This is a genomic window from Ralstonia sp. SET104, assembly GCF_003851545.1.
Lineage (GTDB): Bacteria > Pseudomonadota > Gammaproteobacteria > Burkholderiales > Burkholderiaceae > Ralstonia.
This window is the reverse complement of sequence record NZ_BHVX01000002.1, coordinates 283120-397965: the sequence shown is the minus strand read 5'-3', so window position 1 is coordinate 397965 and position 114846 is coordinate 283120. Positions and strand designations below refer to the sequence as shown.

104 protein-coding genes (1 of these 104 only partly in view) are annotated in these 114846 nt (G+C 63.5%); 26 read left to right on the top strand and 78 right to left on the bottom strand.

The genetic code is table 11. The annotated features are described in order from the left end of the window. The 3 genes from PSUB009319_RS04450 to ppsA form a co-directional block, all read right to left on the bottom strand. Positions 1–473: the 5' portion of an SPFH domain-containing protein gene (locus PSUB009319_RS04450; protein ID WP_124381038.1), read on the bottom strand. It extends 454 nt beyond the left edge of the window; only the first 473 of its 927 coding nucleotides appear in the window; the start codon lies at positions 471–473; the stop codon falls past the left edge of the window. A gap of 47 nt (positions 474–520) precedes the next feature. Continuing rightward, positions 521–949 carry an NfeD family protein gene (locus PSUB009319_RS04445; RefSeq protein ID WP_124381037.1) on the bottom strand — a complete coding sequence of 143 codons (429 nt, stop codon included), beginning with the start codon at positions 947–949 and terminating at the stop codon, positions 521–523. A gap of 164 nt (positions 950–1113) precedes the next feature. After that, complete coding sequence (gene ppsA / locus PSUB009319_RS04440; RefSeq protein WP_124381036.1) at positions 1114–3501, bottom strand: phosphoenolpyruvate synthase; 2388 nt, start codon at positions 3499–3501, stop codon at positions 1114–1116. Positions 3502–3730: 229 nt separating this feature from the next. Here ppsA and PSUB009319_RS04435 point away from each other — a divergent pair, with 229 nt between their 5' ends. Next, the gene (locus PSUB009319_RS04435; RefSeq protein WP_124381035.1) at positions 3731–4582 is read left to right on the top strand and encodes a pyruvate, water dikinase regulatory protein; all 852 of its coding nucleotides are present in this window, start codon (positions 3731–3733) and stop codon (positions 4580–4582) included. Positions 4583–4644: 62 nt separating this feature from the next. Here the strand turns inward: PSUB009319_RS04435 and PSUB009319_RS04430 are convergent, their stop codons facing one another. From PSUB009319_RS04430 to rpsB, 19 genes are all read right to left on the bottom strand, one after another. Next, complete coding sequence (locus PSUB009319_RS04430) at positions 4645–5541, bottom strand: metal-dependent hydrolase (protein ID WP_124381034.1); 897 nt, start codon at positions 5539–5541, stop codon at positions 4645–4647. A 32-nt stretch (positions 5542–5573) separates the two neighbouring features. Next, positions 5574–7382, bottom strand: a complete 1809-nt coding sequence (locus PSUB009319_RS04425) for an SDR family oxidoreductase (protein ID WP_124381033.1) — start codon at positions 7380–7382, stop codon at positions 5574–5576. 17 nt (positions 7383–7399) lie between these two features. Next, positions 7400–8275, bottom strand: a complete 876-nt coding sequence (locus PSUB009319_RS04420) for a M24 family metallopeptidase (RefSeq protein ID WP_124381032.1) — start codon at positions 8273–8275, stop codon at positions 7400–7402. Between the two features lie 144 nt (positions 8276–8419). Next, positions 8420–9202, bottom strand: coding sequence for an RNA methyltransferase (locus tag PSUB009319_RS04415; protein ID WP_124381031.1), 783 nt, complete (start codon positions 9200–9202; stop codon positions 8420–8422). Between the two features lie 22 nt (positions 9203–9224). Next, on the bottom strand, positions 9225–9923 hold the full coding sequence (gene rnhB / locus PSUB009319_RS04410) for a ribonuclease HII (protein WP_124381030.1): 699 nt from the start codon (positions 9921–9923) through the stop codon (positions 9225–9227). A gap of 4 nt (positions 9924–9927) precedes the next feature. Beyond that, positions 9928–11082 (bottom strand): lipid-A-disaccharide synthase, encoded by a 1155-nt coding sequence (lpxB, locus tag PSUB009319_RS04405; protein ID WP_124381029.1) that lies wholly within the window; start codon positions 11080–11082, stop codon positions 9928–9930. Positions 11083–11093: 11 nt separating this feature from the next. Then, positions 11094–11909: an acyl-ACP--UDP-N-acetylglucosamine O-acyltransferase gene (lpxA, locus tag PSUB009319_RS04400; protein WP_124381028.1), complete on the bottom strand. Its 816-nt coding sequence runs from the start codon at positions 11907–11909 to the stop codon at positions 11094–11096. Then, the gene (gene fabZ / locus PSUB009319_RS04395) at positions 11906–12409 is read right to left on the bottom strand and encodes a 3-hydroxyacyl-ACP dehydratase FabZ (RefSeq protein ID WP_124381027.1); all 504 of its coding nucleotides are present in this window, start codon (positions 12407–12409) and stop codon (positions 11906–11908) included. Before fabZ ends, lpxA begins: the two co-directional genes overlap by 4 nt. Then, on the bottom strand, positions 12406–13479 hold the full coding sequence (gene lpxD, locus PSUB009319_RS04390; RefSeq protein ID WP_124381026.1) for a UDP-3-O-(3-hydroxymyristoyl)glucosamine N-acyltransferase: 1074 nt from the start codon (positions 13477–13479) through the stop codon (positions 12406–12408). Before lpxD ends, fabZ begins: the two co-directional genes overlap by 4 nt. A gap of 10 nt (positions 13480–13489) precedes the next feature. Next, the gene (locus PSUB009319_RS04385) at positions 13490–14041 is read right to left on the bottom strand and encodes an OmpH family outer membrane protein (protein WP_124381025.1); all 552 of its coding nucleotides are present in this window, start codon (positions 14039–14041) and stop codon (positions 13490–13492) included. A 3-nt stretch (positions 14042–14044) separates the two neighbouring features. Beyond that, positions 14045–16342, bottom strand: coding sequence for an outer membrane protein assembly factor BamA (gene bamA, locus PSUB009319_RS04380; RefSeq protein WP_124381024.1), 2298 nt, complete (start codon positions 16340–16342; stop codon positions 14045–14047). Between the two features lie 115 nt (positions 16343–16457). Then, positions 16458–17846 (bottom strand): RIP metalloprotease RseP, encoded by a 1389-nt coding sequence (gene rseP / locus PSUB009319_RS04375; RefSeq protein WP_124381079.1) that lies wholly within the window; start codon positions 17844–17846, stop codon positions 16458–16460. A gap of 86 nt (positions 17847–17932) precedes the next feature. Beyond that, positions 17933–19123 (bottom strand): 1-deoxy-D-xylulose-5-phosphate reductoisomerase, encoded by a 1191-nt coding sequence (gene ispC, locus PSUB009319_RS04370; RefSeq protein ID WP_124381023.1) that lies wholly within the window; start codon positions 19121–19123, stop codon positions 17933–17935. 11 nt (positions 19124–19134) lie between these two features. Continuing rightward, positions 19135–19953, bottom strand: coding sequence for a phosphatidate cytidylyltransferase (locus PSUB009319_RS04365; protein WP_124381022.1), 819 nt, complete (start codon positions 19951–19953; stop codon positions 19135–19137). A 3-nt stretch (positions 19954–19956) separates the two neighbouring features. Next, positions 19957–20733 (bottom strand): polyprenyl diphosphate synthase, encoded by a 777-nt coding sequence (gene uppS / locus PSUB009319_RS04360; RefSeq protein ID WP_124381021.1) that lies wholly within the window; start codon positions 20731–20733, stop codon positions 19957–19959. 52 nt (positions 20734–20785) lie between these two features. Continuing rightward, positions 20786–21346 carry a ribosome recycling factor gene (frr, locus tag PSUB009319_RS04355; RefSeq protein ID WP_124381020.1) on the bottom strand — a complete coding sequence of 187 codons (561 nt, stop codon included), beginning with the start codon at positions 21344–21346 and terminating at the stop codon, positions 20786–20788. 178 nt (positions 21347–21524) lie between these two features. Then, positions 21525–22235, bottom strand: a complete 711-nt coding sequence (gene pyrH / locus PSUB009319_RS04350; protein WP_039595868.1) for a UMP kinase — start codon at positions 22233–22235, stop codon at positions 21525–21527. 295 nt (positions 22236–22530) lie between these two features. Beyond that, entirely contained in the window at positions 22531–23409 is an 879-nt protein-coding gene (gene tsf, locus PSUB009319_RS04345; RefSeq protein WP_124381019.1) for a translation elongation factor Ts, read from the bottom strand. A 263-nt stretch (positions 23410–23672) separates the two neighbouring features. Further along, positions 23673–24416 carry a 30S ribosomal protein S2 gene (gene rpsB, locus PSUB009319_RS04340; RefSeq protein ID WP_004626667.1) on the bottom strand — a complete coding sequence of 248 codons (744 nt, stop codon included), beginning with the start codon at positions 24414–24416 and terminating at the stop codon, positions 23673–23675. 304 nt (positions 24417–24720) lie between these two features. Here rpsB and map point away from each other — a divergent pair, with 304 nt between their 5' ends. The 3 genes from map to PSUB009319_RS04325 all read left to right on the top strand — a co-directional run bounded on the left by map (position 24721) and on the right by PSUB009319_RS04325 (position 30059). After that, positions 24721–25545 (top strand): type I methionyl aminopeptidase, encoded by an 825-nt coding sequence (map, locus tag PSUB009319_RS04335; RefSeq protein WP_124381018.1) that lies wholly within the window; start codon positions 24721–24723, stop codon positions 25543–25545. A 118-nt stretch (positions 25546–25663) separates the two neighbouring features. After that, on the top strand, positions 25664–28249 hold the full coding sequence (locus PSUB009319_RS04330; RefSeq protein WP_124381017.1) for a [protein-PII] uridylyltransferase: 2586 nt from the start codon (positions 25664–25666) through the stop codon (positions 28247–28249). After that, positions 28233–30059: a pseudouridine synthase gene (locus PSUB009319_RS04325; protein WP_124381016.1), complete on the top strand. Its 1827-nt coding sequence runs from the start codon at positions 28233–28235 to the stop codon at positions 30057–30059. Before PSUB009319_RS04330 ends, PSUB009319_RS04325 begins: the two co-directional genes overlap by 17 nt. 76 nt (positions 30060–30135) lie before the next feature. On the opposite strand, the gene PSUB009319_RS04320 is transcribed toward PSUB009319_RS04325, so the two are convergent. From PSUB009319_RS04320 to PSUB009319_RS04290, 7 genes are all read right to left on the bottom strand, one after another. Beyond that, positions 30136–31257 (bottom strand): hypothetical protein, encoded by a 1122-nt coding sequence (locus PSUB009319_RS04320; protein WP_124381015.1) that lies wholly within the window; start codon positions 31255–31257, stop codon positions 30136–30138. Positions 31258–31325: 68 nt separating this feature from the next. Then, positions 31326–31859 (bottom strand): peptide deformylase, encoded by a 534-nt coding sequence (gene def, locus PSUB009319_RS04315; protein WP_124381014.1) that lies wholly within the window; start codon positions 31857–31859, stop codon positions 31326–31328. Continuing rightward, positions 31856–34309, bottom strand: a complete 2454-nt coding sequence (gene ligA, locus PSUB009319_RS04310) for an NAD-dependent DNA ligase LigA (RefSeq protein ID WP_124381013.1) — start codon at positions 34307–34309, stop codon at positions 31856–31858. The genes def and ligA overlap by 4 nt, the downstream gene beginning before the upstream one ends. An 8-nt stretch (positions 34310–34317) precedes the next feature. Beyond that, entirely contained in the window at positions 34318–35532 is a 1215-nt protein-coding gene (locus PSUB009319_RS04305) for a cell division protein ZipA C-terminal FtsZ-binding domain-containing protein (protein WP_124381012.1), read from the bottom strand. Beyond that, a complete protein-coding gene (smc, locus tag PSUB009319_RS04300; protein WP_124381011.1) occupies positions 35533–39048 on the bottom strand; it encodes a chromosome segregation protein SMC in 3516 nt (1171 codons plus the stop codon). Between the two features lie 250 nt (positions 39049–39298). After that, positions 39299–40345 (bottom strand): alpha/beta fold hydrolase, encoded by a 1047-nt coding sequence (locus tag PSUB009319_RS04295; protein ID WP_124381010.1) that lies wholly within the window; start codon positions 40343–40345, stop codon positions 39299–39301. A gap of 37 nt (positions 40346–40382) precedes the next feature. Further along, positions 40383–41303 carry a DMT family transporter gene (locus PSUB009319_RS04290; RefSeq protein ID WP_124381078.1) on the bottom strand — a complete coding sequence of 307 codons (921 nt, stop codon included), beginning with the start codon at positions 41301–41303 and terminating at the stop codon, positions 40383–40385. Between the two features lie 149 nt (positions 41304–41452). On the opposite strand from PSUB009319_RS04290, the gene dapC reads away from it, so the two are divergent. The 6 genes from dapC (at position 41453) to prmB (ending at position 46740) form a co-directional block, all read left to right on the top strand. Continuing rightward, positions 41453–42652 carry a succinyldiaminopimelate transaminase gene (gene dapC, locus PSUB009319_RS04285; RefSeq protein WP_124381009.1) on the top strand — a complete coding sequence of 400 codons (1200 nt, stop codon included), beginning with the start codon at positions 41453–41455 and terminating at the stop codon, positions 42650–42652. 46 nt (positions 42653–42698) lie between these two features. Further along, on the top strand, positions 42699–43526 hold the full coding sequence (dapD, locus tag PSUB009319_RS04280; protein WP_124381008.1) for a 2,3,4,5-tetrahydropyridine-2,6-dicarboxylate N-succinyltransferase: 828 nt from the start codon (positions 42699–42701) through the stop codon (positions 43524–43526). Between the two features lie 59 nt (positions 43527–43585). Continuing rightward, positions 43586–43981 carry a hypothetical protein gene (locus tag PSUB009319_RS04275; RefSeq protein ID WP_124381007.1) on the top strand — a complete coding sequence of 132 codons (396 nt, stop codon included), beginning with the start codon at positions 43586–43588 and terminating at the stop codon, positions 43979–43981. A gap of 14 nt (positions 43982–43995) precedes the next feature. Next, positions 43996–44340, top strand: a complete 345-nt coding sequence (locus PSUB009319_RS04270) for an ArsC family reductase (RefSeq protein ID WP_124381006.1) — start codon at positions 43996–43998, stop codon at positions 44338–44340. Between the two features lie 31 nt (positions 44341–44371). After that, the gene (dapE, locus tag PSUB009319_RS04265) at positions 44372–45523 is read left to right on the top strand and encodes a succinyl-diaminopimelate desuccinylase (RefSeq protein WP_124381005.1); all 1152 of its coding nucleotides are present in this window, start codon (positions 44372–44374) and stop codon (positions 45521–45523) included. Positions 45524–45843: 320 nt separating this feature from the next. Then, positions 45844–46740: a 50S ribosomal protein L3 N(5)-glutamine methyltransferase gene (gene prmB / locus PSUB009319_RS04260; protein WP_185453411.1), complete on the top strand. Its 897-nt coding sequence runs from the start codon at positions 45844–45846 to the stop codon at positions 46738–46740. Between the two features lie 279 nt (positions 46741–47019). Here the strand turns inward: prmB and PSUB009319_RS04255 are convergent, their stop codons facing one another. From PSUB009319_RS04255 to PSUB009319_RS04215, 9 genes are all read right to left on the bottom strand, one after another. Further along, on the bottom strand, positions 47020–47385 hold the full coding sequence (locus PSUB009319_RS04255; protein WP_124381003.1) for a chitin-binding domain-containing protein: 366 nt from the start codon (positions 47383–47385) through the stop codon (positions 47020–47022). Positions 47386–47578: 193 nt separating this feature from the next. Next, positions 47579–48394 (bottom strand): M55 family metallopeptidase, encoded by an 816-nt coding sequence (locus tag PSUB009319_RS04250; RefSeq protein WP_124381002.1) that lies wholly within the window; start codon positions 48392–48394, stop codon positions 47579–47581. 4 nt (positions 48395–48398) lie between these two features. Next, a complete protein-coding gene (locus PSUB009319_RS04245) occupies positions 48399–49424 on the bottom strand; it encodes a P1 family peptidase (RefSeq protein ID WP_124381001.1) in 1026 nt (341 codons plus the stop codon). Positions 49425–49433: 9 nt separating this feature from the next. Continuing rightward, positions 49434–50345, bottom strand: a complete 912-nt coding sequence (gene gsiD, locus PSUB009319_RS04240) for a glutathione ABC transporter permease GsiD (protein WP_124381000.1) — start codon at positions 50343–50345, stop codon at positions 49434–49436. A gap of 10 nt (positions 50346–50355) precedes the next feature. Further along, positions 50356–51279 carry a glutathione ABC transporter permease GsiC gene (gene gsiC / locus PSUB009319_RS04235; protein WP_124380999.1) on the bottom strand — a complete coding sequence of 308 codons (924 nt, stop codon included), beginning with the start codon at positions 51277–51279 and terminating at the stop codon, positions 50356–50358. Positions 51280–51359: 80 nt separating this feature from the next. Next, positions 51360–52913, bottom strand: coding sequence for a glutathione ABC transporter substrate-binding protein GsiB (gene gsiB / locus PSUB009319_RS04230; RefSeq protein ID WP_124380998.1), 1554 nt, complete (start codon positions 52911–52913; stop codon positions 51360–51362). Between the two features lie 38 nt (positions 52914–52951). Further along, positions 52952–54799, bottom strand: a complete 1848-nt coding sequence (locus PSUB009319_RS04225; protein ID WP_374704181.1) for a dipeptide ABC transporter ATP-binding protein — start codon at positions 54797–54799, stop codon at positions 52952–52954. Positions 54800–54875: 76 nt separating this feature from the next. Next, positions 54876–55838, bottom strand: coding sequence for an isoaspartyl peptidase/L-asparaginase family protein (locus tag PSUB009319_RS04220; RefSeq protein ID WP_124380996.1), 963 nt, complete (start codon positions 55836–55838; stop codon positions 54876–54878). 17 nt (positions 55839–55855) lie between these two features. After that, entirely contained in the window at positions 55856–56845 is a 990-nt protein-coding gene (locus tag PSUB009319_RS04215; protein ID WP_124380995.1) for a MurR/RpiR family transcriptional regulator, read from the bottom strand. A gap of 237 nt (positions 56846–57082) precedes the next feature. On the opposite strand from PSUB009319_RS04215, the gene PSUB009319_RS04210 reads away from it, so the two are divergent. Further along, the gene (locus PSUB009319_RS04210) at positions 57083–59038 is read left to right on the top strand and encodes an ATP-binding cassette domain-containing protein (protein ID WP_185453410.1); all 1956 of its coding nucleotides are present in this window, start codon (positions 57083–57085) and stop codon (positions 59036–59038) included. Positions 59039–59070: 32 nt separating this feature from the next. Next, positions 59071–60186: a CaiB/BaiF CoA-transferase family protein gene (locus PSUB009319_RS04205; RefSeq protein ID WP_124380994.1), complete on the top strand. Its 1116-nt coding sequence runs from the start codon at positions 59071–59073 to the stop codon at positions 60184–60186. Here PSUB009319_RS04205 and PSUB009319_RS04200 read toward each other — a convergent pair. The 4 genes from PSUB009319_RS04200 to alr form a co-directional block, all read right to left on the bottom strand. Beyond that, positions 60169–60684, bottom strand: a complete 516-nt coding sequence (locus PSUB009319_RS04200) for a DUF523 domain-containing protein (protein WP_124380993.1) — start codon at positions 60682–60684, stop codon at positions 60169–60171. The genes PSUB009319_RS04205 and PSUB009319_RS04200 overlap by 18 nt on opposite strands. 16 nt (positions 60685–60700) lie before the next feature. Then, the gene (locus tag PSUB009319_RS04195) at positions 60701–61180 is read right to left on the bottom strand and encodes a disulfide bond formation protein B (protein ID WP_124380992.1); all 480 of its coding nucleotides are present in this window, start codon (positions 61178–61180) and stop codon (positions 60701–60703) included. Positions 61181–61289: 109 nt separating this feature from the next. Then, entirely contained in the window at positions 61290–62660 is a 1371-nt protein-coding gene (gene radA / locus PSUB009319_RS04190; protein ID WP_124380991.1) for a DNA repair protein RadA, read from the bottom strand. Between the two features lie 68 nt (positions 62661–62728). Continuing rightward, entirely contained in the window at positions 62729–63853 is a 1125-nt protein-coding gene (alr, locus tag PSUB009319_RS04185; RefSeq protein ID WP_124380990.1) for an alanine racemase, read from the bottom strand. Here alr and PSUB009319_RS04180 point away from each other — a divergent pair. Then, the gene (locus PSUB009319_RS04180) at positions 63852–64109 is read left to right on the top strand and encodes a hypothetical protein (protein ID WP_124380989.1); all 258 of its coding nucleotides are present in this window, start codon (positions 63852–63854) and stop codon (positions 64107–64109) included. The two genes, alr and PSUB009319_RS04180, sit on opposite strands and share 2 nt — an antisense overlap. Before the next feature lie 390 nt (positions 64110–64499). Beyond that, positions 64500–65816 carry a lysophospholipid transporter LplT gene (lplT, locus tag PSUB009319_RS04175; RefSeq protein WP_124380988.1) on the top strand — a complete coding sequence of 439 codons (1317 nt, stop codon included), beginning with the start codon at positions 64500–64502 and terminating at the stop codon, positions 65814–65816. A gap of 36 nt (positions 65817–65852) precedes the next feature. On the opposite strand, the gene PSUB009319_RS04170 is transcribed toward lplT, so the two are convergent. Genes PSUB009319_RS04170 through tsaB form a run of 3 tightly spaced genes read right to left on the bottom strand, consistent with a single transcriptional unit; the run spans position 65853 to position 67923 of the window. Further along, positions 65853–66662 carry a uracil-DNA glycosylase family protein gene (locus tag PSUB009319_RS04170; protein WP_124380987.1) on the bottom strand — a complete coding sequence of 270 codons (810 nt, stop codon included), beginning with the start codon at positions 66660–66662 and terminating at the stop codon, positions 65853–65855. Then, positions 66659–67186, bottom strand: coding sequence for a ribosomal protein S18-alanine N-acetyltransferase (gene rimI / locus PSUB009319_RS04165; protein WP_124380986.1), 528 nt, complete (start codon positions 67184–67186; stop codon positions 66659–66661). The genes PSUB009319_RS04170 and rimI overlap by 4 nt, the downstream gene beginning before the upstream one ends. Further along, positions 67183–67923 carry a tRNA (adenosine(37)-N6)-threonylcarbamoyltransferase complex dimerization subunit type 1 TsaB gene (tsaB, locus tag PSUB009319_RS04160; protein WP_124380985.1) on the bottom strand — a complete coding sequence of 247 codons (741 nt, stop codon included), beginning with the start codon at positions 67921–67923 and terminating at the stop codon, positions 67183–67185. The genes rimI and tsaB overlap by 4 nt, the downstream gene beginning before the upstream one ends. 162 nt (positions 67924–68085) lie before the next feature. Between tsaB and PSUB009319_RS04155 the strand changes: the two genes are divergently transcribed. Next, complete coding sequence (locus PSUB009319_RS04155; protein ID WP_124380984.1) at positions 68086–68355, top strand: acyl-CoA-binding protein; 270 nt, start codon at positions 68086–68088, stop codon at positions 68353–68355. Positions 68356–68398: 43 nt separating this feature from the next. On the opposite strand, the gene PSUB009319_RS04150 is transcribed toward PSUB009319_RS04155, so the two are convergent. The 4 genes from PSUB009319_RS04150 to PSUB009319_RS04135 all read right to left on the bottom strand — a co-directional run bounded on the left by PSUB009319_RS04150 (position 68399) and on the right by PSUB009319_RS04135 (position 72870). Continuing rightward, entirely contained in the window at positions 68399–69856 is a 1458-nt protein-coding gene (locus PSUB009319_RS04150; protein WP_124380983.1) for a DHA2 family efflux MFS transporter permease subunit, read from the bottom strand. Positions 69857–69939: 83 nt separating this feature from the next. Beyond that, positions 69940–70410 (bottom strand): SRPBCC family protein, encoded by a 471-nt coding sequence (locus PSUB009319_RS04145; RefSeq protein WP_124381076.1) that lies wholly within the window; start codon positions 70408–70410, stop codon positions 69940–69942. Positions 70411–70521: 111 nt separating this feature from the next. Further along, the gene (gene aceB, locus PSUB009319_RS04140; RefSeq protein WP_124380982.1) at positions 70522–72102 is read right to left on the bottom strand and encodes a malate synthase A; all 1581 of its coding nucleotides are present in this window, start codon (positions 72100–72102) and stop codon (positions 70522–70524) included. A gap of 69 nt (positions 72103–72171) precedes the next feature. Next, positions 72172–72870 (bottom strand): haloacid dehalogenase type II, encoded by a 699-nt coding sequence (locus tag PSUB009319_RS04135; RefSeq protein WP_124380981.1) that lies wholly within the window; start codon positions 72868–72870, stop codon positions 72172–72174. A 218-nt stretch (positions 72871–73088) separates the two neighbouring features. On the opposite strand from PSUB009319_RS04135, the gene PSUB009319_RS04130 reads away from it, so the two are divergent. Together PSUB009319_RS04130 and PSUB009319_RS04125 are read left to right on the top strand one after the other, a co-directional pair. Next, a complete protein-coding gene (locus PSUB009319_RS04130) occupies positions 73089–74018 on the top strand; it encodes a LysR family transcriptional regulator (RefSeq protein ID WP_124380980.1) in 930 nt (309 codons plus the stop codon). 90 nt (positions 74019–74108) lie between these two features. Continuing rightward, complete coding sequence (locus PSUB009319_RS04125; protein WP_124380979.1) at positions 74109–74543, top strand: universal stress protein; 435 nt, start codon at positions 74109–74111, stop codon at positions 74541–74543. A 203-nt stretch (positions 74544–74746) separates the two neighbouring features. Here the strand turns inward: PSUB009319_RS04125 and aceA are convergent, their stop codons facing one another. The 29 genes from aceA to PSUB009319_RS03980 all read right to left on the bottom strand — a co-directional run bounded on the left by aceA (position 74747) and on the right by PSUB009319_RS03980 (position 105945). Further along, positions 74747–76051 (bottom strand): isocitrate lyase, encoded by a 1305-nt coding sequence (gene aceA, locus PSUB009319_RS04120; RefSeq protein ID WP_124380978.1) that lies wholly within the window; start codon positions 76049–76051, stop codon positions 74747–74749. Between the two features lie 554 nt (positions 76052–76605). After that, entirely contained in the window at positions 76606–77025 is a 420-nt protein-coding gene (locus tag PSUB009319_RS04115) for a gamma-glutamylcyclotransferase (protein WP_124380977.1), read from the bottom strand. Beyond that, complete coding sequence (gene rraA, locus PSUB009319_RS04110; RefSeq protein WP_124380976.1) at positions 77022–77519, bottom strand: ribonuclease E activity regulator RraA; 498 nt, start codon at positions 77517–77519, stop codon at positions 77022–77024. The genes PSUB009319_RS04115 and rraA overlap by 4 nt, the downstream gene beginning before the upstream one ends. A gap of 40 nt (positions 77520–77559) precedes the next feature. Continuing rightward, entirely contained in the window at positions 77560–79284 is a 1725-nt protein-coding gene (locus PSUB009319_RS04105; RefSeq protein WP_124380975.1) for a thiamine pyrophosphate-binding protein, read from the bottom strand. A 68-nt stretch (positions 79285–79352) separates the two neighbouring features. Continuing rightward, positions 79353–80195, bottom strand: coding sequence for a LytTR family DNA-binding domain-containing protein (locus tag PSUB009319_RS04100; protein ID WP_124380974.1), 843 nt, complete (start codon positions 80193–80195; stop codon positions 79353–79355). Positions 80196–80198: 3 nt separating this feature from the next. Further along, positions 80199–81410 (bottom strand): sensor histidine kinase, encoded by a 1212-nt coding sequence (locus PSUB009319_RS04095; protein WP_124381075.1) that lies wholly within the window; start codon positions 81408–81410, stop codon positions 80199–80201. 228 nt (positions 81411–81638) lie between these two features. Continuing rightward, on the bottom strand, positions 81639–82598 hold the full coding sequence (locus PSUB009319_RS04090) for a CysB family HTH-type transcriptional regulator (protein ID WP_124380973.1): 960 nt from the start codon (positions 82596–82598) through the stop codon (positions 81639–81641). Positions 82599–82639: 41 nt separating this feature from the next. Further along, positions 82640–83746 carry a sulfate/molybdate ABC transporter ATP-binding protein gene (locus PSUB009319_RS04085; RefSeq protein ID WP_124380972.1) on the bottom strand — a complete coding sequence of 369 codons (1107 nt, stop codon included), beginning with the start codon at positions 83744–83746 and terminating at the stop codon, positions 82640–82642. Continuing rightward, positions 83743–84723 carry a sulfate ABC transporter permease subunit CysW gene (cysW, locus tag PSUB009319_RS04080; protein ID WP_124380971.1) on the bottom strand — a complete coding sequence of 327 codons (981 nt, stop codon included), beginning with the start codon at positions 84721–84723 and terminating at the stop codon, positions 83743–83745. The genes PSUB009319_RS04085 and cysW overlap by 4 nt, the downstream gene beginning before the upstream one ends. A gap of 1 nt (position 84724) precedes the next feature. Next, positions 84725–85651 carry a sulfate ABC transporter permease subunit CysT gene (cysT, locus tag PSUB009319_RS04075; RefSeq protein ID WP_124380970.1) on the bottom strand — a complete coding sequence of 309 codons (927 nt, stop codon included), beginning with the start codon at positions 85649–85651 and terminating at the stop codon, positions 84725–84727. A 119-nt stretch (positions 85652–85770) separates the two neighbouring features. Then, positions 85771–86445, bottom strand: coding sequence for an alpha/beta hydrolase (locus tag PSUB009319_RS04070; RefSeq protein ID WP_124380969.1), 675 nt, complete (start codon positions 86443–86445; stop codon positions 85771–85773). A 9-nt stretch (positions 86446–86454) separates the two neighbouring features. Continuing rightward, on the bottom strand, positions 86455–87333 hold the full coding sequence (locus tag PSUB009319_RS04065) for an EAL domain-containing protein (protein ID WP_124380968.1): 879 nt from the start codon (positions 87331–87333) through the stop codon (positions 86455–86457). 50 nt (positions 87334–87383) lie between these two features. Beyond that, positions 87384–87599 (bottom strand): molybdopterin-binding protein, encoded by a 216-nt coding sequence (locus tag PSUB009319_RS04060; RefSeq protein WP_124380967.1) that lies wholly within the window; start codon positions 87597–87599, stop codon positions 87384–87386. Positions 87600–87669: 70 nt separating this feature from the next. Then, positions 87670–88521 (bottom strand): ATP-binding cassette domain-containing protein, encoded by an 852-nt coding sequence (locus tag PSUB009319_RS04055; protein WP_124380966.1) that lies wholly within the window; start codon positions 88519–88521, stop codon positions 87670–87672. Between the two features lie 26 nt (positions 88522–88547). After that, positions 88548–89342: an aliphatic sulfonate ABC transporter permease SsuC gene (gene ssuC / locus PSUB009319_RS04050; protein ID WP_124380965.1), complete on the bottom strand. Its 795-nt coding sequence runs from the start codon at positions 89340–89342 to the stop codon at positions 88548–88550. Positions 89343–89359: 17 nt separating this feature from the next. Continuing rightward, positions 89360–90523, bottom strand: a complete 1164-nt coding sequence (gene ssuD / locus PSUB009319_RS04045; protein WP_124380964.1) for an FMNH2-dependent alkanesulfonate monooxygenase — start codon at positions 90521–90523, stop codon at positions 89360–89362. Between the two features lie 29 nt (positions 90524–90552). Beyond that, entirely contained in the window at positions 90553–91569 is a 1017-nt protein-coding gene (locus tag PSUB009319_RS04040; RefSeq protein WP_124380963.1) for a sulfonate ABC transporter substrate-binding protein, read from the bottom strand. 124 nt (positions 91570–91693) lie between these two features. Next, positions 91694–92326, bottom strand: coding sequence for an NADPH-dependent FMN reductase (gene ssuE / locus PSUB009319_RS04035; RefSeq protein ID WP_124380962.1), 633 nt, complete (start codon positions 92324–92326; stop codon positions 91694–91696). Between the two features lie 28 nt (positions 92327–92354). Then, complete coding sequence (locus PSUB009319_RS04030) at positions 92355–93362, bottom strand: sulfate ABC transporter substrate-binding protein (protein ID WP_124380961.1); 1008 nt, start codon at positions 93360–93362, stop codon at positions 92355–92357. Positions 93363–93560: 198 nt separating this feature from the next. Further along, positions 93561–96149, bottom strand: coding sequence for an ATP-dependent chaperone ClpB (gene clpB, locus PSUB009319_RS04025; RefSeq protein WP_124380960.1), 2589 nt, complete (start codon positions 96147–96149; stop codon positions 93561–93563). Between the two features lie 182 nt (positions 96150–96331). Then, a complete protein-coding gene (locus tag PSUB009319_RS04020) occupies positions 96332–98506 on the bottom strand; it encodes a 3-hydroxybutyrate oligomer hydrolase family protein (protein ID WP_124380959.1) in 2175 nt (724 codons plus the stop codon). Positions 98507–98652: 146 nt separating this feature from the next. Next, on the bottom strand, positions 98653–99033 hold the full coding sequence (gene crcB / locus PSUB009319_RS04015) for a fluoride efflux transporter CrcB (RefSeq protein WP_124380958.1): 381 nt from the start codon (positions 99031–99033) through the stop codon (positions 98653–98655). 15 nt (positions 99034–99048) lie between these two features. Beyond that, positions 99049–99570 carry a molybdenum cofactor biosynthesis protein MoaE gene (locus PSUB009319_RS04010; protein WP_124380957.1) on the bottom strand — a complete coding sequence of 174 codons (522 nt, stop codon included), beginning with the start codon at positions 99568–99570 and terminating at the stop codon, positions 99049–99051. 16 nt (positions 99571–99586) lie between these two features. Beyond that, the gene (gene moaD, locus PSUB009319_RS04005) at positions 99587–99844 is read right to left on the bottom strand and encodes a molybdopterin converting factor subunit 1 (RefSeq protein ID WP_124380956.1); all 258 of its coding nucleotides are present in this window, start codon (positions 99842–99844) and stop codon (positions 99587–99589) included. A gap of 12 nt (positions 99845–99856) precedes the next feature. Next, positions 99857–101116 carry a gephyrin-like molybdotransferase Glp gene (gene glp / locus PSUB009319_RS04000; RefSeq protein WP_124380955.1) on the bottom strand — a complete coding sequence of 420 codons (1260 nt, stop codon included), beginning with the start codon at positions 101114–101116 and terminating at the stop codon, positions 99857–99859. An 81-nt stretch (positions 101117–101197) separates the two neighbouring features. Next, on the bottom strand, positions 101198–101824 hold the full coding sequence (locus tag PSUB009319_RS03995) for a uracil-DNA glycosylase family protein (protein ID WP_124380954.1): 627 nt from the start codon (positions 101822–101824) through the stop codon (positions 101198–101200). A gap of 5 nt (positions 101825–101829) precedes the next feature. Further along, positions 101830–103275, bottom strand: coding sequence for a threonine synthase (gene thrC / locus PSUB009319_RS03990; RefSeq protein WP_124380953.1), 1446 nt, complete (start codon positions 103273–103275; stop codon positions 101830–101832). Positions 103276–103285: 10 nt separating this feature from the next. Further along, positions 103286–104611, bottom strand: coding sequence for a homoserine dehydrogenase (locus PSUB009319_RS03985; RefSeq protein ID WP_124380952.1), 1326 nt, complete (start codon positions 104609–104611; stop codon positions 103286–103288). 92 nt (positions 104612–104703) lie between these two features. After that, positions 104704–105945, bottom strand: a complete 1242-nt coding sequence (locus tag PSUB009319_RS03980; protein ID WP_124380951.1) for a pyridoxal phosphate-dependent aminotransferase — start codon at positions 105943–105945, stop codon at positions 104704–104706. 297 nt (positions 105946–106242) lie between these two features. Here PSUB009319_RS03980 and PSUB009319_RS03975 point away from each other — a divergent pair, with 297 nt between their 5' ends. The 9 genes from PSUB009319_RS03975 to PSUB009319_RS03935 all read left to right on the top strand — a co-directional run bounded on the left by PSUB009319_RS03975 (position 106243) and on the right by PSUB009319_RS03935 (position 114508). Further along, entirely contained in the window at positions 106243–106623 is a 381-nt protein-coding gene (locus PSUB009319_RS03975; RefSeq protein ID WP_124380950.1) for an Mth938-like domain-containing protein, read from the top strand. A gap of 4 nt (positions 106624–106627) precedes the next feature. Beyond that, the gene (locus PSUB009319_RS03970) at positions 106628–108298 is read left to right on the top strand and encodes a glycosyltransferase family 39 protein (RefSeq protein ID WP_124380949.1); all 1671 of its coding nucleotides are present in this window, start codon (positions 106628–106630) and stop codon (positions 108296–108298) included. A 126-nt stretch (positions 108299–108424) separates the two neighbouring features. Next, positions 108425–108796, top strand: coding sequence for an SMR family transporter (locus PSUB009319_RS03965; protein ID WP_124380948.1), 372 nt, complete (start codon positions 108425–108427; stop codon positions 108794–108796). Positions 108797–108845: 49 nt separating this feature from the next. Beyond that, on the top strand, positions 108846–110003 hold the full coding sequence (locus PSUB009319_RS03960; RefSeq protein ID WP_124380947.1) for a DegT/DnrJ/EryC1/StrS aminotransferase family protein: 1158 nt from the start codon (positions 108846–108848) through the stop codon (positions 110001–110003). A gap of 7 nt (positions 110004–110010) precedes the next feature. Next, positions 110011–111006 carry a glycosyltransferase gene (locus PSUB009319_RS03955; protein WP_124380946.1) on the top strand — a complete coding sequence of 332 codons (996 nt, stop codon included), beginning with the start codon at positions 110011–110013 and terminating at the stop codon, positions 111004–111006. Continuing rightward, positions 111003–111944, top strand: a complete 942-nt coding sequence (locus PSUB009319_RS03950; RefSeq protein WP_124380945.1) for a formyltransferase — start codon at positions 111003–111005, stop codon at positions 111942–111944. Before PSUB009319_RS03955 ends, PSUB009319_RS03950 begins: the two co-directional genes overlap by 4 nt. A 16-nt stretch (positions 111945–111960) precedes the next feature. Beyond that, positions 111961–113019, top strand: a complete 1059-nt coding sequence (locus PSUB009319_RS03945; protein WP_124380944.1) for a bifunctional UDP-4-keto-pentose/UDP-xylose synthase — start codon at positions 111961–111963, stop codon at positions 113017–113019. 35 nt (positions 113020–113054) lie between these two features. Continuing rightward, positions 113055–113948 (top strand): polysaccharide deacetylase family protein, encoded by an 894-nt coding sequence (locus PSUB009319_RS03940; protein WP_124380943.1) that lies wholly within the window; start codon positions 113055–113057, stop codon positions 113946–113948. Positions 113949–114043: 95 nt separating this feature from the next. Next, positions 114044–114508 carry a peroxiredoxin gene (locus tag PSUB009319_RS03935; RefSeq protein WP_124380942.1) on the top strand — a complete coding sequence of 155 codons (465 nt, stop codon included), beginning with the start codon at positions 114044–114046 and terminating at the stop codon, positions 114506–114508. The last annotated feature ends 338 nt before the right edge of the window (positions 114509–114846 follow it).

The following is a 114846-nucleotide window of genomic DNA, read 5'->3' as shown; positions in this document are numbered from 1 at the left end:
AGCACCTTCACACCCCAGTTCGATGCAGCCTCATCCAGCGCGTTGACCACGCTGTGGTTGATGAAGTCGCGCTCTTCAAACGTCTTGTCCAGCTCCAGCTTGCCGACCACCGAGCGCAGCGTGGTCTGCGCCAGTTGCGTGATCGCGATCACGAAATTGCTCGAACCGTACGACGCGCGCATCGGGTCGGTCACCTGGAAATACAGGATGCCGTCCACCTGCAGCTGCGTGTTGTCCTTGGTGATACAGATCTGGCTCGGCACGTCGAGCGGGATTTCCTTGAGCACATGCTTGTAGGCCACACGATCAACAAAGGGCAGCACGATATTGAGCCCCGGTGAGAGCGTTGCCTGGTACTTGCCCAGCCGCTCCAGAATCCATGCATGTTGCTGCGGCACGATTTTGATGCCTTGCGCGATAAGCACGATGGCGGCAAACAGGACGATGAGCGCAAGAGTCCCCAGCTCGAACATAGAACCTCCGTGGTTGGGCTTGTTGGTTGTTGGTTATTGCTTGTTTGCTATTTTTTTGGCGCGACGACAAGCACGTTGCCGCGCACTTCGACGATACGGAATTCGCCAGCAGAAACCGGCGCATCGGCCGTCAGCTCTACATCCCACGCGGCGCCCCGATACTGAACGCGTGCACGGCGCTCGGGCGACCACGCATCGACGCGCAGCGCCTCGCCGATATCGAGATTGACGTTGCGATTGCGGCCGGCATCTTCGCGCGTCATACGGCCGTAGCGCGAGCGCCGCAACCCCACGATACCGAACACCGCAACGATGGCAGCTACGGTGGCTTGCGCCGGAAACGCAAGGCCGCTCAGCGCGGCAATCCCACCGGCGATCAAACCGGTCGCCACCATCAGCAGATAGAACGTCCCCGTCATCAGCTCGCCGATGACGAGCAGCACGGCCAGCGAGAACCAGACGGTCTGAGCCGACATACTCCCTCTCCCTGAATCCCAGAAAAAACCCCCGCGACGCTGCGCGTCTGCGGGGGCATATCGCTCGGCCCCCGCTAGCGTTGGACGCCACCGGGCACTTCGCGTTCTTGTCAGCGCGTACCTGTGAGGATACGCGCCTTGTCTTACAACACTCTAGGCTGGCATTAAGCCGAACCCAGCTTCTGCCACGTCTCGATGACCGAATCCGGGTTCAGCGAAATCGACGAAATGCCTTCCTTGGCCAGCCACTCGGCAAAGTCCGGGTGGTCGGACGGGCCCTGGCCGCAGATACCGACGTACTTGTCCATCGACAGTGCCGTGGAAATAGCACGCTGCAGCATGAACTTGACCGCCGGATCGCGCTCGTCAAAGTCGCGGGCCAGCAGTTCCATGCCGGAGTCGCGGTCCAGACCCAACGTGAGTTGCGTCAGGTCGTTCGAGCCGATCGAGAAGCCGTCGAAATGCTGCAGGAACTGCTCAGCCAGAATCGCGTTGGACGGCACTTCGCACATCATGATCAGACGCAGACCGTTCTCGCCGCGTTTCAGGCCGTACTTGGCCAGCAGCTCAACCACCTTCTCAGCCTGGCCGAGCGTACGCACGAACGGCACCATCACCTCAACATTGGTCAGGCCCATTTCGTCGCGCACGCGCTTCATGGCGCGGCACTCCATCTCGAAGGCCTCGGCGAAGTCTTCAGCGATGTAGCGGGAGGCACCGCGGAAGCCCAGCATCGGGTTTTCTTCGTCCGGCTCGTAGCGCGAACCGCCGATCAGCTTCTTGTACTCGTTGGACTTGAAGTCCGACAGACGCACGATCACGGGCTTCGGATAGAACGCTGCCGCAATGGTGGCGATGCCTTCGGCCAGCTTGTCGACATAGAACGCGCGCGGACTGGCATGGCCACGGGCCACGCTTTCCACGGCCTTCTTCAGGTCGCTGTCGACCTGCGGATAGTCGAGGATCGCCTTCGGGTGCACGCCGATGTTGTTGTTGATGATGAATTCCAGACGGGCCAAGCCCACCCCGCCGTTCGGGATCTGGCAGAAATCGAAGGCCAGTTGCGGGTTGCCGACGTTCATCATGATCTTGGTGCTGATCGGCGGCATCTCGCCACGCTGGACTTCCGTGATTTCAGTTTCCAGCAGGCCGTCGTAGATCTTGCCTTCGTCGCCTTCGGCGCACGAGACCGTCACCAGCGTGCCGTCCTTCAGCAGGTCGGTGGCATCGCCGCAGCCGACCACAGCCGGCACGCCCAGCTCACGCGCGATGATGGCCGCGTGGCAGGTACGGCCGCCACGGTTGGTGACGATGGCCGAGGCGCGCTTCATCACCGGCTCCCAGTTCGGGTCGGTCATGTCGGCCACGAGCACGTCGCCCGGCTGCACGCGTTCCATTTCAGCCGGATCATTAATCACACGCACCGGGCCCGTGCCAATCTTCTGGCCGATGGCGCGGCCGGTGGTCAGCACCGGTGCCGAGCCTTTCAGGCGGAAACGCTGCTCAACCTTGCCATGCGCCTGGCTCTTCACGGTTTCCGGGCGTGCCTGCAGGATGTAAATCTTGCCATCCTTGCCGTCGCGGCCCCATTCGATATCCATCGGGCGGCCGTAGTGCTTCTCGATGATGACGGCGTACTTGGCCAGCTCCGTCACGTCTGCATCGGAGATGGAATAGCGGTTGCGCAGTTCGCCGGGCACGTCGACGGTCTTCACGCGACCGGCTTCGCCCGGTGCGGTGAATTCCATCTTGATCAGCTTGGAGCCGATCGAGCGGCGGATGATCGGGTATTTGCCGGCGGCCAGCGTCGGCTTGAAGACGTAGAACTCGTCCGGGTTCACGGCGCCCTGCACCACCGTCTCGCCCAGGCCATAGCTGGAGGTGATGAAAACGACGTCCTGGAAGCCCGATTCGGTATCGATCGTGAACATCACGCCCGAAGCGCCGCAATCCGAGCGCACCATGCGCTGGATGCCGGCCGACAGGGCGACCACGTCATGGGCAAAGCCCTTGTGGACGCGGTACGAAATCGCACGGTCGTTGTACAGCGAGGCGAACACGTGCTTGATCTTGTCGAGCACGTCATCGATACCCAGCACGTTGAGATAGCTCTCTTGCTGGCCAGCGAACGAAGCGTCCGGCAGGTCTTCGGCAGTCGCTGACGAGCGTACGGCAAACGATGCTTCAGCGCCTTCGCGGGCGGACACGCGAGCGTACGATTCGCGGATCTCATGCTCCAGACGCGGCTGGAACGGTGCGGTGGCAACCCACTCGCGAATCTCCTTGCCGGCGACAGCCAGCGCCTTGACGTCGTCGACGTCCAGCGCAGCCAGGCGCTGCGAGATGCGCTCGGTCAGGTTGTTGTGGGCAAGGAAATCGCGGAACGCCAGTGCCGTGGTGGCAAAACCGCCCGGAACGCGCACGCCGGCGCCATCCAACTGGGAAATCATCTCGCCCAGCGAAGCGTTCTTACCGCCGACGACCTCGACATCGGTCATCCGCAATTGCTCGAACGGCAGCACATAGGCGCCGTCTTGCGACAGGTTAGTCATACAAGTCCCTAAACTAAGTGAAAAACCGGTCGGATGCGCACGGGGTTTTTTCTTGTCGTCTGGCCGCACGAATCGCTTGGCTAAATCATCCGGAAGCCATACCAAGACTGTCGCTGTGACATTGTCTGGCAGGCGATTGGCCCGAATTGCTTAGCTAAACGATCGCCGCTATTCTACCGTGCCGCAGCACGATTTCTTGCCGGCGTGCTGGAAAAACCCCTCGTTTTCGATGACCGACCTCGCCGCCGCTTCTCCCGACCGCGCACCTTTCCGCACCGTTTTCATCGTGTCGGATGGCACCGGGATCACCGCAGAAACCTTCAGCCACTCGATCCTGGCGCAGTTTGAGATGAAATTCCGCCAAGTGCGGATTCCGTTTGTCGACACGATCGACAAAGCGCATGTTGCAGTCGCAAAAATCAACGAAGCGTTTCATGCCGAAGGGGTGAGGCCAATCGTCTTCACCACGTTGGTGGATGCCGAGGCAAACGAGATCGTCCATCGGGCCCGCGCCACCATTCTGGATATGTTCCAGACCTTCATCGAGCCGCTCGAGAAGGAGTTGAACCTCAAATCCACCCACGCTATCGGGCGCTTTCACCAGAACGCTGACACCGAGGCGTACAAAAACCGCATCGAAGCGATCAACTTTTCACTCGCGCACGATGACGGCCAGTCACACAAGAACCTGGCCGAGGCGGATGTGATTCTGGTGGGGGTGTCGCGCAGCGGCAAGACGCCGACCAGCCTGTACCTCGCGATGCAATACGGCGTGAAATCGGCTAATTACCCGCTCATTCCGGACGATTTCGAACGCGGCAAGCTGCCCAAGGTGCTGTACGACTACAAGAGTAAGATTTTCGGGTTGTCGATCGACCCGCAGCGCTTGTCGGAAATCCGTAATGAACGTCGCCCAGGCAGCAAATACGCCGCGCTGGAGAACTGCCGCTACGAGATCAATGAAGCCGAATCGATGATGCGGCGCGAGGGCATCAAGTGGCTGTCGTCGACGCACAAGTCGATTGAAGAAATTGCCACGACGATCCTGCAGGACGTGAAGATGGAGCAAAGCAACTACTGAGCGCCACGCTCTCGAAGAAAACGGCCGGTATCACACCGGCCGTTTTACTTTTCTGGGCCGCATCAAGCGCGATCACGCACCCAGTTGCCGCCGTGGGCCGCAGCCTGCGCCGCCGGCGATATCTCAAGGTAGGCCAGCGCCTGCTCGGTCGAGCCTTCGTGATGCGGCGTGTAGCTGGGCCGGAAATAGCGCAGCGCGGCGCCCAGCATCTTCCAGAACGAGGGCAGGCAATTGCGCTTCGATCCGTGCCACCAGCCGCGGATGAAACCGGGGAAACGGCCCGCACCAGGGTCGCGCTTGAACATGAAACGGAACCCGGTGACCAGGAAGTACAGCAACAGCACGATCGTGGTCAGCATGTGAAAGCAACGTTCGAGGTACGTGCCGCCCATGTGCCGGAAAATGTCGAATGCAACCGTGCGGTGTTCAACCTCTTCGGCGCCGTGCCAGCGCAGCAGATCGAGCATGACGGGATCGGCGTTGGCGGCATCCAGTCCCTTTGCGTTGAGCACCCAGTTGCCGAGATAGCCGAAGAAGTGCTCCAACGCAGCGATGATGCCGAGCTGCTGCCGCAGCCAGAAGCGTGTGTGACCAATCTTCAGGCCCAGTGGCTGTTCGCCGAGCACCTTGGAGAACAGCCAGTCGAGCCGCTTGGTGAAGGGCTCTGTGTCGATGCCGTGGTCTTTGTAGTAGTGCGCAAGCACACCGCCGTGCGAGCGCGAATGGACAGCCTCCTGGCGCAGAAAACCTTCGGCATCGGCACGCAGTTTCGTGTCGGCAATCTGCGGCATCGCCTTGTTGTACACGCGGCAGAACCACAACTCGCCCGCCGGAAACAGGAGATTCAGTATGTTGATGATGTGTGTGCTGGACGGATCACCTGGAATCCACTGGATGGGTGTGTGTTTCCAATCGAAGCGGACGTGGCGGGCCTTGATGAAGTAATCGGGCGCGGTCATGGTGGTCTCCTGATGTTCTTGTCAGTGCGGGTTCAATGCCCCGCCATGCTCACGCGCGCAATCAGCCGGGCGAGCCATTGCGCATAGCGCGAGATGAAGCGCGACGAATGCGCCTCGATACCGATGGTGACGACGGGCTTGTTGCCCAGCACGGCGCGCAGCATCGCTTTGGCCACGGTTTCAGGCTTGAGACCGCGCAACTGGTAGAGCTTGATTGCGCGGGCGCGCAATTGGGCCTGTTGCACCTCGGTCGTGCCGGTGTAGACGGTGGAGGCCATGATCCCAGTCTCGGCAAAACCCGGGCAGATGGCCGACACGCCGATACCCTGCCCGGCCAACTCGCCGCGCATGCATTCGGACAGCATGAGCACCGCAGCCTTCGTCGTCGCATAGGCTGCAAGATCGCGGGACGGTGCAAACGCGGCGGCTGAGGCGGTATTCAGGATGTGGCCGCCCTGTCCGCGCGCCACCATCTGCCTGGCAAACAGCCGCGCGCCGTGAATCACGCCCCACACGTTCACGTGCAGGATGCGTTGCCAATCACGCTCGGACGTGTTGACAATGCCGCCCGCCATACCGATGCCCGCGTTGTTGACGACAATGTCAGCGCCGCCCAGCTCTTTGCCGACCCAGTCGGCCAGTGCTTCCATTTGTTCAGCGTTACCAACGTCGACGGTGCTTGCCCATGCCTTGCCGCCCGTAAGGCGGATGAGGGTGGCGGTGCGCTCGGCGTCTTCGGCACGGATGTCGACAGCAACGATGGCGGCGCCCTGCTCGGCAAACTCCAGCGCCGCACAACGGCCGATGCCGCTGCCCGCACCGGTGATGACGGCCAGCTTGCCGGTAAGCGGTTTGCGCTCGTCATGCTGACGGGCGCGCTGGAGTGCTTCGGATTCCGGCTTGCCCTCGGCATGCTCGATCAGCTCACGCGCCATCTCTGCCATGCGCGCGGCGTGCGTAACGGGCAGCCAGTGCCGCGCCACGACTTCACGCCGCCAATACTGCGGCACCCAGCGCGAGAGGTCTTCCGACAAGGCCGGGCTGACGTACTTGTCCAGCGTCGGCACGATCACCTGCACCGGCGCGTGCGCAACGCGCTTGCGCGGAGTGAACAGGCTGCGGATAAAGTTGGCCCGATACAACGAGACACCGCGCACGCCGTCTGCAGTTTGCGTAGCGCGCGGCACGATAGTGGTCTTCTCCACGCGCCGCAGCACATGCGGCCAGGCCAGGCCCAGCCACAGGCGCCAGCTCAATTCCGGCACGATCGGCAGATGGAACGGCAGCACGTACCACGAGCGCACAAGCTGCCCCAACATCTTGCCCAGCGCCGACGGCGTCGGCCGCAGCAGCCGCGCGCGCATCCAGTGCCCCACGTGGTCCAGGCACGGGCCCGAGCACGACGTGTATGACGCAATGCGCCCACGCAGGCGTTCCTCCGTCACGAACTCCCAAGACTGGATCGAACCCCAGTCGTGCGCGATCAGGTGAACAGGCGTGGTCGGGCTCAACGCATCGATGACAGCGATGAAGTCGTCGGTCAGCCGCGCAAAGGTGTAGTTGCGCATCCCATTGGGTGAACTCGATTGCCCGGCACCGCGCACGTCATAAGCAATGACGTAGTAGTCGCGCGCAAGCAGCGGTGCCATCTCGTGCCAGACCTCGCTGTTGTCCGGATAACCGTGGACCAGCACGACGGTGGGGCGTGCAGGTTCACCCCAGGTTCTGACGGCGAGCGTGACGTCGCCGGATTGCACCGTACGCTTCGAATGTTCCTCGGGCGGCAAGACAGCGGCCGGCTCGAACAGCGACAGCGGGGCCTCTTCAAGGAGCGTTTTCATGGTCGCCTCCTCGTGCTTTAAGCGGCGCATTGATGCGCAAGCTGGCGCTGCTGCCAGCGGCGCACGTGCGGCAGGTCGTCGTCCAGCCAGTACGCGTCGTCTTCGGTGATAACGAGCAGCTCTTCGAACTTCGCGCCCACGCCGTGGAAACCCAGGTGCGGTTCGACGGCCCACAGACCCGGCACCGGCGCGTGCTCGGATCGCCGATCAATCGACCACAGCGGCGACCACCCCTCCTGCTTGCCGCTGCGCACCTGGTCGAGGACCAGATTGCGCGTGGCATTCAGCCCGAAGCGCGCCACGAAGCGCGGCCTGGACGGGCTTTCCAGCTTGGCCACGCGATGCGCCAGCACCTTGAATGGATATGCCTTGTGGCGCGGCTCCACCCCTTGCTTCATGCAGAGCTGGTCCACCGCGCGCGCCACATCGGCCATCGAACGACGCTCGCGGATCAGGCGAACGATCAACTCTCGATGCGCCATCAGGTCGTCCTGCAACTGTTCGAGGATGACGTTCTCGCCCAGACACGTGGCATAGCCCACATCGGCGATCACACCATTGCGCACCGGTGCGACATCAAGGATGACCGGCATGTTTTCCTCCAGCCGGCGCGACGACGGGAAGAACGCCAGGTTGAAGCCGGCCATGTGCGTCAGGCCCGAAAAACCCTGGAACGCCGTGCGATCACCAAACCAGGCGAACGGCTTGTGCAGCCAGTCATGCACGCCACGGTCGCTCAGCCATTCAGTGAGCAGCCTGGCCGCGTCTTTCTCTGTCATGCCGGGGCGCAACATGCCCCCGACGGCCTCGACGCACGCGTAGGCAAGTTGCTGGATTTCGCGAAACTGGGCGAGCTCGTCGACATGGACGCGCGCCAGGGTAGGGTTCGGCATGGCCGGTCTCCATGAGTCTGGTTATCAAGGGGGCCTCAATGGCTCCGCGCTCAATGTTCCATTACTCAATGGCAAAGTCAATGCGGGACTTTTCTGGCGTTTGAAAACGCCGTATGACCGGTAGCCGACAGGAAAAGGAGGGATTTAGCGCGCGCGGCGTTGGCGCACGGCCTCGAACAGGCAGATCGCTGCTGCGGCAGCCACATTAAGCGATTCCATGCCGCCCGGCTGGGGAATCGTCACCGGCGTTGTGACGGCGGCAAGCCACTCGTCCGACACGCCTGCACCTTCGTTACCAAACACCCAGCCAACGGGGGCATTGAGGGCAACATCGAACACCGCCTGCCTGGCATGCGAGGAGGTCGCCAGCAGCGGCACCTGCAGGCGCGAATGCACGCTCGCAAACGTGCAATGCTCGACGATATTCAGATGGAAATGCGCACCCATGGCCGCCCGCAACGTCTTGGCTGACCACGCGAACGCGCAGCCTGCTGTCATGAACACGTCGCGCACACCCGCCGCTGCCGCGCAGCGCAAGATGGAGCCAACATTGCCGGCATCCTGAATGCCATCGAGGATGACGCAGTCCGCATCAATGGCTTGCGGCAGCGTGCCTTCCGGCGTGTCGATCAGGGCCATCAGATCGATACCGTTGACCACCGTGGTGAGCTGGCCAAACAGGTTATCCGCCAGCAGGATCACGGTTTCCGGATCAATGCGATCGAGCACAGCGGCCACTTCCGGGTGCCTGATATGGCGCTCTGACACCAGGCATTGCGCCGGCGTACGGCCCGCATCCAGATACGCCACAACCAGATGCACACCATCGAGCACGGATTGCCCCGCGCGCCGACGATGCTGCGTCGAGCCCGAAAGCGCCTTGAGATGCTTGAACACCGCATTGTCGCGGGAAGTGATGTGCTTCACGAATTGGCCCAGCGAAAAAAGGTCAGTCGTCCCACGCGCTGCCCGCGGCCGTGGCCTCGCTGCCGATAGCAGTCGAGCCCTCCAGCGCGCGGCGAACGGGCGCGAACGAGCGGCGATGATGCGGCGTCACACCATGCAAGTCGATCGCCGCCAGATGCTGTGGCGTGCCATAGCCCGCGTGCACATCAAAACCGTAGAGCGGAAACTCGACATGCAGCGCCGCCAGTTGGCGGTCACGCGTGACCTTGGCCAAGATGGACGCAGCCGAAATGGCCGGCACCAGCGCATCCCCCTTGACGATGGCCTCCACCGCAAACGCTACCTGCGGGCAACGGTTGCCATCCACCTGCACGAGATCGGGCAGCGTACCCAATGCGGCCACGCCCTGCACCGCACGCTGCATGGCCAGCATGGTTGCATGCAGGATGTTGATGCGATCGATTTCCTCGACGGTGGCTTCGGCCACGTGCCAGGCGAGCGCCTTTTCGACAATCTCGTCGTATAGCGCTTCGCGCTTCTTGGCAGTCAGTATCTTGGAGTCGGCCAAGCCCTTGATCGGCCTGCGCGGATTGAGAACAACGGCGGCGGCCGTCACCGGCCCGGCCAATGGCCCGCGCCCCGCCTCATCCACACCGCACAGGATGCGGCGCGCACGCTTGGCCGCCGGCGCTTGCGAGAGCAGCAGGCCAAGCTGATCGGGATTGGTTGTGCGAGAAACCATGGACTCAGAGCTTACCGCGACTGCGCAGCAGATCGACCACGACTTTCGCGCCGATCTCCGCCATGTTCTGCTTGAGCGTCAGGTGCATCTGCGTGAAGTGCTCGCGCAGGAACGTGGCGTTTCCGTGGTCGCTCAGTTGCAGCAGCGTTTCGCGCGCGAGCGCCTCTGGCGTCGCGTCATCCTGCAGCAGCTCCGGCACGACAAAGCGGCCGGACAGGATGTTCGGCAACCCCACGTACGGCAGATAGCCTTTGCGCTTCATGATCTGCGCCGTCAGCCAGGGCACCTTATAGGTGATCACCATCGGCTTCTTGTACAGCGCGGCTTCCAGTGTGGCCGTACCGCTGGCCAGCAGGATCACGTCGGCCGCCTCCATGGCTGCGTGCGACTGCCCCTCAACCACCCACAGATGCAAGCCTGGGTGCTCCGCGCGCATGGCATCAATGCGTTCGCGCAGTGTGGCATTCGCCGCCGGCAGTACGAAAGCGAGATCCGGCTCAACTGCCTGCATGCGCGACATTGCGGCAAACAGCGTCGGCCCGAGATGCTTGACTTCAGAATTGCGACTGCCCGGCAGCACGGCGACGACCTTGCGGCCCAGCGGCAACCCCAGGCGCGTGCGTGCGCCTTCCACGTCCGGCACCAACGGAATCTCGTCTGCCAGCGGATGGCCAACGTATGTGGCCGGAATACCCGCCTTGGCGTAAATCTCGGGCTCGAACGGGAACAGGCAGAGGATGTGATCAACAGCACGGGCGATCGTCTTGATGCGCCCCGCACGCCACGCCCAGATCGACGGGCTCACGAAGTGCACCACCGGCACACCCGCCTGCCGCATGGCGATCTCGACGTTGAAATTGAAGTCCGGCGCATCGACACCGATGAAGGCAAGCGGCGGCTTGGCCAGCAAGTCCTGCTTGAGTTCCTTGCGGATCTCGAGAATCTCGCGCAGTTGGCCGAGCACTTCCACGTAGCCGTTGACCGACAACTTGTGCATCGGCCAGTTCGACTGGAAACCTTGCTCGGCCATGCGCTCGCCGCCGATGCCGTTGTAGGCGATGTCAGCGGGCAGATGTGCGTGCAACCCCTTGAGCAACAGCGAGGCCAGCAAATCGCCGGAAGCCTCGCCAGCCACCATGCCGATGCGGCGCACCGGCATGCCGGGCTCGCTCAACGCACGATGCCGCGCTTGGTGGCGGCGATGAAATCAGCAAACGCGGTCAGCACCTCGCACGTCGGCGCGTCATCCGCCTGAGCGATCTGCGCGGCGATTTCCGCCTTGGCCTGATCGAAGCTCAGGTCACTCTTGTAGAGCAGCTTGTATGCCTGGCGCAGACCGGTGATCTGCTCGGCCGTGAAGCCGCGGCGGCGCAGGCCTTCCACGTTGATGCCGTGCGGTGCGGCCTTGTTGCCGCCCTTGTCGCTCGCGGCAATCACGAACGGCGGCACATCCTGCACCAGCGCCGAGGCACCACCGAGCATGGCATGCGCGCCAATACGCACGAACTGGTGCACGCCTGACATGCCGCCGAGGATTGCCCAGTCACCTACCTCAACGTGACCTGCAATTTGCGCGTTGCTCGAGAACACCGTGTGGTTGCCCACGCGGCAATCATGTGCGATGTGCACGTAGGCCATGATCCAGTTGTCGTCGCCGATGGACGTGATACCGGCATCCTGCGCCGTGCCGGTATGGATCGTGGTGAATTCGCGAATGGTGTTGCGATCGCCGACGATAAGCTGCGTCGGCTCGTCGCGGTACTTCATATCCTGCGGGCGGCCACCCACCGACGCAAAGTGGCCGATGCTGTTATCGCGCCCGAGCGTGGTGTATCCCTCGACCACCGTGTGGTGGCCCACGCGCGTGCCCGCACCCATCCGCACGTTCGGGCCCACAACCGTGAAGGCGCCGATCTCGACGCTCGAATCCAGTTCGGCCTTCGGGTCGATCAGCGCGGTCGGGTGGATCTTCTGTGCTTGCGTCATGCCTCGCCCTTGGACTTGTCTTCGCGCACGGCACACATGATTTCGGCCTCCACGGCAACTTCGCCGTCCACCTTGCCGTACACCTTGAACTTCCACATGCCGCTCTTCGAGCGCAGCAGTTCCGCCGTCATCACGAGTTGGTCACCAGGCGTCACCTGTCGCTTGAAGCGTGCCCCGTCAATGCTCACGAACAGGTAAAGCTGGTTTTCCTTGTGCTCGTGATCGGCCTCGCCGAAGGTCAGCAGCGCGGCGGTTTGCGCCAGCGCCTCGAGCATCAGCACGCCCGGCATCACCGGGTGACCCGGGAAGTGGCCGTTGAAGAACGGCTCGTTGAACGTGACGTTCTTGATAGCCGTAATCGATTTGCGCGGCTCCAACGAGATCACGCGATCAACGAGCAGCATCGGGTAGCGATGCGGCAGCAGATCGAGAATTTTCTTAATGTTGAAATCGCTGACGAGGCCGGTCGTCGCGCTCGTCGCATTCGTTGCTTCGGTCATGATTGTTGCCGCAGGTCTTTGACCTGCTGTTCCAGTTGTTGCAACCGTTCGCGCATGCGCGTCAGGCCTCGGACGATGGCCGCGTTACGTTCCCAGTCGCCATGCGGCATGAACGGGAAAACGCTGGTGAAATGGCCACCGGGTTTAGTGATGGATTTGGTAATTGACGTACCGCCCGAGACGGTCACGCGGTCGGCAATGGTCAGGTGACCAGCAAAATTGGCTGCACCGCCGATGATGCAGTAGCGTCCGATCTTCGTGCTGCCCGAAATGGCCGCGCAGCCTGCAATGACGGTGTACGCGCCCACATGCACGTTGTGCGCGATCTGCACTTGGTTGTCGATCTTGCAGCCCCGCTCAACCACGGTATCGGCCATCGCACCGCGGTCGATGGCGGAGTTCGCGCCGATCTCCACATCGTCGCCGATCACGGCTCGGCCGGTCTGCGGAATCTTTACCCACTCGCCGCCCTGCGGACCAAAGTCGGGGGCAAAGCCAAAGCCATCCGCACCGATCACGACTCCGCTATGCAGAATGCAGCGCGCACCAACTACGCAGCCGTGGTAGATCGAAACGTTCGCATAGAGCAGCGTGTCGTCGCCGATGCGGGCGCCCGCGCCAATGAAACTGTTGCCCGCGATACGCACACGCTCGCCGAGCACCGCACCGGCCTCGATCGTCACGTTCGGGCCGATCGAGCACGATGCCGGCACCGTGGCGCCCTCTTCCACGCTTGCACTCGGATGAACGCCCGGCACAGCGGGGCGCGCTGCAAGCGCGACGAAGCGTTGGGCAACACGGGCAAACGCAGCATATGGATTGCCCGCCACCAGCCAGTTCCGGCCAGCAGCGTGGCCTTGGCTCTCGAGGGTTTCCAAGTCACGAGGCGACACGATGATCGCGCCCGCACCTGAGCCCACAGCCTGATTGAGATACAGCGGATTGGAAAGGAAAGCGAGCTGATCCGCGCCGGCTTGATCCAGCGGCGCGATCGACTTGACGATCAGGCTTGCGTCACCCTGGACGGTCGCGCCAAGCGACGCAGCAAGTTCACCAAGCGAAAACGACATGGAAGCAACCTCATTTCGCCGATTGCGAATTTAGCGCCTTGAGCACCTCGTCGGTGATATCGATGCGCGGGTTCACGTACACAGCTTCCTGCACGATCAGATCGTACTTGCGCTGCTCCGCAATCGAGCGGATCACGCGGTTGGCGCGCTCGAGTACCTGGGCCAGCTCTTCATTGCGACGCTGGTTCAGGTCTTCACGGAATTCGCGCTGCTTGCGCTGGAAATCACGATCCAGATCCGACAGCTCGCGTTGACGGCGGGTGCGATCCGAGTCGGCCAAAACTGCCGAATCCTTGTCCAGCTTGTCTGACATGCCCTTGAGTTTGGCTGCCATGTCTTGCAGTTCGCGATCGCGCTTAGCGAACTCGGTTTCCAGCTTGGCCTGGGCGGCCTTGGCGGGCTGCGAGTCGCGCAGAATGCGCTCCGAGTTGACGGCAGCGATGCGCGCTTCCTGCGCCGTAGCCGGCAGCGCAAAGCTGGCTGCGGCAAGTGCGGCGAAAGCAGCGGACACGCCCATGCGGGACAACGTGATGCGCGTGGATTTCATGATGAATGCGGTCATTAATTAGAATGCAGTCCCGATTTGGAACTGGAAGCGTTGCGTTTGATCTTCTGCCTTGCGCTTGATCGGGAAGCCCATGCTGATCTTCAGCGGGCCGATCGGCGACAACCACGACAGACCGAAACCAGTGGAGTAGCGCATGTCGCCCAGCTTGTACGGCTGGCCTTCAGCGAACACGTTACCGTAGTCGAAGAACGTGAACAGGCGGACGGTGCGATCCACGCCCGAACCCGGCAGCGGGAAGATGAATTCCACGTTGCCGACAAACTTGCTGGCACCGCCAATGGCCACACCGTTGGCGTCGCGCGGGCCCAGCGTGCTGGTTTCGTAACCGCGCACCGAGCCGATACCGCCGGCGTAGTAATTCTTGAAGACCGGGAAGTCCTTGCCGCCGTATCCGTGGCCGTAGCCGATTTCGTTGTTGAACGCCATCGTGAACGACTTCGACAGCGGATAGAAGTACTGGTGCTGGTAGTACGCGCGGAAGTACTGCAGATCGCCACCGGGGATACCGAATTCCAGGTTGGCCTGCTGGTAGCGACCGCGTGTCGGCACGAGGGCGCTGTCACGCTGATCCTTCGACCAACCGATCGTGATCGGGAAGTTGTTGGTGATGCGGCCGTTCTTCGCAACGTAGTTCTGGTAGGCCAGCGGCGTGTTGGTTGTCACGTCGATGGTCGTGCGCTCATAGCCGATGCCGAAGAAGACGGTATCGGTTTCCGAGAACGGCACGCCGAACTTGACGTTGCCGCCCTGTTGCACGACGCGGTAGTCCTGGTCGCCCGTGTAGTACAGCGGGCGGTACGTGCGGTAGTACAGCTCGGTCGAACGGCTGATGCCATCCACGGTGAAGTACGGATCGAACTGCGTCACTGCAATGGTGCGGTTCGACTTGGACGTGTTCACATCCAGGCCGAGGCTCGTGCCGGAGCCGAACACGTTGTCCTGGCGAATACCGGCCGATAGCACCAGCTTGTCGGTCGACGAGAAGCCCACACCGAGGTTGATCTGGCCGGTCGGCTTTTCGGTCACGTTGACATTCACATCGACCTGATCGGTCGTACCAGGCACGTCTTCGGTCGTGATATTCGCATCAGTAAAATAACCGGTGCGGTTCACGCGGTTCTGCGAAAGTTGCAGTTTCTCGCCGTCAAACCACGAAGCTTCCATCTGACGCATCTCGCGGCGCACAACTTCGTCGCGCGTCTTGCTGTTACCAACCACGTTGACGCGACGCACATACACACGACGACCAGGATCAACCACCAGCGTGAGTGCAACCGTACGGTCCTTCTGATTGATCTGGGGCTGCGGGTTGATGGTGGCAAAAGCGTAGCCGTAGGTGCCAAGCAGATCGGTGATCGACTTGGTCGTCGACGATAGCTTGGCCGATGAGAACACATCGCCCTGCTTGAGCTTGATGAGCTTCTCCATCTCGGCCTGCTTACCCAGCAGTTCGCCGGTCAGCTTGATGTCCGACACCTTGTACTGCTCACCCTCGTGGATGTTCAGCGTCAGGTAGATGTCCTTCTTGTCCGGCGTGATCGACACCTGGGTCGACTCGATGGCGAACTCCAGGTAGCCACGATCGAGGTAGAACGAGCGCAGCGCTTCCAGGTCAGCCGTCAGCTTCTGTTTGGAGTACAGATCGTTCTTCGTGTACCACGACAGCCAATTGGGCGTGGACAACTGCATCTCGTCGCGCAGGTCGCCCTCCTTGAAAGCCTTGTTGCCGACGATATTGATCTGGCGAATCTTGGCGGTCGGGCCTTCGTCCACCGTGAAGGTAATCGACACACGGTTGGCATCGACGGGCGTAACGGTGGTGGTTACCTCGGCAGCGTAGTAGCCGCGCGAGACGTACTGGCGCTTGATTTCCTGCTCGGCACGGTCGATCAGCGACTTGTCGTAGTAGCGGGCCTCAGCCACACCCACGCCACGCAGCGTACGACGCAGGGCGTCCTTGTCGAACTCCTTAAAGCCGATGAACTCGAGTTGCGAGATCGCCGGACGCTCTTCCACGCGCACCACCAGCACATTGCCTTCGGAGCGGATCTGCACATCCTTGAAGAAACCGGTGTTGTAGAGGGCGCGGATCGATTCGGCGCCCTTATCGTCGGTGAAGGTCTCACCAACCTTCACGGGCAGATAGCCGAACACGGTGCCCGGCTCGACGCGCTGCACCCCCTCCACGCGAATGTCCTTGACGACGAACGGCTCCACTGCATGAGCCTGACCGGCAGTTACGGTCAGCACGGAAGCCGCCAGCACGCTGAGCGGGAAGCGATGTTGTCTGATCAATCTAATCCCCTAGTTGGATTCAATCGGAATCCACTTCTGAGTGTTTTCAAAACCCTGAGTTGCCCGCTCACGCCGGTGGCAACGATTTGGCTTATCGACGAAGCTCAAATACGGTCTAGCCACGAGTCAGAAACAACCGACTCAAATCGTTGTACAAGGCGAGCGAAGTGAGAAGCAGGATGCAGGCGACGCCGATCTTCTGAAGGACTGCTTGCCAGGATTCCGGCACGGGTCGGCCAGTCAAAAATTCCACGCAATAATACAGCAAATGCCCCCCATCCAATACCGGAACGGGCAATAAGTTCAGCACACCGAGGCTGACGCTGATCAACGCGAGAAAGCTCACAAATGTCTGCCAGCCAAGGCTTGCCGCCTTGCCTGCAAAGTCCGCCACCGTGATCGGCCCGCTCAGGTTCTGCAGCGATGCCTGACCGACGACCATCTTGCCCAGCACCTGCAACGACAGGACTGAGGTCTGCCACACTTCGCGCACGGCATGGCCGACAGCGGCGACCGGCTGGTCCCGGATCATCGCCGTTTCCACCTTCTGGCTGAGCTGCGCGCCGAGCTTGCCGATCTTCGGCCCCGTGGGGTTTTTGGGATCGGCATCGGCATCTGGGCGAACGGGCAACGTCATTGGCTGATCATTGCGCAGGATATCGATCGACGCGTTTTGCTCGGGCATGGCGCGGATCTGGCGAATGAGGTCCATCGCCTGATCCGCAGGTTGGCCCGCGAAGCGCACGATCTGGTCACCGGCCTGCAACCCCGCGCGCGCCGCCGCACTCGAGGGCAGCACATCGACGATGGTGACTGGGCCGCCGAGCAAGCGCAGACCAATCTGATCGATCACGTCAGCCTGCGGCGTACGGGCGGCACTTGGCAGACCATGCAGACGGACGGTGCGCTCGGCGCCATTGGCGCCCCGCACTTGCACCAACGCGTCGCGCCCAGCGATGCCGGCCGAGTACAAGCGCATGCGGACGTCGCTCCAACTACGTACGGGCGTGGGCGCCTCGCTATCCGTACCCACTGCGATCACGTGGTCCTTGGCACGCAGGTCGGCCTGGGCGGCAATGCTGCCAGCCGGGGGGGCGCCGAGGATAGGCAACGGCTCGATCGCGCCGACCCATGCCAGCACTGCGTACAGCGCGATCGCGAGCAGGAAATTGGCAATCGGGCCCGCAGCCACGATGGCGAAACGCTTATAGACAGGCTGGTGGTCGAAGGTGCGCGGCAGGTCTTCGGGGAGGATGGGCGGGTCTTTCTCAGGATCTCGCGAACCCTCGCCCAGCATCTTGACGTAGCCGCCCAGCGGAATGGCGCAGATCGTCCATTCGGTACGGTCAGGGCCGCGACCCACACGGCGGAACAACACCTTGCCGAAGCCGACGGAAAACCGGAGCACCTTCACGCCGCACAGGCGCGCGACGCTGTAGTGGCCCAGTTCGTGAATGACGATCAGTACCGCGATCGCAAAGACAAACGCTAAAACGGTCTGCAAAACCTTCTCCGGATGCACTGAAGGGCACGCGCGGGCTGGCCCCGCGCGAAACCGCTATGTTACCTGCTCGCTCTGACGGGGCGCTTTCACGCGGCTGGCAGTTGTGCGCACACGGCCGCGATATAGCGCTCGGCGTACTGGCGCGCCTGCGCATCTGCGGCAAAAACGGTGTCGAGTGAGTCGACCGGAACGACAGAGGCTCGGGCGAGCGTGTCACCCACCACGGCCGCAATATCGGTGAACCGGATGCGGCGCTGCAAAAATGCCTCGACAGCCACCTCATTGGCCGCGTTCAGGACAGCAGGTGCCGTGCCACCGGCACGCAGCGCGTCAAAAGCCAACCCCAGGCACGGGAAGCGGCGCAGGTCGGGAGCTTCGAACGTCAGTGTGCCTGTGGTCACCAGGTCCAGCAGCGGAACACCGGCTTCGATGCGCTCGGGATACGCCAAGCCGTAGGCGATCGGCGTGCGCATGTCGGGGTTGCCGAGCTGCGCCAGCACCGAGCCATCGTCGTAGCCGACCATGGAATGGATGACACTCTGCGGGTGAATCAGCACCTCGAGATGCTCGACCGGCACACCAAACAGCCAGTACGCCTCGATCACCTCCAACCCCTTGTTCATCATGGTGGCGGAGTCGACTGAGATCTTTCTCCCCATGACCCAGTTTGGGTGGGCGCAAGCCTGGTCGGGCGTGACATCGGCGAGCGAATCGACAGCGCGCGTGCGGAACGGCCCCCCCGAGGCTGTCAGCACGATACGCGACACGCCGCGCCCAAATTGTGGAGCTTGCTGCGGCAAGCACTGGAAGATGGCGTTATGCTCACTGTCAATCGGGAGCACGGTGGCGCCATGCTGGCGCACGGCGTCCATGAAGAGCGCGCCTGACATCACCAGCGCTTCCTTGTTGGCCAGCAGCACCCGCTTGCCGGCGCGCACGGCGGCAAGCGTGGGACGCAAACCGGCCGCACCGACGATGGCAGCCATCACGGCATCGCAGTCGGGATGGGCAGCGGCCTCTTCCAATGCCTGGGCGCCAGAACGGATCTCAATGCCGGCGGCATCGGCACCGAGCTGATCGCGCAATGCATCCGCCGCGGCCACTGAACCGAGCACTGCCATCTGCGGGCGAAATTCGCGGCACAACGCGGCGAGCTTGTCGGCCTGTGCGTTGGCGGTCAGCGCGACCACGCTGTGTTTGTCAGGATGACGGCGCACCACGTCGAGCGTGCTGTCGCCAATGGAGCCGGTGGCACCGAGAACGGTCAAACGCATCATGTTCAGATGCCTCAGGAAATCAGCAGCGCGGCCAGCGGAAACACCGGCAACAGTGCATCGATACGATCGAGCACGCCGCCGTGGCCGGGCAACAGGCGGCTGCTGTCTTTCATGCCGACCTGACGCTTGAGTAGGGATTCAAACAAATCACCGCCGATGCTTGCGGCCACCAGCAAGATGGTCAGCACCAAGGCGACGACTGTGCCACGCTGATCGAACTCGTGCGAGAACCAAGTCGGAGCAAACCAATGCGTGACGCCGGCCACGGTCGCGATCACTGCAACCAGAACAGCCCCGCCGATCGCACCTTCCCATGACTTTCCTGGGCTGATGGTCGGCGCCAGCTTGCGGCGACCGATGGCCTTGCCGACAAAATAGGCTCCCACATCAGCCGCCCACACGAGCACCGCCACCGAAAGCAGGAAAGCGATACCGTGCGTGCGCAGTTCAATGGCGCCATGCACAAACGCCGGCAGCATCACCAGGCCCAGCAGCGTGAACACCATCTTGCGCACCCCATGCAGCTCGCGCACCCCACCCGCCAACAAGCCCCAGGCGACCACCCATGCGATCACTGCGCCATGGAACAGCGGCCGCACATCCCCGCGAACGGGAATATCGTGCCAGGCAATCGTCAGCATGACGACGGCAATCGCATAGAGAACGGGCCCCCACCAGCTTGGCAGGCGCACAAGACGCCCCCACTCCCACGCGGCGAGCGCGGCGAATACCGTCACCAGTCCGGCGAGACCAGCGGGCGGCGCGAAGAACAGAATGGGCAGGATGACAATCAGCAGGCAGACAGCGGTAATGACGCGAGTCAGCAGCATGTGTCAGGCTCCGGCGGATAGCGCGGGGGGAACATCGGGCTCGAGCTGCGCGCTGGTGCGGCCAAAGCGGCGCTCGCGGTTGCGGTACCACGCAAAGGCGCGATCGAGCTCTGCAGCATCGAAATCGGGCCAGTAGCGATCGGTGAAGTACAGCTCAGAATACGCAAGCTGCCACAGCAGGAAGTTGCTGATGCGTTGCTCACCACCGGTGCGGATGAACAGGTCCGGCTCCGGCGCATAGGCCAGTGCCATGTACGGCGCAAGCATTTCTTCGGTGATGCCCTCGGGCGCGATGCCCGGCTGCGCCACCAGCAAGGCGCGCATTGCCTGCAGGATGTCCCAGCGCCCACCGTAGTTGGCGAGGATCGTGACGGTCAGACCAGGGTTGGCAGCCGTCTTGGCCTCCGCTTCGCGAATCAACAACTGGATGCGCGGGCTGAACGCAGACAAATCGCCCACCACGCGCAGGCGGATGCCATTGTCGTGCAGCTTGCTCACCTCACGGCGCAGCGCCGTCATGAACAGCTTCATCAGGAAGGTGACTTCCTCGGCCGGGCGCCGCCAGTTTTCGGAGCTGAAGGCAAACAACGTCAGGTAACCGACGCCACGGCGTGCCGCCGCTTCAACCGTTGCACGCACCGCATCAAGGCCGCGGCTGTGCCCAGCCACGCGCGGCAGGTGGCGTTCGGTAGCCCAGCGGCCGTTACCATCCATGATGACGGCAACGTGGCGTGGCGTATCGGCGGTGTCGGGCACCGCCAGTGTGGAACTGATATGCATGAATCGGGCTTTCCGCCGCTTGCGCCCAATGCGCCAGCGACAGAAGACGGCCTTACACCGTCATGATTTCCTTGTCTTTCTCGGCGACCAGTTTGTCGATCTCGGCGACAAACTTGTCGGTCAGCTTCTGGACGTCATCGCCACCGCGACGCTCGTCGTCTTCCGAGATGGCCTTGTCCTTCACCAGCTTCTTGAGCTGCTCGTTGGCATCGCGGCGCAGGTTGCGCACAGCGACCTTGGCATCTTCGCCCTCGCCCTTCACAACCTTGGTCAACTCCTTGCGGCGCTCTTCGGTCAGCGCGGGTGTCGGCACGCGGATGATGTCGCCCATGGTAGCCGGGTTCAGGCCGAGATCCGCTTCACGGATGGCTTTCTCAACGGCTTGCACCATTTTCTTTTCCCACGGCTGCACACCGATCGTGCGTGCGTCCACCAACGTCACGTTGGCGACTTGGCTGATCGGCACCATCGAGCCGTAGTAATCGACTTGCACATGATCGAGCAGACCGGTGTGGGCACGCCCCGTACGGATCTTGGCCAGGTCCGTCTTGAGAGCCTCGATCGACTTCCGCATCTTCTGCTCGGTATTCTTTTTAACATCGGCGACGCTCATACTTCCTCCGAACGATAACGGCGGCCTGCCGGACACATGCCCCGGAACACGACACAGGGCACCGGCAAGACCAAAAAGACAATAGGCGATTTTACATGGAAGCCGTTCGCCAACGCCATTTACGCTGGGTCAGCGAACGGTAAAAAAAGGCGCCCGCAACGAGGGCTTATCGCCGGCCTTAGACGTGCACCAGCGTGCCTTCGTCTTCACCCATGATCACGCGCTTAAGTGCACCCGGCTTCTGGATCGAGAACACCTTGATCGGCAGCTTCTGGTCGCGGCACAGAGCGAAAGCGGTCGCATCCATCACCTGCAGGTTGCGCGAGATAGCTTCGTCGAAGGTAATTGTGGTGTAGCGGGTGGCGCTCGGGTCCTTCTTTGGATCGGCGGTGTAGACACCATCGACCTTGGTGGCCTTAAGGACGATCTCTGCACCGATTTCCGAGCCGCGCAGCGCGGCGGCGGTGTCGGTGGTGAAGAACGGGTTCCCGGTGCCGGCCGCGAAGATCACAATCTTGCCTTCTTCCAGTTGGCGAATTGCGCGAGGGCGGATATACGGCTCAACCACCTGGTCCAGGCGCAGCGCCGATTGCACGCGGCCCTCGAGGTTGGCGTGGCGCATGGCGTCCTGCAGAGCCAGTGCGTTCATCATGGTGGCCAGCATGCCCATGTAATCGGCCGTGGCGCGGTCCATGCCGGCCGCACCGCCCGCGACGCCGCGGAAAATGTTGCCGCCACCAATCACCACTGCCACCTGCACGCCCAGCTTCACGATTTCGGCGATGTCGTTGACCATCCCTTCGATGGTGCTGCGATTGATGCCGAAGGCATCGTCGCCCATCAGGGCTTCGCCGGAAAGTTTGAGTAGAACGCGCTTATAGGCGGGCATGGATATCCTCGTGACGATTCCTGGTACGGGAGACAGGAAAGGGGGAAATAACGCTGCGGATACGACAACGATGAATGGAGCGGGGACTTCGCTCATACCGCAACCCTCTTGCGCGGAATCCGTCAGAAGACACCCCCCCAACGATGCCCGCGCAAGCAGGCTGCACCTACAAACAGGGCACCTTTCGGTGCCCTGTTTGTTCGGCATTATACGGCTGCGCCAATGATGAAAACGACACCTCCCGGGCTGCGCCGGAGGGTCGATTGCGGCACCATTGGAAGCGGCCGCTGCAGCATTACGCCTGCTGTTTGGCAGCAGCCACTTGGGCGGCCACTTCAGCAGCGAAGTCGTCTTGCTTCTTCTCGATGCCCTCGCCCACCACGTACAACGTGAAAGCCTTCACGGTCGTGTTGGCAGCCTTGAGCATCTGCTCAACGGTCTGCTTGTCGTTCTTCACGAACGGCTGATTCAGCAGCGAGACTTCCTTCAGATACTTCTGCACGCTGCCTTCCACCATCTTGGCAACGATTTCAGCCGGCTTGCCCGATTCCGCCGCCTTCTGCTCGGCAACGCTACGCTCCTTGGCGACCAGCTCAGCCGGCACATCATCAGCCGAAAGCGACACCGGCTTCATGGCGGCAGCCTGCATTGCAGCGTCCTTGGCTGCCACTTCGTTGCCCTCGAACGCCACCATCACGCCAATGCGGGTGCCGTGCAGGTACGAAGTCAGCTGGGTGCCCTCGAAACGCTGGAAGCGGCGGATCGTCATGTTCTCGCCGATCTTGCCGATCAGGCGCGTGCGCACGGCTTCAACCGTTTCGTCGCCAATCGACAGGGCCGACAGGGCAGCCACGTCAGCCGGGTTCTTCTGAGCAATCAGCTTGGCAACGTCGTTGGTGAACGCCAGGAAATCGTCGTTCTTCGAGACGAAGTCGGTTTCGCAGTTCACTTCGACCAGGGCGCCAGTGGTGCCGTCGACGAATGCTGCGACCACGCCCTCAGCGGTGACGCGGCTCGAAGCCTTGCCAGCCTTGTTGCCCAGCTTCACGCGCAGGATTTCTTCAGCCTTTTCCAGATTGCCTTCGGCTTCGGTCAGGGCCTTCTTGCATTCCATCATCGGCGCGTCGGTCTTCGCGCGCAGTTCTGCAACCATGCTTGCGGTAATTGCCGCCATTCTCATGCTCCTTGTTTCAGATCGTCGTCCGGTCGCGTGCTGAATCCGTCTTTGCGTCTTCGCCTCACGCCGGCCTGTCGTCCGGGTTCCATCCGGCCGCCCCACGAAATACGACGCGCATGGGGCATCCGCATGACAAATTTCAAAAAAAAGGGGCGTTCGTTACGCGCCCCTGTCTGGCCATCGATCCGGATGCGTTGCACCCGGCGCAGCCTGGCACGCGTCCCGCGCAGTCAAGCGGCGGGCGCACGCCTTCTTGTGTTTTAGCCTTCCTGAACTTCGACGAAGTCGTCGCCGCCGCGAGCGGCTTCGACCACTTCCTGGACCGCGTTGGCGCGGCCTTCCAGGATCGCGTCAGCCACGCCGCGCACGTACAGTGCAACAGCCTTGCTCGAGTCGTCGTTACCCGGAATGACGTAGTCGATGCCTTCCGGCGAGTGATTCGTGTCAACCACGCCGATCACCGGAATGCCCAGCTTGGCAGCTTCGGTCACGGCAATCTTGTGGTAGCCAACGTCAACCACGAAGATGGCGTCCGGAATGCCGCCCATGTCCTTGATGCCGCCAATGGACTTCACCAGCTTGTCCATTTCGCGCTCGAACATCAGCGCTTCTTTCTTGCTCATGGTTTCAGTCGCACCGGCTTCCTTGGCGACTTCCATGTCTTTCAGGCGCTTGATCGAGGTCTTGACCGTCTTGAAGTTGGTCAGCATACCGCCGAGCCAGCGGCTGTCGACGAACGGCATACCTGCACGAGCGGCTTCTTCAGCCAGGATCTCGCGCGACTGACGCTTCGTGCCGACGAACAGAATGGTGCCCCGGTTGGCTGCCAGCTGGCGCACGTACTTCAGTGCGTCCTGGTACATCGGCAGCGTCTTTTCCAGGTTGATGATGTGAATCTTGTTGCGATGGCCGAAAATGAAGGGGGCCATCTTGGGGTTCCAGAAGCGGGTCTGGTGGCCAAAGTGGACACCGGCTTCCAGCATTTCGCGCATGGTCACGGACATGAAATTCTCCAGTCGGGTTAGGTCTAAAGCCGCCTCAGACATCCTTCGCATGCGGTACGGAGGACACCCGCGGTGAAGCGGCTCGCGATTTCAAGCGCCGCCGACCATACGGCCAGCGACTGCTTAGCCTGCGATTATAGCGGCAAAAACCCAATCAACTCAAGACCTTCCGAGCCTCCGCGACAAACGGGCCGGCGCCAGCATTGGGCGCCCGAAAACCCCGGCCGGGGCGCTTTGGTGCGATAATTCAGGCTTTAGTCACGACGCGGCGCCTCGCGCGCTTGCGTGCAGAAAGAGTCACAGCATGGCCGTTACCATTCACACCGCCGAAGACATTGCGCAAATGCGCGTAGCCTGCCGGCTTGCGTCCGAAGTTCTGGATTACATCACTCCGTTTGTGACGCCCGGCGTGACCACGGGCAAGCTGAACGCGTTGTGCCATGCCTACATGCGTGACGTGCAAGGCACCGTACCGGCGCCTCTGAACTATGCGCCCCCTGGCTACCCGCCCTTCCCTGGCGCGATCTGCACGTCGGTCAACGACGTGATCTGCCACGGCATCCCGGGCGACAAGGCGCTCAAGAATGGCGACATCGTCAACCTGGATATCACCGTCATTACCAAGGAAGGCTATTACGGCGACACCAGCCGCACCTTCATTGTCGGGGAAGGCTCAATCCTGGCCAAACGCCTGACGCAAGTGACGTTCGAGTGCATGTGGAAGGGTATTGCCGCAGTGCGCCCGGGTGCTCGCCTCGGCGATATCGGCCATGTGATTCAGCAGCATGCCGAAGCCGCTGGCTACAGCGTGGTGCGTGAATACTGCGGCCACGGCATCGGCAAGGTCTTCCATGCTGACCCGCAGATCCTGCATTACGGCCGCCCGGGCACCGGCATGGAACTCAAGGCCGGCATGATCTTCACGATCGAACCGATGATCAACGCGGGCAAGCGCGACATCCGCACGATGCCCGATCAGTGGACTGTCAAGACGCGCGACCGCAGCCTGTCGGCGCAGTGGGAGCACACCCTTCTGGTGACGGAAACCGGCCACGAAGTGCTGACCGTGTCAGCGCTGACGCCACCGGCACCGGAATTCGTACACGAAGGCGCGCCGGCCACGGCCTGATCCTCGCGGGCGAGCCGCACAGGCAGCGGCGGCAACGTCGCTCCGATCTCGCCCTGCATCGGCTCAACTCTTGCAGCGACCGGCTCGTTCCGGTCGCTGTTTCATTCACGCTCCGCTCATGCACTCCGCCGCCGCTCCTGCCGAAGAAGCCCATCCGCGCGACGCCCTCAAGGCTGAGCGCACGCACCTGTTCGCGCAGTTCGACCAGCACGCCAACGTTCAGCAACTGGTGACAAAGCTGGCCCGTGCGGTAGACCGCGCGCTGGTACAGCTCTGGCAAGAAGAGCAGATGCCGGCCGACTGCGCGCTGATCGCCGTAGGCGGCTACGGGCGCGGTGAGCTGTTTCCGCATTCCGACGTCGATATCCTCCTGTTGCTGCCGCGCGTCGCGGATAAAGCGCTGGAGGCTCGACTGGAGGCCTTCATCGGCCGCTGCTGGGACATGGGGCTGGACATCGGCTCGTCAGTGCGCACGGTAGACGAGTGCATCAAGGAAGCCGGGCAGGACGTGACGGTGCGCACCTCGTTGCTGGAAGCGCGTCTGCTGACTGGCGATGAAGGCTTGTACCGCACGTTCGAGACGCATTATCAGGGCCATCTGGACGCCGCCGATTTCTTCCAGTCGAAGCTGCTGGAAATGCGCCAGCGGCACGCCAAGTACCAAGATACGCCCTACTCGCTCGAGCCGAACTGCAAAGAAAGCCCCGGTGGCCTGCGCGATCTGCAGGTGATTCTGTGGATGACGCGCGCAGCGGGCTTTGGCTCGAGCTGGAACGAGCTGCTTGCCAATGGCCTGCTCACGCGCCGTGAAGCACAGGAACTGGTGAGCAACGAGCGCCTGCTCAAGACCGTACGGGCGCGCCTGCATCTGCTGGCGGGGCGTCGCCAGGACGTACTGGTCTTTGACCTGCAGACACAGTTGGCGGAGTCCTTCGGCTACCGCCCGACCGCCGCCAAGCGTGCCAGCGAACAGCTCATGCGCCGCTATTACTGGGTGGCCAAGGCGGTCACGCAGCTCAACACCGTGGTGCTGCAGAACATCGAGGCGCGACTGTTCCCGAGCGAGCTGGATATCACGCGCAAGATCAACGAGCGCTTTGTCGAGCGGCAAGGCATGCTCGAAATTGCAGACGCCGATCTCTACCAGCGCGAGCCGACGGCGATTCTCGAAACGTTCCTGCTGTACGAACAGACGCGCGGCATCAAAGGCCTGGCGGCCAGCACGCTTCGCGCGCTCTACAACGCCCGCACGCTAATGGACGCCAAGTGGCGCAAGGACCCGTCCAATCGCGCGCTTTTCCTCTCGATCCTGCAACAGCCGCAGGGCATTACGCACGCGCTGCGACTGATGAACCAGACCAGCGTCCTTGGCCGCTACCTGGTCAATTTTCGCCGCATAGTCGGGCAGATGCAGCACGACCTGTTCCACGTCTACACGGTGGATCAGCACATCCTGATGGTGGTGCGCAATATCCGGCGCTTTGCCATCGTCGAGCACACGCACGAGTTCCCGTTCTGCAGCCAATTGATGGCGAACTTCGACAAGCCGTGGGTACTGACCGTGGCGGCGCTGTTCCACGACATTGCGAAGGGCCGCGGCGGCGATCACTCCGTGCTCGGCATGTCTGACGCCCGGCGCTTCTGCAAGGAACACGGCATCGCAAAGGAAGACGCCGACCTCATCGTCTGGCTGGTCGAGCACCACCTGACCATGAGCCAGGTTGCGCAAAAGCAGGACTTGGGCGATCCGGAGGTCATTCGCCGCTTTGCCGATCTGGTCAGCACCGAACGTCGGTTGACCGCGCTGTATCTGCTGACGGTCGCCGATATTCGCGGTACCAGCCCGAAGGTGTGGAACGCCTGGAAGGGCAAGCTGCTTGAAGACCTGTACCGCATGACGCTACGTGTACTGGGCGGCGCCACCACCGATCCGCACGCCGTGCTCGAAGGCCGCAAGGAAGAGGCCCGCGCGCTGCTGCGCCTGGCCGCGCTGGATGACACCGCGCACGCAGCGCTGTGGAAGCAGCTCGACGTGGGCGTGTTCCTGCGCCACGACGCACGCGACATCGCCTGGTTCACGCGGCACTTCTATAACCGCGTCGACACGACGATCCCGATCGTGCGTGCGCGTATCTCACCAGCGGGCGTCGGCTTGCAGGTGGCGGTGTACTCGCCCGACCGGCCCGATCTTTTCGCGCGTATCTGCGGCTACTTCGAGCGCAAGAGCCTGACGATTCTGGACGCTAAGATCCACACCACCAAGCACGGCTACGCGCTCGACACCTTCCAGGTGGCCGACCCAAGCAGCGGCCTGGTGGAACCCGGCCATTACCGCGACATCATCACGCTGGTCGAGCACGAACTGGCCGAGCAGATTTCGCGCGAAACCGCCCTGCCCGAACCGCCGCGCGGACGCATCTCGCGCCAGTCGCGCAGCTTCCCGATCAAGCCGCGCGTCGATCTGCGGGCGGATGAGCGCGGCCAGTATTACCTGCTGTCGATTTCTGCAACAGACCGCACCGGTCTGCTTTATGCCATTGCCCGCGTGCTCGCACACCGTCGCGTGTCGGTACACACCGCGCGCATCAACACGCTCGGCGAGCGCGTGGAAGACATCTTCCTGGTCGACGGCACCCGCCTGACCCAGGACAACAAACTGCAGCTCGAACTCGAAAGCGAGCTGCTTGATGCGCTCGCCATCTGAGCGCCAGCCTTACCGGTCTAGATTCATGACTACCGATTCCGATGATTTCCCCGGCGACGACGGCAAGCGCGGCGCCAGCGACCCGACTCAGCGCGCCACCCGTCCGGGCAAGCGCGCCACGCTCGGCGTGCGCCGCGACGACGAAGGCAATGCCGTGCGTTCGACCGGCAAGCCACTGCGCTCGTCCGACCTGAACCGCGAACGCCAGCCGCTGCGCCCATCGCAGCGTCGCCCCAAGCCGGAGGAAGGTGCCGGTAAGCCGCCGCGCCCAGCACGCCCGCCGCGCCGCGACGATGAGGGTCAAACGCGCGACGCCAAACCGCGACGCGTGCAAGGTGATCGCCCGCCCCGGCGCTTTGATGACGAGCGCCCGCCACGCCGATTCAACGACGATCAGCGCCCCCCACGACGCCTCGAAGATCGCCCGCCTCGCCGTTTCGACGAAGACCGCCCGCCGCGCCGGTTTGACGATGAGCGTCCACCGCGCAGGTTCGGCGACGATCAGCGCCCGCCTCGCCGATTCGACGACGAGCGTCCGCGCCGCTATGGCGACGATCAGCGCGCGCCGCGTCGGGATGGCGACCAACGTCCTCCGCGTCGTTTCGATGACGAGCGTCCGCCACGCAAGTTCGGCGACGATCAGCGCGCGCCGCGTCGATTCGACGACGAGCGCCCGCGACGCTATGGCGACGATCAGCGCGCGCCGCGTCGGGACGGCGACCAACGTCCTCCGCGTCGCTTTGATGATGAACGCCCGCCACGCAGGTTCGGCGACGATCAGCGCCCGCCCCGTCGTTTCGATGACGAGCGCCCGCGACGCTATGGCGACGATCAGCGCGCGCCGCGTCGTGATGGCGACCAACGCCCCCCGCGACGCTTTGATGATGAACGCCCGCCGCGACGCTTTGAAAACGACCGTCCACCGCGTCGTTTCGAAGATCGTCCTGCACGTCCGCAACGGCCCGAGCGTGAACGCGAGGAACGCGCTCCGCGCCGGGCCGAAGAGCAGGCACCGCACCAGGCGCCGCAAACCGACTCGGCCGGGCTGGTACGCCTGTCCAAGCGCATGTCCGAGCTGGGTCTGTGCTCGCGCCGCGAGGCCGATGAGTGGATCCCGCGCGGCTGGGTGCTGGTGGACGGCGAGCCGGTCACCGAACTGGGTTCACGCGTCAAACCGGATGCGATCATCGAAATCCATCAGTCGGCGCGCTCTGAGCAGGGCGAGCGCGTGACCGTGCTGATGCACAAGCCGGTCGGCTACGTATCGGGTCAGGCGGAAGACGGTTACCAGCCGGCCGTTTCGCTGTTTGTGCCGGAAAACCAGTGGGAGGCAGACCCGACGCGCAAGCGCTTTGCGCCGTGGCAGCGCAAGGCATTGGCACCCGCCGGTCGACTCGATATCGACTCCACCGGCTTGCTGGTGTTGACGCAAGACGGCCGCGTGGCACGCCACCTGATCGGCGAGGATTCGACCGTTGAGAAGGAATACCTGGTGCGTGTGGTGTGGGATTCGCCGGATGGGCTGGTTGAGCGCGACATCTCCAAGGTCTTCCCGGAAGAGCTGATGGAGAAGCTGCGCTTTGGCCTGTCGCTCGATGGCGAACAACTCAAGCCCGCAAAGGTGAGCTGGCAGAACGAAGAGCAGTTGCGCTTTGTGCTGCGCGAAGGCAAGAAGCGTCAGATCCGCCGCATGTGCGAACAGGTGGGTCTGGATGTGGTGGGCCTTAAGCGCATCCGCATGGGCAGCATCGTGCTGGGCGACCTGCCGGTCGGTCAGTGGCGCTTCCTGGGGCCGTTCGAGAAGTTCTGAGGCAGGCCCTGCCCCCAACAAAAAAACCGGTCAACGCATTGCGCGCTGACCGGTTTTTTTGTGCTTGCCGCTTAGATTACAGATGCGGGGCCTGGCAGGCTGCACCCGTGGTGTTGGCCGATGCCGGCATGCCGAATACGGCTTGCGCGCCGCAGCGCGAGCTGAACATCTTTGCCTGATCGTGGCCCACGCCAACCACTTCGTGCGCCTGATGGTTGACGCGCCTGCGCCCCGCCATGTGGTGCTCGTAGCGCCAATAGTTGCGTGCGCGATCCAGGCGCGTCGGGCCCTCGGCCTCGGCACCGCAGAGCTTGTCGAGCACGCGGTGGTTCGGATCGTTGTCGCTCGTGCCAGCCAGGTAGGTCACGTGGCGCTGCGCGAAGCGGTTGAACAGTTGTCGGCCAGTCTTGCCGGCGGCATACGGAACCATGTCGACCATGCCGTACTTGTAATGGTCGTAGTCGGGGCAGATGCCGGTGCTGTAGCGTGCGAAGCCCTTGCCGTGCGGACGCTCCGGTGTGAAGTACAGATACGACGACGGGTTGGCAATGACGTAGCGCAGGTCGATGCCGCGCTCGCGAATGGCCTCGTCCACGTTGTTGAGCGCAGCGTAGCGTTGCACGATCTGACCGCCGCCCGAATGGCCTGCCACGGTAACGCGCTTCACGTTGGGCGCACGCGCCGGGTCGGTTACGTAGCCGATCAGATCATCCAGCACCTTGAGCGAGCTCAGGCCTGTGTATGGCGCATTCGAAGCGTTGAAACCGCCGATCCAGCCATCCACCGACCATACCGGCATACCGTCGAAACCCTTACCCTCATCGGGCGTACCGGGAAAGTTCGGCGCAATCAGCAAGACTTCGTCGGGATTGCGGCCGCTGGCCTGAAGCAGATCGGCGCCAGCAGTGTAGTAGTCGTTGCCATTGCGCTGCAGGCCGTGCTGCATGAATACGACTTCGCGGATGCCGCTCAGATCGCCATCGAGCGGATGGTTGGCGTAGACGGGGAAATCGTAGGCCACGGCATCGGCGCCCAGACGCACGCGTTGCCAGACCGGGCCCTGAGGCTTCTGGGCGGCCGGCGCGGCTGCGGTCGTTTCCGGTGCCTGCGGCCCCGCGCATGCAGCCAACCCCAGCATCGCCATCATAGCGACCCCAAGCGCCAACCGGCGCCAGCTCATCAAACCATCGCGATTCATATCGTCTCCGTGGTGGATGAAGCACACGCCCACCCGCCCCCGCGGGTGCGGCGCCCCCGCAGTGCCGATCAATCGTCGTGATTGGCGGGCAATTCCGGGAACAGCACTTCGGTAAAGCCGAAGCGGGTGAAATCTTTCACGCGCATGGGGTAGAGCACGCCGTGCAGGTGATCGCATTCATGCTGCACAACGCGAGCGTGGAAGCCCTCGGCGACGCGGTCGATGGCGTGGCCATGCTGATCGAAACCGGTATAGCGCAAGCGTGTGTGGCGCGGCACTACGCCACGCAGGCCGGGCACCGAGAGGCAGCCCTCCCAGCCATCTTCCATCTCGTCGCCCAGGGGCTCGATGGTGGGATTGATCAACACCGTCTTGGGCACGGCAGGCGCATCCGGGTACCGGTCGTTGCGATCGAACCCGAAGATGACCACTTGCAGATCCACGCCGATCTGCGGGGCCGCCAAGCCCGCTCCGCGTGCCGCATCCATGGTGTCGAACATATCTTCGATCAGGGCAGTCAGCTCGGGCGTGTGGAAACGTTCGACCGGCTTGGCCACGCGCAGCAAGCGGCTGTCGCCCATTTTGAGGATGTTTCGGATCATGTCTGGTCTCCCGCCGCTTTTTTTAACAGCGCGAGCATACCCGCTTCGTCCAGAACCTTCACCCCCAGTTCTTCCGCTTTGGCGAGCTTGCTGCCAGCCTCCTCCCCGGCGACGACGTAGTCGGTTTTCTTCGACACCGAACCCGATACCTTGGCGCCCGCCGCTTCCAGCATGGCCTTGGCATCGTCACGCGTCAGGTTGGGCAATGTGCCCGTCAGAACGACGGTCTTACCGGCCAGCACGCCCTCTTCGCCGGCGTGCGCGGGCATGACGGCGAGCAACGCGTCACGCAGCGCGTCGAGCTTCGCCAGTTGCGCGCGATGGTCATGCGAGCTCAACCATTCGAGCAGCGATGCGGACACATCTGCGGGCAGGCCCGCCAACTGGTCAGCCTCCACACCAGCCAGTTGACCAAGCGTTGGCACGGCCACGGCCAATTGCTTGGCGCGCGTGGCGGTCAACTTGGGCACACCCAGCGTGGCGTACAACTCGACCGGCTCCAGCTTCTCGCGCAGCTTTGCATTTGGCGCATGCTCGCCTTGCGGGGCGACACCGGCTTCGAGCAACGCGTCCAGCGCCTGCTGATTCTTCGGTTCGGCAAAGAAATCGGCGATGGCTTCGGCCACGGTTGCGCCCACATCCGGCAGCGCCAGTAGCAGCGGCGCCGGCGCACGCCGGATCATGGCCAGGCTGCCCAGCCAGTCGGCAAGCGTCTTGGCGGTTGATTCGCCCACGTGGCGGATACCCAACGCAAACAGGAAGCGCGCCAGCACCGGCGTCTTGCTGGCCTGAATGCCTTCCAGCAGGTTTTCAGCCCACTTGGTGGCGATCTTGCCGGCGGCCACAGTCTCAGGGGTCACGCCGTCGCGCTCATCGGCGCGGCGCTTCATCTCAAGGAAATCATCGAGCTTGAGCTTGTACAGATCGGCAATGCCGCGCACGTAATCGAGCTCGACCAGGTTGTCAATGTAACGCTCGCCCAAGCCTTCGATATCCATCATGCGGCGGCCGGCAAAGTGGCGGATTGCCTCCTTGCGCTGCGCCGAGCAGAACAGCCCGCCCGAACAGCGCGCCACCGCTTCGCCCGCTTCGCGCACGACATGCGAGCCGCATACCGGGCAGTTCTTCGGCAGCTCGAACGGCGGGTACTTCGGCTGCTGTTGCGGATTGAACAGATCGCTGCCGGCTACGTCTTCCATCGGCCGGCGATCCAGCACGACGCTGACCACCTCGGGGATCACGTCACCCGCGCGGCGCACGATCACGGTGTCGCCCACGCGCACGTCCTTGCGGCGGACTTCGTCTTCGTTGTGCAGCGTCGCGTTGGTCACCGTCACGCCACCGACGAACACCGGCACCAGACGCGCCACCGGCGTGATAGCGCCCGTACGACCAACCTGCACGCCGATCGACTCGACGGTGGTCAGTGCCTCTTGTGCCGGATACTTGTGCGCCACCGCCCAGCGCGGTTCACGCGTGCGGAAGCCCAACTCACGCTGCAACTCCAGTGCGTTGACCTTGTAGACCACGCCGTCGATGTCGAACGGCAGGCTGTCGCGCTTGGCGCCGATGGCGTCATGGAATCCGACGAGGCCATCGCCGCCCTTCACCGCCGCGCGTTCCTTGCTGACCGGAAAACCAAACGCCTGCAGCGCGTCGAGCACGCCGGAATGCGTGTCGGGCATGCCCTTCCAGCCAACCACTTCGCCCAGACCGTAGGCGAAGAAGGACAGCGGGCGCTCCGCAGCCATCTTGGGGTCGAGCTGGCGCACGGCGCCGGCAGCGGTATTGCGCGGGTTGACGAAAGTCTTGTCCCCGCGCTCGCGCTGGCGGGCGTTGAGCTTTTCGAAATCGTCGCGGCGCATATAGACCTCGCCGCGCACTTCCAGCACATCGGGCACAACGCCATCGACGGCCTGCACGCCCAGCGGAATCTGGCGGATCGTGCGGATGTTCTGCGTGACGTCTTCGCCCGTGGCACCGTCGCCGCGCGTGGCGGCCTGCACGAGGTAGCCGCGCTCGTAGCGCAGGCTGATTGCCAGGCCGTCGAACTTCAGTTCAGCGGCGTATTCAACGGGCGGATCTGTGTCATCAAGGCCCAACTCGCGGCGCACGCTGGCATCGAATGCGCGTGCACCGTTGGCGGTGGTGTCGGTCTCCGTGCGGATCGACAGCATGGGGATGACATGCTTGACCGGCGCGAACTCAGGCAGGATCGCACCGCCCACTCGCAGCGTTGGCGAGTCGGGCGTCTTCAGTTCGGGGTGTTCGCCTTCCAGCGCTTCCAGCTCGCGGTAGAGCCGGTCATATTCAGCATCAGGCACGCTGGGCTGGTCGAGCACGTAGTACTCGCGGGCGTAGCGGTTCAGCTCGGCGCGCAACCAGGCTGCCCGCGTCTCGGGCCGGTCTTTGGGTAACCGACCGGACGCGGGTTCTGCAGTCTTGCTCATAGGGTCAGTCAGTGGCTGAACAAGCGCACCGCGGTGCTGGAACCGGCCGGAATGCCGCGCGATTCGAGCTTGTCGTACAGCACACGCAGATGCTTCTGGATGGCAACGAACGATTGCTCCGTCAGCGGACGCAGGTTGTCATCCACCACCTGTGCGCCCATGCGTTGCGACAGCGTGTAGGCGTATTCGCACACCAGCTTGAACGGCTTGCCCGGCTCTTCGGCCACCGGCACATCGAGCAGCAGCGTGATCTGGCGGCCCGCCTTGACGGTCAGGTCATCGCGCAGGAAATTGGTGTCGCCAAATTGCAGTGTGAACAGCGCGCGCTGCACACCGTCGGCGCCAGCATGGAAGCGCGTGAAGCGCGTGCCGTCGCGCGAGAGCACGAGGCCGTCCTGCGTGGCCACGGTCTGCACATACGCCGCCGACCACGGCGCCCCGTCGGAGATGACGCTCACGCCCAGTTGCGCGTCGCATTCCGCGGCAAACGCGTCGAGTTCGCGTGCGTTGGAAATCGTCTCGTTCATGTCCGGCAGCTCGGGCACGGCATCCGCCGCTTCGGACAGCGGGTCGATCGCGTTGATGAACTCCGAGAACTCCAGCGCATTCAGCGGGCCCGTGCGGTTGGCGAGTTGCACCGCCACTTGCACGTCAAGATAGCGCTGCCCGGCACGGATGGCCTCCCACGCGTTGGCGGCCGGGTTCAAACCTTCCACGTGAATCTGCTTGGTGCCCGCGCGGCGCAGCTTTGCCATCGCTGGCAGCAGGCGGTCGCCCGAGACTTCACGATCCGGGTGCAGCGGCACGATGCAATCGATCAACGGGTCGATCACGCCATTGGCCGGCTCCAGCGAACCCGGTGCGGGTTCGGCAACCGTTTCGGTCTCGGCGGTTCCGAGCGCCGTGTCGTCGCCTGAGGGCGTGAGTTCGGCGCCGATCACGCCCGCTTCGGTTTCGCCGCTGCCGGTGGCAGGCGTGTGTGTCTTCGCCGAGAAACCCGGCTCAAGACGCGGTTCAACGCGCTTGGTTTCATCGCGCTCGCCGCCCAAGGCGGGCTCGGCGCGTTGAGTCCAGCCCTCACCGCGCGGGGTCTCGTCGACGGGCGGGTTGTAGGCTTCGGGGCGGCGCGCCTTGCGGATCTGCCACTGGTTGTAAGCCACGATCACCAGCACAAACACCACACCGGCGCCCAGCAACGCCATTACCAGGTTGTTGTCCTGCATTTACGCAGCCTCCGCCATGGTCAGCGCGGCATCCATATCCACCGCCACGATCCGGGACACACCTTGTTCCTGCATGGTCACACCGATAAGCTGTTGTGCCATTTCCATCGCAATCTTGTTGTGAGAAATAAAAACGAATTGGGTCTTGTCAGACATGCGCTTGACCATGTTGGCGTAGCGTTCAGTGTTGGCGTCATCCAGCGGCGCGTCCACCTCGTCGAGCAAGCAGAACGGAGCCGGGTTCAACTGGAACATTGCAAACACCAGTGCAATGGCAGTCAGCGCTTTTTCGCCACCCGACAGCAGATGGATGGTCGAGTTCTTCTTGCCCGGCGGCTGCGCCATCACCTGCACGCCCGCATCGAGAATCTCTTCGCCAGTCATCATCAGCTTGGCCTGACCGCCACCGAACAGCGTCGGGAACAGCTCGCCAAAGTGATAGTTGACCTGGTCGAACGTGCCTTGCAGCAACGCACGCGTTTCCTGGTCGATCTTGCGGATAGCGTCTTCCAGCGTGGTGATGGCGTCAGTCAAATCGGCCGACTGCGCATCGAGGAAACCCTTGCGCTCGCGCGCCGCGGCCAGCTCGTCGAGCGCGGCCATGTTGACCGGGCCCAACGCGTTGATGGCGTTGTTGATGCGCGTGACTTCGCCCTGCAGGTACGAAGGCTTCAGATCGCCCGTCAGGCGTTCGGCCAATGCAGCTTCGTCCACGCTGGCGGCGCTGAGCTGCTCGGTGAACTGCTCCTGATTCAAGCGTGCGGCCTGCTCCTTCAATTGCAGCTCGGTAATGCGATCGCGCAGCGGTTGTTGGGCGCGTTCGGCAGTCAGGCGTTGCTCATCATGCGCGCGCAGTTGCGCGGACAGCGCGTCCAATTCCGTGCGCGCCAGGCCGAGCTTTTCTTCCTTCTCGGCACGGCGCTCCAGCGCTTCCTGCAGGCCGGTGTGAGCGGTCTGCTCGTTGATGGTTTCCAGCTCGGCACGCGCGTTCTCCAGCGTCAGCACGATCTGCTGCGCCTGATCGCTCGCCACCTGGATGTTGCGCTTCAGTTCTGCAATGCGGTTCTGCAGGTTGCGCTCGGCAAAGTGCGCTTCCTGCGCGCCGCGCTCCTGGTCGCGCAGGGCGTTGCGTGCATCGCTCAGGCGAACTTCGAGCGCCTCAAACGCCTGTTGGTTGTCTTCAAAGCGCGCCTGCATGTCAGCGAGTGCTGCGTCGTGCTGCTCGAAGTTCGCTTCAGATTCGGCACGAATGGCACGCTGCTCTTCGATCTGCGCACGAATCTCTTCCAGCTCGCTGTCGATCTGGCCACTGCGCGCGTTGTAGCGCTCCATCGCCTGTGAGAGCTTGAGCACGTCCATCTGCAGCACATGCACGCGGCGCGTGGCCTGCTCAGCGCGGGCGCGCAATTGCGTGAGCGTTTGGCTGGCTTGGCTGTACGCCGCTTCGGCGCGCACGGCAGCGCTCTTGGCTTCGTCCGCCAGCAACATCTGCGCACGCACCTGCTTGTGCAGGTTTTCGATCTCCTGCGCGCGGGCCAGCATGCCGGCCTGCTCGGAATCGGGCGCGTACAACTGCACCGATGATCGGCCAACCAGGTGTCCCGCCTTGATGACAAACGTACCGCCTTCCGGCAGCGTCTGGCGTGCGGCGAGCGCAGCTTGCATGTCGTCGGCGATATAGACGTCGGCCAGCCAGTCCTGCAGCACGGCGCGAATGCCCGGCTCCGTCACCTGCACCAGCGACATCAGCGGACGCAGCCCTGCTGGCACCTCAACCGGACGCGCGGCCGGCGGCGGCGCATAGAAGGCCAGCTTGGCGGGCGGCGCATCGGCTGCAAACGCCTTGATCCAGTCGAGGTTGGAGACTTCCAGCGCGCCAAGCCTCTCGCGCAGCACGGCTTCAAGTGCGGGCTCCCAGCCCTGCTCGATCTGCAGCTTCTTCCAAAAGCGCGGCAGCTCGCTCAGTTCATGCTTGGCCAGCCACGGCTGGACCTTGCCGTCAGTCTGTACGTTCTCCTGCAGTTGCTTGAGCGCGGCAAGACGGGCTTCCAGGCTGGCAATGGTGGCGGCTTCGGATTGCACGCGGTCTTGCGCGGCACGGCGTGCGTCGTCGAGTTGCGGCAGTTGCGTCTCGGCGTCTTCCAGCGCAGCCTGCGCTTCGGCCAGCACCTCCTCCTGTTCGGCCAGTTCTGCGCGCAGCGTTTCGAGCTGCACGTCGTCCGGCTTGTCGAGACCGCTGGACTCTTGTGACAGACGTTCGCGGCGCTGCTCAAGCTGCAGCAAGGCCTGATCAGCATTGCGCTGGTGCGCGGCTTCGAGCTTGAGCGCCTGTTCCGATTGCAGGATCGCAGCGCGCTGGTCGTTCAGCGTGGTCTGCGCGTCGCGCCATTGCGCTTCCATGCCCGGCAGTTCGTCGGATTTGCGCGCGACGTCCTCGGCGGCTTGCGCGGCACGCTCCTCGGCCATCGCGAGCTCTTCCTCGGCCGCGGCCAGATCTTCCTGCGCCTGATCGCCCTGCGTGTGCCATTGATCCTGCTGCGCTGTCAGCGTGGCGATCTGCTGCTGGATGCGGTTGCGCGACTCCACCACGTAGCGGATCTCGGCTTCCAGGCGGCTGACCTCGGAGTTGGCCTCGTACAGCGCGCCCTGGGCGGCGTGCATCGCATCGGACGATGCGTAATGCGCAACGCGCATCGTTTCGAGTTCGGCCTCGATATGGCGCAACTGCGCTGTCTGCGCTTCAAGGTCGATCTGCGCCTGTTCAATGGCGCGTTGATGGCGCTCCTGTTCACCTTGCGCTTCACGCTTGCGCAACAGCCACAGCAGGTGTTGCTTCTCTTCACCGTCAGCCTGCAGGGTCTGGAAGCGCTGCGCGACTTCAGCCTGACCTTCGAGCTTTTCGAGGTTGGCGCCCAGCTCGCGCAGGATATCTTCCACGCGGGTGAGGTTTTCGCGCGTGTCGGAGAGGCGGTTTTCGGTTTCGCGGCGGCGTTCCTTGTACTTGGACACGCCCGCGGCCTCTTCCAGGAAGATGCGCATGTCATCGGGCTTGGCCTCGATGATGCGCGAGATCATCCCCTGCCCGATGATGGCGTAGGCACGCGGCCCCAGGCCCGTGCCGAGGAAGATGTCCTGGATGTCACGGCGGCGCACCGCCTGATTGTTGATGAAGTACGACGATGTACCGTCGCGGCTCAGGACACGCTTGACGGCGACTTCAGCGTACTGGCTCCACTGGCCGGCGGCACGGCCTTCGGCGTTGTCGAATACAAGTTCGACGCTGGCCCTGCCAGCCGGCTTGCGTTGCGTGGAACCGTTGAAGATGACGTCTTGCATCGATTCGCCACGGAGCTCGGCAGCGCGTGACTCGCCGAGCACCCAGCGCACGGCATCGATGATGTTGGATTTACCGCAACCGTTCGGGCCGACGATGCCGACAAGTTGGCCCGGAACATGGAAATTGGTCGGATCAACGAAAGACTTGAAGCCTGCGAGCTTGATCGAAGAGAGGCGCACGTTGTGTTCGTCTCGAAGGGATCAGAAAAGGGGATAAAGCGGGCGCCCCAGGAACGCGCCTTTGTCGTCACACCGGCGCGATGCGGCGCGGATTGGCAAGGCGCGCCCCAGGGGCGCGGATGGCGTCATCATACCATTCGCTCACTGGGCTCCCGCCAATCAAATCGATACAAAAATGGACGAAATTTGCAGCATAGACAGCACAATTACCGCGGATTTATCAGCAGTTTCACCTTCATGACAAACAGCGTCAGTCTGGGCGGCGTGTGCGCGAACGTTCCGGACTGGCGAGCCAATCTAGCAGTGCATTGTGCAGCGCATCAGGATCCTGAATTTGTGGCGCATGGCCCGCATTCGGAAGTTCCACCAACGTTGCACGCGGAATGGCCTTTGCGGCTGCCCGCCCGAGTTCGGGGTAGTGGCCAAGTTGGGCACGCGCTTGCGGCGGTGCGGCGTCCTTGCCGATGGCGGTGGTGTCTTTCTGGCCGATGAGCAGAAGCGTTGCGGGGCGCAACTGGCCGAACTCATAGACGACCGGCTGCGTGTAGATCATGTCGTACAGCAGCGCCGAATTCCACGCCACCAGATCGCGCTCCGGGCCGCGATACATGCCGGCCAGCATCTGCACCCACGGCTCGTATTCCGCGCGCCATTGGCCTGCGTAGTACGTGGACTGCTCATAGACACGGATGCGCTCGGCGGTGGTTTGCTTCTCGCGCGAGAACCACTGGTCGACAGTCATCGACGGCACGCCCTTGGCTTTCCAGTCCTCCAGGCCGATCGGGTTAATCATCACCAGCCGCGAAACCTCCGTCGGATACATCAGCGCATAGCGGGTGGCCAGCATGCCCCCCGTCGAGTGGCCGATCATGATGGCCTGCCCGATACCCAAAGAGGCCAGCAGCGCATGCGTGTTGTGAGCCAGTTGCTGGAAGGTGTACTGGTACGCACGCGGCTTGCTCGACTTACAGAAGCCGATCTGGTCCGGCGCGATCACGCGGTAGCCGGCGCCGGTTAGCGCCTGGATCGTGCCTTCCCACGTGGCCGCGCAGAAGTTCTTGCCGTGCAGCAACACCGCCACCTGGCCGTTGGGCTGCCTGGGCGCGACGTCCAGATACGCCATTTCCAGCGCACTGCCCTGCGATTCGAACTTGAAGAGCTTGACCGGGGCCGGGTACTCGAAGCCCTCCAGGCGTGGGCCATACACGGGGCCGGTCTCCGTAGCCGCGGCTTGCGCGGCCGCAGCGGCCATCGACAGTGCAACCGTTAGCGCCATGGAAATCGAACGAAGCAACATCGGCTACCCCTCGGTTGGTTTGCGAAACGCCGGCCGCCTAATTGCGCCGCGACAGCCCCGACAGCGCACCCGCCAGGATGATGCACGCGCCACCCGCCATTTCCTGCGCGGACAAGCGCTCCGCCGTGAGCAGCGCTGACGACACGGCCGCCACCACAATCTCAAACAGCATCAGCAATGCCGCGCGGTTGGCCGGCAGCCGTTGCAGGCCGCGCTGCACCATCGCATTGCCGCATACCAGCACACACGCCATGCCCGCCAGCAACAGCCACGTACCGCCTTGCGAAAGAGCCGCCGGCACCGCGTGCACGCCGTCGAACAGTAGCGCGGCCGGAAAGCCCACCAACGCACAGCCGGTGAAGACGACCACCGTGCGCATCTCCGGCCGCATGGTCGGATGACGCTGCCCGGCCAAGCGTGACAGCACGTTGTTGCATGCAAAAGCGAGCCCTGCGATCAGCCCCGCCCATTCCGCTGCGGAACCCGGCCATGGCGTACCGGCCTCGCCCGACCACAGCATCATCACCGCACCCGAGAGCGCCAGCGCGAGCAGTACACCGCCGCGCCAGCCCAGCCGCTCGTGCAACCACAAGCGCGCCAGCAGCGCTGTCCACACGGGGGTGAGATAAAACAGGAGCAGTACGCGCATCACCGTGCCGTGCACTGTGCCCCAAACGAAACCGGCATTGGTGATGCCCGCTGCAATCCCGAGCGCCGGGATCACCCACGACCACTGGAATGTCGGAAAGTGCCGACGCAGCACCACGGCGGCCAGTACAGCAGCCGCCGCCCCCGTCATCGACGACGCCAGCATGCTGCCAAGCCCCCAGCCGGCCAGCAGGCGGTACGGATACCAGGAAATGCCCCAGACCGAGGCGCCCAACAGGATGAACAGCGCAGCCGCCCATTGCGGCTCTTGGTGGGTGGCGCTGTCCGCTGAGGACGCCGAAGAAGCAATCGTTGTCATGTGATCAATAAAAAACGGCGGGAATCCGCCGCTTCCTGCAATGTCCTGGGGCGGCCAACCCACGTTGGCCGTATAATTTCGGGCTTCCCGGCAAGCGCCTGGCTTGCCCGCTGACCAGCCCAACACAGCAGCCCAACACCGTGAATCCGCGCCTGTCCGCCCTGCAGCCGTATCCGTTCGAGAAACTGAAAGCGCTCGTCAAGGACGTGACGCCCAGCCCCGCGCATACCCCCATCAGCTTCGGCATCGGCGAGCCCAAGCACCCGACACCGGCATTGGTAAAAGATGCGCTGACGGCCGCGCTCGGCGGGCTGGCGAATTATCCCACGACGATCGGTTCCGATGCACTGCGACAGTGCATCGCTGCATGGCTGGAGCGCCGCTACGGCCTGCCCAAGGTCGATCCGGCCACCGAAGTGCTGCCCGTCAACGGCTCGCGCGAGGCGCTGTTCTCATTCGCGCAGACCGTCATCGACGGCAGCAAGCCCGGCGCTCGCGTGCTCTGCCCGAACCCGTTCTATCAGATCTACGAAGGCTCGGCCCTGCTGGCCGGTGCGCAGCCGCTGTTCGCCAACAGCAACCCGGCACGCAACTACGCGCCTGACTTCGCGGCAATCACGCCCGACGAGTGGCGCAACGTACAACTCGTCTTCGTGTGCAGCCCGGGCAACCCGACCGGTGCCGTGCTCACGCTCGAAGACTGGAAGCAACTCTTCGCGCTGTCGGACGAATACGGCTTCATCATCGCGTCGGACGAGTGCTATTCCGAAATCTATTTCGACGAGGCCAACCCGCCGCTCGGCGCGCTGCAGGCCGCGCACCAACTGGGCCGTGGCTTTGATCGGCTGGTGATGTTCTCCAGCTTGTCCAAGCGCTCCAACGTGCCGGGCATGCGTTCCGGCTTCGTGGCGGGTGACGCCAAGCTGCTCAAGGCGTATCTGCTGTATCGCACGTATCACGGCAGCGCGATGAGCCCGTCGGTGCAATCCGCTAGCATCGCTGCGTGGAATGACGAAACGCACGTGCGCGACAACCGCGCGCAGTACGTCAAGAAGTTCCGGCAAGTCACCCCGATGCTGGCTGAGGTGCTGGACGTGGCCCTGCCCGACGCGGCCTTCTACCTGTGGGCCAACGTCAAGCGCACGGGCCTGTCGGACACCGAATTCGCACGCCAACTGCTCGCAGCCAAGAACGTCGCCGTGCTGCCGGGCAGCTACCTCGCCCGCGAAGCGCACGGCACGAACCCCGGCCAGGACTACGTGCGCATCGCCCTGGTGGCTGGCGTGGACGAATGTCTGGAAGGCGCGCGCCGCATCGTTGAGTTCTGCCAGCAACGCTGATCCGTATTTTTTCTCTTCTGTTCCCTCTCCGAGAGCCAAAAGAACCATGACGCAACAACTGCAATCCCTGATCGATCAAGCGTGGGAAGACCGCGCCAACCTGTCGCCCAAGGCCGCTCCGGCCGATGTCCGCGAAGCCGTCGCCAACGTGATCGGCCAGCTCGATCGTGGCGCGCTGCGCGTGGCTGAAAAGAAGGATGGCGAGTGGATCGTCAACCAGTGGATCAAGAAGGCCGTGCTGCTGTCGTTCCGCCTGGAAGACAACGCCCCGATGGCTGCTGGCGGCTTCACGCAGTTTTACGACAAGGTGCCGAGCAAGTTCGCCAACTACACGGCCGAAGACTTCGCCAATGGCGGCTTCCGCGTGGTGCCGCCGGCTGTGGCGCGCCGTGGCTCGTTCATCGCCAAGAACGCCGTGCTGATGCCGTCGTACGTGAACATCGGCGCCTATGTGGATGAAGGCACGATGGTCGATACCTGGGCCACTGTCGGTTCGTGCGCGCAGATCGGCAAGAACGTGCACCTGTCGGGCGGTGTGGGCATCGGCGGCGTGCTGGAGCCGCTGCAGGCCAACCCGGTCATCATTGAAGACAACTGCTTTATCGGCGCGCGTTCGGAAGTGGTGGAAGGCGTGATCGTTGAAGAAAACTCGGTGATCTCGATGGGCGTGTACCTGGGCCAGAGCACCAAAATCTACGACCGCGAAACCGGTGAAGTCAGCTACGGCCGCATCCCCGCGGGCTCGGTGGTGGTGGCGGGCAACCTGCCGAGCAAGGACGGCACGCACAGCCTGTACTGCGCCGTGATCGTCAAGAAGGTCGACGCCAAGACGCGCGCCAAGGTTGGCCTGAACGAGCTGCTGCGCGGCGACTAAATCGGAACGGCTGGCGTGTCGTGTAGTCTCACCGGCACGCCAACCAATCTGAACGCAGCATGTCTGAAAAACTCGGCAAACTGCGCCAACGCATCATGGGTCTTGATCCGAACACCATCGGCACTGTCTTGTCTTTGCTGCCCACCATCCTGGAGCAGGCCAACAAGACGATCGACAAGTTCAAGAACCGCAAGAAGGCCGGCACTGAACCCGCACGTGCGGATGGTGCTGCGCCCGACCCGAACACCCGCATCGCCGAGCTGGAAGCGGCGATCCTGCAGCAAGCCGAATCCGTCAAGCTGCTGGCCGAGCAGCACGCCATCACCATCGACGCCTTGCGCGATGAGGCTGCGCGACTCGAACGCCGCCTCAAACGCATGACGTGGTTGGCGTCCATCGGCTTTGCGCTGGCGGTTGTCGCCCTCGCCTTTGCCCTGCAAGCCTCTCGACACTGATCGCCAATCCCACCATGACGACCCTGCACGGCATTCCCAATTGCGACACCGTGAAGAAAGCCCGCACGTGGCTCGAATCGAACGGCGTTGCCTACACCTTCCACGATTTCAAGAAACAGGGCGTGAGCGCCGACATGCTGGCCGGCTGGCTCAAGCACGTGCCGCTCACCACGCTGCTCAACCGCAAGGGCACCACGTGGCGTGCGTTGTCGGATGCCGACCGCGCGCGTGCCGAAGACCAAGCCGGTGCGATTGCGCTGATGCAGGCCAACCCGTCGCTCATCAAGCGGCCGGTGCTGGTGCACGACAAGGCCGTCAACGTCGGCTTCTCGGCGGACCAGTACGCCACCCTCTTCTAACAATAACGATAACGACAACACCGTCACCGCCATGCAGCCCACGCTTGCCCTCACTGAAGACCTGATCCGCCGCCGCTCCGTCACGCCCGAAGACAAGGGCTGCCAGGACGTGCTGATCGAACGCCTCACCGCCGCCGGCTTTACGTGCGAAACCGTGGTCAGCGGCCCGGACAACTTTCGCGTGACCAACCTGTGGGCTGTCAAGCGCGGCCGCGCGGGCACCGATGGCAAGCTGCTCGTCTTCGCGGGCCACACTGATGTGGTGCCCACCGGCCCCGTGGAGCAATGGCACTCCGACCCGTTCGAACCTACGCACCGCGACGGCAAGCTCTACGCCCGCGGCGCGGCAGACATGAAGACGTCCATCGCCGGGTTCGTGGTGGCATCGGAAGAATTCATCGCCAAGCACCCGGACCACGCCGGCTCCATCGGCTTCCTCATCACCAGCGACGAAGAAGGCCCGGCGCACGACGGCACCGTCAAGGTGTGCGACCTGCTGCGCGCACGCGGCGAGCGCCTGGACTACTGCGTGGTGGGTGAGCCGACTTCGGTGTCCACCCTCGGCGACATGGTGAAGAACGGGCGACGTGGTTCGCTGTCGGGCAAGCTCACGATCAACGGCGTGCAAGGCCACATCGCCTATCCGCACCTGGCCAAGAACCCGATCCACCTGGCCGCCCCGGCACTGGCGGAACTCGCTGCCGCCAAGTGGGACGACGGCAACGCCTACTTCCCGCCGACCACGTGGCAGATGTCGAACATCCACGGCGGCACGGGAGCGACCAACGTGATCCCGGGCCACGTCACCATCGACTTCAACTTCCGCTTCTCGACCGCGAGCACGCCGGACGACCTGAAGGCACGCGTGCACAGCATCCTCGATGCGCACGGCATCGACTACACGCTCGACTGGACGCTGGGCGGCGAGCCCTTCCTGACCGAGCGCGGCGATTTGTCGGCGGCGCTCTCCTCCGCCATCCAGGCCGAGTGCGGCGTGACCACCGAGCTGTCGACCACCGGCGGCACGTCCGACGGCCGCTTCATCGCCAAGATTTGCCCACAGGTGATCGAGTTCGGCCCACCGAACGCGAGCATCCACAAGATCGACGAGCACGTCGAAGTGGCCTTTATCGAGCCGCTGAAGAACGTGTATCGCCGCGTACTGGAAACGCTGGTTGCCTAACTCACGCCAACCAGAGTTATCGTGGCGCCAACACGTACTTTCAGACTGTTTGGCCTTACCCTGGCCCTAGATGGCGCCTTGAATTTCTGTTGCAGGGAGGAAAAAGGAAGGGGAACTGTCTGAGCGCAGCGAGTTTTCCCCTTCCCCTCCCTGCAACAGAAATTCAAGGGATGGGTCGCCATCTCGGGCGCGCCTTTCTTTGCTTACTTTCTTTGGCAAGACAAAGAAAGTGAGTCGGCCCCGGCAGGGGACGAAACCGGGAACGCACCACCAAGGTAAAACCCAACCGCGTACGCACAACACAAGAAACAACGTTGACCATGCCGACACTCCCCACCTCCCACCCGTTCACCACGGTGCGCGACCTGCTGCGCTACGCCGTGTCGCGCTTCACCGCTGCCGGCCTCGTCTTCGGCCACGGCAGCGAGAACGCCTACGACGAAGCCGCCTACCTGATCCTGCACACGCTGCACCTGCCCATCGACACGCTGGAGCCGTTCATGGACGCCCGCCTGCTGCCCGAAGAAGTGGCCGCCGTGCTGAAAGTGATCGAACGCCGCGCCGTCGACCGCGTGCCCGCCGCCTACATCACGCACGAGGCGTTCATGCACGGCATGCGCTTCTACGTTGACGAGCGCGTGATCGTGCCGCGCAGCTTCATCGGCGAATTGCTGGAAGACGGGCTGGAACCGTGGCTCGATCAGGAAGACGGCCCGACCGACGTGCTGGAGCTGTGCACCGGTTCCGGCTGCCTGTCGATCCTGGCCGCGCTGCAATGGCCCGATGCAACGATCGATGCGGTAGACCTCTCGCCCGATGCGCTGGTGGTGGCCAACCGCAACGTCGACGATTACAAGCTGGAAGATCGCATCCGCTTGCACGAGGGCGACCTGTACGCGCCGCTGCCCCCCGGCGTGCACTACGACGTGATCCTGACGAACCCGCCGTATGTGAACGAAACATCGATGCAGGCGCTGCCGCCCGAGTACCGTGCCGAGCCGCACATGGCCCTGGCCGGTGGTGCCGACGGCATGGACATCGTGCGCCGTATCCTGGCCGACGCACCGCGTCATCTGAAGCCGCATGGTGTGCTGGTGGTGGAGATCGGCAACGAGCGCGAGAACGTGGAAGCCGCGTTCCCGGATCTTGATCTGGTCTGGCTACCGACCAGTGCGGGGGAAGATCAGGTGTTCCTGGTTACGCGCGAAGCTCTCTAACGCAATAGAAAACGCAGTAGAAAGCGCACGGCGTGGCGTTCTGAACACCGCATTCAGGGTTCCGGAACGCAACGTTCGGCGTTCGGGACCGCTCACTTGCGGTTCCCGACTCCGTGGGTGATGTTTTGAACCCCTTTTCGCGGCTTCGGAACCCCATCATTGAAGTTCTGAACCCGGCAGTTGGCGTTCATGAACACCGAGTGCGCGGTTCGGAACGCGGCGGTTGCAGTTCTGAACCCCATCAATGACGTTCCGGACCCGACGTGTGGGGTTGGAAACTCAGGACGTCACCTCGTCACACGCGTCTTTCACGACGCAAATACCGAAACGTTTGTCGAACACCTGGCCGCTCGGGCAGTGGTCGAAGACGGCCTGCGACTGGGCGTCGCAGGTAGCGTAGGCGGTGGTGCAGTTGGTGCGCACAGGTTGCTTGGGGCCGCGGTTCGTGCCGTCGTCGATCATGAAGCGGGCTGATGGCGACGGGCACTTGAAATCTGCGGCGGCCAGGGCTAGCGCGGCAGCGGCTCTTTCGGCTTTTGACGTTTGCGGAGTGGGCGGGTTGGATGGGGATGGGCGGCGGTCGCAGGCCGTTACCGTCAGTGCTAGCGCACACAGCAGCGTGAGGAGTGTGAGTGCGCGGGTCATGGGGAGCTCCTTCGGGGTTCGATATCCTGAAGTTTACGCTTGGGTACGCGTTTTTGGTCCATCCCGGTTTCGCCCCCTGCCGGGGCCGACCTACTTTCTTTGACTTGCCAAAAAGGTAGGCAAAGCAAGGCGCCATCCAGGGCAGGAACTGCCAAACCGTCTGGGAGCACTTGTTGGCGCTTGGTCTTGCTCGTTAGCGGAGCATCGCGGACATGGCGGAGAGGCTATTGAGCATGCGCACGGCGTGCTCAACCGAATCTGCTGCGAAACGCAGCATCGTCCCATCCACGCGCTCCAGTGCGGGCCATTGGCAAAACAGATCGGCCAGTGCGGGCGTTTGCGTTTGCAGACGGCACACGATCGGGGCCTGGATGCGCAGCGGCATGCTGAAGTGCCCACGTTGCACGGTGGCCTTCACGGCTGCATAGATCGCCTCGCAGGACTGTTCGGGCGAAAGCGACGTCCCTGTGTTCTGCCCTTCGGCCTGCTTGGTTTCGACAAACGTGGTGTGCGGCAACAGCGGCTTGGTCTCTTTGATGAAGACGTCGTCACCACTGGCGACGGCGACCGGCACACCGCGTTCGCCCGCCAGGGCGCCGTAGAGGCCTGCCTCCCCCAGCTCCTGCTCGTTGAACCAAACGCGGGTGAACGCAAAGCTGTTGATCGTGTGCGCGAGCACGCCACGGCTGCCGGCACGGGCGTGGTAGCCGATCATGCAGACGGCGTTGCAGCCGTCCACGCCGGCCATCATGCTGAGGTAGCGCGGCTTGCCGAGCACGAAGCGCGCACGGGGGTCAATCAAATCAGGGATGAGGTTGCGGAAGCCGCCGTGGGAATCGTTGACGAGCACTTCCGTGGCGCCGCCCTCGAAGGCGCCACGCACGGCAGCGTCGGCTTCAGCAGTCATCCAGCGGCGGGCGCGTTCGTATTCGCCGTTGCCGGCGCGCGTCTGCTCGGGGTGGAAAACGTTGGCCACGCCCTCGATGTCGGCGGAGATCAGGATTCGCATGGGGTCAGAGTAAGTCCGTCAGGGCGCGGCGCGTGTTGCCGTCGCGGCCGGTTACAGCTTCTGCGTGGAACAGCGCGTGCACGATGGCCTGCTCCACGCTGTCGGCGGCGGCCTGGAATAGCGGATCAAGGTGCGATTCGTGCGTCATGGCGATGGCCGGCATGGCGCGCGTGCCTTGGTGCGGCACGGTGTAGGCCGTCGAGAACGCCAGTGCGATATCGCCGCTGCCATGGCCAAAGACCGAGCCAGTGCGCGCCAGGCCCGCACCCGCGCGCACGGCGAGGCGACGCAACTGGCGCGCGTCGAGCGGTGCGTCGGTGGCCAGCAGCATGATGATCGAGCCCTTCTCCGGCTCAGGCGCGCCGGTTGCCAGCGCCTTCGCCAACGCGGGGCCGATGTGGCGTCCGGCCAGCGTCAGATTTTCTGTCACACCAAAGTTGGAGAGCACCAGCGCACCGACCGCGCGTTGCGTGCCGTCGGCCAGCGCCACAATGCGCGAAGCGGAACCGATACCACCCTTCACGCCGAACGACGACATCCCTCGGCCCGCGCCAACAGCGCCCTGCCCGAACGTCTCGCCCGCCGCTGCGTGGGCGGCGTCGTAATGCACGTCCTGCACGGCAAAGGCTTGCAGGTCGTTCAGGTAGCCGTCATTGCATTCAAAGACGAGCGGATTGACGGTGGACCACGCGCGGCCGATCTGCGGGTTGGCGGCCACGGCCTGGCGAATCTGCGCCTGCGCCACGGCGCCCACGGCAAACGTGTTGGTCAGCGCAATCGGCGTTTCCAGCACGCCCAGTTCTTCCACCTGCACGAGGCCGACGCTCTTGCCGAAGCCGTTAAGCACGACGCTCGCGGCCGGCACCTTGTCAAGAAACGGATCGCCGCCATGCGGGCGCAACACCGTCACGCCGGTCTGGATGCTGCCGCCGGCAAGCGTGGCGTGGCCGATGGTCACGCCGGCAACGTCGGTGATGCTGTTGCGTGTGCCCGCTGGCAGTGCGCCAATGTGCGGAAGGCTCAGAGACATACGAATAACTCAGCGGCGGTCGATCTTCGGGTCCAGCGCGTCGCGCAGGCCGTCGCCGAGCAGGTTGAACGCCAGCACGGTCAGGAAGATGGCCAGGCTCGGGAAAATCGCCACGTGCGGTGCCGTCACCATGTCGGCGCGCGCTTCGTTGAGCATCGCACCCCATTCCGGTGTAGGCGGTTGCGCGCCCAGGCCCAGGAACGAGAGGCTTGCGGCGGTGATGATCGACGTGCCGATCCGCATGGAGAAATACACGACGATGGACGAGATCGTGCCGGGCAGGATGTGCCGCATGATGATCGTCCAGTCCGATGCGCCGATGCTGCGGGCGGCCTCCACATAGGTCAGGTGCTTGAGCATGAGCGTATTGCCACGCACCAGCCGCGCAAACGCAGGGATGCTGAACACCGCCACGGCAAAGATCACGTTGATCATGCCGTTGCCCAGGATGGCCACAATGCCGATCGCCAGCAGAATGCCGGGGAAGGCGAACAGCACGTCGGAGATGCGCATGACGATGCGGTCCCACCAACCTTCGTAGTAGCCGGCCAGCAGGCCAAGAACGGTGCCCACAATGGCGCCGATGATGACCGACACGAAACCCGCTTCCAGCGAGATGCGCGTGCCCATCACGATGCGGCTGAAGATGTCGCGGCCAAGCGAATCGACGCCAAACCAGTGCTGCGCCGACGGGCCTGCGTTGAGCGCGTCGTAATCGAAATAGTTTTCCGCATCGAACGGCACGATGTGTGGCGCGAGGATGGCGATCACCACCAGCGCGATGACAAACACACCGGCGCCCATCGCCAGATGCTGCCTGCGGAACTTGCGCCAGAACTCGCTCCACGGGGTGCGGACGGGCTCGGTAGTAACGTGCGGCGTTTTTGGCACACCCGCGGCCGGACTGGTTGTCTGTGTCATGGCCGTCTCCTTACTTCTTGTAGCGGATGGTCGGGTTGATCACGGTGTACAGCATGTCCACCACCAGGTTGATCAGGATGAACTCGAGCGAGAACAGCAGCACCTCGGCCTGGATGACCGGGTAGTCGCGCATCTCCACCGCGTCCACCAGCAGGCGCCCGAGGCCCGGCCAGTTGAACACCTTTTCCACCACGATCGAGCCGCCCAGCAAAAAACCGAACTGCAGGCCCATCATGGTCACCACCGGGATCATCGCGTTGCGCAGGCAGTGCTTGATGACCACCACCGTCTCACGCACGCCCTTGGCACGGGCGGTGCGCACGAAATCTTCCTGCAGCACTTCCACAAACGATGCGCGGGTGAAGCGCGCCATTACGGCGGCCACCGCAGCGCCCAGCGTGAGCGAAGGCAGGATGTAGTGCTTCCAGCTATCGGCCCCGATAGACGGCAGCCAGCCGAGCTGTACCGAGAACACTTCCATCAGCAGCATGCCCAGCGCGAAAGCCGGGAACGAGATGCCGGACACGGCCAGCGTCATGCCCAGGCGGTCCGGCCATTTGTTGCGCCACACGGCCGAGACGATGCCGATGGCCATGCCAAAGATGACTGCCCACACCATGCTGGCAATCGTCAGGTTGAGCGTGGGCCAGAAGCGCTCGCCAATCTCTTCGCTTACCGGGCGCTTGGTGCGGATCGAGTTGCCGAACTCACCGCGTGCAGCGTTGGCAAAGAAGCGCACGAACTGCTCGTGCATCGGCTTGTCGAGCCCGAGGTCAGAGCGGACCAGCTCGACAGTGGCCGGGTCCGCTTCGGGGCCCGCAGCCAGTCGCGCCGGATCACCCGGCAGCAGGTGCACAAACAGGAACACCAGCACTGCCACGATGAGCAGTGTCGGGATCACGCCCAGCACACGTTTAATGAAGTAGTTCAGCATGGCAAATCCACCGCAGGCGGCAATTCAATGGCCCGCGCACATTACACGCGGGCCGGTACAACTGAGTGTTACGTCAGGGCTTATTGCTTGATGTCGATGTCGTCAAAGCTGAACGATCCGTCCGGTGCCACGTAGGCGCCCGACAGACGCTTGGAGCGCGCGTAGACGATCTTTTCCGTCACCAGGAAGGCCCACGGAGCGTCTTCCCAGATGCGTTTCTGTGCATCGGTGTAGAGCTTGGACTTTTCCGCGCGATCCGTCGTACGCAGGGCGCCGGCAATGTCGGTATCCACCTGGTCGTTCTTGTAATACGCGGTGTTGAATGACTTGGGCGGCATGGCTTCGGAGGCCAGCAGCGGACGCAGCGCCCAATCCGATTCCCCCGTCGACGACGACCAGCCTGCGTAGTACATGCGCACGCCGGCATCTTCCGGCTTCGGCACGCTTTCCACGCGCTCGACACGTTGGCCGGCTTCCAGTGCCAGCACCGAGGTCTTGATGCCGACTTGCGCCAGTTGCTGCTGCACGAACTGGACGATCTTCTGCGCCGTCGTGTGGTTATAGGCCGACCACAGTTGCGTCTCAAAACCGTTCGGGTAGCCCGCTTCCTTGAGCAGCTCGCGCGCCTTGGCCGGGTTGTACGGCCACGGGCCCAGCTTGACGGCATAATCCACGCCCGGCGGCACCACGCCTTCAGCCGGCACGGCGTAGCCGGCAAACGCCACCTTGGTCAGCGCATCTTTGTTGATGGCGTAGTTGATGGCCTGACGCACCTTCGGGTTGTCGAACGGCTTCACATGCGTGTTGAAGCTGACGTAGCGCTGGATGATCGACGGCGCGGCAATCAGGTCAACCTTCGGGCTGCTCTTGAGCACGGCGGCCTGTTCGAACGGAATCGTGAAAGCGAAATCCGCTTCGCCCGTCTGCATGACGGTGGCGCGCGTGTTGTTGTCCACCACCGGCTTCCAGGTGATGGTGTCGATCTTCGGGAGGCCGTGCTTCCAGTAGCCGTCGAATTTCTTGCCCTTCAGGTAGTCGGTCTGCTTCCATTCGACAAACTCGAACGGGCCTGTGCCGACCGGGTGGAAGGCGATGTCTTTGCCGTACTTCTTCAGCGCCGTGGGCGAGATCATGGCCGCCGACGGGTGCGCCAGCACGTTGATGAACGGCGAGAACGGCTCTTTGAGCGTCACGCGTGCGGTGTACGGGTCAACCACTTCAGTCTTGGCCACGCGGTTGAACAGCACGAAGCGCTTGAGCTTGTTGGCCGGGTCCGTCACGCGGTCCAGATTGGCCTTGACGGCGTTGGCGTCAAACGTGGTGCCGTCGTGGAACTTCACGCCCTTGTGCAGCTTGAACGTGTAGACCAGGCCATCCTTGCTGACTTCGTAGCTGTCGCACAGCACATTGACCAGCTTCATGTCCTTGTCAAAGCCGAACAGGCCCTGATAGAACGACTTGGCGGCGCTGAACGACAGCGTGTCGTTGGCGTCGTACGGGTCCATCGTGGTGAAGGTCGAGTAGACCGCCATCACGGCATCCTTGGCGGCAAAGGCCGGCATGGTGAACGCCGCCAGGGCCAGGCCGCTGGCAACCATCGCTGCGCGCGGGGCGAAAGTGAATCGATTGAACATGTCCTTCCTCCTCAAAGAAGTTTTTGACTTCACTACGTTCAGTACGCGCCGCCAATGGAATGGCGGGCAACAAAGTGGTCTGGTGCCACTTGGACCAACGGCTGCACCACCGGCATATCGCCAATGGCACGGATCGGGCTGGGGATTTCGTGCGTGGAAAGCTCGCGCTTGAGATGACGGCGCGCCGGGTCCGCAATCGGCACCGCCGACATCAGCTTCTTGGTGTACGGGTGCTGCGGGTTCTCGAAGATCGCGCGGCGCGGGCCGATCTCGACGATCTGGCCCAGGTACATCACCGCCACGCGGTGGCTGATGCGTTCCACCACCGCCATGTCGTGCGAGATGAACAGAAAGGCAACACCAAACTCCTTCTGCAGATCGAGCATCAGGTTGACGATCTGCGCCTGGATCGACACATCCAGTGCGGAGACCGACTCATCGGCAATCACCACCTTCGGGTTCAGCGCCAGCGCGCGCGCAATGCAGATGCGCTGGCGTTGCCCGCCCGAGAACTCATGCGGATAGCGCGACGCATGCGCGGCTTGCAGGCCCACCTTGTCGAGCAGCCATTCCACACGTTGCTGCGCTTCTTTACCGCTGGCCACTTTGTGCACGAGCAGCGGCTCCATGATGGAGTAGCCGACCGGCACGCGCGGGTCCAGCGAGGCGAATGGGTCTTGGAAGATGAACTGAATATTCCGGCGCAGCGTCTGGAGCGCCGGGCCCTTCAACGCGCCGATGTTCTGACCGGCAAATTCGATGCTGCCGCTCTGGCTGTCTACCAGACGCAAGAGCGACCGCCCCGTGGTCGACTTGCCGCAGCCCGATTCGCCGACCAGCGCCAGCGTCTCACCAGGGTAGAGATCGAAGCTGACCTGCTCCACCGCATGCACCCGGCGTGTAACGCGGCCGAAGATGCCCGTGGGCACATCAAAGCGCGTGACAAGATCGCGCACGCGCAGAATGGGTTGCACTTCATGCGAGGCGGCGGCTTGCGGCGTGGTGTCGACCGGCACATCGGTGCCATCCACGCGCACCAGCGGGAAGCGCGCAGGGCCATCTGTGCCCTGCATCGACCCCAGCCGCGGCACAGCGGACAGCAGCGCACGCGTGTACGGATGCGCCGGCTGTGCAAACACGGTGGCCGACGGGCCTTCTTCTACGCGGTCGCCCTTGTACATGACGAGCACGCGGTCGGCCACTTCCGCCACCACGCCCATGTCGTGCGTGATGAACACCACGGCCATGTGCAACTCCTGCTGCAGCGCACGGATCAGTTGCAGGATTTCCGCCTGGATGGTCACGTCCAGCGCGGTGGTGGGCTCATCCGCAATCAGCAGTGACGGCCGGCACGACAGCGCCATCGCAATCATCACGCGCTGGCGCATGCCGCCCGACAGTTGGTGCGGATAGCGCTCCAGGACGCGGCGCGCTTCAGGAATGCGCACCAACTCCAGCATGCGCAGCGCCTCGGCCTTGGCCGCGCTGGCCGACTTGCCCTGGTGCAGCCGGATCGATTCGGCAATCTGCTCGCCCACGGTGAACACCGGGTTGAGCGAGGTCATCGGCTCCTGGAAGATCATCGCAATGTCAGCGCCGCGCAAGCCGCGCATGGCAGCCGAACTCGCGTTCGCCAGGTCCAGCACTTCGCCGTTGCGGCGGCGCAGGTGCATCTGGCCGCCAACGATCTTGCCGCCGCCGTGCTCCACCAGACGCATCAGCGCGAGCGAGGTGACGGACTTGCCCGAGCCCGATTCGCCCACCACGGCCAGCGTCTCGCCGCGGTCCACATGGAACGACAGGTTGCGCACCGCGTCGACCACGCGTTCGGACGTGGCAAAGCGCACGCTCAGGTCTTGCACCTGCACGATGCGCTGATCGGGCATCGCGATGGCGCTGCTGTTGGCACTGCGTTGCTTGGTTGCTGTCACGACAAATCTCCTGCTATCCCTGCTTTGCTGCTTACCGGTAGATCGACACAACGGGCGCTTGTGCCCCACGTGCGAACCCGCGGTACATCCCTTCGGTGTTGAACGGCAGCGCAACGTTGCCCTGCGCATCCACGGCGATCAGCCCGCCACGGCCGTGGATAGCCATCAGCTTGCGCATGACCACGTCGTCGCTCGCATCGGCCAGCGACTTGCCGGCGTATTCCATCTGCGCAGCCACGTCGTACGCGGCCACCGCACGGATGAACATCTCGCCCGTACCGGTGCACGACACGGCAGCCACATTGTTGGCAAAGCAGCCGGCGCCCACGATGGGCGTATCACCCACGCGGCCGACTTTCTTGTTGGTAACACCACCCGTTGAGGTGGCCGCCGCCAAATGCCCTTGCATGTCGCACGCCACGGCGCCCACGGTGCCAAACTTGGTGTCCGGGTCAATGGGCGCGACTTCCTTGGCCACGAGTGACGCCGCGTCGTGATCAAGCAGCGCCATGCCGTCTTGCTGGCGGGCACGCTGCCACTGCGCGTAGCGCGCTTCGGTGTAGTAATAGTCGGGCTCGACAAATTCCAGCCCCTGCGCCTGTGCGAAAGCCTCGGCGCCTTCGGAGGTGAACAGCACGTGTTCGCTGTGCTCCATCACGGCACGGGCGGCCAGGATCGGGTTGCGCAGGCGCTTGACGCACGTCACAGCGCCTGCGGCCAGCGTGGCGCCGTCCATGATCGATGCATCGAGTTCATACGTGCCGGCGCTGGTGAGTACCGAGCCCTTGCCGGCGTTGAACAGCGGGCAATCTTCGAGCAGGCGCACGGCTTCGGTCACGGCGTCGAGCGCGCTGCCGCCTTCAACGAGCATGCGCTGGCCCGCTGCCAGGATGTCGTTGAGTGCCTGCTGATAAGCGGCTTCCTTGTCGGCGCTCATGGCCGCGCGGGTGATGGTGCCGGCGCCGCCGTGGATGGCTAGGATGGGCGTGGTCATGCGTGACTCAATGTCAATCAGTTTTCAGCGGTGCGCTTGCGGCCGCGTCGGGTGGTCTTGGTCGTCTCTGCTGCGCTAGCAGCGTCGTTGGCGCGCGGCGCCTGGCTGGTATGCAGCCACGGCAGCACGAATTCAGTCAGCCGCTCGGCCGATTCCAGCGAGTGCGCAGAGCGATGTGCCACCGCACCACACAGCGCCTCGAACAGCGCCACGGCAGCCGTGTCGGACGTGGCTGAAAACTGCCGCTCCGGGCGCGCATACAGCGCAATGTCGGCCAGCGGCGCAAGCGGTGACGTCGGGCCGTCGGTCAGTGCCAGCAGTTGGCAGCCTTGCTTGCCGGCCTGTTTGGCCAGCGTCATCGTGTCGGCCGCATAGCGCGGGAATGCGATGGCGATCAGCAGATCCTTCGGGCCGATCTTGCGCAGTTGGCGCGCGGCATCCGATGCGCCGCCGGGCTGCGAAACAGAAATCACCGTATCGCAGTACAAGTCCAGCCCATGCCGCAGCAGGCCCGCCAGATAGCCGCTGGCGCCAAAGCCCATCACATAGATGCGCTGTGCGCCCAGGATGGCATCTACCGCGCGCTCGCAGGCTGCGGCGTCGAGCATGCGGCGCGTTGCATCCAGGTTGGCAATATCTTCATTGAGTGATGCGGCAAAGATTTCCGCGCTGGTGGCTGGGCGCGCCAGCTCGTGGCGCAGCTTCTCGACCGGTGCGAGGGTCGCCTCGAAACCGCGCAGCAACCCGGCGCGAAACTGCGGATAGCCGTCAAAGCCCAGCGCCAGCGCAAAGCGGTTGGCCGTGGCAATCGACATGTGCACCGCGTCGGCAAACTCGTCGATGCGCATGGTGGCGGCGCGAAACGGGTTCGCCAGCACGTATTCGGCCATGCGCTGGTGTGCGGGCGTGAGCGTGGCAAGGGCCGCCCCAATGCGCTCGGAGACCGTCGCATCAGCGGCAAATGCGCCTTTTGCCACGTCCGTACGCTTGCTGGTGGATTTCGCCATTTGTGTGGGCTGTGAAAAGGTCGTGTAAATGTATTTTCACAAACCGGCCATGTAAAGAAAAAAACTTTCACGACAGCTTATGGTTTTCCCTAGTTCGCCAGGAGCTGCACAGCTCGTGCGCAGGCATCGCCTCGTCCCGGTGCAATGCACCAATCCAAACGCGCCGGGCGCGCCAGGATCGTGCGGCGCAGCAGGCTACAATCGCACCCTTCCGATTGTTCAAAAGCGCAGTTTTTCGTGATCCGATTCGACGACCTCGTCCTCCAGCGCGGCACCAAAGTGCTGTTCGACCACGCCACCGCCACGCTCAACCCCGGCGAGCGCGTCGGCCTTGTCGGCGTGAATGGCAGCGGCAAATCCACGCTGTTCTCAATGCTGCGCGGCGAGCTGCACGCCGACGGCGGCGAGGTCGCCATCCCGCCCACCTGGCAGATTGCCCACGTGGCGCAGGAAACGCCCGCGGTGGATCGCACTGCGCTCGATTACACGCTCGACGGCGACACCCGCCTGCGCGATATCGAAAAGCGCCTCGCCGATGCGGAAGCCGCGCACGACGGCCACGCCCAGGCCGAAGCCCACACCGCGTTTGCCGATGCCGACGGCTACACCGCCCCGGCGCGCGCGCAGACGCTGCTGCTCGGCCTCGGTTTCACGATGGCGCAGACCGCGCAGCCGGTGGCGAGCTTCTCCGGCGGCTGGCGCATGCGGTTGAATCTGGCGCAGGCACTGATGTGCCCGTCCGACCTGTTACTGCTCGATGAGCCAACCAACCACCTGGATCTGGATGCCGTGGTGTGGCTGGAAGACTGGCTCTCGCGCTACGCCGGCACGCTGGTGATGATTTCGCACGACCGCGAATTCCTCGACGGCGTGTGCAACGTCACCCTGCATATCGAGCACCAGAAGCTCAAGCGCTACGGCGGCAACTACACGCAGTTTGAAACGCAGCGCCTGCAGCAGATGGCGCTGCAGGAAGCGTCTTACGCGCGCCAGCAGAAGCAGATCGCGCATCTCGAATCGTTCATCACGCGCTTCAAGGCCAAGGCCAGCAAGGCCAAGCAGGCGCAGAGCCGCGTCAAGGCGCTGGAGCGCATGGAGCGCCTCGCACCTGTGCATGCGGCAGCCGGCTTCTCGTTCGAATTCCGCGAGCCCGATGCGGCGCCCAACCCGATGCTCACGTTTGAAGGCGTCGATTGCGGCTATCCGGGCCCGAGCGGGTTGAGCGACGCAGCACCCATCACCATCCTCAAGCACCTGACGTTCTCGATCCAGACCGGCCAACGTATCGGCCTGTTGGGCGCCAACGGCCAAGGCAAGTCGACGCTGGTGAAAACGCTGGCGGAAACGCTGGCGCCGCTCTCCGGCACGATCCGCCGTGGCAAGGGCCTGCAGATCGGCTACTTCGCCCAGCACCAATTGGAAACGCTGGACGACCACGCCTCGCCGCTATTGCATCTGGCGCGCCTGGCGCCCGACGTGCGCGAGCAGGAGTTGCGCGACTTCCTCGGCAGCTTCAACTTCCGCGGTGACATGGCGACTTCGCCCATCGCCCCGTTCTCCGGTGGTGAGAAGGCGCGCCTGGCGCTCGCGCTCATCGTCTGGCAGCGCCCCAATCTGCTGCTGCTCGACGAGCCGACCAACCACCTGGATCTCGACACGCGTGAAGCGCTGACCATGGCGCTCGCCCAGTTCGACGGCACGCTGATCCTCGTCTCACACGACCGGCACCTGCTGCGCGCCACGACCGATCAGTTTCTGCTGGTCGGCCAAGGCACCGTCGCCCCGTTCGATGGCGACCTGGACGACTACCGCGACTGGCTGCTCAAGCAAGCCGCCGCAAAACGCGCGGCCGCCAGCGCACCGGCAACGGCGGAATCCTCCGACGGCGCACCCATCGTCAATCGCCGTGACCAGAAACGCGAAGAAGCCGAGCAGCGCCAGCGCCTGAACGCGCTGCGCAAGCCGCTGCAGAAGAATGTCGACGCGATCGAAAAGCGCATGGCGCCGTTGCAGAAGGAAAAAGCCGAACTCGAAGCCTTCCTGGCCGATGGCGCTGCGTATGAGGAAGCCAACAAGACGCGCATGATGGAAAGCCTGCGCCGCCAGGCCGAACTGAACACCGAACTCGACCAGTTGGAAGAGCGCTGGCTCGAACTGCACGAACAACTCGAACAACTCGAACAAATCAGCTAACGCCGGCACGTCCGGCCATGGAGACATTGTTGATGACAACCCCGTCGCCGGCCACTGCCACCACCTCCACGCACCAGCCACTGGCCGGCGTGCGCGTGCTCGACCTCACGCGCCTGCTGCCCGGCCCTGCCGCCACGCGCCACCTGGCTGACCTCGGCGCAGAAGTCATCAAGATCGAAGACCCCGGCCCCGGCGATTACGCCCGTGACATGCTGCGCTCGTCCGCTGACCGCGCCGCCGAACGCCCGAGCCTGTTCTTCCGCTCGCTCAATCGCGGCAAAACCGAAGTGCGGCTCGACCTGAAACTCGCGGAAGACCGCGAAGCCCTGATCGAACTCGTACGCCACGCCGATGTGCTGATCGAGAGCTTCCGCCCCGGTGTCATGGCACGCCTTGGTGTCGGCTGGGACACGCTGCGTGCGGCCAATCCGGCGCTGGTGATGTGCTCCATCAGCGGTTACGGTCAGGATGGGCCGCTCGCACACGCAGCAGGCCACGACATCAACTACGTCGGCTACGCTGGCATGCTTGACCAGCTCGCCAGCGCAGACGGCACGCCCATCGTCCCGAACGTGCAGATCGGCGACCTGCTTGGTGGCGCGTTGACAGCGGTGGTCGGCATCCTCGCGGCGCTGGTCGATGCGCGCGCCACCGGCCGCGGCCGCTACGTCGACGTATCGATGACCGACTCGGTATTCGCGCACAACCTGATGGCGTTCTTTGCCGTCGGCACGCGCGGCAAGGCCAGCCCCGCCGGCACCGATCTGCTCAACGGCGGCGTGCCGTGCTACGGGGTCTACCGCACGGCGGACGAGCGCTTCATGGCCGTCGGCGCACTGGAGTTGAAGTTCTGGCAGTCGATGTGCGATGTGCTCGGCAAGCCCGAATGGAAAGACAGGCACTGGGCGCTCGGTCAGCGTGTCGGCGGTGATGATGCTCGCGCTGTCCACGATGAACTCGCCGCGCTGTTCCTCACCGCCACGCAAGCCGAATGGGCCGAACGTTTCGCCGATGCCGATTGCTGTGTCACGCCCGTGCTGCGCATGGAGGAAGCGCTGCAGCATCCGCTCTTTGTCGAGCGCAACAGCGTGGTAAAGGAGAACGGCGAACCCGTGCAGCTCGCCTTGCCGCTACGGTTTGCGGACTGAGCCGGCGCGGTCCAGTTCGTCGAGCAGACGCCCCGCCTCTTCCAACTGGTGTTGGCTGAATACGCGAATGCCGTGCTGGCGCAGCAGCGCCGCAGTCACGCCTTCGCCGGGCTGCAGTTGACTGGAAAATGTTCCGTCATAGAGAAATGCAGAACCGCAGGACGGGCTGCGCTCGGTAAGCACGGCGACTTGTACGCCAGCTTCCTGCGCCGCCTCCAGGGCGCGTTGCGCGCCCCGTACAAATGCATCGGTCACGTCATGGCCGTGATGCTCGACCACACGGGCTGCGCCGCGCAGCACCGCCGCACCACCGCCGTCGCCATGAATCTCCGCCGGCAGACGCGGCACCGGCAAACCACCGGCCATTTCGGGACACACGGGCACGATGCGCCCTTCCATCTGCCAGCGCGCCAGGATGCCGCCTTCGGTGATGACCGTGCCGCCGTCATAGCGCACCGGCTGGCCCAGCAGGCAGGCACTCACCAGCACGCGTTGCATGGTCGGCGGCCCCAGCTTAACGGCGCTCGCGGCGGATCATCCCCACCACCAGCGTCAGCGACAAAATCACCAGCCAGATCAGCGACCACACCGGCACCGACAGGCCCAGCACCGGCGGCATCGGCCCGACGCACAACCCATCCGCCTCGAACACCTGCGGCAACCATTTGGCGGTAGGGAGCGCATTGACCCAGTTTTCAATCGGGTCGATGCCGCACGTCGCCTTGGGGTTCAGCAACAACGACACGTGGTACCCCGCCACGCACAGGCCGGCCAGACCCGACAGCATCCCCAGCCCGTGCCAGAGCAACCGCGTAGCCGACGACAGCGCCGCCAGCAACGAGAACACCCCCACCCCGAGGAAAGCGAACCGCTGCAAGATACACAGCGGGCACGGCTGCAGCCCCTCCACGTGCTGGAGGTACAGCGCATACCCGACCACCCCGAAGGAGATCACGGCAATCAGCAGGAAAAAGGCGCGCGAGTTGGCTTGCATGGCGGCGTCAGGTCAGAGGAGTCGTGAAGAAAAGTTGGCGGATTATCGCACCGCAACGGCACGCGCGTTTTGGGATGGCGCAGCGAACCCGTTGCGAAATTTTGAACGATCAGGCCTCCAGCGCTCGCACCCGGTCGATCGCCTGCTCAATGCGTTCGACGGCAATCACCTCCAGCCCGTCGATCGCCTGCTTGGGCGCGTTGGATTTCGGGATCACGGCAATCGAAAAACCCAGCTTGGCGGCCTCCTTCAAACGCTCCTGGCCGCGCGGTGTCGGGCGGATTTCTCCGGCCAGACCGATCTCGCCAAAAACGACCAGCCCACGCGGCAGTGCCTTGTTGCGCATCGACGAATGAATCGCCAGTAACACCGCCAAGTCCGCCGCAGGCTCGGTGATCTTCACCCCGCCCACGGCATTGAGGAACACGTCCTGATCGAAGCACGCAATGCCCGCGTGACGGTGCAGCACCGCCAGCAACATCGCCAGCCGGTTCTGCTCCAGGCCCACCGCCAGGCGGCGCGGGTTCGGCACGTTGGCCGTATCCACCAGTGCTTGAATCTCCACCAGCAGCGGCCGCGTACCTTCCTGCGTGACCAATACGCACGAGCCCGGCACCACCTGCTCATGCTGCGACAGGAACAGCGCCGACGGATTGGCCACGCCCCGCAGCCCGCGTTCCGTCATCGCAAACACGCCCAGCTCGTTGACTGCGCCAAAGCGGTTCTTGAATGCGCGCACCAGCCGGTAGGCGGAATGCGTATCGCCCTCGAAATACAGCACGGTATCAACGATGTGCTCCAGCACACGCGGGCCCGCCAGCGCGCCTTCCTTGGTCACGTGGCCGACCAGGATGGTCGTCACATCCAGCCGCTTGGCGATGCGCGTGAGCTGCGCCGCGCATTCGCGCACCTGGGCCACGGAGCCGGGCGCGGAAGTCAACGCCTCCGAATACAGTGTCTGGATCGAATCAATGACGACGACTTCAGGCTTCTCCACCTCGATGGTCGCCTGAATGCGCTCAAGCTGAATCTCCGCCAGCAGCGCCAGATTCGGGCTCTCGACGCCCAGGCGCCGCGCGCGCAGTGCGATCTGTGAGCCGGATTCCTCGCCGCTCACATACAACACCCGCCGATCAGTCGAGAGGTTGGACAGCGCCTGCAGCAACAGCGTCGATTTGCCGATCCCCGGATCGCCGCCGATCAGCACCACGCCGCCGCTCACAAGGCCGCCGCCCAGTACGCGGTCAAATTCGTCGATGCCGCTGGAGAAGCGCGGCACGTCCACCGCGTCGATGTCCGACAGCTTGCGCACCGTGGCGCTCGAGGCCAGCGACTGGAAGCGTGCGCCCGCGCCGGACGTCGGCTGCGCGACTGTCTCTACCAGCGTGTTCCACTGCTGGCAATTCGGGCACTGCCCCGCCCATTTCGGCGCCGTGCCGCCGCACTCGGTGCACGTATAGACCGTCTTGCTCTTGGCCAAACAACCCCCTTCTTACGGCGCCGCGCATAAACGGCAGCCGCTTGATCTTTGTATTTGCGGTGCCGCGCTCAGGCGGCCTTGCCCAGCTCGTTCGCGTCTGCAGTGCTGACGGGCTCAACCGACACCGGCACGCGCGGCGCCAGTGCGCACATCAGTTCATAGCCGACTGTGCCGGCAGCCTGCGCAACATCGTCGATCGGCAAGCCTTCGCCCCACAGCGTGACGGGCGTGCCGACACGGGCTTCAGGCACGCCGGCCAGGTCCACGGTGATCATGTCCATCGACACACGGCCCACGATATGCGTGCGCACGCCATCGACCAGCACCGGCGTGTGGTTGCCATCCCAGCCCGGCGCGTGACGCGGGTAGCCATCGGCATAGCCGCACGCCACGATGCCGATGCGCATCGGCTGCTCCACGGTAAAGCGCGAGCCGTAGCCGATGGTCGCGCCCGGCTGCAGGTCCTGGATAGCGATCAGCTCGCTCTTGAGCGACATGGCGGGCATCAGGCCAATACCTTCAATGTCGGCTGCCACACCTGTCGGCGACGCGCCGTACATGATCACGCCCGGGCGCACCCAGTCGCGATGCGCGCTCGGATGCCACAGCGTGGCCGCAGAGTTGGAAAGCGACGCCTCGCCTGGCAGCCCCTGCGTAGCCTGTTCAAACGCGGCGAGTTGATGGTCGATGCCGCGCGGGCCGTCGGCATCGGAGAAGTGCGTCATGTGGACGATGGTGCCGATGCCCGAAATGGCTCGGGCGCGCTCCCACGCGGCGCGGTAGGCAGCGGGCGCGAAGCCCAGGCGGCTCATACCTGTGTTGATTTTGAGCTGCACGCTGATGGGCCCTTTCAGGCGGGCCAGTTCCAGCATGCGTAGTTGCTCTTCGCTATGCACGGTGGTGGTCAGGCGGTACTGCTCGACAATCGCGAGATCTTCCGGCTTGAAAAAACCTTCGAGCAAGAGGACGGGCCCCTGCCAGCCGAGTTGACGCAGGCGGACGGCCTCGTCCAGATCCAGCAGACCGAAACCGTCGGTCTGGCGCAGGCCTTCATACACGCGTTCGATACCGTGGCCGTAGGCGTTGGCTTTGACGACGGCCCACACGCGCGAGTTGGGCGCGTGGCGACGGGCAACCTGGAGATTATTGGCAAGTGCTGGGCCGTGGATGACGGCCTGGATGGGTCTTGGCATGACGGCAAACCTGCAAAACGTGGATGCGATGGCGCGCTCGTGGCGCGGCGTCGGTGCTGCAATGCAACAAGCAAATACACAGTACGGGGCCGGTGCGCCCGGCCTCACGCAGTTAGCGTTCTATTTGACCACAGGACGCCAACTGGTTCGCGCGTGTCATCAGCGTGCCAAAAAAGAAAGTGCGCCGCCGTCACCGGAAGCGCACAAGTTTCATGATATAAAGCCGTTCAATTTAGGCATGGGAAAACAGTTGTGATGCGCTGCCAGCATGGGGAAAGTTGGGCACCAGCCACTTCTTTTTGCGCGATGGCGTCACATCCGATTTGATCATGCAAACAGGCGAGACCAAAACACGCTGCGGGCGGAACGCATGGCCCGAACGCCTGTCAGTGAAGATTCCCGCGGTTGCCCGGCGATGCATGTTTTGCAGCACTGAACGGGGCCCATCCAAGGGAACCACAACCAGGGGAGCCCGCGCGGGTACAGGCATCGCAGCCGCAGCCGCGCACCTGTGCGCTGCGTGGCCAAACAGCCGACGCACCGCTTGGCCGGCAACCCCCGGGGGACGCTTCCGAGTGCCGGCACGCAGCCGGCAGGTCGTGAAGACGAACATGGCACCGCGGTCTACGGGGACGAATTCGAAGGTATGAAGAAGGGCTTTTACACCATCATGGCGGCGCAGTTTTTTTCGTCGCTCGCCGACAATGCGCTGCTCATTGCCGCCATCGCCCTTCTGACAGAGATGCATGCGCCGCAGTGGATGACCCCGCTGCTCAAGCTGTTCTTCGTGCTCTCTTACGTTCTACTTGCCGCCTTCGTAGGCGCGTTTGCTGATTCCCGGCCCAAAGGCAAGGTGATGCTCATCACCAATGCGATCAAGCTGCTCGGTTGTGGCGTGATGCTCACCGGCCTGCACCCGCTGCTCGCCTATGGCGTGGTCGGCTTCGGAGCGGCGGCGTATTCGCCAGCCAAGTACGGCATCCTGACTGAGCTGCTTCCGCCGGAAAAACTCGTCGCTGCCAACGGATGGATCGAAGGCCTGACGGTCGGCTCGATCATCCTCGGTACCGTACTGGGCGGCGCGCTGATCTCCAAACACGTGTCGGCATGGCTGCTCTCGTTCGACATTCCGGGGCTGGAGCGCATCGACACACCGGCCGAAGCGGCCATGCTGGTGATCATGGCGATCTACCTGATTGCCGCGCTGTTCAACACGCGGATTCCCGATACCGGCGCACGCTATCCGCAGCAAGAGAAAAACCCCGTACGCCTCATTTCGGAGTTTGCCGACTGCTTCAACGCTTTGTGGCACGACAAGCTGGGCCAGATATCCCTGGCAGTGACGACGCTGTTCTGGGGTGCTGGCGCCACGCTGCAGTTCATCGTGCTGAAGTGGGCCGAGCAATCGCTGGAGCTCAACCTCTCGCAGGGCGCCATCCTGCAGGCCGTGGTGGCCGTGGGCGTCGCTGCAGGCGCCATGGCCGCCGCCGTGAAGATACCGCTGCGCCGCTCGCTCGACGTGCTGCCGGTGGGCGTGGCAATGGGCGTGGTTGTCATGCTGATGGCGTTCTACACCAAGCACACGATTCCCGAAATCACGTTCCACATCGGCGAGATGAAGCTGCCGCTGTACATGCTGATCGCCTATCTGTTCCTGATGATCGTGGGCGCCATGTCGGGCTTCTTCGTGGTGCCGATGAACGCGCTGTTGCAGCACCGCGGGCACGTGCTGCTCTCTGCAGGTCACTCGATTGCGGTGCAGAACTTCAATGAAAACGTCTCGGTGCTGCTGATGCTGTGCCTGTACGCGCTGCTCATCAAGCTGAACGTATCCGTGAGCGTGGTGATCGTGTCGTTCGGCATCTTCGTCTGCGTGACGATGGCGCTGGTGATGCGTCGGCATCGTGTCAATGAAAAGCTGTTCCACACCGCCGCGCTCATCGGCGAAGACAAGCACCACTGACGCAGTGCCCGCTTGGCAGCAGTGGCGGCAAGTGCGCTACTGGCCGCCGCGCTCCGCATAGACCTTGCGCGCCAGACAGAGGTCTTCCCATGCACGGGCCTTGTCGGTCAGGGTGCGCAGCAGATACGCAGGGTGATACGTCACCACCACCGGTACGCCTTCGACTTCGTGCACCCTGCCACGCAGCTTGCTCACGGGTGTCTGCGTCTGCAGCAGGTTTTGCGCGGCAACGCGGCCCAGCACGACGATGATGCGCGGTTTGACCAACGCAATCTGGCGTTTGAGATACGGGTCGCACATCGCGGCTTCATCCGGCTCCGGATCACGGTTGCCGGGCGGGCGACATTTGAGCACGTTGGCGATAAACACGCCCCCGCCTTCACCCGGCTGACGCGACAAGCCGACGGCGCGCAACATGCTGTCGAGCAGCTTGCCGGCCTGACCGACGAACGGTTCACCCTGCTTGTCTTCGTTCTCGCCAGGCGCTTCACCGATCAGCATCCATTCCGCCTGCCGGTCGCCCACGCCAAAGACGGTATTCGTGCGGCGCTCGCACAGCTTGCACGAGGTGCAGTTGGCGACGGCATCTTCAAGCTGCACCCAGTCAAAGCCTGCGATACGTTGGGCGCGTGGCAAGGCGGCGCCAGCCGGAGCACCAGCCTCAGCCGGGGCTTCACCGCGAGCCACAGCAGGCTCCTGCGCAACCGCAACGGCCTGCACCACGACCGACTCGGCAACAACAACCTCAGATGCCTCAGCGGCCTGCACCTCGACGGGTTCTGCGCCGCGCAACGTCCATTCGGTGGAAACGCCCAGCGCCTCCAGCATCCGGGATCGACGATTCATGCTGCCTCCACCCCACTCGCCTCACAGACCATGCGCATGACGAGCGCATCCTCGCGCGTGTTGTTCTCAGCCGGGTAATAGCGCTTGCGCCGGCCGATCTCGGCAAACCCGACACGGTGATACAGCGCAATCGCGCCGGTATTGGACGGGCGCACTTCCAGCAGCAGGCTGCAGAAACCATGCACCAACGTGAGTGCCGCAGCCAGGCGCAGCAGCCAATGCCCCAACCCCTGCCGCTGCCACGCCGGCGCAACGGTCACGTTCAACAAATGCATCTCATCGACCACCGGCATGAGGATCAGGTAACCCGCGACCTCGTTGCGGCCATCGCGCAGGACAATGCCGAGGTGGCCGGACTTGAGTGAATCTTCGAAGTTGCCGCGCGACCATGGAAACGGAAACGCTGTCTGCTCGATTGCCGCAACGCCGGTCAGATCGAGTGCCGTCATGCGCTCCGCGCGCCAGCCCGCAGGCAACGGCGTTTGCGTGATGACGCTGGCCAGCGCGTTGTCGATCAGGCTCATGGCTGCGCACCTGCCGCAGCGGCCTTGGCCTGCTGCACGGCCTGTCGCTCTTCAATGGTGAGCGCGACCTTGTCACGTACATAGAGCGGCGCCGCGTCTTCCGGGCGCACTGTATGACCGGCCGCCAGCAAACGCAGACCCACCGCGATGATCTCGCGGGCGTGCGGCGCCACCTCGGGCAGCACGGCGGCGGCACCTGCGGCAATGCTCAGTTGATCGCCAAACACTGCAGCGGCATTGCCCGCCAGCCAATACGGTTGCGACGGCGCAGCCACGCTGTGCGGCCCACTCACCTGGATGGCGGACAGCGCATGCCAGCCGGAGGCATCCTGCGCCGCATCGGCGGGGACGAAGCTGGCCCAGTAGCACTCATCCATGCGCGCATCGAGCGCGATGGTCACGGCCGTACCGGCCGGCAACGTTGCGCGCGTCTGTTCGGCACAGGCAACAAGGGAATTGACTGGCACCACCGGCAGATCGGCACCAAACGCCAAACCCTGCGCCACGCCGCACGCGGTGCGCAAACCAGTGAACGAGCCTGGGCCCGCGCCAAAGGCAATCGCCGCGCAATCAGCCAGAGCGATGCCAGCCTCTGCCAGCAATTCGGCAGCCGCCGGCAGCACACGGCTACTGGAGCGCGGACCCGTGTGTTCATGGCGGAATAGCGTGCGCGCGCCGTCACCAAGGGCAACGGAACAGAACTCGGTGGAAGTATCGAAAGCAAGTATCCAGGGCATGGCGGCATTGTACCGGCTGGTGTGCCGCCAGAATGTCCAAACCCTGGGCCGCCCATGTGGAAAATCCAGCAGAAAACCGAAGCCATCCTCGAATTCAAACGACCCTGCGGCACAACCCCGGCGCTATCATCGCCAAACCATTGTTTTTAGCCGGGAACCATCATGAGCGACCTGCAAGCCCGTTTCGACCAAGCCCAAATCGACGTCAAGGGCCTCTCTGAGCGTCCCGCCAACATGACGCTGCTGCGTCTGTACGCCCTCTTCAAGCAAGGCGCCGAAGGCGACGCACACGGCGACAAGCCGGGCTTTACCGATATTGTTGGCCGCTACAAGTTTGAAGCGTGGGAAGGCCTGAAAGGCACCTCGCAGGACGAGGCCAAGCAGAAGTACATCGACCTCGTCGAAGAACTGAAGAGCGGCGCGACGACCTGATCGTCAACCGCCAGACAAAGAACCGGGCCCCGCGCCCGGTTTTTTATTGCGCGGCAGGAATGGCCGACGGCACGTCTTGCCGGCGCATGCGCCAGGCAGCCAGCACCGCCAGTGCGCACAGCGTGCCAAGAAAGATAAAGGTCTCGTCGAATGCGAGGATGCGCGCCTCCGGGTCGACCGCCGCACCGTGCACCGCCTCGATGCCGCGCGTGGCGAGCCGCCATTGCAGGAAAATGCCCGTGGCGGACACCCCGATCGCGCCGCCCAACTGACGCAGGAAATTGACCGCGCTCGAACCTTGCGGGATCAACGTGAAATCAACGCCGCGCATGGCGCCCAGACTGAGCGATGGCAGCACGAAACCAAGGCCAACTCGTCCGACGATGGCAATGGCAATCAACAGCAGGTAACTGGTGGCGCGCGTGTTCGTCGCCATCAGGAAGAACGACATCGCCAGTGCCACCAGCCCGAACGACACCAGCCGGAAAGGCTCGATACGGTTGGTCAGCCGTCCGGCCAGCATGATCGTCACGGCCAGCACCAGCCCGGCCGGCAGCAACACCAGCCCCGCGCGCGACGGTGCGTATTCCAGTGCCACCTGCATATACACCGGCACCAGATACGTCGAGCCATACAGCCCCGCGCCGTAGATGAACGCCACCACCGCACCCATCGCAAACTGCCGGTAGCTGAACAACCGCAGGTTCAACAAGGGCGACTCCACCCGTCGCTGCCAGAAGACAAACCCCGCCACACATATGCCCGATACCAACATCAGCACAATGCCGTGCGTGGCGTCACTGTGCAGCGCAACCAGCCCGTTGAGCAGCGTGACCGTGGCACCGCCGATCAGCAGCAGGCCGCGCCAATCAAGGGGCTTGGGCTCACCCGCCATCGACGAGTTGATCGCCATGAAGCGCCGCGCCATCGCCCAGCCGATCAGCGTGAATGGCATCACCACGAAAAAGATCGAGCGCCAGCCGAACAGCTCCACCAGGAAACCGCCCACGCTCGGCCCCACGGCGGGTGCCAGCACAACGCCAAAGCCGAACAAACCGAACGCCTTGCCCTGCTCGCGCTCGGGAAACACGCGCAAGATCAGAATATTGGGTAGCGGCTGCATGATGCCGGCGGCAATGCCCTCCACAACCCGCATGGCGATCATCACGCCGTAATTGGGCGACAAGCCGCCCGCGAAGCCGCCCAAGCCCAGCAGCAGCAACGCGCCGATGAATGTGCGCCGCAGCCCGAAACGCAGCAGCAGCCACGGCGTGAGTAGCATCGACAAGGTCATCGCCACCATAAAGCTGGCCGACACCCATTGCGCCCGCTCCTGCCCAAGCACGAAGTGCCGGCTCAGATCGGGAATCGCCACATTGACGATGGTGGCTGAGATGACGGACGACACCGCGCCCACCATCAGCGTGAATAGCACAAGCCACTTGAAGCGCTCGCCGTAACGCGCGCGCAGGGCCTCCAGGGTGGGCGTGAATGTCGTCATGGTCTCGTTGTCGTGATGTGTGAGACGACTCAGGGGACAAACCCGGCCCGGCGCCTCCTCCAGCACCGGTCGGGCGGGACACGTCAGCCCAGGCGGCCGGTAGCGGCAATCTCGCGGATGCGGCGCACGGTGTCGATGTCCGATTCGCGGTAGGCGGATTTGACGATCTCGGCGTAACGCGTGTCACCGGTTTCATCGGCGTTGGGCAGCGTGGTGTCATAGACGAAGCGAATGAACGCGCCGTTGGCCTCGTTCGTTTCGATCGTCATGGTGAGCGAGCCCCCAGCGTGTTCACCGGTGGCAGCCGTGGTGTAGGTCACGCGCTTGTGCGGCTCCAGCGTCACGCGGTCTTGAATGCGTGCCTTGCCGAAAACCAGTTCGCGCTCGACCCAGCCTTCGCCTTCGGCGGTGATGATGCACGCGTCCAAACTTTCGACGAATTCGGTCTGTTCGTGCACGCGCAGCACCAAGCCTTGCCAGATCTGGTTGAGGGTGAGTGCATCAATAAGGGGGTTCAGTGGATCGTTGACTTCCACCAGGTGTTCAAAGCGCAAAGCGGCCTCCGCAAGATTTCCGAGCATTATCGCGCGGCAACGGCGAAATGAAGAAACGCCGGCGGGTTGCCCCAGCCGGCGTTCTCTCTGCGACTCAGGCGTCGCTTAGCTTCAGATTTCTTCGTACAGCGGCAGCGTCAGGAATTCTGCAAAGTCTTCCGACGTCGACATTTGTTCGAAGATCGTGGCAGCGCGGTCAAAGTGGCCCACCGCGCCCGTCTCCTTCACCTTGGCCAATTCTTCCGGGATCAGCTTGCGCACGAGCTCGGCCGTGACCTTCGTGCCGTCTTCCAGCTTGCCCTTGGGCGAGCGGATCCACTGCCACACCTGCGAGCGCGAGATCTCGGCGGTGGCGGCGTCTTCCATCAGGTTGTGGATCGGCACGCAACCGTTGCCGGCCAGCCAGGCGCCCAGGTAGTGGATGCCGACGTTGATGTTCATGCGCAGGCCGCCTTCGGTGATGGGCGTTTCCGGCTGGAAGTCCAGCAGGTCGGCCGCCTTCACTTCCACGTCGGGGCGTTGCTTTTCGAACTGGTTCAGCTTGTCGCCCAGCACGGCCACGAATTCCTTCATGGCGGGCTCGACCAGACCCGGGTGGGCCACCCAGCCGCCGTCGTAGCCGTCGGTCGCATCGCGCTTCTTGTCGCCGATGATGCCGGCCATGGCGATGGCGTTCTTCTCCGGATCGTTCTTGATCGGGATCAGTGCGCTCATACCGCCAATAGCGGGCGCGCCGCGCTTGTGGCAGGTCTTGAGCAGCAGCAGCGCATAAGCGCGCATGAACGGCGAGGTCATCGTCACCTTGGCACGGTCGGCCAGGCAGAAATTCTTGTCCACCTTGAACTTCTTGATGCACGAGAAGATGTAGTCCCAGCGGCCGGCGTTCAGGCCAGCGCTGTGCTCGCGCAGTTCGTACAGGATTTCTTCCATCTCGAACGCGGCGAGGATGGTTTCGATCAGCACGGTCGCCTTGATCGTGCCTTGCGGCAGGCCGATCTCGTTCTGCGCCATGACGAAGATGTCGTTCCACAGGCGCGCTTCCAGATGGCTTTCCATCTTCGGCAGGTAGAAGAACGGGCCTGCACCGCGCGCAATTTGCTCCTTGGCGTTATGGAACAGGAACAGCGCGAAATCGAAGATGCCGCCGGAGACGCGCTCGCCGTCGATCAGCACATGCTTCTCGTCCAGATGCCAGCCGCGCGGGCGCACCTGCAGCGTGGCAATCTTGTCGTTGAGCTTGTAGGTCTTGCCGTTCTGCTCAAGCGTGAGCGTGCGACGGATGGCGGCCTTCAGGTTCACCTGGCCCTGAATCTGGTTGTGCCAGCTCGGCGAGTTGGAATCCTCGAAATCGGTCATGTAGCTGTCCGCGCCCGAGTTGAACGCGTTGATGACCATCTTGGCATCCACCGGGCCGGTGATTTCCACGCGGCGGCAATGCAGCGCCTGCGGGATCGGCGCGACCTTCCAGTCGCCTTCACGCACAGCCTTCGTTTCAGCCAGGAAATCCGGGCGCTCGCCGGCGTCCAGGCGGCGGGCGCGCTCGACACGGGCGGCCAGCAGCGCTTTGCGGCGCGGCTGGAAGGCACGGTGCAGCTTGGCAACCAGCGCCAGTGCTTCGGGGGTCAGAATGTCTTCGTAGGCCGGAAGAATCTCGGCCTTGATCTCCATGCCTTGGGGCAGCGTGAGCGCCATGGTTTTCTCCAGAGGATGATGTGAGGGTTGAACGGGTTCGGTCCTATGACTGGACCGATAGGAAGTGCCTTACGTCGCTTGTGTTGCCTGCACGAATTGCAGCAGATCGCGCATGTCGTGGCCGGCCGCAGTGGGCGCCACGTCGAGTGCCTCGGGCGGATGCCCCAGGCGGTTGATCCAGAACGTTGTGAAGCCGTACCACGTCGCTCCGCAGGCATCCCAGCCGTTGGACGACACGAAAAGAATCTGCTCGGCCGGCACGCCAAAGGCCTGCGGTGCCAGCGCGTAGGCTTGCGGCGCCGTTTTGTATAGCTTCACCGCATCGGCCGACAGCACATGGTCGAACAGCCCCGACATGCCTGCGCTCTTCACGGCAATGTCGAGCATCTGCGGGTTGCCATTGGAGAGGATGCCAAGCGGCAAGCCCAGCTCGCGCAGGCGGCGCAGCGCCGGTACGTTTTCGGGAAAGGCAGACAGGCACGCGTATTCGCGCATCAGTGTGGCCTCATGGTGCTCCGAAAGCGCCAAGCCCAGCCGTGCCGCCGCATAGCGCAGCGCATCGACGGTGATGTCCCAGAATGGCTTGTAATACTTGCCCGTGGGATCGGCCAGCGAACGGATGCGCGTGTAATCGATCTGCTTGTCGCGCCACAGCACCGACAGCGCTTCGCCCTTGCCGGCAAAGAGCTGCTCGGCGCGCGCCGCCACCGAGTACACGTCGAACAATGTGCCATAGGCATCAAAGACCACCGCGCGAATCGAATGCATCAGAAGCTCCACGGACCCGAAGATGGCGCACTCACGCGTTCTATCACGCAGAATGCTTTGCTGACCTTCGCAACGAGGGCCATTGTAGAAAAGGTGACGCAGCGCACAAAGACGGCAATGGTCACATGATCTTTAACTTTTACCAGCGGAATGACGAGTGATAACCTTTATATTCGTCACAATCCCGCAGGCTCCGCTTGCCACGGTATACATCCGGCATGGATCATTTCAAGCAGCTCGAAACCTTTGTCGCCGTCGCTACGCGCGGCAGTCTCTCCGCCGCCGCCGCTGCTGAAGGCGTGGCGCCTGCCATCATCGGACGCCGCATCGACGCGCTGGAAGAACGCTTGGGCGTGAAGCTGCTCGTGCGTACGACACGGCGCATCACGCTCACGTTTGAGGGTTCGGCATTTTTGGAAGACTCACAGCGCATTCTCAACGACCTGCACAACGCCGAGGCCAGCGTCTCGGCCGGCGGCGTAAAGGCCAGCGGGCATCTGCGTGTGACGGCACCTGCCGGCTTTGGCCGCCGCCATGTCGCGCCGATGGTGCCGGACTTCCAGGAAACACATCCGGATGTGTCAATTACGCTGGACCTGGGCGACCGCGTGGTCGACCTCGTCAATGAAGGCTTCGATTGCGCCATCCGCTTGGGTGATCTGCCCGACTCGAGCCTCGTGTCGATTCGCCTGTGGGAAAACCGCCGCGTCGTGGTGGCCGCACCCAGCTATCTGGAACGTCATGGCGTGCCGACACAGGTGGAGCAACTCTCGGGCCACAACTGCCTGGCTTTTGGCGCCAGCGCCAACGTGCAGCGCGGCTGGGTGTTCCAGCAAGGCGGCAAGGCCGTCACCGTGAAGGTGTCGGGCACGATGGAGTGCACGGACGGCGCCGTGCTGCGCGAGTGGTGTCTGCAAGGCTATGGCCTGGCGTGGCGCTCGTGGTGGGAAGTCGGGCATGACATCGCGACGGGCAAGCTGGTGACGGTACTCGACGCGTTCGAAGCGCCCCCGATCGGCATTCACGCGGTGTTTCCGCAGCGCAAGCACCTGCCGCTGCGCGTGCGGTTGTTTATCGACTTCCTCAAAAACACGTACGGCAACCCGGCCTACTGGCGCCGAGCCGACGCCCTCATCGGGATGGACTAGCCATCACTCCCGAGTGGAGGAAACACCGCTTGCGGCCTACAATCAAGACAACGACGTCTTCGCCGCATCCCACCCACTCCAGGAGGCCGCATGTTCCAGCACATCCTCATCCCAACCGATGGTTCCGAGCTGTCGCGCAAGGCGGTGGCGGGCGCGCTCGACTTTGCCAAGACGCTGGGTGCACGCCTGACCGCGTACACCTGCCTGGAGGAATACCCGTACACGCCCTTCTCAGAGATCGTCGTAGAGACCCCGCAGGCGTTCAAGGAGCGCGTTGAAGCCCAGGCGCGCGTGGTGCTCAAGGACGTGGAAGACGCCGCCCGCGCCTCCGGCATCAATTGCAATACCGACATGAGTTGCTTTGCCGTGCCGTACATGGGCATCATCGATGCGGCCGAGCGCCATGGCTGCGACGTCATCTTCATGGCGTCGCATGGCCGGCGCGGGCTGGCGGGGCTGCTGCTCGGCAGCGAAACGCAGAAGGTGCTCACGCATACCGAGATCCCGGTCATTGTCTATCGCTGACGCTCATCCCGCCAACACGCTATCCAGCCGCCTTTTCAGGCGGCTTTTTTTCTCCTTGACACTTGGCTTGCTGGCGCTGGATCTGGAATCGCTTTTCAAGCGCGCATAAAAAAACCGCGCCACTCACGGGACGCGGTTCGAGAGGCCGGCGTGTGGTCAGCACGGCCGGCCCAGGTACCTGGATGCCGGATGCGTCGGCAATCTCAGGCAACCTTCTTGGCTTGCGCCGTTTCTTCGAAGAATTGTTCGTCTTCAGTCGAGCCCTTCAGCGCCGTGGTGGACGCATCGCGCTCGATGGTCTGCGTCACGGCGTCAAAGTAGCCCGTGCCGACTTCGCGCTGGTGCTTGACCGCGGTGAAGCCCTTTTCCGCGGCCTTGAACTCGGCTTCCTGCAGCTCGACGAAAGCGCTCATCTGGTTGCGGGCATAGCCGTAGGCCAGGTTGAACATCGAGTAATTCAGGGCGTGGAAGCCGGCCAGCGTGATGAACTGGAACTTGTAGCCCATCGCGCCGAGTTCCTTCTGGAACCGGGCGATCGTGACGTCGTCCAGATTCTTCTTCCAGTTGAACGACGGCGAGCAGTTATAGGCCAGCATCTTGCCCGGGAACTTGGCGTGAATGGCTTCGGCAAACTTCTTGGCATATTCCAGATCCGGCTTGCCGGTTTCGCACCACACGAGGTCAGCCACTTCAGCGTAGGCCAGGCCGCGCGAGATGGCTTGCTGCAGGCCAGGCTTGGTGCGGTAGAAGCCTTCAACGGTACGCTCGCCGGTGCAGAACGGTTGGTCGTTTTCATCCACGTCGGCGGTCAGCAGGTCAGCGGCCTCCGCATCGGTACGGGCGATCAGCACGGTCGGCACGCCCATCACGTCGGCAGCCAGACGCGCAGCCACCAGTTTGCTCACGGCTTCACGCGTCGGCACCAGCACCTTGCCGCCCATGTGGCCGCACTTCTTCACGGCAGCCAGTTGATCTTCAAAGTGCACGCCCGCCGCGCCCGCCTCGATCATGGCCTTCATCAGCTCAAACGCGTTCAGCACGCCACCGAAACCGGCTTCTGCATCCGCCACGATCGGGGCGAAGAAGTCGATGTCGTCCTTACCTTCCGACCATTGGATCTGGTCAGCGCGCTGGAACGTGTTATTGATCTTCTTGACGACCTTGGGCACCGAATCTACTGAATACAGCGATTGGTCCGGATACATCTCGCCGTTGCTGTTGGCATCGCCCGCAACTTGCCAGCCCGACAGATAGATCGCCTTCAGGCCCGCCTTGACCTGCTGCATGGCCTGGTTGCCCGTGAGCGCGCCCAGTGCGTTGACGAACGGCTCGTTGTTGATCAAGTCCCACAGCTTTTCGGCACCACGCTTGGCAAGCGTGTGCTCGATCTGCAGCGAGCCGCGCAGGCGCACGACGTCTTCAGCGGTGTAACCACGCTTGATGCCCTTCCAACGCGGGTTGGTATCCCAATCCTTTTGCAGCTTCTGCACTTCGAGTTCGCGTGACATCGCACTCTCCTGTTTGATCGCATCCATCAAATGAAAACCGGGTAACTCACTCTGCGCCTTGAGCCGCTGGCACCTTCCTGGGGTGCTGCCGAATGGCTCAAGTCATATGTCTTATATAAGAGTGTAGGGAGGCGCAGTGCGACGCAGCAAGGAGAACATCGATACAGGAGGAAAGTTTTATTTTTTACTTTTCATTGACTTAGCGTTCATGTTTCATGATGCGGAAAGATTTTTCCCATCATGAAAGGCAGTCATGGTGCTGTGCGATGCGCAATTTTTGCGGACCAAAAAGTCTTTCCGCATTATGAAAAATTGCAGACATCTGACCGTCACATTGCATGCGCACAAAAAAACGCCGCAGGCGCGGCGTTCACGTTGATTGCGTGTGGGCTCAGGACTGTCGCTCTACTAACCGAGGGTGGCGGGCCTGACGACAGCGTTAGCAGACCGGCCATCTAGACACCGGCAGACCCGAAGGTCTCACCGCCTGGCTCGCCGCAAAGCATTGGCGTTCACAAGCGCCGGACATTGTCCGTCTATCGTCCCTGTCGGAATCAGCCTAACGTCAGCCGATGCGCGACCCAATCTCCGCCCGTAATTACGGCCCGGCCCGCGATGTGCTGCGCGCTGACCGGATAGACGATGCAATCAACCGGCTCGCTGCCCAGCATGACGGCGTGGTTTTCACGCAGGAACAGCGCATCGCCGCCGGGATAGACCGCTTCGATCTCGTCCAGCACAGGGACGAGCGCTGCATCGATGCGGTATACGTCACCGCGCACAGCGGTGCCGGTCGGGTCCAGCACGAGGCCGGGGTAGGCGCCGAAGTCGTACAGGCGCCCGTGCAGCGTGGCGGTGCCCAGCAGTTCTGGCTCGGGAATGCCGCGGTTGGCGGCGGCAACGCGCAGGTCATTCGCCTCACCTGCACGCAACGTGCCGTAGACGAATACGTGGATGGCGTTAGCGTGATTCATTCGAGTACATCCTGCGAAACCAGCACGCCGTCTTCATCGGCATAGATCCACTCGCCGGACTGAATGTAGGCACCGGGCATCTGCACGCCCACTTCACGTTGCCCGGCGTTCTTCTTGATGCTCTTGCGCGGATGCACCGCCAGCGCGTGGATACCCACATTGCATTCGCTCAGCTCGCGCGTATCGCGCACGCAACCGTTGAGCAGAATGCCTTCCCAGCCGTTCTCTTCGGCCAGCTTGCCAAGGTTGCCGCCCACCAGCGCGCAGCGCAGCGAGCCGCCGCCATCGATCACCAGCACGCGGCCCGCGCCCTGCTCTTCCAGCGCGGCACGCACCAGGCCGTTGTCTTCAAACACCTTGAGCGTGGAAGCGGGGCCGGCAAACGCGGCGCGCTTGCCATAGCTGCGGAACACCGGCGTGAGCACACGCAGGCTTCCGTACACCAGCTTGTCTTCGTGCATGTCGCACAAGTCGGTCACGGGAATCATCGTCATGGCAATGGGTGGATTGGCGTTGGCAAAATCAAAAACGGCATCAGCTGCGCGACTGGGCACGCAACGAATCAATCGTCGCGCGCGGGCTGATGATATTCGGATCGGTCTGCACTTCAATCATGCTGGCAACGGGCGCCACGAGCGCCGTCTCCACAGCGGACTGAAAACCTTCGAGCGAGCGCACCGTATGCCCTTGCGCGCCATATGCACGCGCCAGCGCGGCAAAGTCCGGGTTGCGCAGTTCAGTGCCGCTCACGTGCGCGGGGTACTCGCGTTCCTGGTGCATGCGGATGGTGCCGTACATACCGTTGTTGACCACGATAAAGATCACCGGCGCGTTGTACTGCATGGCCGTTGCCAGCTCTTGGCCGTTCATCAGGAAGCAGCCGTCGCCGGCCATGCAGATGACGGGCGTGTCAGGGCAGACAATCTTGGCGGCCACGGCGGCGGGTGCGCCATAGCCCATCGCCCCGCTGGTCGGTGCAAGCTGCGTACGCGTGCCGCTCGCCAGCGCGCCGTATTGATAGAAGCGATGCAGCCACGTCGCGTAGTTGCCCGCTCCGTTAGTCAGGATGCTGTTGTGCGGCAAGCGCTCGCGCAACCATTGCATGGCGCGGGCCATGTCGATGCCCTGGCCGTTAAACGGCGGCGGCACGATGTTGGCGAGGTACTCCGCGTGCGCGGCTTCGGTCCAGGCGGACCAGCGCGGTGGCCTATCAGACGCTTGGGGCGCAACGCCCTCGAGCGCTTCTGCAATCGCCGCCATTGATGCATGAATCATCAGATCGGCTTGGTAGACGCGCCCCAGCTCTTCAGCGCCGGCATGCACGTGGATGAGCGTCTGCTTCGGGCGCGGCACATCGAACAGCGTGTAGCCGGAGGTCGTCATCTCGCCCAAGCGCGGGCCGATGGCGAGCACCACATCCGCTTCTTTCACACGCGCCGCCAGCTTCGGGTTGATGGCGATACCGACATCGCCCGCGTAGTTCGGGTGACGGTTGTCGAACAGGTCTTGCCGGCGAAACACGCAGGCGGCGGGCAAGTTCCAGCGCTCGGCAAAAGCCTGCATGCGGGCGGCCGCCTGCGGGGTCCAGCCGGAACCGCCCAGCAGCAGCATCGGGCGCTCGGCGTTTTGCAACAGCGTCTTCAGTTGGGCGAGATCGCGTGGGCCGGGCCACGCCATCGCGCGGGGCATCGGCGGCACATCGGCCACGGCGGCAACCTCGGTCAGCATGTCTTCCGGCAGCGCCAGCACCACCGGGCCGGGGCGGCCGGCGGTGGCGGTCTGGAATGCACGTGCAATGTACTCGGGGATGCGTTCGACGCTATCGATCTGCGCAACCCACTTGGCCATCTGGCCAAACATGCGGCGGTAGTCGATTTCCTGAAAGGCTTCGCGATCGGCAAAATCACGGCCGACCTGGCCGATGAACAGAATCATCGGCGTGGAGTCCTGGAATGCGGTGTGCACGCCAATGCTGGCATTGGTGGCGCCCGGCCCGCGCGTGCAGAAGACGATCCCGGGGCGGCCGGTGAGCTTGCCGTAGGCGTCAGCCATGTTGGCGGCGCCGCCTTCTTGCCGGCAGACGATGAAACGTGCGCGGTCGCGGCGCTGGTAGAAGCCTTCGAGCACCGAGAGGTAGCTCTCGCCCGGCACACCGAAGGCCATGTCAACGCCATGGGCGACAAGCGCGTCAACAAGAATCTGGCCGCCGTGGCGTGGCTCGGCGACGATGCTGGCGGGGCGTGCGGCGGCTGTCTCCATGGCGGGTACTCTCGCTCTCGATCCGTTGACGACACAACGGATCATAGCGGAACCCGCCTTGCTGTCGACTACATCTGCCGGAACAAATGCGCGTATTGCCGCGCGACCGGCAGCGTCTCGGTGCGCCCTCGGATCTTCAAACCCAGGCGGCCCAGCGACAGATGCACGGCGCTCGACACATGCGCCACGTTGACCACCGTACCGCGATGCACTTGCCAGAAGTGTTCGGGGTCAAGCTGAGTCAACAAGTCGCGCAGGCTCGTACGAATGAGCGACTCACCACTGCCGGCAACCACATTCACGTACTTGTCAGTGGCTTCCAGATAGATCACGTCATCCACGGGGATGAAGCGCACCTCCTGCCCGACCAGTGCCTTGATGAAGCGCAGATAGCCGCCCTGCGGCGTTGCACGCGTTTGCGCAGCACCCTGCAGGCCTGCGAGACGCTCGACGAGTTCGGCCAGCGTCTGTGCGGGGTCAGCGGTGGGGTTGGCAGCGGCGTTGGCGTTATCGTTCAGGCGCGCGCCCAGCCGATCCTTCAGGCGCTTGACGGTCTCGGCCAGGCGCTCGGTCTGCACGGGCTTGAGCACGTAGTCAACCGCGGCCTGCTCGAAGGCATCGAGCGCAAACTGGTCGTACGCGGTGACGAACACGACCAGCGGACGATCTTCCCGATCCGATAGCTCACGCGCCACGTCAATGCCCGACAACCCCGGCATGCGGATGTCGAGAAAGACGACATCAGGCCCCTGCCTCTGAGCCGCATCGTCAATCACGTCGAGCACCGATTGCCCGTCGTGCACGGCCGGCAGCAGCATGGCTTCGGGCCAGAGCGCAGCCAACTCGGCGACGAGGTTGTCGGCCAGCGCCGGTTCGTCATCGGCAATGAGCAAACGTGGGGACACTGGCATCGATCAGGTTCCGGCGGACGCGCGCGAAGACAACGCGGCGTTGGTGGCAGGGCGTGAAGATTGGGAAAAGCAGCAGCGCCATTCGGGGGCATCTGCTTGGGCGGGCGCACCGGTCGCTTCGCGTGCGAGTGGCAGCTCGACGATGATTGTCACGCCGTGCGGCACGGTTTCGGTAATCGTCAGGCGCGCATCGCCATCAAACAAGCGCGACAGGCGTTCACGCACATGCGTGAGGCCAAGCCCCGAACCCTTGGCGCCATCGTTGCCAAAACCAACGCCCGTATCACGCACCTCCAGCACAAGGCGTTCGCCCTCGTTGTGGGCAGCCAGGCGGGCCGAGAGCGCAATCTCGCCGCCCTCGCGCGCGGGCTCGATGCCGTGCACGACGGCGTTCTCCACCAGCGGCTGAATCAGCATGGGCGGGATGACGATGTTAGCGATGGCATCGTCCAACGCCACCGAAAACCGCAACCGGTTGCCGAAGCGCAGCGCCTGGATGTCGAGATACGCGCGCAGCAGCGCAAACTCCTGCGCAAGCGTGCATTGCTCAGCGCGGGCATGTGAAAGCGAGGTACGCAGAAAGCCGATCAGGTGCTGCAGCAAGCGCCGCGCGCCAGCCGGGTCCCGCGCGATCAGCACATCGACGTGTGCCAGCGAGTTAAACAGGAAGTGGGGCTCGATCTGCGCCTGCAGCGCCATGAGCTGCGCACGCACGACCTGCTTCTCAGCCTCTTCACGCTCCAGCGCATCAAGCGCGGCCTGACGCTGCAACGCCGCCAGCTTGCCGCGCGACCAGTAGAAATACGTCGCACCCAGCGCAGCCAGCATGGCGATGATGAAACTCATGCGCAGGCTGTCGGCGCGCCACGGCATGGCGCTATTGCCGTTCAGGCAGAGAATCGTGCGCGCAATCCACTGCCCCAGCGGCACCCCGATCAGCACGGCCCCGATGACGATCCACGGAAAGAGTTTCTTGCTGGGCGGCCCGTCACCCCAGAGCGCATGGCGCGGAATGCCGATCAGCGTGAACATTGACAGCCCGATCGACTGGCTGAAGACAAAGTCCTGCCAGAACGTCTCTTCCGGGCGAATGCCGAACGCCAGCACCGTCGCGATCAACGTATTGATGACGATGATGACGGCGTAGCGGATCAGCCAGCGCCGCACGAAGCGCCGGCAGTCGGCAAGCGAAGGACGAGACACATTGGCGAGCATGCGGGCGATCTTACCGGAGGCGGGCGGCACGGCGCAGCAGGGCTGCACCGGATTGAGCGTATTGGTGTTGGGCGGGTTGGGTGTAGAGGACGGCGGACATGGCGGTCTTTGACGGAACCGGGGATGTCCGCAGTATAGGAATGGCGCCTGGGCAGGCACCATGCGCGTGCGACGAATGGCGGGATTGGGGGGATGAACGGCTGCCCGCCGGCCTTGCTAGCGTGGTGCTTACGCCGCCAGCACCTCCCGCACCGACTGCGCCACCACCGTGGAAGCCACCGCCTCCGCCACCGTCTCGCGCGAAAGATGCGGCGCAAACATGCCGATAAAGTCATGCGCATACCCGCGCAGATAGGCGCCACGACGCACCGCCACGCGCGTGGTGTTGGGCTCAAACAGATGGTCAGCCCCAATGCAGACGAGGTTGTCGTCTTTGCGCCCGTCATACGCCATCGACGCGATGATGCCTACACCTACATCCAGTGCCACGTAGGTCTTGATCACGTCGGCATCCATTGCGGTCAGCACGATCTCGGGGTGCAGGCCGGCACCAGCAAAAGCGGCATCAATGTTGCGGCGGCCCGTAAAGCCCGCGTCGTACGTGATGAGCGGATATTGCGCCACGTCTTCCAGCGTGGGTAGCGGGTTCTGGGTCAGTGGATGGTCCGGGCTGACCACCAGCACGTGGCGCCAGCGGTACGCCTCGAACGAGGTCAGTCCTGGCTCATTGGCCACGGCCTCGGTGGCGATGCCGATATCGGCTTGCCCCGTGAGCAGCAGCTCGACGATGTGCGAAGGCGACGCCTCCTGCAGCGCCAGTGTCACGTGCGGATACGACTTGCGGAACGCCTGCACCACCTTCGGCAACGCATAGCGCGCCTGCGTGTGCGTGGTCGCCACGGTCAGGCGGCCGGACTGGCGGCCGGAGAATTCCTCGCCCGCCTGGCGCAGGTTTTCGGCTTCGAGCAGCAGGCGCTCGACAATGCGGACGATCTCGCGGCCGGGCTCGGTCAGGCCGGTCAGGCGCTTGCCGTAGCGCTCGAAAATCTCCACGCCAAGCTCATCCTCCAGCTCGCGGATCTGCCGCGACACACCCGGCTGCGATGTGTACAGCGCGTTGGCGACTTCGGTCAGGTTGAACTGGCGGCGTACCGCCTCGCGGATGGAACGCAGTTGTTGGAAATTCATGGCTCGTGTCCTCTCGTATTGGTTGTCGTCGGAGCAGCGCGTTATGCGGTAGGTTGCACGGTCGGCCGTGCGCCTTGGGCAAACACGCGCATGGCGCGCGGGCGCACCACCAGCGTTTCACCTTCACGAAAGCCCTCGGTGCGAAAACGTTCGATGGGCAGGGAGACTTCGATGATGTCGTCAGTGTCTTCGCGTTCCAGCTCAAGCTGCGCGACGGCGCCCAGCGTGAGCGCCCGGCGCAGCGTCACGGGAATGCCGTCGGCGCCCGGGGCATAGCGCTCCAGGTCGATCTCGTGAGGGCGCACGAACGCCACTGCCTGGTCTGCGCGCGACGAATCGACGCCAGCCGACGGCACGTTGATGGACGATTCGCCCACGTGCAGCACGCTGCCGCTCTCACCCTCTTCCAGGCGGCCGTGGAACAGGTTCACGTTGCCGAGGAAGCCGTAGACAAACGGCGTGGCCGGTGTGTTGTAGACCGCATCGGGGCTGCCGACCTGCTCCACCTGTCCACGGTTCATCAGCACCACGTTGTCGGCCACTTCCAGCGCTTCTTCCTGATCGTGCGTAACAAACAGGCTGGTGACATGCAGATCGTCATGCAGGCGGCGCAGCCAGCGGCGCAGTTCCTTGCGCACCTTGGCGTCGAGCGCGCCAAACGGCTCGTCGAGCAGCAGCACGCGCGGCTCCACCGCGAGCGCACGCGCCAACGCAATACGTTGCCGCTGGCCGCCCGACAGTTGCGGCGGGTAGCGATCGGCCAGCCAGTCAAGCTGCACGAGTTCCAGCAGTTCTTTCACCTTGGCGCGGATCTGCGCATCGCTCGGCCGCTGCGCACGCGGTTTCACGCGCAGGCCGAAGGCCACGTTCTCGAACACCGTCATGTGCTTGAACAGCGCGTAGTGCTGGAACACGAAACCGACCTGGCGCTCGCGCACATGCTGCGCGGATGCGTCTTCGCCATTCAGATGAATCGCGCCTGCATCCGCATGCTCCAGCCCCGCAATGATGCGCAGCAGCGTGGTCTTGCCACAGCCCGACGGGCCCAGCAGCGCGGTCAATTCGCCCTGCTTGAAATCGAGCGAGACATCGTTGAGAGCAACGAAATTGCCAAAGCGTTTGGTGATGTGTTGAACCTGAATGCTCATGCTGCGCTCCCTTCGAGCGGAGATTGCACGGAGATGTGCGATTTCGAAACGGGCGTGTGTTGTGCAACGCGCTGGCCCGGACCTTCACCCACACCGGCATCTGCATCGGCAAGCTCACGTCGGCTATGCCATTGCACCAGCGTCTTTAGCGCTAGCGTCACAAGCGCCAGCAGCGTCAGCAGCGAGGCCACGGCAAACGCGGCCGCAAAGTTGTATTCGTTGTAAAGAATCTCGACGTGCAGCGGCATCGTGTTCGTCAACCCGCGAATGTGGCCCGACACCACCGATACCGCACCAAATTCACCCATCGCCCGCGCATTGCACAGGATCACGCCGTACAGCAAGCCCCACTTGATGTTGGGCAGCGTCACGCGCCGGAACGTCTGCCAGCCCGATGCGCCCAGCACGATGGCGGCTTCCTCCTCCTCGCTGCCTTGCGCCTGCATGAGCGGAATCAGCTCGCGCGCCACGAACGGGAACGTCACAAACACGGTGGCCAGCACAATGCCCGGCACGGCAAAGATGACCTTGAAATCGTGCGCTGACAGATAGGGCCCGAACCACCCCTGCGCGCCAAACAGCAACACGTAGATCAAGCCCGCGATGACCGGCGACACCGAGAACGGCAAGTCGATCAGCGTAAGCAGCAAGTTCTTGCCGCGAAACTCGAACTTGGCAATCGCCCAGGCCGCGGCCACGCCAAACGCCACGTTGAGCGGCACCGCAATCGCCGCGATGGTCAGCGTCAGATAAACCGCCGACAGCGCGTCGGGTTCGGTCAGCGCCTCCAGATAGACGTCGATGCCCTTTTTGAACGCCTCGTAGAACACACTCGCCAGCGGCACGAACAGAAACAGCGCGAGAAACACGAACGACACGAGGATCAACGTCGCGCGCACCCAGGCGGATTCGGCCGTAGCGCCACGCCGCGCGGCAGCCGGCGCTTGGCCGAGTTGTCGGGAAACCGTACCGGCCATCTCAGGCTCCTGTCGCAAGGGTTTCGGGGGCACGCTCGATGGCGTCATGGCCGCGCGGGTTACCAATGCGGCGGCGGCGCGTCCAGGCTTGCAATAGGTTGATCACCAGCAGCAGCGTGAACGAGATGCCGAGCATGACAACGGCAATGGCCGTGGCGCCTGCGTAATCGAACTGCTCAAGCTTGGAATAGATCATCAGCGGCGTGATCTCAGAGATCATCGGCATGTTGCCGGCGATGAAGATGACCGAGCCGTATTCGCCCGTAGCCCGCGCAAAGGCCAGCGCAAAACCAGTCAACAAGGCGGGCAGCAAGGTCGGCAGAATCACGCGGATGAACGTCTGCCAGCGTGTGGCACCCAGGCTGGCGGCAGCCTCTTCCAACTCGGCCTCCAGGTCTTCAAGCACCGGCTGCACAGTGCGCACGACAAACGGCAGGCCGATGAACGTGAGCGCCACCACAATGCCCAATGGCGTGAACGCGACCTTCAGCCCCAGCGGCGCCAGCAGCGAGCCGATCCAGCCATTGGGCGCATACAGCGCGGTGAGCGCGATGCCCGCCACGGCAGTCGGCAGCGCAAACGGCAGATCGACCAGCGCATCAATCAACCGCTTGCCCGGAAAGCGATAGCGCACCAACACCCACGCCAGGATCAGCCCGAACACCAGGTTGACCACCGCCGCAATCAGCGAAGCACCGAACGTCAGCTTGTACGACGCCACCACGCGCGGTGCGGTGACGGTGGCCCAGAACGCGTCCCACGTCATCGTGAACGTCTTGAGGACAGTCGCCGACAGCGGGATCAACACGATCAGCGCGAGGTACAGCAGCGAAAAGCCCAGCGCCAGCCCGAAACCGGGGAGCACGTTGGCGGGCCGTTGCCGCTTGGAGGGAAACAACGCAGAAGACAATGCAGAAGACAGGCTCATCAAGCGCACCGATAAAAATGGCCGCAGAGCAAAAACACTGCGGCCGATATGCAGATGAACCGATTGTGGCGAACCGTTCTTATGACGAAAACGAATATTTGCGCATGTGCATCATCGTTTTAGATATAAGGAGTGCTCGGCAAAACCTCCCACTGGGCTTGCCAGTCTGCGCCGTCGCGGGTGGTGTCTTGTGCACTTGCACGGCCGATCAGGCGGTCAAGCAGGGTTAAGCCAGCGTCCCATTCGCCCAGGTTGGAGTCGGCGTTGATATGGCCGGCGTCCCCTGCGTCTACAAATTCAACGCCCCAGCGCGCACCCCAGTCGATGGCGTTGCCCTGCGGCATCCACGGATCGTTGCGGCTGGCGACGAGCGTGGCGGGAAACAGCAAGGCGCGCTGCGGCAGCAGATCACGCACGCCAAATTTGTCCGGGTCGGCCGGAGCGACGAGCAGCACGGCGGCTACCGCTTCTTTTGTCTGCGCCGCCCAATGCAGCGACGCGAGGCAACCGAAGCTGTGCGCCACCAGAATCACGCGGCGCTTGGTGCGAGATGACGGCCGCTCGGGATGCGCCGCACGTACCGCCTCGCCCACACGTGCAGACCAGCGCGGTAGATCGGGCATCGACCAGTCGGTCTGCACCACGCGGCGCCAATCCGGAAACCGGTGCTCCCACCGCGTCTGCCAGTGGCCGGGGCCGCTGCCATGCAAACCGGGCACGGTCAGGATGATGGCGTCTGCTGGCCACAGCCAGGTGTGTGCGTCCGATGCGGTTGCGGGTGCGCTGCGTGCCATGGTGCGTGCTCATTCCGCCAGAGAAAAGCCAGCGCACTGTTGCTGCACGAGCGGCGCCTGCGCCATCGGCATTAACAGCGGCGTGGACGAAGGTTCCGGCTCGGGTTCGGCGCCCGGCAGGATGCTGCCCTGCACATAGGTGATACCGGCTGCGCGGGCCAGCTCCAGATCGCTCGGGCGTTCGCAGCGTCGCAACGCAAGCGTCACGCCCAGCTCGCGCGCAGAATCGGCCAGCGACACCACATGCCGCGTGTGCCAATCGCGCCGCGCGTCGAGCTTCAGATATGCAGGCTTCGCATGCACAAGCAGCGCACCCGCTTCCGCCGGGTCCGACGCCTGCACTGCCACGGCAAAACCGTTGCGCCGGTAGTTGTCCACCACAAACAGCAGCAGGCCCAAGTCATCGTTGGCCGTGGACGGCATCTGGATGACGAACTGATCCGGGTGCAAGCCCAGTGCCGTCACCGCGCGCTGGAACGCCCTGCCATGATCAGCCGCCACCGCCGCCAGCAAGCGGCCATGGACGTTCAGCACCAGCCGCTGCGCATCGGTGCGGGCAAAGTAGTTGAGCGTATGCACCAGCCGGCACAGGCGGTCCAGTTCCACCAGCGTGCTGTCATCTGACGCCAGCGAGAACATCTTCCACGGGTTCAGGCCCAGATCGCCACCGCGCGTCCAGGTGCGCATCAGCGCTTCGTGGCCGGCGGGCGCCAGAGAGCCATCGGCGGCAAGCCGCCAAACCGGCTCGAACAGACTCGTAAGCGCGCAATGGAAGAACTGGCCCTGCACGCGGCCGGCGGCGTCACGCCACAGTTGGCGATCGGGCGTCGGTGCGTTGGGCAAGGTGCCGAGAAATTGTGCAAGTGCAGTGGTGTGCATGAGACTCATGGGATTGGGCTCCTGAGTGGTCCTGCTAGGTCGCCGTCTCCTCCCCGTCCTTACAGTTTGGCGATCGACACTTCCGTCGCCTTCACCAGCGCCACCACTTCACTGCCGATCTTAAGGCCGAGGTTGTCGACCGAGCGCGTGGTGATGACCGAGGTAACGATGCCGGCCTGGGTCTCCACGTCAATCTCCGAGAGCACGTCGCCCCGGATGATCTCCTTGATCTGCCCGCGAAACTGGTTGCGGACGTTAATCGCTTGAATGCTCATGATGCTCCTTCTTAGATGACAACAGCGCTACGTGCCAATGAATGTTTTCAGCAGAACGTCTTGCGGCGCCTTACACGGCCCAGCGCACCGCTGTGGCCGCCACGTCAAAGGGTGATGCCCACGCCGTGTGCGAGCGCACATCGGTCACTTCATTCGGATCGATCTTGCGCTGCATCACGCGGTTGAGAATGGCTTCTTCCAGCCGCGCAAACGCAGGCGAGCCCCGATGCCTCGGTCGTGGCAGATCGATGCGCGCATCCAGCGCAATGCGGCCCTCTTCGATCAGCACCACACGGTCAGCCAGCGCCACCGCCTCGGCCACGTCGTGCGTGACGAGCACGGCGGTAAAACCCAGGCGCTGCCACAGGCCTTCGATGAGGTTCTGCATGTCGATGCGGGTGAGCGCATCAAGCGCGCCCAGCGGTTCATCGAGCAGCAACAGGCGTGGGCGATGCACCAGTGCACGGGCCAGTGCTACACGCTGGCGCTGTCCGCCCGACAGGCGCGATGGCCACTCCCCTGCACGCTCGGCCAGCCCCACCTGCGCGAGCACTTCCGCAGCCTGCGCACGCTGCGATCCTGGGAACCTGCTGGGCAGGCCCAACGCAACGTTGTCGAGCACCTTCTTCCACGGCAGAAGACGTGCGTCCTGGAACATCACGCGGGCGTCATCGTGCAGGCCATCTCCGGTTTCGCCATCGCGACGCAGGTGGCCGTCGTCAATGCCCTCCAACCCCGCAATCAGCCTCAGCAGCGTGCTCTTGCCGCAGCCGCTGCGCCCGACGATGACGACAAACTCGCCCGGCGTAATCTCCAGATCGATACCGTGCAGCACTTCACGATCGCCATAGCGTTTGATGACGTGTTCGATGTGCAAGGCGGTGCCGGCCAGCGCGGCGTGTTCAGTAGCGTTGCTTTGCATGCGTGTCTCCAATTCGGCATTCGGCCTCAGGCGGCCGCTTGATATCCGGGGTGCCAGCGCAGCCAGTAGCGCTCCAGCCCGCGCGACAGCCAATCCGCCAGCTTGCCCAGCAGCGCGTACAGCAGGATGCCCAGCAGCACCACGTCGGTCTGCAGGAACTCGCGCGCGTTCATCGTCATGTAGCCAATGCCGGCTTGCGCAGAGACCGTCTCCGCCACGATCAGCGTCACCCACATCAGGCCGAGCGAGAATCGCACACCCACCAGAATCTGCGGCAGCGCGCCGGGCAGGATCACCTCGCGGTAGAGCTGCGCCCGCGACAAACCATAACTGCGCGCCATCTCCACCAGCGCCGGATCCACCGAGCGGATGCCGTGATACGTGTTCAGGTAAATCGGAAAGAACACGCCCAGTGACACAAGAAACAACTTGGCCGATTCGTCAATGCCGAACCACAGGATGACCAGCGGAATCAGCGCCAGCACGGGGATGTTGCGCACCATCTGCAAGGTGGTATCGAGCAGCGTCTCGGCGGTACGGAACGTGCCGGTCAGCAGCCCCAGCGCCAGCCCCAGCGAGCCGCCGATGACGAAGCCCAGCAGCGCGCGCCACGTGCTCACCGCCACATGCGTCCACAGCTCGCCCGAGCGCGCCAGCTCGATGGCGGCCTTGGCCACATCCAGCGGCGCGGGCAGGATGCGGTTCGAGAGCCAGCCCCACTGTGCGCAGGCCTGCCACAGCACCAGCAGCACGAGCGGCACAACCCACGGCGCCACCCGTTGCCCGGCGGTGCGCAGGAAGGTGTTGGGTTTCAATGCCATCGCCCTCTCCTTCGGTTTCAGCTTGCCGCCACGCGCGGCAGGATGCCTGTGGCGACCACCTCGCCAAACGGCCCGTTGAGCACGTTGCCCGGCAATTTGTCACGCACCGAGCGCGGCAACAGCGGAAACACCAGTTCGGCAAAGCGGTACGCCTCTTCCAGATGCGGATAGCCGGAGAGCACGAACGTATCGATGCCAAGCGCTGCGTATTCCTGCATGCGTGCGGCCACCGTTTGCGGATCACCCACCAGTGCGGTGCCTGCGCCGCCGCGCACCAGGCCAACGCCGGCCCACAGGTTTGGGCTGATTTCCAGATCAGCCCGGGTGCGTCTGACGCCGTTGGCATGCAGCGCCGCCATGCGCTGTTGGCCGGCAGAATCCATCTTGCGGAAGGCTTCCTGCGCACGGGCAACGGTGTCGTCATCGAGCTTGCTGATGAGCCGATCGGCAGCGGCCCAGGCTTGCTCCTCCGTCTCGCGCACGATCACATGCAGGCGGATGCCAAAGCGCACCGTGCGGCCACGCTTGGCAGCGCGCTTGCGCACGTCGGCAAGCTTCTCGGCCACGGCAGCGGGCGGCTCGCCCCAGGTGAGATACGTATCGACCTGCTCCGCGGCCAGCTCATGCGCTGCTTCCGACGAGCCACCGAAATACACCGGCGGATGCGGTGTCTGCACAGGCGGATACAACACCTTCGCACCCTTCACGCTGAGGTGCTTGCCGGTGAAATCCAGCGCCGCACCGTCATGACTCGCCGCCAGCGTTTCGCGCCAGATGCGGATGAATTCTTCCGAGGCCTCATAGCGTTGCGCGTGGTCGAGGAACAGGCCATCGCCGGCCAGCTCGGCCGGATCGCCGCCGGTGACGAGGTTCACCAGCAGACGCCCGTTCGACAGACGGTCATACGTGGCAGCCATGCGCGCAGCCAGCGTGGGCGCCATCAGCCCTGGGCGCACCGCCACCAGAAAGCGCAGGCGCTTCGTCACCGGTATCAGGCTCGCGGCCACGATCCACGGGTCTTCGCACGAGCGGCCGGTGGGAATGAGTACGCCTTCGTAGCCGAGCGTGTCGGCGGCCACGGCCACTTGCTGCAGATAGGTGTGATCGACCTGACGCGCGCCCTCAGTGGTGCCGAGGTAGCGGCTGTCGCCGTGGGTCGGGATGAACCAGAAGACTTGCATGACTGCTCCTTTCGAAATGGTCATGGCGATCAGCGAGCCGCTTGTTGTGCAGCGGGTTGTGCGCTCGGTTTCCAGGCAGAATCCGCCACCTTCACCTGGCGCGGAATCAGCTTGAGCGTGTGGAACGTGTCGGCAATGCGCTGTTGATCCGCCAGTGCCTCGGGCCCCACCGGCCGGATGCCATAGGCGATGCGCGAGACGGAGCGCGCCACCACCGCTGGCTCAAGGCCGAGTTGCGGCCCAAGGATGTTCGTGACGTCCTTCGGGTTGGCCTCGGCCCACGTGTCGGTTTTCTTCAGCTCATCGAGCACGATGTTCAGCACATCGGGCCGTGCGCCCGCATAGCCCTTCGAAGCCAGGAAGTACTGCGCGTTGTTGACCACGCCCGTGCCATCGGCCAGCACGCGCGCGCCAAGCTGCGTTTCAGCCGCTGCGAAGAACGGGTCCCAGATCACCCATGCGTCAATGGCGCCGCGCTCGAATGCGGCGCGCGCATCAGCCGGCGTCAGGTAGACGGGCTGGATATCGCTGTAGGGCACCTTGGCCTTCTCCAGCAGCTTCACCAGCAGGTAGTGCACGTTCGAGCCCTTGTTGAAGGCGACGCGCTTGCCGCGCAAGTCCGTCACGCTCTTGAGCGGTGAGTTCTTCGGCACGATGATTGCCTCGCCCGCCGGTGCGGGCGGCTGGTTGCCCACGTAGACGAGATGCGCACCGGCGGCCAGCGCGAAAATCGTTGGTGCTTCACCTGTAGTGCCAAAATCGATGGCCCCAACATTCAACCCTTCGAGCAACTGCGGGCCGGCGGGAAACTCCGTCCACTTCACCTCAATGCCCTGCGCAGCGAGGCGCTTTTCCAGCGTGCCACGCGCCTTGAGCACAGTCAGCGTGCCGTACTTCTGATAGCCGATGCGCAGCTGCCTGGCGGCATTGGGTGGCGGCGTATCGCTGTTGGCAAACGCAGCGGGCGCGCCCAACGTGGCAAACAGCGTAGCGAGGGTCACGGAAACGCGGGTCAAAGTCCTGCGCAGGGGCGAATGTTTTTTCATGGCAAGTTCAGTTGATGTGGGATGCAGGGGCGGCACGATCCGCGCGCAGGTGCTGCGCGGCATGACAACAACGGGAAAGCGTTGGCGGTGTAGTTGGCGGTGTAGGCGGCGCGCGTTCAGCGCATCAGGCCAGACATCGCATTCGCTGGGCGTCAGCCTGGGGGTGGGTTAACGCGGCGGCGCGTGCGGTGCTGCGGCTGGCGACGATCACCTGTGCGACCGTCGGGTGCCGTGCCAGCGCCAGGGCCTGGTGCACGCGCTCCACACCATCGTCGAGGCGCTGTTGCAACGATGGGTCAACAATCACACCGTCGTCAGCCACGACGATCTGCGAATCCACAGCAAAGATGCCCGGCAGGATCGAACGCGCGGCGAGCGCTGTCAGCACCGGGCGCAGCGCATAGTCGATCGCCAGCGTGTGGGCGAGACTGCCTCCGGTGGCGATCGGCAGCACGACCTTGTCGCGCAGCCCGCTCTGCGGCAGCAGATCGAGAAACGTCTTGAGCAGGCCGCTATAGGCGGCCTTGTAGACCGGCGTGGCAAGAATCACCACCTCGGCCGCCTCCACCCGCGCCACTGCATCGGCAATGGCGGCGTCGGACACCTGCGCGCCCAGCAGCGCATCGGCTGGCAGGCCGCGCAGGTCGAGGTGGTCCGCCCGCTCGCCAGCGCGCTCAAGCTGCGCCCGCACATGGCCCAGCAGCCGCGCAGACCGCGATTGCGCAGAAGGGCTGCCGGAAATGGTCAGGATTTGCATGATGCGGACACACCTGTGAGAGTCGGGTTTACTTGCCCGGTTGATAGAGCTGATCAAACTGAGCGCCATCGGCAAAGTGCGTTTTCTGCGCCTTCTGCCAGCCGCCAAACGTGTCGTCGATGGTCACCAGCTTCACTTTCGGGAATTCGCTCTCGTGCTTCCTGGCCACCGCCGGGTCGGTCGGTCGATAGAAATTCTTCGCGCCAATCTCCTGGCCCTGCGGCGTGTACAGAAACTTGAGGTAAGCCTCGGCCACCTTGCGCGTGCCCTTCTTGTCGGCCACCTTGTCCACCACCGCCACCGGCGGCTCGGCCAGGATGGAGATGGATGGCACCACCACGTCAAACTTGTCCTTACCCTCCACGCGCGAGGCCAGCAGCGCCTCGTCTTCCCACGCGATCAGCACGTCGCCGATTCCGCGTTCCGTGAAGGTGGTGGTGGCGCCACGCGCACCCGAGTCGAGCACCGGCACATTCTTGTAGAGCCTCTGTACGAACTCCTTGGCCGTTGCATCCGAGCCGCCCGGCTGCTTGAGCGCATAGGCCCACGCGGCCAGGTAGTTCCAGCGTGCGCCGCCCGATGTCTTCGGGTTAGGCGTGATGACGGCAATCCCCGGCCTGATCAGATCGTTCCAATCCTTGATGCCCTTCGGGTTGCCCTTGCGCACCAGAAACACGATGGTCGACGTGTACGGCGAGGCATTGTGCGGCAGGCGTTTCTGCCAGTCCTTGCCCGTCAGCCCCTTCTCGGCAATCGCGTCAATGTCGTAGCCGAGGGCGAGCGTCACCACATCGGCGTCCAGCCCGTCGATGACGGAGCGGGCTTGCTTGCCCGAGCCGCCGTGCGAAACGCGCAGGGTGAGGTCTTCACCCGTCTCGGCCTTCCATTTCTTGGCGAATTCGGTGTTGATCTCTTTGTACAGCTCGCGCGTCGGGTCATACGACACGTTCAGCAGCGTCGTTGCCGCGTGCGCACCGGCGGCTCCCCCCGCCACGATGGCAGCCGCAATGGCGTGGAAGACAAACTTGCGAATCATCTTGCTGGCTCCGTTTCTTATGTCTGATGGATTTGGAACAGGAGCAAGACTACCGAGCCGGTCTTGTACGGGGAACGAATGGTTTCAGGGAATGTTCATTGGATTTCGCATATGGGCTGCGCCGACGGTGGCAAACCCAAAAACAAAAAGCCGCCCTGGCTAACTCCAGAGCGGCTTTTAAACACACTACATCAAGCTTCAGTGCACGACCCGGTCAAACGTGAAGTTACCCTCCCGATAATCCACCGGCACCACATCCTTGGGCGCGTACTTGCCTTCAAGAATCATCCGCGCCACCGGATTCTCCAACTGCTGCTGAATGGCGCGCTTCAACGGCCGCGCCCCAAACACCGGGTCATAACCAGCAGACGCCAGCTTGGCCACCGCCTCGTCGCTGATCTCAAGCGTCAAGTCCATGTGCGCCAGCCGCGCCGCCAGCCGCTTGAGCTGGATGCGCGCGATCGATTCGATGTTGCGTTGGTCCAGCGCATGGAACACCACCACCTCATCAATCCGGTTCAGGAACTCGGGCCGGAAATGCGTCTTCACCTCCTGCCACACCGCACCCTTGATCACATCCGCCGGTTCGGTCGCCATCTGTTGGATGAGTTGTGAACCGAGGTTGGACGTCATCACGATCACCGTGTTCTTGAAGTCCACCGTGCGGCCCTGGCCATCGGTCAGGCGGCCATCGTCCAGCACCTGCAGCAGCACGTTGAAGACATCCGGGTGTGCTTTTTCAACTTCATCCAGCAGCACCACGCTATACGGCTTGCGGCGCACGGCTTCAGTCAGGTAACCACCCTCTTCGTAGCCGACATAGCCCGGGGGCGCGCCAATCAGGCGGCTCACGGAATGCTTCTCCATGAACTCGCTCATGTCGATGCGGATGAGGTGCTCTTCCGAATCAAACAGGAAGCCGGCCAGCGCCTTGCACAGCTCGGTCTTGCCGACACCCGTCGGGCCCAGGAACAGGAACGAGCCGTAGGGCTTGTTCTCGTCCGCAATGCCGGCACGTGAGCGGCGGATGGCGTCAGACACGAGGCGCACGGCCTCGTCCTGGCCAACCACACGCTCGTGCAAGCGGTCTTCCATCTTGAGCAGCTTTTCGCGCTCGCCCGTCATCATCTTGGCCACGGGGATGCCCGTTGCGCGGCTGACGACTTCGGCAATTTCTTCGGCGCCCACCTGCGTGCGCAGCAATTTGTTCGGCTGCTTCTGGCCGGCAGACTCCGCCGCGGTGGCAGCCTTGAGCTTGCCTTCCAGCTCGGGCAGCTTGCCGTATTGCAGCTCAGCCACTTTGTCGAGCTTGCCTTCGCGCTGCAGCTTGGCGATTTCCAGCTTGATCTTCTCGATCTCTTCCTTAAGCGCAGCGGCACCTTGCGCGGCGCCCTTCTCGGCCTTCCAGATTTCGTCCAGATCGGCGTATTCCTTTTGCAGGCGGTCGATCTCCTGCTCGATCAGTTCCAGACGCTTCTGCGAGGCTTCGTCGGTTTCCTTCTTCACCGCCTCGCGCTCGATCTTGAGTTGGATCAGGCGGCGGTCGAGCTTGTCCATCGCCTCGGGCTTCGAGTCAATCTCCATCTTGATGCGCGCCGCCGCTTCGTCGATCAGGTCGATGGCCTTGTCCGGCAGGAAGCGGTCGGTGATGTAGCGGTGGCTGAGTTCAGCCGCAGCCACGATCGCCGGGTCGGTGATCTCCACGCCGTGGTGCAGTTCGTACTTCTCCTGCAGGCCGCGCAGGATGGCAATGGTCGCCTCTACGCTCGGCTCGCCTACAAGCACCTTCTGGAAGCGGCGCTCCAGCGCGGCGTCTTTCTCGATGTATTTGCGGTATTCATCCAGCGTGGTCGCGCCAATGCAATGCAGCTCGCCGCGGGCTAGTGCGGGCTTGAGCATATTGCCCGCGTCCATCGCGCCTTCGGCCTTGCCTGCACCCACCATGGTATGAATCTCGTCGATGAAGAGGATGGTCCGGCCCTCTTCCTTGGCGATGTCGCTCAGCACAGCCTTCAGGCGTTCTTCAAACTCGCCGCGATACTTGGCGCCGGCCAGCAGGCCCGCCATATCAAGCACCAGCACGCGCTTGTTCTTCAGGCTTTCGGGCACTTCGCCGTTGATGATGCGCTGCGCCAGCCCTTCAACGATGGCGGTCTTGCCCACGCCCGGCTCGCCGATCAGCACCGGGTTGTTCTTGGTGCGGCGCTGCAGAATCTGGATCGCACGGCGGATTTCATCGTCGCGGCCAATCACCGGGTCGAGCTTGCCGATCCGGGCCATCTCGGTCAGGTCGATGGTGTACTTCTTGAGCGCTTCGCGCTGGCTTTCGGCCTCTGCGCTGCCGACGGTCTGGCCGCCGCGCACAGCGTCGATGGCGGCTTCGAGCGGCTTGCGCGACAGGCCATGCTCGCGCGCAATGCGGCCGGCCTCGCCCTTGTCATCGGCGGCGGCCAGCAGGAACAGCTCGCTGGCGATGAACTGGTCGCCACGCTTGATGCCTTCTTTCTCGGTCTGCTGCAGCAGGCTGCCCAGATCACGCCCGACCTGTACCTGTTCGCCACCCTGCACCTGCGGCAGATGCTTGATGGCGCGGTCCAGCGCGGTATCCAGCGCGCCCGTGTTGACGCCGGCGCGGGCCAGCAGGTTCTTGGTGGCCCCATCCGGCTGGCGCAGCATGGCCAGCAGCAGGTGGACCGGTTCAATGTACGGATTGTCGTTGCCCAGCGCCAGGCTCTGCGCGTCGGCCAGTGCTTCCTGGAAGCGGGTGGTCAATTTGTCCAAACGCATTAAAAACCCCTTGCGGAAAATGTTTTACTGCTCCGAAAGATAGGGAGCTTCGGTGGCATTTCAAGCACGGAAACGCTGGTTTTCATGCAGGTTTGTCCAAAAACAAACGGCGGCGCGCCTGCTGGTCACGCCACCGCCCCAAGTGCTTCAGAATCGTCTTGGTTGCCGCATTGGCCCCCGCCTCAATTGGGCACCGATACCGTCGTCGTACCGCCCGCCACCGTCACCGAGATACGGTCACCTGCCGCCGGCGTGTTCGTGAAGTTCGGCACGTTGGTTGCGCTGATGGCCGGAGCAGCACCGGGCGTGCCACCGCGCGGGGTTGTGCGCACCACCTGCGAGGGCGGCAGCGGCGTGCCGCTCTTCAGGTTGGCGTACAGCGCGTCGAGCGCGCGTTGCTCATACAGCACCAGCGGCACGAACAGCGTGTCGTAACCGGGCACGAGGTCGATAAAGCCATCGAAGTGCTGCGCGTTCATCACCTCGATATACGACAGCTTGCTCGACCCGCCCTCCACCTTGGCATTCAGCCCCAGGTACGGGCGGGAGCCGTGGTTGACCGGCAGCAGCGCATCGTTGCGCCCCTGCACGATCAGCGCGGGCTTGCCTTGCAGGTTGCCGGTGCGCAGGGTCTGGCTGATGCCGGTCTGCAACGATTGCGACGCCGCATCCGCGCCGGTCAGCAGGTTGCGCAGGCACAGTGCGCCATCGAGGTTGGCGACCTGCGTGCCGGTGGAATCCACCGACTGGTTGCTGCGCGCCGGCCCGCCCTGCGCGTTGTTGTTGACGAGCTGCACGCCGGAGGTAGGTGGAATGCCGTTGCCCAATGCCGCCATCTGCGCGAGTGCCGTGGCGTTCACGGCGGTCGGGTGGAACGCCGCATCGGTGGCGGCAAAGCTCAGGCCGCAAAGGTTGTCGGTCACACTGGCGCGCGACAGCGCATTGCCGAAGGTAGTCGCCACCGACGGGTCGATCTCGTAGAACGACATCGACGCGTGCACCAGGTCCGACTCGGGCTCCCAACCGTAGGCGCGCATCTTCTGCAGGGCTTCATCAGCCTGGGCAGCCGCCGTGGTGGATGTCAGCAGCCCCGCCGCCTTGAGCGCAGCGCACCGGTTGGCCTGCACACCGGCCGGGAACGTGGCCAGGCTGGTGAAGAACGCCTGCGCCGGTGCCGTCGCCACACTGCCCGACGATGCCGCGCACAGCCGGAACACGTTAGCGTAGCTCACGTAGTCGAACAGGGGCTTGCCCGTCGTCGGCAGCGCCGTACCACCGCGCACCACCTGCACGCCGGTGTTGGCTGGCAGGTTCAGGCCGGGCTCACCAACGGCCACGCCGTCGATCCAGCCGCCCGTGTCCTGCTCCGCCGCTGCGATGGCTGCGCCACCGCCGTTGGAGATGCTCGACGCGATGACGATGGTGTTGTCCGGGCGCACCGGCAACGCGCTGCCAACCAGCGTGCCGCTAGCCCCCCCGATCTTGTCGTTGATCGCCCAGAACGCGAACTGCACGGCCTGCAGAGTAAACAGACCCCAGTCCTTCTCTGGGTTGCGCTGCGAATGCGCGTGCTTGAATGCCAGCCGGTTCGGCGTGGCGGCATTGAACACAGCAAGCTGGCTGCTGGTAAGCGGCGCGGCGAAGTGCGCGTTGGAACCGGCGGCGCTGCGCGTGGTGCGCGTGCCGTCTTGCAGCACAACGGTATCGGTAGCCAGATCGTGCGGGCCGGCGCCGGTGCCCTTGTCCGTATAGGCGACGGCGCACTTGCGCTTGAGGCCCCACTCGCCGGTGGAAATCGCGCCATAAACGCCACGCGAGCCCGACGAGGTGGCAGTGATGATGCAGGGGTTGCTGGCATCGAAACTGTCTGGGATCTGCACCAGCAGCACGACGTTCTGCTGGCCGGTGCCGTCGTCGGAATAGGTCACGTACTCGCTGCCGGCGATCATGCCCGAGCCCTGCGTGACGTTGCCGCTGGCGTCAACGTTCGGGCCGTAGAGCGTGCCGTAGCCGCCCTTGGCCGCCGTGTCGACGAGCGCACGGTAGTTGGCGTAGATCGCCAGGCGGCGCAGTTCGGCCGCCGTGGGTGCCGTTGCATTGGCGATGGCCGGCGCGGGGGTGGAAGCCAGGCCGCTGGCGCCCAGCCCCGCGGTCAGCAGGTCGTCCGATACGCCGTCGTAGCGGTTGATGGTCACCTTGCCGGCAAAGGCCGGCTTGGTGTTGCCGGGCACGTTGTTGCCGTCATTGCCGCCGCAGGCACTCAGCACGCCGCAGCCTGCCAGTAGCAAGGCACCGGCCGCCACGAAGTTGCTTGCCCTGACGTGCCGTCGCAGGTGCGCCGTTCGGATTGGTTTCATTGCGTCTCCTTCTCGTTATGGATGGAACAACACAAGACAACCCGCGGCAGCCTTTGATACTGCCCGTCCCTACGCCACCGCAGGCACTACCAGTATGTGAATCAGACTTCTCATTCGCAATGACGGTCGCAAACCGGCCCTTGCCATCAACTGAACGTGCGCACCGTCCAGAGACCGAGCAGCGTGAGGAACAGCGAACCGCCCAGATGCGCCACGATATGCAGCACGCCCGTGCCGTAGTCGCCAGCCAGGATATTCGCAACCACCTCGCTGGAAAACGTCGAAAACGTCGTAAGCCCGCCAAGAAAACCGGTGATGACCAGCAAGCGCCATTCCGGCGGCAGCCCCGCATGCGCGTCGAAAAAACCCACCGCCGCGCCCACCAGATAGCCCCCCACCAGATTGGCTGCCAGCGTGCCATACGGCAAGGCCGGATTGACCGCGTTCCACAAGACGGCGAGCGCCCAGCGCAACCAGGCTCCCAACGCAGCGCCCACCCCGACTGCCAGAAAGCCCATTCCGCTCATGCGGTCGCGTCCTTGTTATTCGTAGTCGTTGGGTTGCGCCGATGCGCCAGGCTGACTGGCCATGCTTGCCGCGGCGTTGGTCGTGCTGATGCCCCAGCGGGCGAGTGCCTTGTCGTCGGTCACACGCGCATCGACCCAGCGCGCGCCCTGAGGCGTCTGTTCCTTCTTCCAGAACGGCGCCTCGCTTTTGAGGTAATCCATGATGAATTCGCACGCAGCAAAAGATTCACCGCGATGCTCGGAGGCCACCGCCACCAGCACGATCTGGTCTTGCGGCTTGAGCTTGCCCACGCGATGAATGACCAGCGCGTCAATCAGCTCCCACCGCTGCATGGCCGCGCTCACAATGTTAGCGAGCGCCTTCTCTGTCATGCCAGGATAGTGCTCCAGCTCCATCTCGGACACACCGGCGCCATCATTGATATCGCGCACGGTGCCAATAAAACTGGCCACGGCGCCAATGTTCGGGCGGCCGGCACGCAGCGCGGCAATCTCGGCGCCGAGGTCGAAATCACCTTCCTGGACACGGACGGTCATGGTCGTTCTCCTGCGCTCAGCCGCCGGTCACGGGAGGGAAGAACGCGACTTCGCAGCCGTCATGCACAGCGGTATCGGCGGGCACAACCTGGTGGTCCACCGCCATGCGCAGTGCACGTCCCTCGGCCAGCGTCTCGCCCCACACAGAGCCGCGCTGCGCCAACCAGCGGCGCACATCGCCCACGGTGCGGATGGTGTCCGGCATGGTTGCCACCTCTTGCGAGGTCCCCAGTTGCTCGCGCACGCTGGCAAAAAAACGCAGCTCGATCTGCATGGTCATCGCTCCTTACACCAGACCCGCAAACGGCAGGAAGCTGACGACATCGCCCTGCGCGATCGGCTGGTTGGGCGGGTTGTCGATCAGGCCATCGCCCCACACCGTGGAAGTCAACACGCCGGAGCTTTGATTCGGGAACAGGTCCAGCCCGCCATTGGTGTTGATACGCGCGCGCAGGAATTCGTTGCGGCGATCCCCCTTTGGCAGTGCAAAATCGGCGCGCATCGGCAGGCGCTTCGGCGCCACATCAGTCACGCCCTGCAGGCGCAGGATGAACGGCCGGACAAACAGCAGGAAGGTCACGAAGCTCGACACCGGGTTGCCCGGCAGACCGAGGAAAAACGCCGTCGGCCCACCCACCATGCCAGCGGGGCGACGCACTTCGCCGAAGGCGAGTGGTTTGCCCGGCTTGATGGCGATCTGCCACATATTCAGGCGCCCTTCGGCTTCCACGGCGGGTTTAATGTGGTCTTCCTCGCCCACCGACACGCCGCCGGAGGTGATGATCAAATCATGCGCCTCAGCGGCTTCACGCAGCGTGTCGCGCGTGGCCTGCAACGTGTCGGGCACGATGCCGAAATCGGTGATCTCGCAGCCGAGGTTTTCGAGCAGCGCGCGCAGCGTGAAGCGGTTGGAGTTGTAGATGGCGCCAGGCTTGAGCGGCTCGCCGGGCATGGCGAGTTCATCGCCGGTAAAGAACACAGCCACGCGCGGGCGGCGCACCACCTGCAGATTCGCGCAGCCAACGGAAGCGGCAAGGCCCAGTTGCTGCGCGCCGAGGCGCGTGCCACGCGACAGGATCTCGGCGCCGTCGGCAATGTCTTCTCCCGCCCGGCGAATCCACTCTCCGGATTCCGGTACGTGATCGATGGTGACGGTGCCCGTATCCGGATCAGCCTTGCATTGCTCTTGCATGACCACCGCATCGGCACCCGGCGGGATCATCGCGCCGGTGAAGATGCGCGCCGCTTCGCCCGCATTGAGCGTCTGACCGACGTGGCCGGCGGGAATACGCTGCGCCACCTTCAGGCGCGTGCCCGGCGCGGTGATGTCGGCAGCGCGTACGGCGTAGCCATCCATCGACGTATTGTCGGCCGGCGGCACGTTCAGGCCGCTGTGCACGGCTTGCGCGAGGATGCGGCCGTTGGCGTGCAGCGTCGGCACGGTTTCGGTTTCGTGCAACGCGCGCACGGCGGCGAGCAACTGCGACAGCGCCGCATCGAGCGTCAGCAAGGACGGTTTGACGGCGGGAGCATCGTTGGCGGACATGCGGAAATGGGAGGGCGAAATCGACAAGGAGATTTCGATTGTATCGGTTCCAGGCCGATACCATGCATCAGCCCAGGCGTATCAAGCGAATGCGTTTGCGAGCGCCGTCCGCAGTGCCGGCACGGTGCGCGCGTCAAACCACGGGTTGTGCTTGAACCAAGCGAGATTGCGCGGACTCGGATGCGGCAGCGGAAACAGCACACGGCCTTGCGCATCCTGCACAGGTCCGTTGCGGACCACATCTGTAAGCGACCAGCCGCGCGGTACGTCGAGGTAGTACCGCTGCGCGTAGGTACCGACCAGCAGCGTGAGCTTCACGTCAGGCATCGCCGTCAACAAGGGGCGATGCCATTTGGGAGCGCATTCAGGACGCGGCGGCAGGTCGCCATTCGCACCGGTGCCGGGAAAGCAGAAGCCCATCGGCACCACGGCGATGCGCTTGTCGGCATAAAAATCGTCGTACGCAATTTGCAGCCACTGGCGCAGGCGATCGCCCGAGCGGTCGTTCCAGGGGATGCCGGTTTCCTGAACGATGCGCCCCGGCGCCTGCCCGATGATCAGCACGCGGGCGCGGCGTTCCGCCACGACAACAGGGCGCGGCTCGTGCGCCAGCGCGCCCTTGCACTCCCGGCAGGCGCGGATGTCGCGCAGGCAGCTTGCAAATGCAACTTCGGCTGCCCCGGCTACGTCATCCGGCACTGCTGCCATGGCTTTTACAGACCGGTGTGCTGGGCGATGTAGCCCTTGATGCGATCGGCATCGGCAGGCATGACTTCGAAGCGCTGCGGCAGCGATTCGATATCGGCATAACCGGCCGGGCGCTCCGGCTCACGGTCCAGCGCTTCGCGGATGGCGTCGCCAAACTTGGCCGGCAGTGCCGTTTCCAGCACCACCATTGGCACGCCCGGCGTCAGGTTCTCTCGCGCCACCTTCACACCGTCGGCAGTGTGGGTGTCGATCATCGTGCCGTAGGTGGCGAACACGTCGCGGATGGTGTCGATACGGTCAGCGTGCGAGCTGCGGCCCGAGACGAAACCGAATTCAGCGATGCGATCGAATTCCGGCTTGCCGGTCATCGAGAAACCGCCCTTCTCATCCACGTCGCGGAACAATTGCGCGAGGCGCGCCGGATCACGGTCGAGCAGGTCGAACACGAAGCGCTCGAAATTGGACGCCTTGCTGATGTCCATGCTCGGGCTGGACGTGTGGTACGTCTGCGCGGCCGAACGCACGCGATACGTGCCGGTACGGAAGAACTCGTCGAGCACGTCGTTCTCGTTGGTGGCAACGACCAGCTTGTCGATCGGCAGGCCCATCATGCGCGCGATGTGGCCGGCGCAGACGTTACCGAAGTTGCCCGACGGCACGCAAAACGACACCTTGTCGCCAATCTTCGGGGCGGCCAACAAATAGCCCTTGAAGTAATAGACCACCTGCGCAACCACACGCGCCCAGTTGATCGAGTTGACCGTGCCGATCTTCTGACGGGCCTTGTATCCCAGATCGTTCGACACCGCCTTGACGATGTCCTGCGCGTCGTCGAACACGCCTTCGATGGCAATGTTGAAGATGTTTGCGTCTTGCAGGCTGAACATCTGCGCAGTCTGGAATGCACTCATCTTACGATGGGGGCTCAGCATGAACACCCGCACGCCGCGCTTGCCGCGCATGGCGTATTCGGCCGCGCTGCCGGTGTCGCCAGAGGTGGCGCCCAGGATGTTCAGCTCGGCGTGCTCGCGGTCGAGTGTGTATTCAAACAGGTTGCCCAGCAACTGCATCGCCATGTCCTTGAAGGCCAGCGTCGGGCCGTTGGACAGACACAGCAGCGAGAGCGACGTACCGCCTTCTTCGCCCAGCTTGTGCAGCGGCGTGATGTCGGCGGGGTTGTCACCGGCGCGCGCGTTGCAGTAGACCTCAGGCGTGTAGGTGCGGCGGGTCAGCGCGCGCAGGTCGTCTTCGGAAATATCGGTGGCGAACTTGCGCAGGATCTCGAATGCGAGATCGGCATACGGCAGGCCATGCCAGCGCGTCAGTTCATCTGCGCTGACTTGCGGGTACTGCTCGGGCAGGTACAGGCCGCCGTCCGGTGCCAGGCCGCCCAGCAGAATGCTGGAAAAGCTCTGCGGCTCGGCATGGCCGCGGGTCGATCGATATTGCATGTTCATGACCTCAGTTCAACTCTTCCATGCGGATGCGCGTGACCTTCGACAGCACGGTCGGCAGCGCTTCGATGGCGGCGATGGCAGCATTCACGCGCTTTTCGACGGTGACGTGCGACAGCATGATGATGTCGGTCTGCGGCTGCGGCTCGCCTTCACGCGATTCCTTCTGCAACATGGCATCGATCGAGATGCCGCCCTCGGCCAGGATGCGCGTGATGTCGGCCAGCACGCCGGTCTCATCGGCCACGCGGATGCGCAGGTAGTAACTCGAACGCACTTCGTCGATCGGCAGCACCGGCGTGTCGGACAGCGCGTCCGGTTGGAACGCCAGATGCGGTACGCGATGCTCCGGGTCAGCGGTGTGCAGGCGCGTCACGTCCACCAGATCGGCGACGACGGCCGAGGCAGTCGGCTCGGCGCCGGCGCCCTTGCCGTAGTACAGCGTCGGGCCCACGGCATCACCGTTGACAACCACGGCGTTCATCGCGCCTTCCACGTTCGCGATCAGACGTTTGGCCGGCACCAGCGTCGGATGAACGCGCAGCTCGATGCCCGCTTCCGTGCGGCGCGTCAGGCCCAGCAGCTTGATGCGGTAGCCGAGTTCTTCCGCGTAGCGGATGTCGACGGCTTCCAGCTTGGTGATGCCTTCCACATACGCGCGCTCGAACTGCACCGGCACGCCAAAGGCAATGGCGCTCATGAGTGTGAGCTTGTGCGCGGCGTCGAAGCCTTCAATATCGAACGTCGGGTCGGCTTCGGCGTAGCCCAGGCGCTGGGCTTCCTTCAACACCGTGTCGAAATCCAGACCCTTGTCGCGCATTTCCGACAGGATGAAGTTGGTGGTGCCGTTGATGATGCCGGCGATCCACTCGATGCGGTTGGCCGTCAGACCCTCGCGCAGCGCCTTGATGATGGGGATGCCACCGGCCACGGCCGCCTCGAACGCCACCATCACGCCCTTGTCCTGGGCGGCCTTGAAGATCTCGTTGCCATGCATGGCCAGCAGCGCCTTGTTGGCGGTGACGACGTGCTTGCCGTTGGCGATGGCACGCAGCACCAGCTCGCGCGCCAGGTCATAGCCGCCAATCAGCTCCACGACGATATCGATCTCGGGCGAATCCACAATCGCAAACGGGTCGCTCACCACTGGCACGGTCGCACCGGCTTCCTGCACGATGGCGCGCGCCTTATCGAGATTGCGCACGGCAATCATGGCGACTTCAATGCCGCGCCCGGCTCGACGGCGGATTTCTTCCTGGTTCCGTTGCAGAACCTTGAGCGTACCGCCACCGACGGTACCGAGCCCGAGCAGGCCGATCTTGATGGGATTCATGAGACGTATCGTAAAAAGCGGAAAGACAAAAAACGGACAGGGCAGACGCTCTGGTCTGCCCCGCTAACAACGTGTCTGGCGGAAGACCGAACTTAAGCGGCCCGGATGCCAGTACCGTGACGCTGACGGTACCGCTCCAGGAAGCGTGAAATTCGGCCAATCGCTTCGCGAAGGTCGTCTTCATGCGGCAGGAAGACGATGCGGAAGTGATCCGGCGAGTGCCAGTTGAACCCCGTGCCCTGCACCAGCAGCACACGCTCTTCTTCGAGCAGTTGGCGGATGAAGGTTTGGTCGTCTTCGATCGGGTACACGGCCGGATCGAGGCGCGGGAACATATAAAGCGCCGCCTTCGGCTTCACGCAAGTCACGCCCGGGATGGCGGTGATCAGTTCGTGCGCCAGGTCACGCTGACGGCGCATGCGGCCGCCCGGCGCCACCAGATCCTTGATGCTCTGATAACCGCCCAGCGCGGTCTGAATCGCCCATTGGCCGGGCACGTTGGCGCACAGGCGCATCGACGACAGCATGTTCAGGCCTTCGATGTAGTCCTTGGCCGGGCGCTTGTCGCCGGACACGACCATCCAGCCCGCGCGATAACCGCACGAGCGGTAGCTCTTCGACAGGCTGTTGAACGTCACCGTCAGCACGTCTTCCGACAGCGAACCGATGGCAGTGTGCACGTTGTCGTCAAACAGAACCTTGTCGTACACCTCGTCGGCGAAGATCACCAGCCCGTGCTCACGTGCAATGGCAACGATGCCGAGCAGCAGTTCATCCGAGTACAGCGCGCCGGTCGGGTTGTTCGGGTTGATAACGACGATGCCCTTGGTATTGGGCGTAATCTTGGCGCGGATGTCGTCCAGGTCGGGCATCCAGCCATTGGCTTCGTCGCAGATGTAATGCACCGGCGTGCCGCCCGAGAGGCTGGTCACGGCAGTCCACAGCGGGTAATCAGGCGCTGGCAGCAGCAGTTCGTCACCCGCGTCGAGCAACGCGTTGGTCGCCAGCGAAATCAGCTCCGACGCGCCATTGCCCAGGTAGATGTCATCCAGCGTGACGTTCTTGATGCCCTGCTCTTGCGTGTAGTGCATCACCGCCTTGCGCGCCGCGAAGATGCCTTTGGAATCCGAATACGCCGCCGAATTCGGCAGATTGCGGATCATGTCCTGCTGGATCTCTTCCGGGGCATCGAAACCGAACACGGCCAGGTTGCCGATATTCAGCTTGATGATCTTGTGGCCCTCTTCCTCCATCTGCTTGGCCTTTTCGAGCACGGGGCCGCGAATGTCATAGCAGACGTTGTTGAGCTTGGCGGATTTCTGGATCGTTTTCACGGGCAAGGCGGCGATTAGCGACGTTGAACGGGCTGGGATTGCAGGGATTCTGTAGTGCAGCAGAGCGGCGACGGTAACGCCACATAGCGACAGGCACCGCTATGCTGGTTCCTCGCCGGGCATCGCTTATGGCGCGGCGGGCGAAGGAGAGAAAAAGATATAATTTAGCCCATTATGACAGACTTAGGCGGGCATTTTTGCAACGCAGCGAAACCTGCCCGGAAGTCTGAAACCTAGCGCCTTTGCCAGCGTGCCGCCCTCTGCGCCGCAGCCATCGCGCCCGATGGGATTCCCGCCTTGAAGCTCCATTCATCCGACTCGTCGACCGTTCTCAATACCGTTACCGGCTATGGCGACGGCTACATCGAAATCAACAAGGTGCGCTACGAGCACTCCGTGCTGGTGATGCCCGAAGGCCCCGTGGTGCCCTGGGACGTATCGCGCTTTGAAGACCTGACACCCGAACATTTCGCCCACGCGCTCGAACTGGGCGCAGAAGTGGTGATCTTCGGGACCGGCAACAAGCTGCGCTTCCCGCACCCGCGCCTGACCGTGCCGCTCACGGAAAAGCGCATCGGCGTAGACGCCATGGACCTGCAGGCGGCCGGCCGCACGTACAACATCCTGATGCTGGAAGGCCGCAAAGTGGCCGCCGCCCTGCTGATCGAACGTGCCTGACCGCATGCCGATCGACCGCACCGCCCACGCGGCGGCCCTGCCCTGGCGCAATGCTTCGCTGTGGCTGCTGGGCGCTGCTTTTCTGGCCATCTGGCTTGGCACGCTGGGCTACCGCCATCTCATCCCCACCGACGAAGGCCGTTACGCCGAGATCGCCCGCGAAATGTTCACTTCCGGCGACTGGGTGACCATACGCTACAACGCGCTCAAATACTTCGAAAAACCGCCGCTGCAGATGTGGGGCACCGCGCTGGTCTATTCGCTGTTCGGCATCGGCGACTGGCAGGCGCGGCTATTCACGGCGTTTTCCGGCATCGTCGGCATTGTCTTCACGATGCTGGCGGCGGCGCGCTGGTGGGGCAAACAGACGGCCATCATCAGCGGGCTGGTGCTGGTAAGCGCGCCACTGTGGAACGTAGGTTCGCACTTCAACTCGCTCGACATGGGCGTAGCGGGCTGCATGACGATGGCATTGGGCGCGCTGCTGCTCGCGCAACATCCGGACGCCACACGCGCGCAGCAACGTAACTGGATGTGGGCATGCTGGGCGTCGATGGCACTGGCGGTGCTGAGCAAGGGCCTGATCGGCGTGGTGCTGCCGGGCTTCGTGCTGGTGGTCTACACGCTGGCCGCGCGCGACTGGGCATTGTGGAAGCGATTGCACCTGATGACCGGGTTGATTGTTTTCTTTGCCGTGGGGGCGCCCTGGTTTGTGTTGATCTCGATGCGCAACCCGGAATTTGCGTGGTTCTTCTTCGTGCACGAGCACTTCCAGCGCTTCACGTCGACCGTACACAACCGCAACGCGCCGCTCTGGTATTTCGTGCCGCTGCTGCTGGCGGGTTTTCTGCCGTGGCTCGCGCAATTACCGGGCGCGGCGCGTCTGACCTTTGCCCGCGGTCAAACCGCCTCCAATGGTTTGCGCCCCACACTGATCCTCGGCTTGTGGGCCATCCTGATCTTCGCGTTTTTCAGCATTTCCGACTCAAAGCTGCCGGGCTATATCTTCCCGATCATCCCTGCGCTGGCGATTCTGGCGGCACTGGCGCTGGACCGTACAAGCCAGCGCGCGTGGCGCTGGCAACTCAGGGCGTTCCTGACGTTGGCGCTGCTCGGCCTTGCTGCCAGCGGTTACGTAGCGACGATGTCGTCGGACATGTACCCGAACGCGGTGTTTTCTCGTTTTGCGATGTTCCTGGCCGCGGCATTCGCGGCTGGAGCGGGACTCACGTGGTTCGCGCTTCGCCTGGCGGACAGGCATTTCGAGAGCGTGGTCGCATTCGCGTGCGCCTGGTTCCTGACCTTTACGGCGGCAATGCTTGGGCACGAGGCGTTCGGGCGCTCGATGTCGGGTATCGATCTCGTGCCGGCCGTCAAGCCGTGGCTCAAGCCAGACGTACCGTTCTATGCGGTGGAGCGTCTGGACCATACAATGCCGTTTTACTTGGGCAGGCCCACCATCATGGTGCAGGAACCCGATGAACTGGCCTTCGGCGTCAAGCAGGAGCCGGCCAAGTGGGTTCCGACCACCGAGGCGTTCGTGGCTCGCTGGAAATCCGGCGGCCAGGCCGTCGCCATGATGGGTCCGGGTACCTATGACCGGCTGACGGCGCAGGGCGTACCAATGATCGTGATCGCCCGCGATGCTCGCCGCGTGATCGTCCGGCGCAACTGAGTTTCATCGCAACGGATTGTTGAAAGGGGCGAGCAAGCGGAATTGTCGTAACATGCGCCCCGGCGGCGGGATTGAGAAAATCCGCACGGGGAAACCGCTGCAGTCAGTAAAACATCAAAAAAACACATGAATCTGGTCACTTTCGGGCTGATCCTGACGGGCGTCATGCTCAATGCCTGCGCCCAACTGCTGCTCAAGGCGGGCGTCAACAACATCGGCCGCTTTGCGTTTTCGGCCGACAACATCCTGCCGATCGGCATCAAGCTTGCAACGCAGTGGCCCATCATTGGCGGCCTGTCGTGCTACGTCATCTCAGTGGTGGTCTGGATTCTCGGGCTGTCGCGCGTGGATGTGACCATTGCGTATCCGATGCTCTCGCTGGGCTACGTGGTCAATGCCTTCCTGGCGTGGTATCTGTTTGGCGAAGTGCTATCACTGCAGCGCCTGATCGGCATTGCGATCATCCTCGTCGGCGTACTGGTGCTGGCTCGCTCGTGAGCAGCTTGCGCCCCAACCTAATCTGCTGCCCGCATCTGCATCTGCCACAATGACGCAAACCAACACTACCGAACTGCCGTTCCTGCCCTTCGTGCGACCGACCATCGATGAGGCGACCATCGCCGCCGTGGCTGACGTGCTGCGCTCGGGCTGGATCACTTCGGGCCCCAAGGTTGCCGCATTCGAAGCTGCGCTGTCGGAGTACTTCGGCGGCCGCATCGTGCGCACCTTCGCTAACGGCACGGCCACCATGGAAGTCGCGCTGCGCATTGCCGGGATCGGTCCCGGCGATGAGGTCATCACCACGCCGATCTCGTGGGTCGCCACGTCCAATGTGGTGCTGACGGTCGGCGCCAGGCCAGTCTTCGTCGATATCGACCCCGTCACGCGCAACATCGATCTGGACAAGGTCGAAGCCGCCATCACACCACGCACGAAGGCCATCATCCCGGTCTACCTGTCTGGCCTGCCCGTCGACATGGACCGCCTGTACGACATCGCCCGGCGCCACAAGCTGCGTGTGGTGGAAGACGCCGCGCAAGCCATTGGTTCGCGCTGGGGCGACAAACGCATCGGGCAGATCGGCGACCTGGTCAGCTTCAGCTTCCAGGCCAACAAGAACATCACTACCATCGAAGGCGGCGCGCTCGTGCTGAACACGCCGGAAGAAGCCGTGCTGGCCGAGAAGTATCGCCTGCAAGGCGTTGTGCGCACCGGCTTCGACGGCATGGAAGTCGATCTTGTGGGCGGCAAGTTTAATCTGACCGATGTGAATGCAGCCATCGGCCTGGGCCAGTTCGCGCAACTCGAAAACGTGACCGCACGCCGCGCAGCGCTGGCCCGCCGCTACTTTGCCGGCATGCGCGCGGCCGATATCGAGTCGTTCGGTGTCGAGCTGCCGGTGGAGAACTTCACGCACACCAACTGGCACATGTTCCAGATCGTGCTGCCGCTGGATCGCCTGAAGGTCGATCGCGCAGGTTTCATGGCCGGGCTGAAGGCGCTGGGCATTGGTGCGGGCGTGCACTACCCGCCGATCCACCTGTTCAAGCTCTATCGCGAGCTCGGCTGGCAGCCGGGCATGTTCCCGGTGGCCGAGCGCATTGGCCGCGCCATTGTCACGCTGCCGATGTTTGCCGGCATGGAAGATTCCGATGTGGATCGCGTGGTCAGCGCCGTCCGCCAACTTTGCGCCCAGTACCAATAAACCAATAATGAAGACACCCGCTCTCTCGGTCGTCATTCCTGTCTACAACGAAGAAGACGGGCTCGCCGCGCTGTTTGCGCGCCTGTATCCCGCACTCGACGCGCTCGGCATCTCGTATGAAGTCGTGTTCGTCAACGACGGCAGCCGGGACCGCTCTGCCGCCATGCTCGCTGAGCAGTTCCGCGCGCGCCCGGACAGCACGCGCGTCGTGCTGTTCAACGGCAACTACGGCCAGCACATGGCCATCCTGGCCGGCTTCGAACACGCCCGCGGCGAACGCGTCGTCACGCTCGACGCTGATCTGCAGAACCCGCCCGAAGAAATCGGCCGCCTGGTCGAAAAGCTTGACGAAGGCTACGACTACGTCGGCACCATCCGTCGCGTCCGCCAGGACTCGTGGTTCCGCCGCACCGCATCGCGCGCCATGAACTCGCTGCGCGAGCGCATCACGCATATCAAGATGACCGACCAGGGCTGCATGCTGCGCGCCTACAACCGGACCATCGTCGACACCATCAACCGCTGCCGCGAAGTCAACACCTTTATCCCGGCGCTGGCCTACACGTTCAGCAAGAACCCGACCGAAATCGAAGTCGATCACGAAGAGCGCTTTGCGGGCGAATCAAAGTACTCGCTGTACAAGCTCGTGCGGCTGAATTTCGACTTGGTGACGGGCTTCTCGGTGGTGCCGCTGCAATGGTTCTCGGCAATCGGCATGCTGCTGTCGCTGGCCTCGGCGGTGCTCTTCATCCTGCTGGTGATCCGCCGCTTCGTGCTGGGCGCGGAAGTCCAGGGGGTGTTCACGCTGTTCGCTATCACGTTCTTCCTGATGGGCGTGCTGCTGTTCGGTATCGGCCTGCTGGGCGAATACATCGGCCGCATCTATCAGCAAGTGCGTGAGCGCCCGCGCTATCTGGTGCAAGGCGTGCTGGAAGACTCGCCCCACCTGCACGAAGCCAGTGCGGCTGACCTGAAGACGGGCTCGCAGCGAGGTGTCGCATGAGTTCGACCAATCAGCGCCGCGCAGTCGTCTTCGCATATCACAACGTCGGCGTACGCTGCCTGCGCGTGCTGGCCGCACGCGGCATCCACGTCGACCTCGTTGTCACGCATGAGGACAACGCCGCCGAGAACATCTGGTTCGGCAGCGTGCGCGCCACGGCACAGGAATTGGGTATTCCCTACGTCACGCCGGACAATGCAAACGGTGAAGACCTGCACGCCCGCATTGCGGCCATCGCGCCGGATTTCATCTTCTCGTTCTACTACCGGCATATGATCCCGATGTCGCTGTTGAGCCTTGCCAAGTTTGGCGCGTTCAACATGCATGGCTCGCTGCTGCCGAAGTACCGCGGCCGCGTGCCAATCAACTGGGCGGTGCTGCACGGCGAGATTGAAACTGGTGCCACCCTGCACGAGATGGTCGAAAAGCCGGATGCCGGTTACATCGTCGACCAGACCATCGTGCCGATCCTGCCGGACGACACGTCGCACGAAGTCTTCGAAAAGGCCACCGTGGCGGCGGAGCAAACCCTGTGGCGTGCACTGCCCGCAATGATTGCCGGGCAGATCCCGCAGCACCCGAACGTGCTCGCCAACGGCAGCTATTTTGGTGGCCGCAAGCCCGAAGACGGCCGCATTGACTGGTCCCAGCCGGCCCAGCAGGTCTACAACCTGATTCGCGCCGTGGCGCCGCCCTACCCCGGCGCCTTTACAGACGCCCGCAGCGAGCGCTACGTTGTCGCGCGTGCCCGTCTGGCACATCAAACCTTTACGAATTTGCCGCCGGGCTTGCACGTCGTGGATAATGCGATGTTCGGCGTGTGCGGCGATGGGGGAGCCATCGCCATTCACGAGCTCTGGCGCGTCGAGCCCCAATCTGCCAGCGGAACGTCCGTCGTGACCGCGAAGCAGCTCGCCAGCCAGCTCGCCCTCTCCTGATCTTGAGTTTGCCTTCATGAAAAAAGTACTGATCCTCGGCGTCAACGGCTTCATCGGCCACCACTTGTCCAAGCGCATCCTGGAGACCACCGACTGGGAGGTCTACGGCATGGACATGCAGACCGAGCGCCTGGGCAATCTGGTCAACCACCCGCGCATGCACTTCTTCGAGGGTGACATCACCATCAACAAGGAGTGGGTCGAGTATCACGTCAAGAAGTGCGACGTGATCCTGCCGCTGGTGGCCATCGCCACGCCATCGACCTACGTCAAAGACCCGCTGCGCGTGTTCGAGCTGGATTTTGAAGCCAACCTGCCGATCGTCCGTTCGGCCGCGAAGTACGGCAAGCACCTCGTCTTCCCGTCGACCTCCGAGGTCTACGGCATGTGCAGCGATTCGGAATTCGACCCGGAAGGCTCGTCGCTCGTCTACGGCCCGATCAACAAGCCGCGCTGGATCTACGCCTGCTCAAAGCAGCTGATGGACCGCGTGATCTGGGGCTACGGCATGGAAGGCCTGAACTTCACGCTGTTCCGCCCGTTCAACTGGATCGGCCCGGGCCTGGACTCGATTTACACCCCGAAGGAAGGCTCGTCGCGCGTCGTGACGCAGTTCCTCGGCCACATCGTGCGCGGCGAGAACATCAAGCTCGTCGACGGCGGCAGCCAGAAGCGCGCCTTTACGTATATCGACGACGGCATTGACGCGCTGGTGCGCATCATCGCCAACAAGGATGGCGTGGCCTCGGGCAAGATCTACAACATCGGCAACCCGTCGAACAACTACTCGGTGCGCGAACTGGCCAACATGATGCTGGAGCAGGCCGCGAAGATCGACGAGTACAAGGACAGCGCCAAGCAGGTCCAACTGGTGGAAACCACCTCCGGCGCCTACTACGGCAACGGTTACCAGGACGTGCAGAACCGCGTACCGAAGATTGCCAACACCATGGAAGAACTCGGCTGGAAGCCGACCACCGTGATGCAGGACGCGTTGGCGAACATCTTCGAAGCGTATCGCACGCACGTGGCCGAAGCCCGCAGCCTGGTCGAAGAAGGCAACGGCAACAAGTAAAAGCCGCATCTCAGTCGCACCTTCCGCGCAGGTTCATGGCCCTCATCGTCCTCAAGATCGACGTCGACACCCTGCGCGGCACCCGCGAAGGCGTGCCCAACCTCGCGCGCATGCTGCGCGAGCAGGAGGCGGGCGCGACCTTCCTCTTCAGCCTCGGGCCAGATCACACCGGCTGGGCGCTGCGCCGGGCGTTCCGCCCCGGTTTCCTGAAAAAGGTGTCCCGCACGTCAGTCCTCGAGCACTACGGTTTTCGCACGCTGATGTACGGGGTGCTGCTGCCTGGCCCCGACATCGGCCGCAAAGCCGCTGCCGAAATGCAGGCGATTGCCGAGGCAGGTTTCGAGACGGGCATCCACACGTGGGATCACGTTCTCTGGCAAGACAACGTCCGCCAGCGCGATGCCGGCTGGACCGCCCGCCAGATGACCGCCGCCCACGCGCGTTTCGTCCAGGTGTTCGGCAAGCCGCCCGTCACGCACGGCGCCGCCGGCTGGCAGATGAACGACCACGCTTTCCGCCAGATCGACACTTGGGGCATGGCCTACGCCTCCGATGGCCGCGGCACGCATCCGTACATCCCGAGCGTTGACGGTAAAGCACTGAACCACGTGCAGTTGCCGACCACGCTGCCCACGCTTGATGAGCTTATCGGCGTGGAAGACATCACCCTCGACAACGTCGCCCGGCACATCCTCAAGATGACCGAGTCCGACCGCGATCAGGTATTTACCTTGCACGCAGAACTTGAAGGGCAGAAACTCGCCCCGATCTTCCGCGAGTTGCTGCGAGGTTGGCGCGCGCAGGGCCATCGACTGGGGTCGATGGGCGATTACTACGCGACGCTCGATCGCAGTACCCTGCCCGTGCAGCCTGTCACGTGGGGCGAAGTTGCCGGCCGCAGCGGCAGCCTGATCGTTCAGCCGGCCTGATCCCTCGGATCTCCGGTTTGGCGGCCGGCGCGCGATGCGTCCGATGGCTCGTCCACGAGCTTCCCGTCTTTCCTCGCGGTTTTCTGGAACACACCATGCCCGTCATTCTCGACCAGCCCCTTCCCGATTTCTCCGCACCGGCCACCAGCGGCATCACGTTTTCGCCCGCTTCGCAGCACGGCAAGACCGTCGTGCTGTATTTCTACCCGAAGGACAACACGCCCGGCTGCACCACCGAGGCGATGAACTTTCGCGACCAGTACGATGCCTTTGAGGCTGCCGGCGCCGTGGTATTCGGCATCTCGCGCGACAGTCTGAAGTCGCACGAGAACTTCAAGGCGAAACTGGAGATGCCCTTTGAACTGATCTCCGACACTGACGAAACCGTCTGCAACATCTTTGACACCATCAAGATGAAGAAGATGTACGGCAAGGACGTGCGCGGCATTGAACGCAGCACATTCCTCATCGACGGGCAAGGCGTGCTGCGCCGCGAATGGCGCGGCGTGAAAGTACCCAATCATGTAGACGATGTGCTGGCTGCGATACGCGCCCTGTAATTGATCGCGCACGAAAACGCCTCGCAGAACACTGCCGGCCCTTGGTTCCCGCCCGGTTTCGCTTGGCTGCAACGCGGCATCGGACGTCACACGTGACGGATTGCAAATCACAAAAGCTTCCGATACAGTCGGAACCGATGAGTACGAAATCCGGATGCCATTCCGATAGCCCACGACGGTACCGGCGGCCAAGTTGGTCTGATACCGCTTCTGCGTTTTTCCTGGCAAACAGGCTGGGTAGAACGTCCGAATCGTGCAGCTTGCCGTGGCGTTCATCTAGGCCGCCCCACCTCTCGCAGGTCATGGCGGCTTTTTTGTGGCCGTCGTCCGTGCATCCA

Excerpts from the sequence above, each read along its gene's own strand:
- PSUB009319_RS04105 (WP_124380975.1), bottom strand. The coding sequence starts at position 79,284 with ATGGAGACAGCCGCCGCACGCCCCGCCAGCATCGTCGCCGAGCCACGC.
- PSUB009319_RS04155 (WP_124380984.1), top strand. The coding sequence starts at position 68,086 with ATGAGCGACCTGCAAGCCCGTTTCGACCAAGCCCAAATCGACGTCAAG.
- PSUB009319_RS04325 (WP_124381016.1), top strand. The coding sequence starts at position 28,233 with ATGCGCTCGCCATCTGAGCGCCAGCCTTACCGGTCTAGATTCATGACT.
- PSUB009319_RS04060 (WP_124380967.1), bottom strand. The coding sequence starts at position 87,599 with ATGAGCATTCAAGCGATTAACGTCCGCAACCAGTTTCGCGGGCAGATC.
- PSUB009319_RS03995 (WP_124380954.1), bottom strand. The coding sequence starts at position 101,824 with ATGGCAGCAGTGCCGGATGACGTAGCCGGGGCAGCCGAAGTTGCATTT.
- PSUB009319_RS04245 (WP_124381001.1), bottom strand. The coding sequence starts at position 49,424 with ATGTCTCTGAGCCTTCCGCACATTGGCGCACTGCCAGCGGGCACACGC.
- PSUB009319_RS03945 (WP_124380944.1), top strand. The coding sequence starts at position 111,961 with ATGAAAAAAGTACTGATCCTCGGCGTCAACGGCTTCATCGGCCACCAC.
- PSUB009319_RS04200 (WP_124380993.1), bottom strand. The coding sequence starts at position 60,684 with ATGCAACGCGTGCTGGTGAGTGCCTGCCTGCTGGGCCAGCCGGTGCGC.
- PSUB009319_RS04090 (WP_124380973.1), bottom strand. The coding sequence starts at position 82,598 with ATGAATTTCCAACAACTGCGTTCCATCCGCGAGGCGGTACGCCGCCAG.
- PSUB009319_RS04020 (WP_124380959.1), bottom strand. The coding sequence starts at position 98,506 with ATGAAACCAATCCGAACGGCGCACCTGCGACGGCACGTCAGGGCAAGC.
- PSUB009319_RS03970 (WP_124380949.1), top strand. The coding sequence starts at position 106,628 with ATGCCGATCGACCGCACCGCCCACGCGGCGGCCCTGCCCTGGCGCAAT.
- gsiC (WP_124380999.1), bottom strand. The coding sequence starts at position 51,279 with ATGCTGAACTACTTCATTAAACGTGTGCTGGGCGTGATCCCGACACTG.
- tsf (WP_124381019.1), bottom strand. The coding sequence starts at position 23,409 with ATGGCGGCAATTACCGCAAGCATGGTTGCAGAACTGCGCGCGAAGACC.
- PSUB009319_RS04130 (WP_124380980.1), top strand. The coding sequence starts at position 73,089 with ATGGATCATTTCAAGCAGCTCGAAACCTTTGTCGCCGTCGCTACGCGC.
- PSUB009319_RS04125 (WP_124380979.1), top strand. The coding sequence starts at position 74,109 with ATGTTCCAGCACATCCTCATCCCAACCGATGGTTCCGAGCTGTCGCGC.
- lpxD (WP_124381026.1), bottom strand. The coding sequence starts at position 13,479 with ATGTCGTTTTCGCTTGGTGAACTTGCTGCGTCGCTTGGCGCGACCGTC.
- PSUB009319_RS03955 (WP_124380946.1), top strand. The coding sequence starts at position 110,011 with ATGAAGACACCCGCTCTCTCGGTCGTCATTCCTGTCTACAACGAAGAA.
- PSUB009319_RS04115 (WP_124380977.1), bottom strand. The coding sequence starts at position 77,025 with ATGAATCACGCTAACGCCATCCACGTATTCGTCTACGGCACGTTGCGT.
- PSUB009319_RS04225 (WP_374704181.1), bottom strand. The coding sequence starts at position 54,799 with ATGCCCGATCAGCGCATCGTGCAGGTGCAAGACCTGAGCGTGCGCTTT.
- lplT (WP_124380988.1), top strand. The coding sequence starts at position 64,500 with ATGAAGAAGGGCTTTTACACCATCATGGCGGCGCAGTTTTTTTCGTCG.
- fabZ (WP_124381027.1), bottom strand. The coding sequence starts at position 12,409 with ATGACCGAAGCAACGAATGCGACGAGCGCGACGACCGGCCTCGTCAGC.
- moaD (WP_124380956.1), bottom strand. The coding sequence starts at position 99,844 with ATGCAGATCGAGCTGCGTTTTTTTGCCAGCGTGCGCGAGCAACTGGGG.
- def (WP_124381014.1), bottom strand. The coding sequence starts at position 31,859 with ATGATCCGAAACATCCTCAAAATGGGCGACAGCCGCTTGCTGCGCGTG.
- gsiD (WP_124381000.1), bottom strand. The coding sequence starts at position 50,345 with ATGACACAGACAACCAGTCCGGCCGCGGGTGTGCCAAAAACGCCGCAC.
- tsaB (WP_124380985.1), bottom strand. The coding sequence starts at position 67,923 with ATGCCCTGGATACTTGCTTTCGATACTTCCACCGAGTTCTGTTCCGTT.
- prmB (WP_185453411.1), top strand. The coding sequence starts at position 45,844 with ATGCCGACACTCCCCACCTCCCACCCGTTCACCACGGTGCGCGACCTG.
- PSUB009319_RS03940 (WP_124380943.1), top strand. The coding sequence starts at position 113,055 with ATGGCCCTCATCGTCCTCAAGATCGACGTCGACACCCTGCGCGGCACC.
- cysW (WP_124380971.1), bottom strand. The coding sequence starts at position 84,723 with ATGGCCGGTACGGTTTCCCGACAACTCGGCCAAGCGCCGGCTGCCGCG.
- PSUB009319_RS04070 (WP_124380969.1), bottom strand. The coding sequence starts at position 86,445 with ATGGCACGCAGCGCACCCGCAACCGCATCGGACGCACACACCTGGCTG.
- cysT (WP_124380970.1), bottom strand. The coding sequence starts at position 85,651 with ATGAGCCTGTCTTCTGCATTGTCTTCTGCGTTGTTTCCCTCCAAGCGG.
- PSUB009319_RS04085 (WP_124380972.1), bottom strand. The coding sequence starts at position 83,746 with ATGAGCATTCAGGTTCAACACATCACCAAACGCTTTGGCAATTTCGTT.
- PSUB009319_RS04150 (WP_124380983.1), bottom strand. The coding sequence starts at position 69,856 with ATGACGACATTCACGCCCACCCTGGAGGCCCTGCGCGCGCGTTACGGC.
- PSUB009319_RS04250 (WP_124381002.1), bottom strand. The coding sequence starts at position 48,394 with ATGCGAATCCTGATCTCCGCCGACATCGAGGGCGTGGCCAACGTTTTC.
- PSUB009319_RS04295 (WP_124381010.1), bottom strand. The coding sequence starts at position 40,345 with ATGTTGCTTCGTTCGATTTCCATGGCGCTAACGGTTGCACTGTCGATG.
- PSUB009319_RS04255 (WP_124381003.1), bottom strand. The coding sequence starts at position 47,385 with ATGACCCGCGCACTCACACTCCTCACGCTGCTGTGTGCGCTAGCACTG.
- PSUB009319_RS04205 (WP_124380994.1), top strand. The coding sequence starts at position 59,071 with ATGACAACCCCGTCGCCGGCCACTGCCACCACCTCCACGCACCAGCCA.
- frr (WP_124381020.1), bottom strand. The coding sequence starts at position 21,346 with ATGAGCGTCGCCGATGTTAAAAAGAATACCGAGCAGAAGATGCGGAAG.
- PSUB009319_RS04435 (WP_124381035.1), top strand. The coding sequence starts at position 3,731 with ATGACCGACCTCGCCGCCGCTTCTCCCGACCGCGCACCTTTCCGCACC.
- aceB (WP_124380982.1), bottom strand. The coding sequence starts at position 72,102 with ATGGCGCTCACGCTGCCCCAAGGCATGGAGATCAAGGCCGAGATTCTT.
- rpsB (WP_004626667.1), bottom strand. The coding sequence starts at position 24,416 with ATGTCCGTGACCATGCGCGAAATGCTGGAAGCCGGTGTCCACTTTGGC.
- aceA (WP_124380978.1), bottom strand. The coding sequence starts at position 76,051 with ATGTCACGCGAACTCGAAGTGCAGAAGCTGCAAAAGGATTGGGATACC.
- glp (WP_124380955.1), bottom strand. The coding sequence starts at position 101,116 with ATGTCCGCCAACGATGCTCCCGCCGTCAAACCGTCCTTGCTGACGCTC.
- PSUB009319_RS04215 (WP_124380995.1), bottom strand. The coding sequence starts at position 56,845 with ATGGCGAAATCCACCAGCAAGCGTACGGACGTGGCAAAAGGCGCATTT.
- PSUB009319_RS04170 (WP_124380987.1), bottom strand. The coding sequence starts at position 66,662 with ATGAATCGTCGATCCCGGATGCTGGAGGCGCTGGGCGTTTCCACCGAA.
- lpxB (WP_124381029.1), bottom strand. The coding sequence starts at position 11,082 with ATGCCGGTGCGCCGCATCGGCATGGTGGCTGGCGAGGCTTCCGGCGAT.
- PSUB009319_RS04180 (WP_124380989.1), top strand. The coding sequence starts at position 63,852 with ATGACGGCAAACCTGCAAAACGTGGATGCGATGGCGCGCTCGTGGCGC.
- crcB (WP_124380958.1), bottom strand. The coding sequence starts at position 99,033 with ATGAGCGGAATGGGCTTTCTGGCAGTCGGGGTGGGCGCTGCGTTGGGA.
- ssuE (WP_124380962.1), bottom strand. The coding sequence starts at position 92,326 with ATGCAAATCCTGACCATTTCCGGCAGCCCTTCTGCGCAATCGCGGTCT.
- PSUB009319_RS03950 (WP_124380945.1), top strand. The coding sequence starts at position 111,003 with ATGAGTTCGACCAATCAGCGCCGCGCAGTCGTCTTCGCATATCACAAC.
- thrC (WP_124380953.1), bottom strand. The coding sequence starts at position 103,275 with ATGCAATATCGATCGACCCGCGGCCATGCCGAGCCGCAGAGCTTTTCC.
- map (WP_124381018.1), top strand. The coding sequence starts at position 24,721 with ATGGCCGTTACCATTCACACCGCCGAAGACATTGCGCAAATGCGCGTA.
- PSUB009319_RS04365 (WP_124381022.1), bottom strand. The coding sequence starts at position 19,953 with ATGCTGCTGACTCGCGTCATTACCGCTGTCTGCCTGCTGATTGTCATC.
- PSUB009319_RS04425 (WP_124381033.1), bottom strand. The coding sequence starts at position 7,382 with ATGAAAACGCTCCTTGAAGAGGCCCCGCTGTCGCTGTTCGAGCCGGCC.
- PSUB009319_RS04030 (WP_124380961.1), bottom strand. The coding sequence starts at position 93,362 with ATGATTCGCAAGTTTGTCTTCCACGCCATTGCGGCTGCCATCGTGGCG.
- PSUB009319_RS04270 (WP_124381006.1), top strand. The coding sequence starts at position 43,996 with ATGACGACCCTGCACGGCATTCCCAATTGCGACACCGTGAAGAAAGCC.
- ispC (WP_124381023.1), bottom strand. The coding sequence starts at position 19,123 with ATGATGCGTTTGACCGTTCTCGGTGCCACCGGCTCCATTGGCGACAGC.
- uppS (WP_124381021.1), bottom strand. The coding sequence starts at position 20,733 with ATGCATATCAGTTCCACACTGGCGGTGCCCGACACCGCCGATACGCCA.
- rimI (WP_124380986.1), bottom strand. The coding sequence starts at position 67,186 with ATGAGCCTGATCGACAACGCGCTGGCCAGCGTCATCACGCAAACGCCG.
- PSUB009319_RS04040 (WP_124380963.1), bottom strand. The coding sequence starts at position 91,569 with ATGAAAAAACATTCGCCCCTGCGCAGGACTTTGACCCGCGTTTCCGTG.
- dapD (WP_124381008.1), top strand. The coding sequence starts at position 42,699 with ATGACGCAACAACTGCAATCCCTGATCGATCAAGCGTGGGAAGACCGC.
- PSUB009319_RS04420 (WP_124381032.1), bottom strand. The coding sequence starts at position 8,275 with ATGCCGAACCCTACCCTGGCGCGCGTCCATGTCGACGAGCTCGCCCAG.
- PSUB009319_RS04010 (WP_124380957.1), bottom strand. The coding sequence starts at position 99,570 with ATGACCGTCCGTGTCCAGGAAGGTGATTTCGACCTCGGCGCCGAGATT.
- PSUB009319_RS04055 (WP_124380966.1), bottom strand. The coding sequence starts at position 88,521 with ATGCAAAGCAACGCTACTGAACACGCCGCGCTGGCCGGCACCGCCTTG.
- PSUB009319_RS04385 (WP_124381025.1), bottom strand. The coding sequence starts at position 14,041 with ATGACCGCATTCATCATGAAATCCACGCGCATCACGTTGTCCCGCATG.
- PSUB009319_RS04095 (WP_124381075.1), bottom strand. The coding sequence starts at position 81,410 with ATGCTCGCCAATGTGTCTCGTCCTTCGCTTGCCGACTGCCGGCGCTTC.
- PSUB009319_RS03960 (WP_124380947.1), top strand. The coding sequence starts at position 108,846 with ATGACGCAAACCAACACTACCGAACTGCCGTTCCTGCCCTTCGTGCGA.
- clpB (WP_124380960.1), bottom strand. The coding sequence starts at position 96,149 with ATGCGTTTGGACAAATTGACCACCCGCTTCCAGGAAGCACTGGCCGAC.
- gsiB (WP_124380998.1), bottom strand. The coding sequence starts at position 52,913 with ATGTTCAATCGATTCACTTTCGCCCCGCGCGCAGCGATGGTTGCCAGC.
- ligA (WP_124381013.1), bottom strand. The coding sequence starts at position 34,309 with ATGAGCAAGACTGCAGAACCCGCGTCCGGTCGGTTACCCAAAGACCGG.
- alr (WP_124380990.1), bottom strand. The coding sequence starts at position 63,853 with ATGCCAAGACCCATCCAGGCCGTCATCCACGGCCCAGCACTTGCCAAT.
- PSUB009319_RS04220 (WP_124380996.1), bottom strand. The coding sequence starts at position 55,838 with ATGACCACGCCCATCCTAGCCATCCACGGCGGCGCCGGCACCATCACC.
- rnhB (WP_124381030.1), bottom strand. The coding sequence starts at position 9,923 with ATGGTTTCTCGCACAACCAATCCCGATCAGCTTGGCCTGCTGCTCTCG.
- PSUB009319_RS03965 (WP_124380948.1), top strand. The coding sequence starts at position 108,425 with ATGAATCTGGTCACTTTCGGGCTGATCCTGACGGGCGTCATGCTCAAT.
- PSUB009319_RS04195 (WP_124380992.1), bottom strand. The coding sequence starts at position 61,180 with ATGCAAGCCAACTCGCGCGCCTTTTTCCTGCTGATTGCCGTGATCTCC.
- PSUB009319_RS04135 (WP_124380981.1), bottom strand. The coding sequence starts at position 72,870 with ATGCATTCGATTCGCGCGGTGGTCTTTGATGCCTATGGCACATTGTTC.
- dapE (WP_124381005.1), top strand. The coding sequence starts at position 44,372 with ATGCAGCCCACGCTTGCCCTCACTGAAGACCTGATCCGCCGCCGCTCC.
- PSUB009319_RS04430 (WP_124381034.1), bottom strand. The coding sequence starts at position 5,541 with ATGACCGCGCCCGATTACTTCATCAAGGCCCGCCACGTCCGCTTCGAT.
- ppsA (WP_124381036.1), bottom strand. The coding sequence starts at position 3,501 with ATGACTAACCTGTCGCAAGACGGCGCCTATGTGCTGCCGTTCGAGCAA.
- PSUB009319_RS04305 (WP_124381012.1), bottom strand. The coding sequence starts at position 35,532 with ATGCAGGACAACAACCTGGTAATGGCGTTGCTGGGCGCCGGTGTGGTG.
- ssuD (WP_124380964.1), bottom strand. The coding sequence starts at position 90,523 with ATGCAAGTCTTCTGGTTCATCCCGACCCACGGCGACAGCCGCTACCTC.
- PSUB009319_RS04275 (WP_124381007.1), top strand. The coding sequence starts at position 43,586 with ATGTCTGAAAAACTCGGCAAACTGCGCCAACGCATCATGGGTCTTGAT.
- PSUB009319_RS04330 (WP_124381017.1), top strand. The coding sequence starts at position 25,664 with ATGCACTCCGCCGCCGCTCCTGCCGAAGAAGCCCATCCGCGCGACGCC.
- PSUB009319_RS03935 (WP_124380942.1), top strand. The coding sequence starts at position 114,044 with ATGCCCGTCATTCTCGACCAGCCCCTTCCCGATTTCTCCGCACCGGCC.
- PSUB009319_RS04445 (WP_124381037.1), bottom strand. The coding sequence starts at position 949 with ATGTCGGCTCAGACCGTCTGGTTCTCGCTGGCCGTGCTGCTCGTCATC.
- PSUB009319_RS04320 (WP_124381015.1), bottom strand. The coding sequence starts at position 31,257 with ATGAATCGCGATGGTTTGATGAGCTGGCGCCGGTTGGCGCTTGGGGTC.
- PSUB009319_RS04100 (WP_124380974.1), bottom strand. The coding sequence starts at position 80,195 with ATGCCAGTGTCCCCACGTTTGCTCATTGCCGATGACGAACCGGCGCTG.
- PSUB009319_RS03985 (WP_124380952.1), bottom strand. The coding sequence starts at position 104,611 with ATGAATCCCATCAAGATCGGCCTGCTCGGGCTCGGTACCGTCGGTGGC.
- rraA (WP_124380976.1), bottom strand. The coding sequence starts at position 77,519 with ATGACGATGATTCCCGTGACCGACTTGTGCGACATGCACGAAGACAAG.
- ssuC (WP_124380965.1), bottom strand. The coding sequence starts at position 89,342 with ATGGCATTGAAACCCAACACCTTCCTGCGCACCGCCGGGCAACGGGTG.
- PSUB009319_RS04065 (WP_124380968.1), bottom strand. The coding sequence starts at position 87,333 with ATGAGTCTCATGCACACCACTGCACTTGCACAATTTCTCGGCACCTTG.
- pyrH (WP_039595868.1), bottom strand. The coding sequence starts at position 22,235 with ATGCCCGCCTATAAGCGCGTTCTACTCAAACTTTCCGGCGAAGCCCTG.
- lpxA (WP_124381028.1), bottom strand. The coding sequence starts at position 11,909 with ATGACGCAAGCACAGAAGATCCACCCGACCGCGCTGATCGACCCGAAG.